Source organism: Billgrantia pellis, assembly GCF_008297955.1.
GTDB classification, from domain to species: Bacteria; Pseudomonadota; Gammaproteobacteria; order Pseudomonadales; family Halomonadaceae; genus Halomonas; species Halomonas pellis.
Genome location: NZ_VTPY01000004.1, coordinates 167904 through 277676 on the forward strand (window position 1 = coordinate 167904; position 109773 = coordinate 277676).

Sequence of the window (109773 nt, forward strand, 5' to 3'; positions counted from 1 at the left end):
AGGTCGACGACAAGTCACGGGTGGGCGTGTGCATTGACACCTGCCACGCCTTCGCCGCGGGCTACGACCTGCGCACGGCCGCGGCGTGCAGGGCCACGCTGGACGAGTTCGGCCGCGTGGTCGGGTTCGAGTACCTGCGCGGCATGCACCTCAACGACGCCAAGAGCCAGCTCGCCAGCCGCGTCGACCGCCACCACAGCCTCGGTCAGGGCAACATCGGGCTCGAGGCGTTCACCACCCTGATGCGCGATCCGCGCATCGACGGTATCCCCATGGTGCTGGAAACCATCGAGCCCGAGATATGGGCCGAGGAGATCGCCTGGCTGCGTGCCCAGGTCACCGACTGATCCGTGCCGTTGGTGACTGGGCACCGTGAGCGCTCAGGCCGAGGCCAGCGGCGGTTCCGCTTCGCGCTTGGCGGCCACGGCACGCTCGAGCACGGCACGCCATTCGCTCGACACCGGCAGGCCGAAGGTGCCGCGCAGCGTCGCTTCCAGCTCGTCCAGCCCGAGACTGCGCTGGGTTTCCTCGCCGTTGGGCAGACGCACCGTCAGTCGGGCGTTTCTCAACGCATAGCGCGCCTCGGGCGTGGTTCTCGCTACGCTCAACTGATGGCGGAAGTGGGACGCGGGGTGCGTTGAGGTGAACCAGTTGGGCAGCTCGTAATCCACTGCCAGCTGCGGCTGCGGCGAGAGCTGATAGAGCGGTGCCCACGCCTGCCCCAGGCGAAGCTGTAGTTGTCGCTCGTCTCCCATCGGGATCAACCGATAGGTGCCGTGTTGCGTCGGTTGAGGGGCATCGATGTCCAACGCCAGCGGTGCCACGGGCACGTTGCCACCGAACCCGACGTCGGCCAGCCAGGGGCGCCCGTCCACCATGACCCGCAGCGCCATATGGGTACGCGGCGGTTGCGCATCGGGCGGGGCCTGCCACTGCACGCGTGCCACCAGTCCCGTCACCTCGAAGCCGATCGCTTCCAGCACCCGATGCAACAAAGCGTTCTGCTCGAAGCAGTAGCCGCCGCGCCGCGCCGCGATCAACTTGGCATCGATGGCCTGAGGTGCGAGATCGATCCTTCTGCCCAGCAGGACATCCACGTTCTCGAAGGGAATGGCGGCCACGTGGAGGACCTGCAGGCGGTGCAGCGTCTCCAGGTTGGGGGCGAGGTCGCCTGCGTAGCCGATCCGCGCACAGTAGGCCTCGAGATCGACCGATACGTTTCGCTCCTGCATGACGGCTCTCCTACTCAATTCAGTGTTACCGCATCGGCATAGTTCCGCACGCCTCGCGCCTCGCGCAGGGCCCGGGCCCACCAGCTTAGGCGCGCGAGCATGGTCACCATGCCACGCTCGAAACGCTGTGCCTGAAGGGGATGACCCTGGCCATCGAACTGCTCCCAGGCGTTGGGAAACATGACGCCGTCGCGGATGCCCACCGCATGCAGCTCGGCGAAGACATGGCGCAGATGCTCGACCGCACGCAACCCGCCCGAGGCCCCGCCATAGGAGACGAAGGCCACCGGCTTGGCCTGCCACTCCGAGTGGTAGCTGTCGATGAGGGCCTTGAGCGCGGCGGGATAGGAGCGGTTGTACTCGGGTGTGACCACGATGAAGGCGTCCGCGGCGGCAAGGCGATCGCCGAAGGCCGAGACAGGTTCGACGGCGGGGTCGACCACGTCCAGCGCGAACGTTTCGCGACGCCTTATGTCATCGACGACCCAGGCGCCCACGGTATCGCAGAAGCGCCCTTCCCTTGTACTGCCGTAGATCACGGCGAGCCGGATGGCATCCTTCATGTCGTGTCCTCCTGCCGGAATGAGTGAGAGACATGACCCTTATACGACCTCAAGCTCTGTTGAGGTCAAACGTGACGATCGCCATGGAGGCGATAGGCTGCGTCTATGGCTGTCCCTTCACAAGCGTCGCAAGGCCGACCATGAGCGCCGTTCACGAGGCTGCGTTCGACGCTTCGAATTCCAGCCCAAACGTCTCGGCCAGCGCCAGGCGTCCCGCCTCGCTGATCTCGATCGCCCGAGAGCGTTTGCATCGGCGAATCCAGTCCAACTCCTGCAAGCGCTGCGTCAGCGCCGCTCCCAGGGCGCCTCCCAAGTGGTCGCATCGCTCGCTCCAATCGAGGCAACAATAGGCGAAGCGACGGCGTCGACGCCGCACCTCGGCGATATCGATGCCGAAGGCAGTGAACCAGCGTTCTCCCTCCGGCGTGAGGGTGACGGCCTCGCCCTCCGGGTAGATCAGCCGATGTCGAAACAGCCATTCGGCGATACCGGTACCCAGGCGTCCCGCCACATGGTCGTAGCAGTATCTCGCCGCCGACATCGCTTCGCTCGGCTGGCGACGCAACGTTCTGGCCGGCAGCGGTCTCGCCACCACCATCAGCGACTCGATGGCATGGGCAACTTCCGGCGTCGCGAGCCGAAAGTACTTGTGGCGCCCCTGGGACGTCGCTTCCACCAGCCCATCCGTCTGCAAGCGCTTGAGATGCTCCGTCGCCGTCGCCGGCTGCACGCCGGCACCATAGGCCAGCTCCTTGGCCGTTAGCGCACGTCCTTCCATCAACAGGGACAGCATGTTCAGACGGGTCGGCTCGCCGAGGGTGCGTGCCAGGCGCGCCAAGTCGGGTTCTGCAATCATCGTTAGGCCACCAACGAAGGGTTTCTGCCTGACAAGCATAGTCCCGAACGGCACACTCGAGCGACGCACGCCTGTCGCTTTTCGCCTCCCCCACGCCAACGAACAAGGAGCCCAACCCATGATCGCCGTCATCTTCGAAGTCGAGCCCAAGCCGGGCCATCGCGAGCACTACCTGGACATCGCCGCCGAACTGCGCCCGCTACTGGACGAAATCGACGGTTTCCTCTCCATCGAGCGCTTCGGGAGCCTGACCCAGCCCGGCAAGATTTTGTCGCTCTCTTTCTGGCGCGACGAACAGGCCATCGCCCAATGGCGCCAGCTCGAACGTCATCGCAGCGCCCAGGCCAAGGGACGAAATATGGTGTTCGCCGACTACCGGCTGCGAGTGGCGAGCGTGATTCGCGACTATGGCATGCGCGAGCGTGAACAGGTCCCGGCCGACAGCCGCGAACGGCACGATGGGTACAAGGCGGCCGTCGTGCGACGATGATGAGCCGTCCTAGGCGACGTGCCGCGGCTCCGTGGCGAGCTTGGCCGCCATGCCGGCCAGCACGCCGCCCATGACATAGCGCTGCACGGCCAGCCAGGTCGGACGCTGCTGGAACCAAGTGGCGATACCCGCCGCCGACAGGGCAATCGCCAGGTTGACCGTGAAGCTCACCCCGATCTGCGTGAAGCCCAGCACCAGGCTCTGGAGGAAGACGGGACCATGCTCGGGCGAGACGAACTGCGGAAAGATCGCCAGGTAGAACACAGCGATCTTGGGGTTGAGCAGGTTGGTCAAAAACCCCATCAGGAACAGCTTGCGAGGCCGATCCGCGGGGAGCGTGCGCGCCTCGAAGGGCGAGCGGGCACCGGGCCGGACCGCCTGCCAGGCCAGGCCAGGAAGAGCAGGTACAAGGCGCCGAGCCACTTGAGTATTTCGTAGGCCAGCGGGATGGCCAGGAACAGCGCGGTCAGGCCGACGGCCGCCGCCAGCATGTGCACCAGGAAGCCGGCCAGCACGCCGAACAGCGAAATCACGCCCGCCGCACGCCCCTGGCAGATCGAGCGCGAGATCAGGTAGATCATGTTCGGCCCCGGGGTCAGTACCACGATCAGGGCGGCCATGGCGAAAAGCAGCAGATCGGTCAGCGGTATCACGGCGTTCTCCTTGTCGGACGGGAGGCGTTCCGCTTCGGCATGCGTCAGACCGGGCGTCTGGCCAGCAGTGCCCATACCCCAGCCACCGAAAGCAACGAGCCGCCCAGCAGGTGAAAGCCGCGCTGGGCACGCGGTGTGGACAGCAGGCGACGGGCGCTAGCGGCGAAGAGCGCGTAGAGGGCGGCATTCAGCGTGGCCAGCGTGACGAAGGTGGCGGCCAGCATCCAAAGCTGCGGCGTCACCGGCAGCTTCGGGTCGAGGAACTGAGGCAGGAAGGCCACGAAGAACACGATACCCTTGGGATTAAGCGCGGTGACCAGGTAGGTATTGCCGAAAAGCCTCCAGCGCGACACGGACTCCGCCGGAGTCAGCACGACGCTCGTACTCGCCCCGGCACGCAGTAGCTTGATACCCAGGTAGATCAGGTAGAGTCCGCCGATCCCTTTGACCACGGTGAACCAGAACGCCGAGGCGGCCAGCAATGCACCGAGGCCCAGCAGCGACATTGCCAGGGCCGTGGAATCGCCCAAGGCGACAGCGGCTACCAGCGGCAAGTTGGCACGCCGCCCAGAGGACAGCGAGTAGCTCATCACGGTGAGGATCGTCGGTCCGGGGATTGCCAGCATCACAGTGGAAGCGGCCATGAAGGCCAGCCAGAGCTCGATATTCATCTGCGTTGTCTCACCAATGGCGGAGCCGGATCGACATCACGCGAACTGTCATGCCGGCACATTTCACAATGTGCCCGATCCTGTCCCGGTCGGCAAGCACAGGCATGCGACCCGGTGCCGCGAAGAAACACTCAGCCCACCGCCATCTCATTGGCAAAGGCCTCCCTCAGCCATGCCGCGACTCGCTCGAGCTCGGCGTGGTCGGACTGCCCACGAGGCATCAGCAGATGGTAGCGAAGCCCCGGTAGGCTCGGACCGAAGGGCACATGCAGCACACCGCGCTCGAGCTCCGCTCGGATCAAGGTCTGGCTCAGCAGGGCCACCCCCTGCCCGGCAATCGTTGCCTGCACCGCATGGCTCTCGTCCGAGAAGCTCAGACTGGGCCCCAGCTCGGCGAGCGAGCAACCGGCGGCCTGGCACCACTGCGGCCAGGTGGGTAGTCCCAGCGAGGGGCAATACCAATCGAAGACGACATGGCGCACCGCCTTGAGATCCTCGACTCGCGCCAGGCCCAGGCGCGGGCTGGCGACCAGGGCGAAGGTGTCCTGCGCCAGCTCGACAGATTCATGATCCGGATAAGGCCCCATGCCGTAGCGAATCGCCAGGCACGCACCACGGGAAAGCGCCAGCGTGGCTTCGCTGGCATGAATGTGCAGATCGATATCGGGATGTGCCGCATGAAAGTCCGCCAACCGGGGCAGCAGCCATTGGCTGGCGAAGGCCGGCGTGCAGGAAAGCGTCACACTGGCCGGACGTGTCCGTTCCCGCAACGTATCGAGCGCTTCGCCAATGGCATCGAAGCCTTGCCGAAGCACGGGATAGAGAACCTCCGCCGCCGCCGTGGGCACGACCTGGCGCGTCCGGCGATCGAACAGTGCCACCCCCAGTAGCTCCTCAAGCTCGCGTACTTGATGGCTGATCGCCGCCGGCGTCACCGCCAGCTCCTCGGCGGCGCGCTTGAAGCTGCGATGCCTGGCGGCCACCTCGAAGGCGCGCAGTTGGGAAAGCGGGAGCAGGCGGCGATTCATGGCGTCTCCATAGATTAGCGCAGCTTGTCTGTCTGACGAGAAATGCTCGTTTGTCAGCTTTCGCTTCAGGCACGATGCTTCGAAGCGTCCCTTCACACTTGAATTTTACTTGAGGATACCGCCATGGCTACCCTGCTGCATATCGACGCCAGTGCCCGTCCCGGTCGCTCCGGCATTGAGCCGCATGGCTCACACACACGACGCCTGAGCGCCCGCTTCGTGGAACGGTGGCGGGCTGCCCGCCCCGCCGACCGCATCGTCTATCGCGACGTCGGTCAGCAACCGCCAAGCCCCGTCACCGGCGAATGGATTCATGCGTCCTTCGCCCAGCCGGCGCAGCGCGAGCCCTGGATGCATGCGGCGCTCGCCGAGAGCGACGCCCTGGTCGACGAGCTGCTGGCAGCGGACGTGATCGTGGCCGGCGTACCGATGTACAACTTCGGCGTCCCGGCCGGCTTCAAGGCGTATATCGACAATATCGTTCGGGTCGGCCGCACCTTCGGCTTCGACCGCTCCCGCGCCAGCCTACCCTACTGGCCCATGCTGACCGACATGCGCAAGCGGTTGGTCATTCTGAGCGCCCGCGGCGATTACGGCTACGAGGCAGACGAACACATGGCCCGCGCCAACCATGTCGAGCCGCATATTCGAACCGTATTCGGCTACCTGGGCATTGACGACGTGCAGAGTATCGCGGTGGAGTACGACGAGTTCGCCGATGAGCGGCTACGAGTCTCGCTGGACCAGGCCGAGCGGCGCATCGAGGCGCTGGTGTCCGAACTGGCGGAAAGCCTCGAGCTGCTCGCTTGCTGAGAGAACGGGAAGCGACGTTGGCCCGCACCGAAAGGCAGCGGGCCAACGCGACTTCGGCCCCGAACAGTATCGGGGCATACGATCTCTCAGATATTGGCGCCGCCATCGATAGTGAACTCGGCGCCGGTCACCGAACGCCCTTCCGGGCCCGCCAGCCAGGTCACCAGGCCGGCCACGTCGTCGGCTTCGTTGTAGCGTGGGATCGCCATCAAGCTGCGCTGGGGATCGGAGAGTTCGCCGTCGGCCGGGTTCATGTCGGTATCGGTGGAGCCTGGATGCACGACATTGACGCTGATCCCGCGCGGACCCAAGTCTCGCGCCAGCCCCTTCGTCAGACCCACCAGGCCCGCCTTACTCATGGCGTACAAGCTGATGCCGGGCCAGGGGACTCGCACGGCCAGGTTGCTGCCGATGGTGATGATTCGCCCTCCCTCCGGCATATGCCTCACCGCTGCCATGGCAGTCACGACGGGGGCACGCAGGTTGATCGCAATGGTGCGGTCCAGTTCTTCCAGCGTCGCCTCTTCGATCGTTCCGCTCGGGAAGATGCCTGCGTTGTTGATCAGGATATCGAGCCCACCCAACTCGGCTACCGTACGTTCGACAGCGGCCTCGAGTGCTGCGGCGTCACGATTGTCGGCACGCATAGCCATAGCTCGCCCACCCACCGACACGATCCCGTCCACCACCGACTGTGCCTGCGCCTCACCGTTGGCATACGTCAGCGCGACGGCTGCCCCCTCCCCTGCCAATCGTCGGGCGTTGGCAGCGCCTATCCCACGGCTGCCACCGGTCACCATCGCCACCTTTCCGCTGAATCGCTGCATGTGTCGCCTCCGTTCACATATTTATGTAGTGATTGACACAAAATAAGGTGGCTAGACATGCATGTTCCTGTCAAGATATTTTGTAGTTATCGATACAAAAAGGAGTGTGACATGCCCCAGCGTGGCAGACCCCGCGGCTTCGATAGGGAAAGCGCCCTGCGTCAAGCCATGGAAGTGTTCTGGGCCAAAGGATTCGATAACGCCTCGTTGACCGACCTGACCCGCGCCATGGGTATCAATTCACCCAGTCTCTATGCGGCGTTCGGCAGCAAGGAAGCGCTGTTCAAGGAGGCGGTGGATCTCTACAGTCGCACGGAAGGCAGCGGTATCTGGGAACAGGTGGAAACGGCGCCGACCGCACGCGACGCCATCGCGCAAGTGCTGCGCACCACGGCCGAGGCCTTCACACGCGGTGACGAACCCAGGGGCTGCTTGATCGTGCTCGCCGCACCGCAGAGGCAGGGCGCCAACCCCGAAGTCTGCGATGCGCTGAAAGTTCGGCGCCAACATAACGTATGCCAGTTGGTGCGACGCTTGCAGCGCGCCGTGGAGGACGGTGAATTGCCCGCCGCCATCGACTGCCGTGCGATCGCCAATTATTACGTCACCCTGCAGCACGGCATGTCGATCCAGGCCCGTGACGGCGCCTCGCGCGAGACGCTGCTGGCCATTGCCGACTGTGCGATGTCTGGCTGGGAAGCTCTCATCGACGTTTCACATGAAGCCCAGCGCCAGGAACGGCGTGGCTAGCCCTTGCCATCATCTGCATGGCGCTCCCAGGGGAGAGCGGGCTCCCATTCTTCGACGAGAAAATCGATGAAGGCGCGTACTCTGGGCGGTACCAGGCGGCGCTGCGGCATGACCGCGTGGATGCCCGTCTCGGGCAGCGCGTGGTCAGGCAAAATCTGCCGCAGTCGGCCAGCCCGCAGGTCGTCGCATACATGCCAAGTGGACTGCTGCACGATACCCAGCCCCGCCACGGCGGCGTCGCGCAGAAACTCACCCTGGCTGCTGCGGATGCGCCCGCTCACCTTGACGCTCACATTTTCGCCGCTGACATCGCGAAGCCGCCAGGTGCCGGACTCCTCTTCGCCGTCGCTCAGCAGCAGGCATTCGTGCCGGGTCAATTCCTCGGGCGCATGCGGGGTGCCATGGCGTTTCAGATAAGCGGGAGAAGCGCACAGCACGCGGCGATTCGCGGCCAGCCGGCGCGCCACCAAGCTGGAGTCGGCAAGCAAACCGATGCGAATGGCCAGGTCGAACCCCGAAGCCACGATGTCCCGCCGCCGGTCGGACAGGTCGAGATCGAGCCGTAGCCGGGGATGCCGGCTCAGAAAATTGGGCAACAACGGCGACACATAGAGGCGGCCAAACGTGGGGGGCAACGTCAGGCGCAGGGTACCCGCCACCTCGCGCGTCGACCGGTGCAGCCCACCCATCAGCGCCTCGAGATCCTCCACCGCCTCCCGCCCCTGTTCGGCCAGGCTACGGCCCTCCGGCGTCGGACGCAGCTGTCGGGTGGTGCGTTGCAGGAGTCGCACGCCGAGCTCCCGCTCGAGTCGCTTCAAGCGCTGGCTGGCGACGGCCGCGGACAGAGCCAGGCTGCGTGCCGCTTCGCAGATCGACCCTAGGTCAAGAATGCGCAGAAATAGTAAAAGATCGTCGCCTCGGCCCAGACCGGCGACTTCGCGCCGCCAGTGGAGGACGAGCGCCTGTACCGGATCGTCGATGTGCTCGACGAGATTGCCGAAGAGACGGGCAAGTCGATTCCCCAGATCGCCCTCAACTGGCTGCTCGGACGCTCCACCGTGTCCAGCGTGTTGATCGGGGCACGCAACGAGGCCCAACTGCGGGACAACCTGGGCGCCGCCGGATGGCAACTCGATGAGGAGCAGACAAGGCGGCTCGACGAAGCCAGTCGCGTGACGCCGCCCTATCCCTACTATCCCTACTGGAACGGTCAATTCGCCGAGCGCAATCCCGTTCCCGTCTGACCGTTGCCGCTCGGCGCTTGGCCGGCAAGGGTCAGGCGGTGGCCGCTACCCGCGCCTGTACGCCCGCCACGATGACCAGCGTGGCCAGGAACAGCATGCCTCCGCTGGCAACGAAGACCCACGTGACACCGCTGACATCGAAAATCAGGCCGCCGACAGCCGCGCCGGTCGCGATGGCCATGTTGATGGCGGCCACCAGCAACCCGCCCGCGCTCTCGGCCTCGTCCGGCACCGTGCGCGAGAGCCAAGTGGACCAGGCCACCGGGATGGCACCGAAGGCCAGTCCCCAGAGGGCGACCAGAGCGCCATCCAGCACGGCCACGCCGCCCTGGCTGGCCAGGCTCAGCCCCAGCGTGCCCATCAGCAGCGGTGCCACGACCAGAGTCAGGCGCAGGCTACGCTCGACCAGCGCGCCGGCCAGGAAGTTGCCCACGAAGTTGGCCACACCGAAACCGAGCAGGATGGCGGCAATGCCGTTCACGCCGACACCGGTCACGCTCTCGAGGAAGGGACGGATATAGGTGAAGAAGGCGAAGTGACCGGTGAAGACCAGCCCCGCCGCCAGCATGCCGAGGCCGACCCGCGGCCGCATCAACACATCGAACAGGGTGCGCAGTCGAGTCACGCCACTTGGCGCCATACGCGGCAGGGTGGCGTACTGCACCACGAAGGCCAGCAGGCCCAGCAGCGACGCCGCCAGGAAGACGTTGCGCCAGCCGATCAGATCGCCGAAGAAGCTGCCCAGCGGCGCTGCGGCGATGGTCGCCACGGAAACACCGCTGAACATGATCGACAGCGCGCGCGGCACCGAATCCTCCGGCACCAGGCGCATGATGGTGGCGATCGACATGGTCCAGAACCCGCCCAGGGCCATGCCGAGCAACACACGCCCGATCAGCAGCACGAGCAGGTTGGGCGCCAGCGCGACGATCAGGTTCGAAGCGATCAAGAGGAGAGAGAAGGCCAGCAGTACGAAGCGTCGGTCGATGCGTCGCGTGGCCGCCGTGATCAGCAGGCTCGTCATCAGAGCGACCGCCGCCGTCGCGGTCACCGCCTGGCCCGCCATGCCTTCCGTAATGCTTAGATCCACCGCCATGGGGGTGAGCAGGCTAGCGGGCAGGAACTCCGCCGTGACCAGCCCGAAGACGCCCAGCGTTACCGAGATTACCGCCGCCCAGGCGGGCTCGGCCCGTTGTGTCAGCTCATTCATCTCCATTTCCTGTATCAGGGGTTGTTGCGATGCAGAATAAAATGGACGCTCCGGACGATCCATGCTAAATACTCTCGAATGATTGATTATTCGTCCGAAACGACACAGGCACCCTCCGCTTCGCTTCCCGGCGACCGGGTCAGCGAATTGCTGATGGGCATGCGGCTGCGTGGCATTCGCTACCGCCGTATCCAGGTGACACCCCCCTTTGGCCTATGCTTCGGTAGCAAGGAGGGGTGGGCCCAGTTCCACTTCATCGCCCAAGGCCCGGTCTTCCTGCGCAGCCCCGGCGGGGCGCTGCACGCCTTGGAGGCAGGCGACGCCCTGCTCCTGCCGCGTGGAGGCCGACACGAGTTGCTCTCGGCACCGGAACAGCCCAGCCGCGACATTGCCGACTACGAGAGTGCCACGCTTTGCGAGGCGGTCAGCGCGGTCGAGGCATGCGCGGCGGCAAGCTGTCCTACGACCCGCGCCGTGTTCTTCAGCGCCTGCCTGGAATTCGACCTCGGCGGCATGCATCCCCTCGTGGCCTTGATGCCCGAAGTGATGCGAGTCGGCACGCTACTCGAGCGACATCCCGAGTTACTGCCTATGCTCGAGGCGATGGATCGCGAAGCGCGCACGGAGCGCGCGGGGTTCGCCGGCATTCTGGCCCGGCTTGCGGACGTGATTTCGGCCTATATCGTACGCGGCTGGGTAGAGTGCGGCTGCGGCAATGCAACCGGTTGGGTCGAGGCATTGCGCGACCCGCGCCTGGGGCGAGTTATCAGCGCCGTGCATCGCGATCCGGGCCGTCATTGGACGGTGGCCGAGCTCGCCGCGGAGATGGGCAGCTCGCGCTCGGTCTTCGCCGAACGCTTCCTGTCGGTCACTGGCATGACACCGCATCGCTACGTGACCGAACTGCGGATGCGGCTGGCGATGCAATGGATAGGGCGCGATCGGATGCCGATCGAGACCGTCGCCCTACGACTGGGCTATGGCTCGCAGGCTGCCTTCAGCCGCGCCTTCAAGCGAATCACCGGACGATCCCCCGGGGCGATACGTGCCGAGACACAACCGGAACGGAGCGGGCCGGTCACGGCCTGACAGGGCTCGATCCCCCAGCAGTGACGTGTCCGGCCAGTGCAGCCTGCCGTCCGTGCAGCCACCCGGCACGTGAGCCATCCGGTACATGAACCGCAAGAGGGACGGGCATGTCAGCGCTATCGATCACTCGCAAGTGGCGTCGCCTGGACGAACCGGGCCTGGAGGTCTTGCATCTCCAACCCGACGACGACGGCATCCTGGCGCTCGCCACCGTCGTACATGTGGGCACCGAGGCATTCGGCCTGTCCTACTTGTGGCAACTCGACCGCGACTGGCGCACCCGCCGCCTGGAGCTACACCTCGCCAGCCCCTCGATAGAAACGCTGCAGATCGAACGCAGCCACAGGGGCTGGCAGGTGAACGGCCGACCACGCCCTGACCTCGCGGCGTGCGACGAGATCGACCTGTCGGCGACGCCGTTCTGCAATACGCTGGCCATGCATCGACTCCAGGGATCGGGCGAGCTCACCACACTCTATGTGGACCTGCCCTCTCTTCAGTTGCTGCCTTCCCGTCAGCGTTACACGACTCTCGGCAAAAACCGCTGGCGCTACACCGACCTGGGTATTGCCAAGGGCTTCGAGGCCGACCTTGAGGTCGACGATGAAAACCTGGTGGTCGTCTACGAGGGTCTGTTCGAGACGCTCCCCTAGGCCGTCGGACAAGAGCTGCGCTCTTCAACGGTTTCGCTGACGGTCTCATCGAGCGCGTGAACGTGCCTGAGGAAGACGGCAGCCACTGCGGCCAGAGCAAGCATACCGATACCGCCTATGACACCGGTGACGTTGAGGCCCGCGGTAAAGGCCCTCTGGGCCTCCAGCACGATTTCCGCCGGCAGGCGATCCATGGCGGAAGTCGTGCCCCAGAGCCCCCCTTCCACGACACCGGCAAGATCGAACGAGAGGTCGTTGGAGACGACATCGCTCATTCGCGCGCGGTATACGAAGGTCGCCAAACTGCCCAATAGCGCCACACCCAACGCAACGCCAAGCTCCTGCACCATCTCCGACATGGCCGAAGCCGAACCCGCTTTATCGGCTGGCGCAGCCCCTACCACCAGATCCGTGCCCAGCGCGGCGATGGTGCCCAGTCCGAGATAGACCAACGAGAACCCGGCTATCGCCATGCCCACCCCGCTGGCGTTCACTTCGACGGTCGCCAGCAGCCAGTAGCCCAGCGACGAGAGCACCAGCGCGGCGCCTACCACATAGCCAGGCCGGATGCGGCGGGCGAGCAGCGGTGCCACGATGCCCGCCAGCACCATCATCAGCGCCGGCGGCCCCATCCACAGCCCCGCCGCCAGAGGTGTGAGCCCCGCCACCAGCTGCAGGTACTGGGTCACCAGCAGCATCACGCCGGAAACGCCGACAAGACCCACCAGCAGTACGACCAGAGCGGCACTGAAGGTGCGGCTGCCGAACAGACGCATGTCGAGTAGCGGGTCGGCCAAACGCTTTTGACGACGCACGAACACGACCGCCAGTAGCGCCCCCAACGCCAGGGCCACCACCGCCACCGGTTCGAGCCCCGCCTTGGCGACTTCCTTCACGCCATAGATGGCCGTGAGCACGGCCGCAAGGGACAACAGCACGCTGGCGAGATCCAACCGGCCGCTGCGAGGCGTACGGTACTCGGGCAGCAATAGCGGAGCCGCAATCAGCAGCACGGCCACCACGGGTACCGCTACCAGAAAGGCCGAGCCCCACCAGAAGCGCTCCAATAACACGCCGCCCACTACCGGCCCCAGCGCCATGCCCAGGGCGAACATGGTCGCCCAGATGCCAATGGCCAGCGCACGCTGGCGTGCGTCGCCGAACATGTTGCTGATCAATGCCAGGGTCGATGGCATCAACGTCGCGCCGGCCACACCAAGCACCGCGCGGGCGGCAATCAGCATGCCCGCACTGGTGGCATAGGCCGCGATCACCGAGGCGATGCCGAAAGCTACGGCACCGATCATCAGCAGCCGGCGGCGACCGATGCGGTCGCCCAAGGTTCCCATGGTGATCAGAAAGCCGGCGATCAGGAAGCCGTAGGCATCCATGATCCACAGCGCCTGGGTGCTGCTCGGCAGCAGATCCGCTGCCAGGGCGGGCAGCGCCAGATAGAGAATGGTGACGTCGAGACCGAGCAGCGCGGTGGGCAGCGCCAGCACGACCAAGCCGGCCCACTCCTTGGAGCTCGCCCGCTGTGGGGCCGAACGTGAACCGGCACCCTGCTCATCGAAGGAAACCATGCCATGCCTCCTGTTCCCCATGGGTTGGCATGGTAGTCTTGGCCCATCCTGATAGGGTTACAATATAGCCAGTTATCCTATTACCAGCAGTACTACCTGGAACAAACCATGGCCGGACGCAGTCTCGACAGAACCCGCAGCGAACTCACCGACTTTCTGGTCCATCATCGCAACAAGCTGACGCCGGCCGACGTCGGCCTGCCCAGCACCGGCCGCCGGCGCACGCCAGGGCTTCGCCGTGAGGAAGTCGCCACCCTCGCCAGCGTGGGGCTGACCTGGTACACCTGGTTCGAGCAGGGGCGCGACATCAACGTCTCGGAGAGCTTCCTGCTAAGGGTCTCCAAGGCCCTCAAGCTCGACGATGCCGAGTGCTGTCACCTGTTCCTACTCGCCCATCGCCGACCGCCGCCGGTGGAAGCCTATCAGTGGCAGGCGATTCCGCCGCGGGTACAAACGCTGATGGACGACATGCCGAGGCCCGCCTACGTGATGAACATGCGCTGGGACGTCATCGCCTGGAACGCCGTGGCCGATACCCTGCTCGGCTTCAGCGACAGGGAGCCCGGCGAGCGCAACATGATGCGCCTGCTGTTCGCCGATCCGGCACTGCGTCGGCGCCTTCCCGACTGGCGACAGGACGCCCCCCGCCTGCTCGCCCAGTTCCGCTGCGACCTGGCGGCCGCCCCCGAGAACCCGGCCATGCAGGCGCTGATCGAAACGCTCGCCAAGCTATCGCCGGATTTTCGCCGCTGGTGGGAGCAGCCCAACCATGAAGCCTACCGCTACGGCATCGGCACTATTCTCGACGCCGACTCGATACCGCGGGAGTACGAACACGCCACGCTGCTGGTGGACGAGCATCGGCATCTCAGGATGGTGGTTTATTTCACTACAGCCTTGGAGACGTAGCCCAACATAGTCGGTTCGCGCTACTCCAATGCAGCCTGTTTCCTGCGCCACTGCCCCAGCGCCCAGCCCAGGGCCGGCAGTACGAGCATTGCCGAGGCCCAGGCGCAGGCGGCAAAGCCGAAGTGCGTGAAGATCGGCCGGTAGAGCAACGCTCCGGCAAAGACGCACAGATAGGTAATGGCACTGTAGAGCCCCATGACGGCACCGCGCTGCATGGGGTCGAGCTCGGCAAGCTGTCGCATGAGCAGGTTCAAGCCCAGGTGGTTGCCCACACCCCAGCCCAGGCAGAGCGTCAGCAATGCCAGCGGAAGCGCTGCAGACACCGCCATTCCCAGATACATGAGCATCAAGCCGGCAAAGGTGACGCAGGCGGCGGCAGTTGCGCCGTACCGGTCGACCAGCCGGCCCAGCGGGGCAGCAACGCCGAAGCCCAGGCCATAAACGGCGATGGCCAGCCCCGCGAAAGTAGCGGGTAACTGCAGGACCTCACCCAGATGTGGGCCAAGGTAAGTATACAAACCATAAAAGGCGGTCATGTAGGCAGCGACGTTCAGCAGCACCGCGTGGATGCCGGGGATACGCAAGGCCTTGAGGCAGGAGCTGGGTTCTTCACCGCCCGCTCTCGTGCCCCAGTCGCGGCAGCGCGATATTCCCAGTGCCAGTCCAGCGGCGGCCAGAGCCAGTACCGAGAAGACCGCGCGCCAGTGCAGCAGGTCGGCCAACAGCGCTGCGAGACCAACCCCGACGACCAGGCTCAACGTCCACCCGACCAGCACGAAGCTCAGGGTTTCGCTCTCGCGCCCCTTGGCCGCCACCTGGGCGGTGAGGGTATAAATCGCCGGCAGCGCCACGCCCGCCGCGAGGCCGGCAAGCGCCTGGGCGGCAATCAACACCCAGAGCGCGGGCGAGAGAGCGGCGAAGCCCAGCGACACGGCCAGCAGCAACAGTGCCCGCCCCAGCGCATGCTCGGCGCCGATACGGTCGGACATCGAAGCCAGCAACAACGCACTGCCTGCCGTGGCCAGGCCATAGAGGGCCGTAGCCGTCATCACATCGGCAGCGCTACGGCCCGGGAATGCCCCTGCCACCGCAGCCGCAATGGGGCTCAGCGCCAGCGAATTGGCACCGATCACGGCAATGGCAGCGGTCAGCAGAAGAAGATGACGAGACATCACGGCTCGCTCCAAATGTAGTTCGATATTATCATTAAAGGAAGGAATGTCATTCGGAGCAATCGCAACAATGCCGAACCCAGAAAAAACAGAAGCCGTTCAGAACAAGCGCCAGGAGGCCCGCCCCTTGGACGCCTTCGACCGAAAAATATTAGGCGAATTGGCCGTGGACGCCGGGCTCAGCTATGCCGAGCTGGGCAATCGCGCCGGGCTCTCGGCGCCGGCCGTTCACGAACGAGTGAAGCGGCTGCGCGCCACGGGCCGCATCCGTGGCACCGTGGCGGTACTGGATGGCCCCGCCACGGGCAAGCCCTTTCTCGCCTTCGTCCATGTCGACTCCACCGGCTGGGGCAAGACCCAGGAACTGCTCGCCCTCTCGGAGCTGCCCGAAGTCGAGGAGGTCCATTCCGTGGCCGGCGACACCTGCATGCTGCTCAAGGTGCGCTGCGCCAGTAGCCGCGCCCTGGAAGGGCTGCTCGCCAGGCTCTATGCCCTGCCGAGCGTCAAGGCCACGCGCAGCTACGTGGTCCTGTCGACCTTTCTCGAGCGTACGCCCCAGGCTGGCATTACCTCGGCGCTGGAGGAGGCTCCGCTGGTGGCTCCGTCGCGGGAGACGCCGGCCTGAAGCGATTCTCGCTCGAGCAAGGCCCGTTTTCGTGCTACGCCCCAGCGATAACCCGAGAGCGCCCCATCGGTGCGCACGACCCGGTGACAGGGAATGGCAAGCGCGATGGGATTGGAGGCACAGGCCCTGGCCACGGCACGCACAGATTTGGGAGAGCCGATTCGCTGCGCCAACTCCGCATAGCTGATCGTGGTGCCCACGGGAATCTCGGTCAGCGCTTGCCAGACTCGCTGCTGAAAGGCGGTACCACGAATGTCCAGCGGCAGCGTCAACCCGACGCCAGGCGCCTCGACGAAGCCCACCACTTTGGCCACCCAGGCATCGAAATCCTTTCCCCCGGGGCTCAGGTTGGCATTGGCGAAACGATCCTGGAACTCCTGCAGCAATTGCTCCGGGTCGCTGCCCAGGGAAATGGCACAAATGCCCTTTTCGCTGGTCGCGACTAGAATGTTGCCCAGCGAACATTCTCCCAGGGCGAAGCGAATCTCCATGCCCTTTCCTCCCGAACGGTAACGCTTCGGCGCCATGCCGAGCATGCGGTCGGAACCGGCATAAAAGCGTCCGCTGGAATTGAAGCCCGCCTCATAGATCGCTTCGGTGACGGTTTCCCGCTGTACCAGCGCCTGGCGTGCACGATCCGCCCGGCAAGCGACCGCATACGCCTTGGGCGTCAGTCCCGTGACCGATTTGAAGACACGATGGAAGTGGAAGCGGCTCAGTTCCGCGGCTTGTGCCAATTCGTCGAGCGAGGGGAGCTCGTCGGCCGTCTCGATGAGACGGCAGGCCCTGGCGACGCTCTGGGCGTGCCGCTGGGCCAATGGTAACTCCTTGGGGCGACAGCGCTGGCACGGCCGGTAGCCGGCCCGTTCGGCTGAAGCTGCATCGGCATGGAATTCGGCATTCTCGCGGCGTGGGCGGCGCGATGCGCAGGTGGGACGGCAATAGACCCCGGTGGTACGCACCGCATAAACGAAAGCGTCGTCCGCCGCAGCGTCGCGGGCCAATACCGCTGCCCATTTCGCCTCATCGGAATCGAAGGTGGTAAACGGATGGTTGAATGTATCGCTCATGGCGGGCCTCCGCTGTGGGTTCGGCGTATTCCGTGAGTTCAGGATGAACTCTGGACCCGCCTGGCACACTCCGTCCCTTGCTCTCAAAGTGAGCCAGCCTCTATCGCTACTTCCGCAGCATAGCATCGCCGAGCCGCCAGTTTTTGACGGCAAGAAGCGGAGTGAGGGCTTACCACGAGACCGGCAAGGTAAGCATGGGATCGCCAATGTTCCCATGCCCACCCAAGGAGAAAAACGCTATGAACCGACTTGCCGGAAAGATCGCCATCGTCACCGGAGCCAGCTCAGGAATCGGTCATGCCACCGCTCGACTGTTCGCCAGCGAGGGCGCCAAGGTGGTCGTGAACGCTCGTCGCCAGAACGAACTCGATGCTCTGGTCGAAGCCATCGCTCGTGACGGCGGCACCGCCGTTGCCATCGCCGGAGACGTATGCGACGAGCACTTGTCGCAACGCCTTGTCGCGACCGCCCTGGAGCGCTTCGGAGGGCTCGATATCGCCTTCAACAATGCCGGTGTCGTCGGGCCGATGGGGCCACTGCAGGACATGGCATCGAGCGATTGGCATACCGTGCTCGACACCAACCTGACCGGCGCCTACCTTGGCGCCAAATACCAAGTCCCAGCGCTGCTCCAGCGGGGCGGCGGTAGTCTGCTGTTCACGTCGAGCTTCGTCGGGCATACCGCCGGCATGCCGGGCATGGCAGCCTATGCCGCCAGCAAGGCAGGTATTCTCGGCCTGGTGAAATGTCTCGCCGTGGAGCTGGGCGCGCATGGCATCCGGGCTAACGCGCTGTTGCCCGGCGGCACCGACACGCCCGCCAGCATCACCAATGCGCCCGATGCCGGGCCGGAAGTGCTGGCCTTCGTCGAAGGTCTGCACGCACTCAAGCGTATGGCCAAGCCGGAGGAGATTGCCCAGGCAGCCCTGTACCTCGCCTCCGACGCAGCGAGCTTCGTCACCGGGGCGGCGATGCCGGTCGACGGTGGCGTCTCGGTCAACCGAACTTGAACGATAGTCATCCCCGATAGGCTAGCGGGCCGGTACTCGAAGCGGAGTCGGCCCGATTTCAACTCGCCTGTCGAAAACGCCTGGCCTCGTCCGATGACGGGATGCAGGACCCGACAACAACACTATCGAGGAGAATCCCCATGCAGCTTTCCACCTACCTGATCTTCAACGACAACTGCCGCGAAGCCTTCGAATTCTATCAGCGCTGCCTTGACGCCAAGCTCGAGGCCATGGCGACCTACGGCGAAATGCCCGCCAGCGAAGGTAGGGAAATTCCTCCGGAAGCCCGCGACCTGATCATGCACGCCCGACTGCGTATCGGTGACCAATGGCTGATGGCGTCGGATAACTCCCCCTGCAGCCCTGCACCCTACGAAGGCATCAAGGGGGCAAGCATCGCGATCGGCGTCGACTCGGTACAGGAAGCCGAAAGGCTCTTCAACGCCCTGGCCGACAACGGCACCGTGCAGATGCCGCTCGAGGAAACCTTCTGGGCGCATCGCTTCGGCATGCTGGTGGATCGCTTCGGCGTGGCCTGGATGATTAACTACGACAAGGAGCAGTAGGCATGCGCTTCATGATACTTGTGAAGGCGACCGCGGAGACCGAAGCCGGCGCCATGCCCGAAGAATCGATGCTCGCCAAGATGACGGACTACCACGAGGCGTTGGCCCAGGCCGGGGTGCTGCTCGACGCCGCGGGCCTGCAACCGAGCGCCAAGGGGTGGCGCATCCGCTACGACGGCGACCCGCGCCTGGTCACCGAGGGTCCCTTCACCGAGACCAAGGAGCTCATCGCCGGCTATACCTTGATCAGGACCGAGACGCGCGAAGAAGCTCTGGAGTGGGCACGGCGCTTTCCCAATCCCGCCGGCGAGAGCCAGCCCGCGGAACTCGAGGTCCGTCAGCTGTTCGAGTTCGAGGATTTCGACAAGGGCGAGGCGATCGAGCGCTTTCGCCGCCTGGGCACACTATAGGAGAAAGGTCATGAAATACATCGACGGTTTCGTGCTGCCGGTTCCCAAGGACAAGCTCGACGAGTACATCGCCATGGCACGGCAGGCGGGCGAGGTCTGGCGCGAGTATGGTGCACTGGAATACATCGAGTGCGTTGCCGACGACGTGCAGTCCGGCCAGGTGACCTCGTTTCCCCAGAGCGTCGACCTAAAGGAGGGCGAGACGGTGGTTTTTTCTTATATCGTCTACGAGTCCCGGGAGCAGCGCGACCAGGTAAACGAAAAGGTGATGCAGGATCCTCGTATCACCTGCCTCGACCCCAAGACCATGCCCTTCGACATGAAGCGCATGTTCTGGGGCGGGTTCAAGACAGTCGTCGAGCTGTAATACCTGCGCAGGATCGACACTCAGAATTCGAGACAGATCTTGCCGAAGTGGCGGCCGGCCTCTTCGTGGCGGAAGGCGTCGGCGATTTCGTCGAGGCTGAAGCTGCGATCGAGGATCGGCCGCATGCCGCTGGCCTCGATGCCGCGAATCATCTCCTGCTGGTGAATGCGACTGCCGACGATCAGCCCCTGCAGGCGCGCCTGCTTGGCCATCAGCTTGGCGGTAGGGACCTCACCGCCGCGACCGGTCAGTACACCGATCAATGCGATGTGGCCGCCGATACGCACCGCCTCGATGGATTGAGGGAGTGTGCCGGGGCCGCCGACCTCAATGACATGATCGACGCCATACCCTTCGGTGAGCGCCTTGACGCGTTTGCCCCACTCGGGCTCGGCCTTGTAGTTGAGCGTATGGTCGGCGCCCAGTTGTTGCAGACGCTCAATCTTTTCGTCCGAAGACGACGTGGCGATCACTCGTGCGCCCATTGCCTTGGCGAACTGTAGCGCGAAGATCGACACGCCTCCGGTACCCAGGGTAAGGACGGTATCGCCCGCCTTGAGACCGGCATCGATCACCAGCGCGCGCCAGGCGGTCAACCCCGCGGTGGTCAGAGTCGCGGCCTCGGCATGGCTATAGCCTTTGGGGGCGTGGGTGAACCAGGTCGCCGGGCGCACCACCTGCTCGCGGGCATAGCCATCGACCCCATCGCCGGGCGTGGTCTTGAAGTCGCCCACCCGTGCCGGACCATCGAGCCAGTAGGGGAAGAAGGTGGAGACTACCGCATCGCCCACCGCGAACTCCTCGACGCCGTCGCCGATCGCCTCGATCACACCGGCCCCATCCGACATCGGAATGCGGCCGTCCTCGGTCGGCATCTTGCCCGAGACGACGCCGTAATCATGAAAATTCAGCGAACTGGCATGGATCCTGACGCGAATCTCGCCGGGCCCCGGCTCACCGGGCTCAGGCTGCTCACCCACCTCGAGACGATCCAGGCCGCCGGGGCGGCGTACGGTAACCCCTTTCATTGCGCTCTCCTCTTTTGGATAAGCCATCGTGCTGCGCTGCCTGACACCATGGCAGTCCCTACTGGTTCAGGCAACCACAGCCGTTTTAGTGAACACAGCGTTAAAACTTAATCGACTCCATTGGGTCAAAGCATTTGTCGGCCAACGAGAAAACTGCCACCCTCAATTCGTAGGCACGCCTCTCGTAGGGACAGTGAGCGTCCCGGGGGTCGCCCCATCCACCCACAGGAGGACATGCGCATGGGAATCATCGAAGCGCTGACCGTGAGCGTGGCCGCAGTGGCGCTGTTGGCTCTGGCCTACGTCATGAGCGAGAAGCAGCGGCGCCCCATCCGCAAGGAAGTGCGTATCGAGGAGCATGAGCGCGAGCCTTACCGGTACCGCATGCGGCGCAAGTAATCCCTTATCGCAGTCGATCGTTCGTCAGCCCCCGGGACCGCAAGGTACCGGGGGCTGCTTTCTGATTCAGCTGGGCGAACGCAGGCGGGGCCCCACCGTACGGTCGAGATCGCTCGGCGCCGGGTCGATGGAGGCAGACGACACCAGGGCGGAAGCACGATATCCCGGGCCGCGGCGCAGCCACTGTTGCGCTTCCCACTTCGCTTCGGTGGACAGCGTCTCGAGAAAGTGCACTTCGCCGTTCTGTAGCACCGCCTGGGGCACGCCATCACGATACAGCAGCCGATTGCCCGAGACGGCCGGCAGCCGCGTGCCGGGCGTGAGAATGCCCATCAGGTTGAGTGGGTCGGCACCGGCCACCACGACTTGCGTCCCATCGGTCTCGCGGCGACGCATGGCCTTGAGTCCTCCCACCGCTTCGGCCAGGGCGAACTGCTCGCCGGCGAATTGCTGCACGAAGCGCCCGCCGCGAATCTCGCCGCGCGCCTCGAGCCGGCGATAGACATACAGCAGCTCGCGCCACGGCGGCAATGCCGGCTCGCGCTCGATCACGCGGCGAAACACCACGCCATAGCGTTCCAGCAACACCCAGGCGATGTGCTCCAGACTCTCCATGTCGGTCGTGATGCGGCGCTTCTCGGCGGACGATTCGCGCTCGGGGGCGGGTAGCCACGACCAGCGCCCGGCGGCGTCCACGCCCGGCGCGTGTCGACGCCGCCTGCGCCCGCTCGCGGCAATCGGCGGGCGCTTGCTGGCCGGGGCGGTCAAAGCGCGCAGGCCGGTGAAGCTGTCCGAGGTCACCAGCCCCCAGGAAGCCAGCTCGCCCAACGCCTCCTCGACCTGGGTACGCAGCATACGCGTGGGGCCGAGCAGGTCGGCGAAAAACATCGCCCCGCCGCCCTGCAACGCCTCGAGTACCCGACGCGCGCCGCCGGAGAGCGACAGTTCGTCGATTTCCGGCGTCGGAACGGCCTGGCGCCAGTCGGCCAGCGCCTGGCGATCGATCAGGGCGATCGGCGTGTTGCGCAGCGGGCCGGGGCGCTGGCGTTCGTCGCCTTCGGCGATTCGAGGTGGTAGCAGGCGCAGCCAGATGAAACGACCGCTGGCCAGCAACTGGTCGAGCATGTGCGGTGAAAAATCGGCCACCCGTGCCGGCAATACGTCGCTCTCCCAGGCACCCGCCGCCACCGGAAAGCCCTCCAGTCGCTCCACCGCTCCGGCTAGCGCCTCGGCCCCCTCCGGCCGCTCGGTGAGGCCGTGCCAGTCGAGCAGAAAGCGCAAGTAGTGCTGAATGCTCACCGGCTCGATCTCGGCGCGGCGACGGTCGATGGCGTAGCGATGCATGCGTGCCAGCAGGCGCCGCTCGCACCAGGCCACCTCGCTGCCACCCAGGAAATTCCCTTGCAGCACGAAGCCCTCGACCTCGAGGCGTGCCAGCGCGGCCATGGTGCGATCCAGCGATACGCCGAGTGGCGCTCCCAGATTTGCCGCCGACACCGGCCCCAGCGTTTCCAGCCGCGAACGCAGCTGCTCGACCAGTGCCTCGTCGGCGCTTTCCGGCGCCTCGCCCACCGCGTCGATCGTCGGTTCGAGTCGCGCCTCGGGATGGATCGCGAGCAGTTCGCCCAGGCGCTCCGCCGCCACCCACAGCGGCTCGCCGCCAAGCGGAATGACCATGGTGGCACGCCGCGATTCGGCGAGCACCTCGAACCAGGGCCGCCAGTCGGCGTCGGTCTCGCGTGCGGCAAGGAAGCCCGTCATCACCAGGGCATCGTGCAGCTCGTCGGTATCGCGCGGTGTCGGCCAGGCCTCCTCGCGCACGCGCGCCACCACCTCGGGGGCGTAGCACGCCGAGGCGGCGGCGTCGGCTACGTCGAGGGCATCGCCGGTGCGCACGCTGAGGGTGCGCCGCTCCTCCTGGGCGCCATCGTCGAGGAAAGCATAGGGCCGCGCGTTGACCACTTCCTCCGACAGCGGCGAAGGCACCGCCAGGTCGCGTCCGCTGACGGCGATCTCGCCGGCCTCCAGGCGTTCCAACAAGCGCTCCAGCGCGTCGATGTCCATGGCGTCGGTCAGGCAGTCGTGCAGGGTCTGGTCGACCAGCGGATGGTCGGGTAACTCGCGCGCGCCGGCCAGGTTCTCGGCACAGGCAAGCTGGTCGGGAAAGACCACCGAGAGCAGATCCTCGGCGTCCTGGCGCTGCAGCTGCGGCGGGCGCCGTCGGCCGTTGCGGGTTCGCGGCACGGCAAGCCCCACCGAGGCGTTCCAGCGCCAGCGCAGGCCGAACATCGGTGCGTCGAGCAGCGCCTGGATCAGCACCTCGCGTACCGTTTTGCTGTTGAGATAGGCCCATACCTCGTCGAGCGGAAAACTATGCGTCGGGCCCAGCGACAGCACGATGGAATCCTCCAGCGCTGCCGCCTGCAGCTCGAAGTTGAACTTGCGGCAGAAGCGCTTGCGCAGTGCCAGGCCCCAGGAGCGGTTGAGCTTGGAGCCGAACGGCGCGTGCAGCACCAGGTGCATGTCGCCGGCCTCGTCGAAGAAGCGCTCCAGCACCAGGTGGCGCTGGGTGGGAATCACGCCCAGCGCCGCCCGCGCCACGGCGAGGTAGCGCACCAGCTGCTCGGCCGCGGCCGGCGTGAGGCCATATGCCGCTTCCAGCCACTGCTGGGCATCGCTCTCGTCGCCCTCGGCCAGTTGCCGGTCGAGGCCTTCGCGCAGCCGCGATACCGCCTCGGAGAGCTCTGCGGTTCGCGCCGGCGCCTCGCCGAACCAGAACGGGATGCTCGGCGGCGCGCCGCGGGCGTCCTCGACATAGAGCTTTCCGGTAGCGAGCTTGAGGATACGGTAGGCCTGGTTGCCGAGCTGGAAGATATCGCCCGGCATGCTCTCGAAGGCGAAGTCCTCGTTGACGGTACCGACGCGAATCTCCTCGGGCTGCAGGATCACGTCGTAGTCGAAGTGGTCGGGAATCGCCCCGCCGTTGGTCAGGGCGACGAGCCGCGCGTTGCGCCGCGGGCGCAGGCGGCCGTTGACCCGGTCGCGATGCAGGTAGGCGCCGCGCCGCCCGCGCCGGGTGGTGTAGCCGTCGGCGAGCATCTGCACCACGGCGTCGAAGCTCTCTTCGCTCAGCGCCCGATAAGGCCAGGCTTCACGGATGCGCTCGAACAGTTCCGCCTCATCGGTCTCCCCCGCCCCGGCGACCTCGGCGACGATCTGCTGGGCCAGCACGTCGAGCGGCCCCTCGGGAATGTGCAGCCGGTCGAGCTCGCCGGCCTGTACCGCCCCCATGAGTGCCGTGCTCTCCACCAGGTCGTCGCGGGTCAGCGGGAACAGCCGCCCCTTGGGCACGCGCCCCACGCCATGGCCGGAGCGCCCCACCCGCTGCAGGAAAGCCGACATCGAGCGCGGCGAGCCGAGCTGGCAGACCAGGTCCACTTCGCCGATGTCGATGCCGAGTTCCAGCGAGGCGGTGGCCACCAGCGCACGCAGCTCGCCCTGCTTGAGGCGCTGCTCGGCGTCCAGGCGGTGCTCGCGAGCCAGGCTGCCGTGATGCGAGGTCACCCACGCCTCACCCAGCCGATCGGCCAGGTGGCGGGCCACCCGCTCGCAGACCCGTCGGGTATTGGCGAAGATCAGCGTGGTGCGGTGCTCCCGAACCAGCGCCGCCAGGCGATCGTAGACCTCCTCCCACACCTCGTTGGCCATGATCGCGGTAAGCGGCGAACCGCTCACTTCGATGGCCAGGTCGCGCTCGCGCACATGGCCGGTATCGATGATGGTGCAGTCGGCGCCCCCGGTGAGGAACGCCGCCACCGCCTCCACCGGCTTCTGGGTGGCCGAGAGCCCGATGCGCTGCGGCGGCTGCGACGTCAGCCCCGCCAGGCGCTCCAGCGACAGCGCCAAGTGGGAGCCACGCTTGGTGCCGGCGACGGCATGGATCTCGTCGACGATCACCGTGCGCACGGTGGACAGCATCCGCCGCCCCGAGTCGGACGTCAGCAGCACGTAGAGCGATTCTGGCGTGGTGACGACGATATGCGGTGGGCGCTTGCGCATTCGCTCGCGCTCCGAGGAGGAAGTATCCCCGGTGCGCACCCAGGCACGGATTTCGGGCACCTGCTGCGCGTCGGCCGTCAGCGCCTCGCCGAGACCGGCGATGGGCAGTTGCAGGTTGCGCTGGATGTCATTGGAGAGCGCGCGCAGCGGCGAAACGTAGAGTACCACGGTCTCGTCGGGCAGCTCGCTCTCGAGCCCGCGGCGCACCAGACTATCGATGGCGGCGAGAAAGGCCGCCAGCGTCTTGCCCGAGCCGGTGGGGGCGGCAATCAGCACGTGGCCGCCCGCGCCAATGGCCGGCCAGGCGCGTGCCTGCACCTCGGTGGGCGCACCGAGATCGCGTTCGAACCACTGGCTGACGGCGGGATGAAAGGCTTCGAGCGGCATGGGCGCTCCGGGATATCGCTTTCCTACAACGTAATCGAGGGACGGGCGAAACGCGATGCCCTTCCCCTGGGAGAGATCAATTATTACGGCAGGAGCATGTCGCCCAGTTCGCGCTTGAGCCACTCGATTAGCCGGCCGCTACGCCGTTGATCGCCACTGGGAGCATGCCACAGACATAGCCGAGCGGGTGTCTCGACGAACCCCCAGGGAGCGATCAGTCGCCCCTGACGCAGCTCATCCTCGACCAGCAGCCGGGGCGCTATCGCTATGCCCAACCCGGCCACCGCCGCCTCTATCAGGTAATAGAGATGATCGAAGCCTTGCCCCTCGGCCAGCGCCCGATCGAGGCGCGCCGGGTCGAGTGCCTGTGCGCCTGCCCACTGCGGCCAGGCCTGCGGCCGCGAGGCGGTATGCAGCAGCTTGGCGTTGAACAGCGTCGCCGGCTGCGCCGGATCGAACCGAGCCGCCAACTGCGGGCTCGCTACCGCACAGATATGCTCTGCGGCAAGCACACACACCTTCACGTCGGCTGGCCACGGCGGTGCGGCAAACGTCAACGTCGCGCTGACCTCGTCCTTACCGGGGGTCGCTTCGCTCTCGCTGGATACGACATGCAGCTTGAGTTCGGGCAGTTCACGATGCAGGCGATCGAGCCGTGGAATGAGCCAGCGCGCCAGGAGACTTCCCGGGCAGGCCAGGAGGAACGGTGCCCCCTCGACGTCACGCTTCAACTGCGCGCAGCTATCGCGCAAGCGGACGAATGCCTCACCAACGCCGCGCTGTAGCCGTTCTCCGTGGCTTGTGAGTTCCAAGCCTCGCCCCGCCTTGGCAAACAGCGCTACACCGAAGTGTTCTTCCAGGCTACGCAGCTGACGACTGACCGCACCGTGAGTCACGCTGAGTTCATGCGCCGCGGCCGTGACGCTACCCAACCGGGCGGTCGCCTCGAAGGCCCGCAAGGCGCTGAGAGAAGGCATGGAGTTAAGCATCGATCTGTGACCCAGACTCACATATAGCGGCCATCTTATCGATTTTTCGCCCCGCCTGCCTGCGCTAGTTTCACCGAACGTTCCATGAACCTTCGAGGCAACCCATGACCGACGACACGATGCAGCCCGATGCCGATGGCTTGTTCGGCCGCTTCGGCGGTCGCTTCGTCCCCGAGACGTTGATGCCGCTGATTACCGATCTTCAGGCCGAATACGATACGGCACGAAAAGACACCGAGTTCCAGCGCCAGCTCGCCTACTTCCAGCGCGACTACGTTGGCCGGCCCAGCCCGCTCTACTATGCCGAGCGTCTTACCGAGCACTTCGGCGGCGCAAAAATCTATCTCAAGCGCGAAGAGCTCAACCATACCGGCGCGCACAAGATCAACAATTGCATCGGCCAGATCCTGCTCGCCAAGCGCATGGGCAAGACACGCATCATTGCCGAAACGGGCGCTGGCATGCACGGCGTCGCCACGGCCACCGTGGCGGCACGTTTCGGCATGCCCTGTGTCGTCTACATGGGATCGGCCGATATCGAACGCCAGCAACCCAACGTGTTCCGCATGAAGCTGCTCGGCGCCGAGGTCATTCCGGTCGCGACGGGTACCGGCACGCTCAAGGACGCCATGAACGAGGCGCTGCGCGACTGGGTCACCCATATCGATGAGACCTTCTACATCATCGGCACCGTGGCCGGGCCGCACCCCTATCCCGCCATGGTGCGCGACTTCCAGGCGGTGATCGGGCGCGAGACCCGTGCGCAGATCCTCGAGAAAGAAGGACGTTTGCCCGATTCCCTCGTCGCTTGCATCGGTGGTGGCTCGAACGCCATGGGATTGTTCCACCCCTTTCTCGCCGACGAAGCGGTCAGGATGGTCGGCGTCGAGGCCGGCGGCAAGGGCCTCGAGACCGGCCTGCACGCGGCGAGCCTCAGCGGCGGCGTGCCCGGCGTACTGCATGGCAACCGCACCTACCTGCTGCAGGACGAGGATGGCCAGATCACCGATGCCCACTCGATATCGGCCGGGCTCGACTATCCCGGCATCGGCCCGGAGCACGCCTGGCTGCATGAACGGGGACGCGTCGAATACGTCTCGATCACCGACGACGAAGCGCTCGAGGCATTCCAGTGCTGTTGCCGTCAGGAGGGGATCATTCCCGCGCTCGAATCGGCCCACGCCCTGGCCGAGGTCGCCAAGCGCGCGCCGACGCTGCCCGGCGATCACCTCATGGTGGTCAACCTGAGCGGACGAGGCGACAAGGACATGATGAGCGTCGCCCAACATCTCGGGGAGAATTTTCAATGAACGCCGCCAAGGAGAGCCCCATGAACGACGCCACTCGCCTCGACGAGCGCTTTACAGCGCTCGAGGCGGAAAAAAGGCCGGCCCTGGTGACCTACGTCACCGCCGGCGATCCCGACTTCGAGACCTCGCTGGAAATCCTCAAGGGGCTGCCGGCGGCTGGCGCCGACGTGATCGAGCTCGGCATGCCATTCAGCGATCCCATGGCCGACGGGCCCACGATCCAGAAGGCAGCGCTACGCGCCCTCAGGGGCGGGCAGAACATGATCCGGACGCTCGAGATGGTGCACGCCTTCCGCCGCCAGGAGTCGCACACGCCGCTGGTGCTGATGGGCTATTACAACCCCATACACCGCTACGGCGTGGCGCGATTCCTGAAGGAGGCTGCCCATGCCGGAGTCGATGGCTTGATCGTGGTCGACCTGCCGCCCGAGCATGACGACGAGTTGTGCCTGCCCGCCAGGGAGCACGGCATTGCCTTTATCCGCCTCGCCACACCGACCACCGACAGCAAGCGGCTTCCCCGGGTTCTGGAGAATGCCTCGGGCTTCCTGTACGGCGTGTCGGTGAACGGCATTACGGGTGGTAGCGCCCCGGCGCTACAAGATGTCGAGCGCATGGTGGGTCAACTGCGCAAGCATAGCCACCTGCCGATTGCGGTCGGTTTCGGCATTCGCACTGCCGCACAGGCGGCAGCAATTGGCCGATTCAGCGATGCCGTGGTGGTCGGCTCGGCGCTGGTGGAGGGCATCGAAAGCGCCGAAACACGGCGCGGCGCCGTCGAGGCGGTGCATGGCCTGGTTCGCGAGCTGGCCGCAGGGGTGGGTCGAGCGGGCAAACCGTAGTGCAGGCCTGACCGAGCAACGAGCCTATGGCCGGTATCGATGGATCGGGCGCCCCAGTAAGCCCTTACTTACCTGAAACGATGCTCACTGCTCATCGGACGGATTCTGTCTGAATCCCAGGCATTTCGGCGCCCTAGACGCTTACGCATGCGCGGTTAGCTCAGCCCGACACGAACGTCTAGCGCTGCACGTGCACGATGGCATCGCCATCGACCAGGTCCCATTCGCCACTGTTGCGATACAGCCGCTTGCCCTGGCGGGGGTAGTCGGTAACGTCCTGCACCAGCCGCTGGCCCATCACCAGGCATACCAGCGGCTCGTCGCCGTCGTTGTACATTTCGTGCGGCACGCCATTGGTTGGACAGCCGATGAAGTCGCCGGGGCCTATCGGCTGCTTCCAGTCGCCCAGGGTGGCTACGCCACACCCTGAAAGCACGTAGATGGCCTCCTCCTCGTAGCGATGGCAGTGGTACTCCGTAGAGAGGTGGCCGGGCGGCACGCTAATCCTATGAACTCCAAGCTGCGTCATGCCCACGGCGTCGCCCAGCGACTTGTTGATGCGGACGGCCTTGGTGTTGAGGAAGTGCACTTTCCTCACGCCTTCAAGGGCTTCGATATCCTGTGCCGATAGGAACATGGCCGCTCTCCTTCATGTGGAGCCGTTGTCGGGTCCTCGACGAGCATCGCACTATCATAAGGGGCAACTCCATCCTCAGCAGGAGGAAGCGATGGATGAGTCTGCCCCTGTCACAAGTCCCGCTCCTGAATCGTCATCGCCATGACAGCCGCTCGGCTCTCATCTCGCCACCTTCACCCAACGATTCAGGAACCACACATGAACCAGAACACGCTTTTCATCAAGCACAAGGCACTGCCTGGCAAACGCGATGAGGTAAGGCGCGCCTGGGAGGACCATCTGGCACCCAGTATCGAGGCGCGCCAGGTCCATGACGCCTATTTCTACTGCTACGACGACAGCGATCCCGATACGATCCGCGTTTTCCAGCGCTACGTCGATGGCGCGGATGCACAGGCCTTCATGCAGGGGCCGGCCTATGACGCCTATATCGCCGCGGTAACGCCCCTGCTGGCTCATCCGCCCGAGATTCATACTGCCACCGTGGCCTGGGCCAAGGACAAGGCGGCTCCGGTTTCCGAGACAGCCTGATGTCTTCAGCCGATTTGCTTCACTTCGAGGAGGCCCGCCCCATGCTGTTGGGGCTGGCCTATCGTATCCTCGGCTCGCGCGCCGACGCCGAGGATGCGGTGCAGGACACCTTTCTCAAGTGGCAGGCAGCGGATCGTGAGGCTATCGGCACGCCCCGCGCCTGGCTGACCACGGCCTGCACGCGGCGCTGCCTCGATCTGCTGGACAACGCCCACCGGGCCCGGGTCGACTATGTCGGCGCCTGGCTGCCCGAGCCCATCCCCACGCCCGCCGTTGCCGCTGCCGAGGATGCCGCCTTGCTCGCCGACTCACTCTCTACCGCCTTCCTGCTGCTGCTGGAGCGGCTGTCGCCCAAAGAGCGAGCGGCCTATCTGCTGCATGAGATTTTCGACACCTCGTATGACGAAATCGCCGCCATGCTCGAACTCAAGGGGCCGGCCTGCCGCAAGCTGGTGTCCCGGGCGCGGAGCAATCTCCAAACCGCCGAGGAACGGCACGCCCCACCGCGAGCACGCCAGCAGGCGCTGATGGAGGCATTCCGGCTCGCCATCACCGAAGGCACCACGGCGCGGCTTGCGAACCTGCTCTCGGCCGAGGTTCGCCTGAGTGCCGACGGCGGCGGCAAGGTGCCCACCCTGCTCGAGCCGCTGCACGGCAAGACGGAGGTGCTTGGCTTCCTGGCCAGCCGGTTGAGTCAATACTGGGCCGACTACCGATGGCATGAAGCCGATATCAACGGGGGCCGCGGCTTCTTGATGCATCGGCAAGGAGTCGTCACAGCCGTGGTGACCTTCGGTTTCGACCCTTCGGGCCAGGCGACGGACATCTTCATCGTGCGCAATCCCGATAAGCTCACCGGGCTGGCGCCATGAAGCTTCAGCCTACTGGGCGTGGCAGACGTTCTCGCGGGTAGGCGCTTCCTTCAACCCCAGAATCCATTCACGCACAGCGGCGATGGCCGGCTCCCCTAGCCTCTCGGGGGGATAGACGAGATGAAACGGCTGCACCGTGATCTCGGGGCCGAACGGCTGAACCAGGCGCCCTTGGCGCAGCTCCTCCGCGATCAGGTGGCGGCTCATCAGAGCCACGCCCTGGCCATCCAGCGCCGCCGTGATGCCGTGGGATTCGTCGGAGAACAGCAGGCCGGCGCTGACATCGAGCCCCGGCACCTGGACCCGACGCTGCCAGGCCGCCCAATCCACCGGAGCGATGACCTTGGGCGAAGAAAAATGCAGCAACGTATGGCGCACCAGTTCGGCGGGTTCACGTAGCTCAAGCGCTGGGCTGCAGGCCGGTATGAAGACATTGTCGAATAGCTTCTCGGCCACCAGGCCGGGCCAGGGGCCCTCACCATAGCGAATCGCCATGTCGGCGACGATGCCGTCCAGGGCAACCCATTCATGAGAGACCTGGATGCTCAAGTCGATATCCGGATGCGCGTCACGCAGCAGGCAGACCCAGGGCAGCAGCCAGCGCGCGGCCACGGCCGGTGTGGTGGACAGCGTTACCGCCTGCCGTGCCGGCGGCTGGCGCAGCTTGGTCACTGTCTCGGCGATGGCATCGAAGGAGTCGCTCAGCACGCGAAGCAGTGTCTGCCCCTGCGCCGTCAGTATCAACTGCCGTGGCCGACGCACGAAAAGGGCTACCCCCAGGCTCTCCTCGAGCTGGCGAATCTGATGACTGATCGCTGTCGGCGTGACCGAAAGTTCCTCGGCTGCCCGCTTGGCACTGCGGTGACGCGCCGCCGCCTCGAAGGCGCGCAGAGCGGAAAGAGAGGGGAGTCGTCGCGGCAACATGAATGAATTTTATTTTCCATTAGAGGAAAAGAATTATCGTTTGTCGCCTTGCAGAGCTTCAGGCTTATATGAAACAAGCCGCCAATCAAGGCTGAAAGCAACTCATCTCGATGATACTACACCCAGCGTAGGAGAAAGCCCATGACGCGCCTACTTCACCTCGATGCCAGCCCGCGCCCCGGCCGCGCCGGTACTCACGATCACGGCTCGCACACCCGCCGGCTGACCCATCACTTCGTTTCCCGCTGGCGGGCCCTGGAGCCGGGCGCCGAAATCGTCTATCGCGATATCGGTATCGAGCCGCCGCAGCTGACCAGCGTCGAATGGATCGAGGCGGCCTTCACGCCCACTGAAAATCGCAGCGAATCCATGCAGGCAGTGCTCGCCGAGAGTGATACGCTGACAAGCGAAGTCGAGCGGGCCGATATCCTGGTGCTCGGCGTACCGATGTACAACTTCGGCCCGCCGGCCGCGTTCAAGGCCTGGATCGACAATGTCATTCGCCTGGGTCGCACCGTCGACTACGACTCGAAATACGGCCATCACCCCCATCTGCCGCTGGAGTATTACCTGCCGATGCTGGTCGACCGCCCGCGTCACGCCGTCCTGCTCTCCTCCCGCGGCGATCACGGCTTCGACCCGGGGGGCCGTTTGGCTGCACTCAACCATATGGAGCCTAGCGCACGCACCGCCCTACAGTTCATCGGCATCGCTGGCTTTCATAGCATTGCCATTGAGCACCAGGAGGAAGGTGGCGAGGCGCTGGCGGCCTCGACTCAAAGCGCCCTGGCGCGCATAGACCGGCTGGTCGAGCACCTGCACAGCGAAATTGCAGCGCAGCAACTGCCGCAGCCGGCGTGATGGCTTTTTGGAAGATGGCGACCACCGGGGTGCATGACGCCCCGGCCTCGTCTCTGTAGCCTCTGTCAGGGCGCGTCATCACATGAACACGGCCGCTACCCGAAACGTCGTAGGAACATCGACATGCTGATCCAATCCGTACCCAGCGCCGAGGCACCTCTCGACCTCCTGCTGGAGGCCGATCCCTCGCTAGACGCCATCAAGCGCTACCTCGAACACTCGATGTGTCAAGTCGCGACCATCGAAGGAAAGACCGTGGGCGCCTATGTCATTCAGTCCATGGGGAATGGCGTTTGTGAGCTGATGAATATCGCTGTCGCCCCGGCGTACCAAGGGAAAGGCATTGGCACGAAGCTGCTGGAGCACGCCGTGCACATGTCCCGCGAGCTGGGTGCACGACGCCTCGAGCTGGGCACCGGCACCTTCGGTTATCAGCTCGCCTTCTACCAACGTGTGGGGTTCCGGGTCGTCGCCGTGGAACGGAACTACTTCCTCACCCACTACGACGAACCGATCTACGAGAACGGCATCCAGCACCAGGACAGGCTGCGGCTAGCCCTCGAGTTTTGACCTATCAGGAAGCCTAGCCCACCGCCGCCTTGTCCGTCACCGGATCCGCCTTGGCGCCGGCAGCCTCACGGCGCTCCGAGTAGCGGTCCACCAATGTTTCGGCGTGGGGCCGCAGCAGCAGGGTAAAGCGCACCAGCTCCTCCATCACGTCGACGATACGGTCGTAGAGCGGCGAGGGCCGCATGCGGCCGGCTTCGTCGAACTCTTGGTAGGCCTTGGGCACGCTGGACTGGTTGGGGATGGTGAACATGCGCATCCAGCGCCCCAGCAGGCGCAGGGTATTCACCGCATTGAACGACTGTGAGCCGCCGCTGACCTGCATTACCGCTAGGGTGCGCCCCTGGGTAGGCCGCACCGCCCCCATGCTCAGCGGCAGATGATCGATCTGGGTCTTCATCACGCCGGTGATCTGGCCGTGGCGCTCGGGGCTGCACCACACTTGCCCCTCCGACCAGATGGCCAGGTCGCGCAGCTCGCGCACGGCCGGGTGATCGTCGCCGGCCACCTGGTCCGGCAGCGGCAGATCGGACGGATCGAAGATCCGCGTCTCAGCGCCGAAATAGCGCAGCAACCGCGCGGCTTCCTCCACCGCCAGGCGCGAATAGGAGCGTTCGCGCAGCGAGCCGTAGAGCAACAATATGCGTGGGGGTTGACCCAGCGGATCGGGCAAGCCCTGGCCGGGCCGCCGGTGAGCGAAGCGCTCGTCGAGGGCCGGAAGATAATCGGGGTCGTTGAGCGTGCGAAGCCTCATGTCGCCTCCTTCATGGCGTGAGTGTGCAGGACGAGCAGCGCCACCAGGGCAGCGAGCCCGAGGGCAGCAGAGAACAGCAGCGCCTGGGTGCCGAAGCGCTCGATCAACAGGGCGAAGACCAGCGGCGCCAGCGCCTGGCCGAAGCGTGCCGGCACCATCAGCACGCCCTGGCGCAGGCCATAGCCATGGGGGCCGAAAATGGCAAGCGGCAGCGTGCCCTTGGCGATGGTGAGAATGCCGTTGCCGGCGCCGTGCAGCAGCACGAACAGCGTGGCCAGCGGTGCCCCAAGCGTCATCACGCCGAGCGCACCAATGGGATGCGCCACCACCGCCAACTTGGACGAGAGCAAGGGATGAAAACGCTGCAGCAGCGAGAACTCGAGCATTCTCGCCGCCACCTGGGCCGGCCCCACCAGCGCCGCGGCCGCAATGGCGGCGGCGGGCGAGAGGCCGGCGATCTGTAGCAGCCACGGCAGGTGCGCCGCCATGGCCGTGCTGACGAACCAGGTCACGGCGAAGACGAAAGCCAGCAGCGCCATGGGCAGCCAAGTCGAATTCGCCTCGGCGACTGCCGTCTCGGCGTGAGGCGCGGGCGACTGGATACCGAAGGGAATCAGCAGGCGGTTGAGCGGCAGCCCCAGCAGCAGGTGCACTGCCGCCCAGGTGAAGCAGGCGTTCTGCCAGCCGAATTCGGCGTTGAGCCAGCCGGTGATCGGCCAGCATACGGTGCTGGCAAAGCCCGCCAGTAGCGTAATACCGGTAATGGGGCCACGCGCTTCTCGGCCATAGAGCCCGGCCAGGGTCGAGAAAGCCGATTCGTACAACCCCATGCCCATGCCAACGCCGATCACCAGCCATCCCGCCCACAGCAGCTTGGCTCCATCCGCCAGGCCCAGCAGCACCAGACCCAGGGCAAACACCAGGCTCGAGGCCGCCAACACGTCGCGTCCGCCAAATCGGTCGATGCGCCGCCCCACCGCCGGCCCCAGCACGGCCGAGACCACCAGCGCCGAGGAGAACGCTGCGAATACCGTACCGGTGGACAGGCCGAGGTCTCGCGTCATGGGCACGGCGAGAATGGCCGGCAAATAATAGGTTGAGCCCCAAGCCAGCGTCTGGGAAACGCCCAGGGCGACGACCACACCGATGCGCGAGCTCATCGCCTACCTCGATCATCGAGGTATCCGAACCTGAAAAAACGCGCCGCGCTCATCCTTCCCACACCTCCCGTTTCACTGCCCCAGCGGCCATGCGACGGCTCTCGACGATGCAGTCCGTGGCCTCCAGCCAGGCGTCCACCGCCACCTGAAAGGCCTCCCGCCCCTTTTCCGTCAGTGCGTAGACCTTGCGCGAGCGCCCCTGCACCACCTCGTTCGTCGAGGAGAGGTAGCCCCCCGCCTCGAACTCGTTGAGCACCGGATAGACCGTGCCCTCCGAAGGGCTGCAGCAGCCGTTGGTGCTCTTCTCCACCGCCTGCACCACCTCGTAGCCGTGCATCGGCTTGCGGTGCAGCACGCTGAGCACGAAGAATTTCGACAGCGACATCTTGATCGTGCCGCGCCAGTAGGAAGGGTCGCTGTAGTCGGGGATCCGGCGGCCGGCGGCCGCTTCGGATTTCGCTTTGGTCATGGGGGAAACCTATACCTCGATGATCGAGGCGTCAAGCGCATCGACAATCACCCTATACTCTCCTCTTGACCCTCACGCGACGTGAGCCTCCAACCTGTATCTTGCCTGGACGAGAGGAGCCCTTCGATGTTGTTGCGGATCGGTGAACTGGCCAAACGCAGCGGGCTGACCGTGAGAACGCTTCACCACTACGACGACATCGGTCTGCTCGTGCCGCCCACGCGCTCCGAAGCCGGCTATCGGCTGTACAGCCGCCAGGACATCGCGCGCCTGCATCGCATACAGGCGCTGCGCTCCCTGGGCATGTCGCTGGCCGCCATCGGAAACCTACTGGATCGGCCGGAACCGCCTCTGGCGGATATCGTCGAGCGACAGATCGGCATGCTGGAAGCCCAGATCGCGCAGCAGATTCGGCTGCGAGACCGTCTCCAGCGGCTGCATCGCCAGTTCGCCGATGCCGAAGAACCGGACCTGGCCGAATGGTTGGATACACTGGAGTTGATGACGATGTACGACCGTTATTTCTCGCGTGACGAACTCGACCGCCTGCCCCTATACCACGCCGACACCGACCGCCAGGCAGAGTGGAACGCCCTGGTACGGGAAGCCGAGACCCTGCTTCAGCGTGGCATCTCCCCTGCCTCCACCGAAGCGCGGGACTTGGCGACGCGCTGGATGGCCAAGCTGGAGCGGGATACCGCTGGCGACCCGTCACTGCTCGACAAGCTGAATGTGATGCACGCCAACGAGCCCGGCGTGCAGGAACAGCTGGGCATCTCATCCCGCGTCTCTGAGTACGTTCTGAAAGCCTTTGCCGAGAGCAAGCTGGTCATCTACCAGCGCTATCTGTCGGACGAGGAGTTCGAGTACATGCGGCAGCGCTACCCGCTGTGCATGAAGGAATGGCCCCCGCTAATGGCCCGCCTGCGAGAGCAGTTGGAGCAGGGCTCGACCCCCGAAGATCCTGCCGTTCAACGACTGGGCGAAGAATGGCTGGCACTGCTGCGCCGCTTTGCCGGCGACGACCCGGCCACCCATCGTAAGATCCGCCAGGCCAACGAGCAGGAATCGGCACTGAAGGACAGCACCTGGATGAACGAGCGCATGAAGGCGTACCTGGAGCAGGCCATTGCCCACCTGACCTCGACCTGAACCACTTCGCGGCCGGCGTCTTCGGCGCTGGCCGCATAGCGTTCTCGTACCTGGCTATAGATCGATATCGCGCCTCCAAACCTGGCCTACCAGGTCCTTGCCGAAACTGTGATGGGGCTTCTCCTCCACCAGTTCGAATCCCGCTCTTTCGTAAAGCCTGCGCGCATCGGTCAGTACGCTGTTGGTCCACAAGACCATCTTGCGGTAGCCGACCTGGCGGGCGAACCTGAGGCACTCCTCCACGAGCCGGCTGCCTACCCCAAGGCCACGGGCGCAGGGATCGACGTAAAGCAGTCGCAGCTTTGCGGTCGTGTCGTCTTCCCGGACGACGAATACCGACCCAACGACGCTGCCATCCTTCTCGACGATCCAGCACCGCTCCCAGCGCGGATCGAAATCGCGCAGGTACTTGGCAACGATCTCCGCGATCAACGCTTCATACTCTGCGTTCCAGCCGTACTCCTGCGCGTAGAGCACCGCCTGCCGATGAACGATCCAGCCCATGTCGCCCGGCTGCGGATCGCGCAATTCGTAGCTTGCGTCCGCTTCGCTGAGCAGGCTCTTGATCTGGTTCATGGCATCGACCAGCGGGTGTTGCTCAGGTTCCGAAAGTCATTTCAACACGGCTACCGTCTTTTTCTGCGATGCCTCGTCCAGCGGCAAGAAAGTCGCTCGGCCCCGGTCCGTCAGTTCCAATTGCTCAGCCCGCCGATCGGAAGGCGAAGGACTTGGTGATCAGCCAGCGGGCTCAGCGTGTTCTACCGCGACGCCAACGGCGATATCTTCCACACCTACTCGACCTAAGGGCGCGGCGACTCACTCGTCGACAGCACCTACATGCTGCTCGCAACCTGATGGACTGGTTGAAACGCCATGACGAGTACGAATCGGCAAGGTAGGCTACGAGCATAACGCCGCCGCACGTGGCTCCAGATTGCCGCATAGCGCCACTAAGCTAGCTGGGGCCTCGCTTCAAAGCTTCGCTTTGGGTTGCCTCAAAACCACCGCAATAAGGGCTAAGGCCAGAATCGATGTAAAAACAAGGTTATAACCGAAAGCAGCTTGGAATCTTTCATTCAGTAGGGTCTCGTCAGTAAACGCTGAGAGAAAGACGATACCTGCTGCCACCGTACCTAGCGCGTATCCTATCTCAAAACTGGTGTTGAGCAGGCCCGAGGCGGACCCCACCTCTTCTTGTGACACTGTGCGCAAGCTCAAATAATTGATGCTTGGCTGAACCAAGCCCATGCCAATACCCGCAAGGAGAGCACCGGGAGACAACCACCACACAATGCTTCCTATTTCGCCCATGTAAACAGCAAGGAATAAGATACAGTACGCTAAAATCAATACGCTATTGCCTCCCAAGACCAGCTTCCCGGCATGTTGTGAGACGAATTTACCAACCCACGCTGCTGTGACCGAAAAAGCCAACGCTAGAGGCATAAATACAAGCCCTGATGCCAAGGGCGAGTGTCCAAATCCGTCTTGTATGACATGAGGAATGGCCAAGAAAAGTGCTGCATTGCTTGCATAGAATGCCAATGCCATAAAGTTGCCGTGAATGAAGCTGACGTTGCGGGTAAGCGAAATTACCACCAGCGGCGTCAGCCCGCGCGCTTCCCTTAGGTGCTGCCAGCGTATGAATGCCCAGAGCATGGCAGGAGACAAGATCAGTCCCAAGGATGCCCACCATGGCCACCCCTGTTCCACACCAAGGGTCAGCGGAGTCATCACCGTAATCAGAGTAAGCGTCAGCAGCACTACACCGACGAGATCAAGTGCGGGCCGCGCTCCTGCAGGAGCCTTACTCTCAGGAACAAAGTGCCGAGCGGCAATCCATGCGATCACGCCAACAGGTACGTTGATAAGAAAGATTGTTCTCCATCCGAGCCCAAACAAGTCCAATGCAAGAAGCACCCCACCGGCCAACTGAGCCCCAGTGGCCGCGACACCTGAAACGAACGCGAAAGCGCCAAAGGCCTTGCCGCGTCCTTTATCGTCGAAGCAGACCTGAATGATCGAGAAGACCTGTGGCATCATCAAACCGGCCGCAAGACCCTGTACAATGCGCATTCCAATAAGCGTTTCGGTATTAGGCGAAAGACTCGCGGCAAGTGAAGACAAGGTGAACAATAAAATTCCCTTCAGAAAAATTCGCCGCCTACCATAGAGATCACCAAGGCGGCCACCGGTGATCAACGTCAAGCCAAATGCGAGATTGTAAGCGGCAAGGATGAGCTGAATATCGGCGGTACTGGCGCCAAGGTCCCCACGTATGGTTGGTGCGGCTACGATGACAATGAAGACATCAAGAATGGCCATGAAGGCAGCGGAAAGGATGACCCAAAGGCCCACCCAGGGATTATGTACCGTTAGCCGACCGGTTACCGTTGCCGTTAGCTTCATATGAAGACTCCCGATTTGCCTGAACTCAAGCCGTAACGTACTCTTTCCGAAATGGGAATTAAGGAACTTTTTATCAGGGAATAAGACCTCCCCCCATGGAGCGAAACTTGAAAACAGACGACTTACACAAACTCGCTCAGTTCCTAAAGGATCGGCGCGCAAAGGTTCGCCCTGAGGACGTAGGGCTTGCCAGGGGGAACCGCAGGCGCACGCCCGGCTTGAGGCGCGAAGAAGTTGCCCAGCTCGCCGACATTTCCGTTGAATGGTACAAGTGGCTTGAGCAGGCCCGAGATGTGAGGGCATCTGCGAAGACCCTGGAGAGAATCGGGAACGCGTTACGCCTCGAACCTATTGAGACACGCTACTTGCTGCGGCTCTCCGGTCATATGACGGACGAAAGTGTCCCACTTGCTGAGAGCGAGGGTGTGAGCAAACGGCTCCAGCGCGTACTGGACGAACTGTCGCCCTGCCCAGCCTATATCCACGGCAGGCGGTGGGATGTGTTAGCGTGGAACGATGCCGCCGAACTGGTCCTCGGCGACCTTCAGGCCCTTAAAGGCATTGAGCGAAACTGTTTACATATGGGGCTGCTGGGGCCTCTAAGAAATAGAATTCCTGACTGGGAGGAACACGCTACAGGGCTTATCGCAGCGTTCCGTGCTAATTATGCACGCTATCGAGGCGAGTCATTGTTCGAAGAACTCATTTTGACCCTTTCGCAACAAAGTACTGAATTCGCGCGCTGGTGGGCTGAGCCTACAGTTCGCGGTTGGCGAGATGGAATCAAGCATTTTCGTCACCCCCACCTTGGGGAGCTCGCTTTCGAGCATTCAGGCTTTGACCTCGCCGACGAGCGGTTGAGCAGCCTGCGCCTAGTCACCATGCTTCCCGCCGAAGGAACCGATACACGTGCAAGACTCATATCGGCCCTCGGTGATTACCAGATTTGACTCCATCCGCTGCTTGCTCAAGGAACCGTTAGCCGAAGCGAGTCTCAAATTGAAGCTCCATACCGCCGCTGCACATGGTCGAGGTAGCTGCCCGGCGTGAAGCCGGTCACAGCTTTGAAATCATGAATGAAATGCGACTGGTCAAAGTAGCCGGCAGCGAAGGCGGTATCGGTCAACGACGTGGCCGCCCCGCTCTGCTTGATCAGCTCGCGGCTGTGGGCCACGCGCAGCAGCCGGGCGTAACGTTTGGGCGAGAGTCCCACGTGGTGCTGGAACAACCGCTCCAGGCGGCGTTGACCGAACGGCATCTCGTCGACCAGCGCGGCGATGCTGCCCTGGCCATGTTGCCGTCGGAGCCAGTCAAGCGATGACACGAGAGATTGTGGCGCCCGTTCCACGTGGCGCAGCCTGGCCAGCAGGTAAGCTTCCAGCAGGGCCAGGCGTCCGGCCAAGTCAGGTGCCTGCCACAGCCGCTCGTGCAGCGCTTCGAGTTTGAGCCGGCGCAGGGCATCGCCTGGCGTCAGTTTTCCACCGGTCAGGGCCGACAGAGCCTCGCCGACGAACCCAAACGCCATACCCGGAAGGAAGCGCACGCCTAACAGATCGAGCGTATCCCCCACTGCCAGCCGCGCCGTGCGCCGCTTGGGGCCGTCGATCCAGCAATCGCCATGTACTCGTTCGCCATTGCGTTCGAGCGCACCGCCGAAGTTGAACAGCAGCCCGGTGGCGCCATCCGGATGCAGCAACTCCATGCCCGCCGGCTCGCCTCCACCCCGCCACCTCGCCTGCCAGTAGCACTGCACGTAGGGACGCAGCGCCGCACCGGGCGCGTAGCGCTCGAGCGTCAGGCCTGTGGTTACCGCCTGCGCAGGCCGGAAATTTCCAATGCCGATATTATCAGTCAGGTCAGGCTGGGAAACTCCACTCATTTTCGAAGCCTCTTCAGCAAAGGGTAGAACCACCCGAGACGGCCATTCACAGCATGCCTGAGCGCGGGTGTAGATAAGTAAAAAGTACAACCATTCCCATCGTCCAGTTGAAGAGTAGGGGGACCATTTCTCAATTGACTAATTTTCATCTAGCGGAGTTATACATGGACAGAAAGCGGATCATGGTCGTCGGCGGCGGTGCCGGCGGGCTGGGGCTGGTTACTCGCCTCGGGCGGCGCTTGGGGCGGCGCGGCAAGGCCGAGATCACCCTGATAGATCGCAATACGACCCACATCTGGAAGCCGCTGCTGCATGAGGTCGCCACCGGAGCGCTCGACTCCAGCATCGACGAGATCTCTTACCAGAGCCATGCCCAGCTCAATGGGTACCGCTTCCAGCGCGGTACGCTCGAGGGCCTCGACCGCGATACCCGTCAGTTGCGCCTGGCGCCGGTGCTCGATGACCACGGCCAGGAAGTGCTACCGGCGCGCACCCTGGATTACGACCTCCTGGTGCTAGCATTGGGCAGCGTGAGCAACGACTTCGGCACGCCCGGCGTCTCCGAGCACTGCCATTTTCTCGACAGCCCGGCCCAGGCGGAAGCGTTCCGCCACGACATGCTCAATACCTTCCTGCGCTACAGCGACCCCGAGCGACGTCAGCACCCTCGGCTCACCGTGGGTATCGTCGGCGCCGGTGCTACCGGCGTGGAGCTTTCAGCGGAACTCTACGATGCCTCGCGCATGCTGCACAGCTACGGCTTCACCGAGATGGACAGCCGCCACTTGGAAGTCCACCTGATAGAAGCGGCACCGGACGTTCTGCCGGCCCTGCCCGAGCGTATTCGCGGCGCCGTGCGTACCGAACTGGAACGCTTGGGCGTGCAAGTACACACCGGCACCCGAGTGGTATGCCTGGAGCAGAATGCCATCGTAACCGCCGACGAAGCACGTATCGAGACGGACCTCAACGTGTGGGCGGCAGGCATCAAGGCGCCCGACATGCTGCGCGAACTGGGGCTGACACTGGAGCGCAACCAGCGCATCAAGGTCGAGCCGACACTACAGAGCGTCGACGACCCTAACATCTTCGTCTTTGGCGACTGTGCCAGTTGCCCGCAGCCGGACGGCTCCGTGGTGCCGCCGCGGGCCCAGGCCGCCCACCAGCAGGCCCAGCGGCTCTACAAGAACCTGTTGGCCCGGCTCGATAACGGCACGCTCAAACCGTTCCGCTACCGCGACCGCGGCTCGCTCATCTCGTTGGCCCACTTCGAGGCGATCGGCAGCCTAATGCGCGGCGCCTCGGCGCGCAGCCTGTTCATCGAGGGCCGGCTGGCCAAGCTCTTCTATGTCTCGCTCTACCGCATGCACCAACGCGCCATCCACGGCACGGCCAAGACGGCGCTCATCCTGTTCTCGGACGGGCTCAACCGCTTCATTCGCCCGCGCATGAAGCTGCACTGAGCCGACGGGTCGAAAATCTACAATTCTGCCCATGATTCATCGGGCTAGGGTGGGGCTTCCATTCACTTACGGAGCCCCACCCATGCGCATGAACTATTACTCCGCCAGCCCCGCCGGCCTCAAGGCCATGCTCGACCTGCAGAATCACGTACACAAGACGGCGCAAGAGGGTGAGCTGAGCGACGGCCTGCTGGGATTGATCTATACCCGCGTCTCGCAGATCAACGGCTGTGCCTACTGCATCGACATGCATACCAAGGACGCACGCAAGGCCGGCGAGACGGAACAGCGACTGTACGCCCTGAGCGCCTGGCGCGAAACGCCCTTCTACACTCCCCGCGAGCGTGCCGCCCTGGCCTGGGCCGAGGCCAACACGCTCCTCGCCGGTAACGGCATCGACGACGCCCTGTTCGAGGCGACCCGCGAGCACTTCTCCGAGAGAGGGCTGACCGACCTCACCCTGGCGATCTGTACCATCAACGCCTGGAACCGTTTGTCGATCAGCTTTGCCGCTGACGCCGGAAGTTACCAACCCGCTTGAGAATAGCGCGCCGTTCGCCTCTGGCGCGAGCGGCGCACCTCGGCGGTTGTCATCCTTTGGCACGCCAAAATGTCGCGCTTTCTATCGGTCAAGCTCCACCGCCTGCCCGGTGACGACGATGCCGCCCGAGAGCGGAATATCCACCTGCAGGCGACTGGGCCGCCCCATCGCCTCGCCCTGCCGAATCGTCAGCCGGGCGGGCGCCTGGAGCAGGCCCGCATCGCGCAGGTAACCGCCCAGGGCCGCGGCCGCCGCGCCGGTGGCCGGGTCCTCCACCACGCCTCCCACCGGAAAGGGATCGCGGGCGTGAAAGTGCGCCTCGCTCTCGCGCCACACCAACTGCAGGGTGGTCAGCCCTTCACGCTGCATCAGCGTCTTGAGCCCCTCGAAGTCGTAGTCGAGCCGGTCGAGCCGCGCCTTCTCCTTGCACGCCAGTACCAGGTGCCATGCCCCGGCATAAGCCCGTGCCGGCGGCAGCGATAGATCGAGCTCGTGGGCCTGCCAGCCGAGCAGCTTGCGGGCCTGTGCCACTAACTCCGGCTCGGCGGGCCGGAACTCGGGCGTCACCGAGACCAGCGAGGCCTGCCATTCCCCTTCTACTTGATTGACCGTGACCATCACCTCGCCCACCGCGGTATCGAGCATGTAGCTGCCGGCCCCGCCCAATTGACCCAATCGCACGCCGCTTGCCACCGTGGCATGGCCGCAGAAGCTCACCTCCGCCTCGGGGCTGTAGTAACGCACCGTGCGCCGTTCACCCTCCCCCGCGATGAAGGCGGTTTCGGAATAACCTACCTCGGCGGCGATGCGCTGCATCTCCGCCGGCTCGGGCAGCGCCTCGCCCAGCCACACTCCGGCGGGGTTGCCGCCGCGCGAGTCGTCGGTGAAGGCAGCAAGGCGATAGAGGGTTCCGCTCATGGAAATCTCCCAAGGTAAGAGGCGATACTTTCATTGTGGGCCGAACCGGGATGAACACAATGGCAGCTACTGGTCGTCACACTCAAGCAGACGTTGGCCATTGCGAAGAGCAGGAGGCCGTTCAAGGGCAACCTTCGGGAGCCGTCCGGCACGCTCTTCGCTCGCCAAGGCGTGTTAATGTTTTCTTGAACGTACCTAACCGGAAACGAACCGGTGTTTTCGGTCCGGTCACTGTCGGCTTCATTATTCTATCGGAGCATGGATCATGACATATCCAATCAACGGCTCTTGCCAATGTGGCGGAGTCACCTACCAACTACTGGAACCTCCCTTGAAGGTATTCGCCTGCCATTGCAAGGAGTGCCAGAAGCTGTCGACGAGCGCCTTCAGCATCACGGCGGTGGTAAATGCCGATGCGGTGAAGTTTCAAGGGGAAATGGCGGATTGGCAAAGGGCGGCGGACAGCGGGAACATCAATGCCGCGAAGTTCTGCCCCACCTGTGGCAACCGGATTTATCATTACAACCCAAGCGATCCAAAGAAGATCAAGCTCAAACCCTCCAACCTGTCGGACACGAGCCTTATCAATCCCACCGCTCATGTCTGGGTAAGCGAAAAGCAGGCTTGGTACACGATTCCCGAGGGCGTCGAGGTATATGCCAAGCAGTCATGAATAGACCGACAGCTAGCCAGGCCATTGCTTAAGGCAACCAGACGTTCTGCCACTTCGCCACGCCATTTTTGGCTGGCGTCAGCCTAAACCGCGCCAGCCCTTTCGCAGCAAAAAAGACACCCTCCCTCCAGTGGGTTGGCCGTCATCATCGCCTCATCCGACCACGCATCGGTGAGTTGGGCACCACGTGCCTCCTCGGTAAAGGCGGAAAGCAACAAAGCATCCGACGCAGAAGTGTCTCCCCGGGTGGATGCGGTCGCTTCCCGCTTGGACCGAACCGAGGCGAATACGATGAGCGCCCCGATGCCTTGACCATGCCGTGTCTCATGCTCTTGGGCTACGCTCCACAAAGGAAGCAGCATTAGCCAACAGGGAGTCTTGATATGGTCGAGCAGCATCGTCCATCCGGTGAGAGTGCGGACCCGACCGGGGGGCAAGGGAAGGAAGGGCGATCCGCCAAGATGACGTGGGGCCTGCGCGCCTTCGGGTTAGGCATGGCGCTGCTGGTCTGGCTCGCCATGGGCCAGGCCGAAGGGTTATCGTCAGACGCGCGCTGGGTTGCAACGATCGCCACCTTGATGGCGGTCTGGTGGATGACCGAGGCGATCCCGCTCTCGGCCACGGCGCTGCTACCGATCGTGCTGATTCCGATGCTGACGGAGCGGACCGTCGGCCAGGCCACGGCGCCCTACGCCAGTCCCATCGTGTTTCTTTTCCTCGGCGGTTTTCTCATCGCCATCGCAATGGAAAAGTGGAACCTCCACCGGCGCATCGCGCTCCTGACGCTTGCTCGTGTGGGGATCGAGCCGAAGCGGATCGTGCTCGGCATGATGCTCGCCACGGGCTTTCTGTCGATGTGGGTTTCCAACACTGCAACGACCCTGATGATGCTACCGATCGGGCTGTCCGTGCTCCGCCTGGTGGCGGAGCGTAGCGGCGAGAGCGCAACAACGGTCGCATCCGGCCACGACCATCACCGGGCAGGGCACGTCGATTTTATCTTCGACGAGAATATCCAGCGCTTTGGCGTCTGCCTGCTTCTCGCTATTGCATGGTCGGCAAGCATGGGCGGTCTCGGCACGTTGCTTGGCAGCCCGCCTAACGCCATCGTCGCCGGCTACGCTGCCGATGAGCTGGGCCGCACCATCGGCTTCCTCGAATGGATGCTGCTTGGCGTGCCATTGGCCTTCACCTTCATCCTGGTGGGCTGGGTACTGATGACCCGTGTACTCTACCGCTTCAATGTCGTGGAGATACCCGGCGGCAAGGAAATGATCGATGGCGAAATCCGCAAGCTCGGTCTGCTCAGCCAGGGTGAGAAAATGGTGATGATCGTCTTCGGCTCGGCAGCGTTCCTGTGGGTCGTGCCCGGTGTCCTCGCCAGTCTCCCGGGGGTGGGCGAGCGGCTGGGGCCGCTCGGTGAGCTCGATGATACCGCCATTGCTATCGCCGCCGGCATTGCACTGTTCATCCTGCCCGCCAGGGGGCGCAGCGAGATGGTGCTGAATTGGCAGGATGCCGAGGACGGACTTCCCTGGGGCGTGCTGCTACTGTTCGGCGGCGGCCTGAGCCTCGCCGGCGCGGTCGCCGGAACTGGCCTGGACAGTTGGTTTGGCGAACAGATTAGCGGTCTGGAAGTGCTCCCGATGCTGCTGTTGGTCGCCGCCGTGGCAACGATCGTACTCTTCCTGACCGAAGTGACCAGCAACACGGCGACGGCCGCGACCTTCATCCCCGTGCTCGGGGGTGTCGCGGTCGGTATCGGCGCCGACGCGATGACGCTGCTCATCCCGGCGGCCTTAGCCGCGACCTGCGCTTTCATGCTACCGGTCGGCACGCCACCTAACGCCATCGTTTTCGGCACCGGCGCGGTTACCATCGCCCAGATGGCGCGCGGCGGGGTCGTTCTTAACCTGATCGGGATCGTGTTGATCACCGCCTTCTGTTACCTGCTCGGCGGCTTCGCGCTTGGGCTAGAATTTTGATTGATGACACGATGAGCAACACGATCTCAAGGTGACGCATGAACGTCAAACGCATCATGGCCAACACGGCGACATCGGATCTCGACGAGGCGGCAGCCTTCTATGGAGGCATCCTGGGTCTCGACCTGCTCATGGATCACGGCTGGTTCCGAACCTACGGCTCGGACGAGAAAATGACGGTTCAGGTGAGCTTCGGCAGCGAAGGCGGCTCGGGTACTCCCGTGCCCGACCTCTCCATCGAGGTCGACGATATCGAAGCGGCGCTGGCCCGCTGCGAGAAGGCGGGCGTGCCCATCGAATACGGCCCTGCCAGCGAGCCCTGGGGCGTGCGGCGATTCTATGTCCGCGACCCGTTCGGCAAGCTCGTCAACATCCTGCAGCATGAGTGAAGGGACGCGCCCTCGGAAATGCACAACGAATCAAGGGAGGCCTTAAGCCTCCCTTCTTCACGAGCGAACCCAAATGCGCTCAATGCGGGCGGTAGTCGAACTCCTGACGGGAGATCATGCCATCGTGGTTGCGATCCATGAACAGGAAGATTTCCGGCAGAGTGCCCGCTTCGGCTTCTTTCCGTGAAATGCGGCCATCGCCGTCCCGATCCAGCTGTTCGAAGCTGTTCTGGCCGGTCACGCTGGAGGTCGCGGCAACGGGCACCAGCTCTTCCGCTCCTCGTTCGGCCACGGCAACTCCTGAAGCGAGGGCAAGAGTCAGGAACAGTGCGGATTTTTGCATTTTCATCGTTTCACTCTCTCAATTCGTTGCGGAATGAGGTCCGGCACACTCCGATGCTGATATCTCTAGCGCCGACCCGATGAGAGGTATTCTATAGGGCACCAATTCGCTGACTAGAGCGTGCATTTCGAACTTTGCGTTTCCCATGGGAAACGATTAAGGTGCGGCGGTTTCCTGCCCGGTAGCGATGCGATGAACGATCTCAACGACCTCTACTACTTCCATGCCGTAGTGACCTATCAGGGCTTCTCGGCGGCCGCGCGCCACATCGGCGTGCCCAAGGGAACGCTCAGCAAGCGCGTCGCGCGGCTGGAGGAGCGGCTCCAGGTTCGCCTGCTGGAGCGCTCGACCCGCAAGATCCGCACCACCGACGTGGGCCAGTCGTTCTACGAGCACTGCCAGACCGTGCTCGCCGGCGCCGAAGCGGCCGAAACGGTGGCGGCGCAGGCCTACGCGGAGCCCAATGGCATCGTACGGCTCAGTTGCCCGCAGGGCCTGATCCAGAACCTCATCGAAGAAGTGCTGCCGGCCTTCATGAAGACCTACCCCAAGGTTCGCGTGCACATGCAGGTCTTCGATCGTCGTGCCGACCTGATCGAGGATCGACTCGACATCGCCATACGCGTTCGCAGCCGGCCGGACATGGCGGATGCCTCGCTGATCATGCGACCGCTCGGGCAGAACCATCTGGTAATGGCGGTAAGCCCGGCCCTGCATGCCGCTTGCAAGCAAGGGCTCACCATCGATGAGCTGGCGGAGGTGCCGACCCTTTCGATGGGGGGAGATACGGATGAGGTTCGCTGGGAACTGACAGGGCCGAACGACGAGACGCGCGTGATCACCCTGCGCCCTCGGTTGATGTGCAGCAATTTCGACATGCTGCTTGCGGCAGCGTGCCAGGGGCTCGGCGTGGCGCTGCTGCCTATTCACATCTGTCGGGTGAGTTTTGCCAAGGGGGAACTGGTCCATGTATTGCCGGACTGGCGCTCACCCTTCGGTACGATCCAGGCGGTCTTCGCCTCTCGCAAGGGGCTCGTTCCCTCCGTGCGAGCGCTAATCGATTTTCTCGCCCAGGCGATACCCTGCAAGCTTTCGGTGGAGGCCGGGTAGCTCTCGATGGAGGCCCGGTCATAGCGCCCGACGTTTCAGCCCTTCTCGGTCAAGCGTGCGAAGAGAGGCATCAGCAGCGCGAAAAGCTCCGCCTGGGAGGAAATATTGCATTTGGCGTAGAGCTGGCGACGAAAGACTTTTACCGTTTGGGCGCTCACGTCCAAGTGCAGTCCGATGGAAAGTGAGGAGTGGCCGCGCAAAATGAACAGGGCCACCTCGGCCTGGCGTGGGCTCAATCGGATGTCATGTTCTCTCTCCAGCGCCTCGCGCAGGCGCTGGCCGAGCGGCGCCGGCGCTGCCTCGGCTTCTCCCTCGGGACGGTAGCCGCGCCAATGCGCCTCCATCAGGGCGCTCAGGGTCAGTTCGTTTTGCCGCAGTGCCTGAATCTCACGCTTGCCGAAGGGCTTGCCGCTGGAGCGGTCCCTGCCGAAGCAGGCCGTTAGCGTAACGTTCTCGGTAATATTGGCGAACACTGCCACCTCATCGAGTAGCGTGGTCTGCTTGTAGTAATTGTTGTAGTAATGCGTGCGCCGGAAGTGGTCCGGCGCTACGTCCATCAGCCGACGTATGCCCCGCACATCGCCCTTGAGGTGCTCGCGATAGAAGGGATCCAACAGATAAGCCCCACCAAGGTACTGGCTGTCCATAGGCAGATAGACCACCGGATCGGTGTATTCGCGGTAGAGCACTGCCGGCCGACGCTCTCCGTGGTAGGCAATGACGATCAGATTGTCGAAGGCCGCCAGGCCTTTCACCAGAGCAGAAAATCGCCGAGGCCATTCGGGCATTCCCAACGCCTTGATGGTATCGGCCAGCGCCTCGTCAAGTTCGCCGTGTTTCACCTATTCCTCTTCGCCAGACCATACCACGCTGGAGTTATGTACGTTCCCGAGACAGGCCAATACCGTGATAAACCGAGCGGTTATCGAAAATCGCAGTCTAGCCGGGCCTCTGGAACTCCGGCAACTGCACGGCCGAACCGTTCGAAAGTGGGGATCAGGCCCCCTCCCCATCGCGTCGTACCGGCTTGGCGACTTCCGGTGTCGGCGTCAACGTGTCCTGGAGACGGATCATGACGGAAAACAATATAAAACTGGAAAGAACCCTATCCCTGAAGGCCGTGGTGCTGTTCGGCCTGGCATACATGACGCCGCTGATCGTGCTAGGCACCTTCGGCGTGATCGCCAGCGCCAGTAACGGCGCCGTGCCAACCGCCTATCTCATCACCACGGTTGCCATGCTGTTCACTGCCTACAGCTACGGCATCATGGCTCGCACCTATCCGGTGTCGGGTTCCGCCTATACCTATGCGCGCAAGGCCATCGACCCTCGAGTCGGCTTCATGGTGGGCTGGAGCGTACTTCTCGATTATTTCTTCCTGCCCATGGTGATCTGGCTGATCGGCGCAGCCTACCTGAATGCGCGCTTCCCGGAAGTTCCGGGCTGGATCTTCCTGCTGGGTTTCATCGGCATCACTACCCTGCTCAACGTTTACGGCCTCAAGCTGGCATCCAAGGTGAACTCGCTGCTGATGACCTTCCAGATTCTGGTCATCGCTTTCTTCGTACTGCTGTCGGTTCGTCACGTGTTCTCTACCGGTGGCACCGAAGCACTGTTCAGCCTGGGGCCATTCGTGGGTGAAGATGCCAGCTTCACTGCCATCGCCGCGGGCGCAGCGGTAGCAGCCTACGCCTTCCTCGGCTTCGATGCCGTCACCACCCTGACGGAAGAGACCATCGAGCCCAAGCGCAACATTCCCCGGGCGATCATGCTCACCGCCCTGATTGGCGGCGGCATCTATGTGCTGGTCGGCTATACCACCCAGTTGGCGCATCCGGGCAGCGACTTCATCAATGCCGATTCTGCCGCCTTCGAGATCGCCAGGATGATCGGCGCGGACCTGTTCGGGGCCATTTTCCTGGCCGGCATGGTGCTGGCGCAGTTCACTTCCGGCTTGGCTGCCCAGGCCAGCGCGTCGCGCCTGTTGTATGCCATGGGCCGCGATGCCGTACTGCCGCGCAAACTGTTCGGCGCCCTGCATTCTCGCTTCCACACCCCCGTGTTCAGTATTGCGCTGACCGGAGCCATCGGCATCGTTGCCCTCTTCCTTGATGTTTTGTCGGCCGCCTCGTTCATCAACTTCGGCGCCTTCATTGCCTTCACCATGGTCAATCTATCGGTGATCTTCCTGGTCACACGGGATGAGGAGGCCAAGCGCCGCTATGGCGTGCTCAGGGGCATAGTGGCGCCGCTGATCGGTGCCTTGGTCAATCTCTGGCTGATGAGCAAACTGGATGTCAATGCGGTGATCCTGGGTCTGGCCTGGCTCTCGATCGGCCTGGCACAGCTGATCTACTTGACGCGTTTCTTCCGTCGCGAACCTCCCGAAGTGGACTTCGACGAATCGGAGCCCGAGCCGGCACCGGCCTCGCTGAAAGCCAATCTGTAACGGAGCCCACATGCCCAGATACCTGCCCCTCCTGGTCGTCCAGGAACCTTCCCAACAGCCCGGCACGGACGCCGAGCTGCGGGGTCTCGAGGCCGAGCTGGCCGTCTATCTCAGCGACTTCGGTGCCGGCTTCGAACAACCGCGGATGGTGGTCTACCCCGAGTTCCACCTGTGTGGCGCCAGCGGGACTCCCGAACAGCGCAGGGCCCAGTTGGAAGCTGCCGCCGAACCCATCGACGGGCCCCGCCACACTCACCTCGCGCGCATCGCGCGCAACCTGGGAATCTGGCTACTGCCAGGCACGGTCTGCGAACGAGGCGAGGATGGCCACCTCTACAACACCGCACCTGTATACTCCCCCGCGGGAGAGCGAGTGGCCGCCTACCGCAAGTGCTTTCCCTGGCGGCCCTATGAGCCCTTCCAGCCGGGAAACCGCTTCGAAGTGTTTGACGTGCCGGGCATCGGCCGAATCGGCTTGGCGATCTGTTACGACATCTGGTTCCCCGAAGTGGCACGCCAACTGGCCTGGCTGGGAGCCGAGGTCATCATCAACCAGGCCGCGACCTCGACCTGCGACCGCGCCCAGGAGCAGGTGCTGGTCAAGGCCAATGCCATCTTCAATCAAGTCTTCATGGTAAGTGCCAACGCAGCCACGCCCACCGGAGAGGGTCAGAGCCTGATAGTCGACCCCGAGGGAAATGTCCGCACGCACATGCCCGGGGCAACCTCCGGCATCCTCACCGACGTGCTGAATGTGGATGAAGTCACGCGCGTTCGCACCTTCGGCACCGCGGGCATGAACCGGATGTGGTCCCAGTCCCGGGATGACGACCCGGTGCTGGAGCTGCCGATGTACGAGGGGCGAATCGACCCGCATCGATGGGGCAGGAGGTAGCAACAGCCCACACCGACAGCAGCGTTGGTTCAACCGACTTGCACTCCGATGCGCTCTGGCAGTCGCTTTTCTCCGCTCAGCGCTCGGTTTGCAGCAGGCCAGCCGCGAGCTGCCGGAACGCCTCCACGGCTTTCGGCAGCACGACGCGAGGTTCGTCGGCCGCGGCAATCCACAGTGCGGCGTTGAGCGCCGCGCCATTGATCAGGCGGGCAGCGGCTTCGGCGTCTACCGGCTTGACCGTACCCTCGTCGATGAGCGCCTGAATGGTCTGGGTCGTGCGCAGCAGGCAGGCATTCTGGTTGGGCCATTGCGATGGGTCGCCGAGCACGGCCGGCCCATCCAGCAGCATGATGCGCTGGACTTCCGGCTCCAGCGCCATTTCGATATAGGTCACGCCCTCCGTCAGCAGCCCCTCCCACGGACTTGGCGCCCGCTCCTGGGCCGCGATGAGCCGTGTCACCATCTCCGCATCGATCTGATCGACCACGGCCTGCAGCAGCCCCTTCTTGCCCCCGAAATTGTGATACAGCGCCCCTCGCGTCAACCCCGCATCGGCGGTGATGTCGTCCATCGACGCTGCCGCATAGCCCTTGGTCGCGAAGGCCTCCCGTGCGGCTCGAATGAGCTTGGCCCGGGTCTCCTCCATCATCTGCGCACGTTTCGTCGCCACACCCTCTCCTGACATCGCTTGCAAAAGTTGTTCACATACGAGCCGTATGCGTATTGACATACGTCGCGTATGTGCCAGCATAATCACATACGGTCCGTATATCAATTTTCCCCACCGGAGCAGCACGATGGCTAAACGCGATGCAGTCTTTCCTGCCGGACGGCAGGCACTCTACGAGATCAACCGCTATTCGGCGGCCATTCGTTCGGGCGACTTCCTGTTCGTCTCGGGCCAGGTCGGCAGCCGTGAGGACGGCTCCCCCGAGCCGGATTTCGAAAACCAGGTGCAGCTTGCCTTCGACAACCTCTCGGCCGTTCTCGAGGCCGCCGGTTGCACCTTCGACGACATCGTCGACGTGACCACCTTCCACACCGATCCCGCCGCCCAGTGGGAAGCGATCGACAGGGTTCGCACGAAGGCGATCGGCGAACCGCCCTACCCCAACTGGACCGCCGTCGGTGTCAACTGGCTGGCGGGCTTCGACTTCGAAATCAAGGTGATCGCACGGATTACCGCGCCGGCGGCGTAACGCCCCTCCTCCCACCTAGAACGCACCGCTGCCGGAACGGCAGCGGTGTGCTGTCATCAATTGCAGGCCTCGGCACGCTAACCAATACTGCAGCGAGCGGCATCACTCACGGCGGGCAGTGCCTGATGGATCAGGGTAACCTCCGCTCCCAAATGGAACTGGGAGCGATCGGAAACCCTATGGAGGTTCCCATGGATGAAGATCTCGAACGGATGACCCGAGAGGAACTGATCGAAGAAGCCAAGCGCCTACGCCAGGGAATTCGCGAACACCGGGACTGCAGCGGGCACGACTTGTGCTGGCACCACCCGGCCCTGTGGGCATTACTGCCCGACAAGACCGACCCGGTCTCCGTGGTACCCAAGTGGCCGGAGTTCATGAAAGGCTGCATCACGTACCGCCAATCGTTGAATGAGCAGTTACCCAACGCACCGCGCTCAGATGGGCCGTTTGAGGAGTGACCTTCGACACATGCTGTGAGCGATTTACCACCGTGCGTAAGCCATCCTCAATTGCGGTCAAGGGTTATTACGTCGTGATGACATGCTCCCCGAAACAATGGACGGTAGAGAACCAAGTGAGCGAAAGAACGCAGGTGAGACACACGCAGGCCGATTCCTAGCGAATCGATGCAGAATGGAATCTAATCCAGTGCCTTCCTCAAGAACTCCAGGAACCGAAAGTCGTTGGCATAGGCGACGTTGATGCGCATGGCGGTGCCGTCGATGCCATCCGGACGCAGCGAAAAGATGGCACCGGGTGCGATGAAGATGCCTTCCTCCGTGGCGCGCTTGGCCAGCGCCAGGGTGTTGATGCCGGTGGGTAGCCTGGCCCATAGATAGTAGCCCCCGCCGGGACCGCTGATGTCGTCGATGCCTACGTCACGCAGGGCCCGTCGGGCGCTGGCCCCGGTCTTGGCGACCCGTTCGCGAAGCTGTACCAAATGGCGACGGTAGCGCCCCTTCACGATCAGCTCATGGATCACCGATTCAATAAAGGTGGAGGAGTTGACCACGGTGAGCATCTTGATGTCGGTGAGTGAGCGAATCAGCGCGCGACTGCCGGCGATATAGCCCGAACGCAGCCCAGTGGAGAGCGTCTTGGAGAAGGTGCCTACGTAGATGACGTTCTCCAGCCCATCGAGCGCGGCCAAGTGCGCGCTCCCCTGCGGCAGCAGGTCGGCGAATACGTCGTCTTCCACCAGCACCACGCCGTACTGCTCGGCGATCTTCAGCAACTGATGCATATTGCTCAGCGACATGCTGGTACCGGTGGGGTTGTGGGCGTTGGGTTGCAGGAAGAACAGCCGCGGCCGGTACTGCCGTACCTTGCGCTCGAACTCTTCGAGGTCCGGCCCTTCCGGCGTGCGCGAGACCCCCACCAGCTTGGCCCGTGCCAGGCGCAGCTTGCCGAACAGCGGATAGTAGCCCGGCGTTTCCACCAGCACGCTGTCGCCGACATCGACGAAGTGCCGGATGATTAAATCAAAGGCATGGTTAGCACCGAAGGTGAGCAGTACCTGCTCCTGGGCGGTATGGATGGAGCGGCCGGCCAACACCCGGACAATGACATCACGCAGCGGCTCGAAGCCCTGCGGCATGCCGTACTCGAAGTGCGCCTCCTCCAGTTGCGGGCCCCGCCTCTTTAGTGCTCGAGTGAGATCGAGTCCGCCCATCCACGATGCCGGGGCACGGCCGTCGCCGGCACGCACCGCAAAGCTACCGACCAATTGCTCGCGCAGCAGCGAGACGCTATCGATGGCCTCGCTCAAGCTCTCCCGCTCCTTCACCGTGGCCTGGGGGCGTGCCTGGGAGACGTAGAAGCCCGAGCCGTGGCGGGCCTGCAGGCGACCAATGGCGACGAGCTGGTCGTAGGCATCGATGATGGTGTTCTTGGCTACGCCGAACTGGCGAGCCGCCTCGCGAATGGAGGCGACCTTGGCCCCCGGTGCCAACCGGCCCTCGTCCATGGCCTTGAGCAAGGCTTCCGCGACCTGGCCGGATTTGGTCATGCCTACCTCGTGCAGCGAACCTGTACCCTTCATTTCGAAGGTACAGTACTTGGAACAATTTCCACAACTGTACCTTATTCTACCCCTTCGTATTGCCGAAGCTGGCACAGCCGGCAACGGCTTATAACACCTATAACGATTGTTCTCTGGAGTTTCGCATGCCAGCCAAAGACAGGGCTTTCCTGAATGTCTGGGACGATACGGTTTCGGGCAGGGACCTGCTCATCTCGCTTGCCATCGCCACGCTGCTGAGCTTGGGTGGCTTCCTGCTCGCACCTTGGCCGGCCCCCGGCCCGCTGGTGCTGGGCATTTCCGGCGCCATTGTCGGCTTCCTCATCAGCGCGCTGCTGTTTCGTCCCAAGCGCCGCCTCGACATCGAAGGGGAGGCGTGAGCATGGACCCGATGATGCTGTTGCAGATGCTGGTTGCCGCGCTCATCGCGGTGGTGGTCTATACCGCCATCGGCGTGGCCCCAGGCACCGATGAAACCGCGGTGCTGGCGCCCGTTACGCTGGCGCTGGTGGTGGCGGGGATTCCCCTACCCGTGGTGTTGTCCTTTTTCATGGCAGCCATCGTGGCCAAGAAGCTGACCGATTCCATTCCGGTGTCGGTGGCGGGCATTCCCGGCGGTGTGATGTCGGCGCCCATGGTGGAGCACGCCTTGACGCTGAAGCGCGAAGGCCAGGCCACCCTGGCGATTCGCAAGATGGCCTCCGGCTCGGTGATCGGCACCCTGGTCGCGGTGCCGATCAGCCTGTTTCTTGCCTTCCTGCTCACTCCGCTGGCGGATGTACTGGGCCAGTATGCCAGCCAGATTTTCTTCCTGGGCGCGGTATTCCTGGCGCTGATGAGCCGCGAGAAGGTCATCAGCCTGGTCAGCATCGTGGTGCTGGCGGCGCTGATTCAAGCCCTGCGCCACTTCTACTGGGGTATGGGCGTGATTCCCGAGGGGCGGGTGGTGTTCATCTCGTTCTTCCTCGGCATCACCATCGGCCCGATGATGTTCAACCTGGCGCAGCTGCTGGTGAACCGCGAGCGTCGGGCCATGACGGTGGCCGAACCCAAAACCATCCAGATCTACAAGACCGAGGACGAGCACAAGCTACCCAATCCCTTCCGCATTCTCACGCGGCAGGAAACGGCCTCGGCCGCCGCCAGTTCGGTGCTGGGCTCGGTCACCTTCTTCATGAGCCCGGTGGGTATTACCATCTTTCTCGGTGAAGTGATGTCGAGCTGGGTGAAGGGCACCGTCGAGAAGGCCAGCCGGGCGCTCTCCTCCATGGATGCCGTAACCAACGCTGCCTATATCGCCGGCATTCTGATTCCCCTGGCGGCACTGGGCATTCCCATGAGCCCCATGGCCATCGGCCCGGGCAACGCCTTCTTCAATGCCCCGCCGGTGCTGACCCTGGAGCAGAACGCGCACCACCTGATGAGCTTCTCCGAAATTGCCATTGCCAGCATCGTCGGCGCCGCCGTTGCGCTGCTGATCACTTACCCCGTTGCAGTGCGCTACGCGCGCCAGATCTGCGTCTTCGTGTTCCGTCACATTCCCCACGAGGCCTTCCTCGCCATGTTCTTCGCCCTGGTGATGCTGCTGGCGTACATGGATGCCGGGGTGATGGGCATTCTCGGCGTGATGGTGCTGGCCCTGGTGGCGGGCCTGCTGAACCGCTGGGGGGTGAACTATGGCGTGCAGTTCATGACGCTCTATGCCGCGCCGTGGCTGATGGGACTGCTGGCCTAAGGCTCAGGCTCGCATTTTCGAATCGTCTTTTTCATCGCTTTTGACAGGTAACGACATGGCTCACAGCACTTCCCGCATCGCCGGCTTCTACCAGCTCTCGCCCCGGGAGCGGCTCGCCAAAGTGGCCGAGATCGCCGGGCTCGACGAGGCGAGCGTGGCGCACTTTACCGATATGGGCAACCTCGCCCCGGAGACCGCCGACTCGATGATCGAGAATGTGATCGGCACGCTGAACATCCCGCTGGGTGTCGCCACCAATCTGATCATCGACGGCGAGGAGCAACTGGTGCCGATGGCCACCGAGGAATCCTCGGTGGTGGCGGCGGTATGCAATGCGGCGCGTCAATGCCGGGAATCCGGTGGCTTTACCACCGATGCCTCCGCCCCGGTGATGATCGCTCAGGTACAGCTCGTCGAGGTGCCCAACCCGGAATTCGCCCGCTTCAAGCTGCTGGAGGCGCGCGAGCGGATCCGCCAGATCTGCGATGCCACCGACCCCGTGCTGCTCAAGCACGGCGGCGGCTTTCGCGATCTCGAAGTACGCGTGCTGGACGACATGCTGATTGTGCATCTGCTAGTGGATGTGCGCGACGCCATGGGCGCCAACGCGGTCAACTCCATGGCCGAAGCGGTGGCACCCTCGCTGGCGGAGTGGAGCGGCGGCAAGAGCCGGCTGCGTATACTTTCCAATCTGGCGGATCGTCGACTGGTACGGGCCCGGGCTACCTGGCGCCTTGACCAGATCGGCGGGAAGGAGGTACGCGACGGCATGCTCTCGGCCTACCGCTTCGCCGATCTCGACCCTTACCGGGCGGCCACGCACAACAAGGGCATCATGAACGGGGTAAGCGCCGTGGTGCTGGCAACGGGCAACGACACCCGGGCCGTAGAGGCCGGCGCCCACGCCTATGCCGCACGCACGGGGCGTTATCGCTCCCTTACCCATTGGGAGGTGGATGGCGAAGGCAACCTCACCGGCACGCTGGAGATGCCGATGCCGGTCGGCCTGATCGGCGGTGCCACCCGAGCTCACCCCACTGCGCGCTACTGCCTGGAGGTGCTCGGCGTGACCCAGGCCGAGCGTCTGGGGCGGATCATCGTGGCGGTGGGTCTGGCACAGAACTTTGCCGCCATGAAAGCGCTGGCCACCACCGGCATTCAGAAGGGCCACATGGCGCTGCACGCGAAGAATATCGCCCTCATGGCGGGAGCTCAGGGCGACGAAGTGGCCGCTATCGCCGATCTGCTGGTACGGAAAGGCACCGTACGGGTCGACATTGCCGAAAGCGAACTGGCCAAGCAGCGTCAGCGCTGAGCCACACGTCAGCGAATCGCCCCCTCTTCCCGAGATGCCTGGCCGAGACCTGCCTCGCCAGGCGTTCTGCCGTGTATAACGAATCCGACTTCATTCGCAAGAAACGGCGTTCTCCACGCCCTGCGCTGCTCTAGGTTGGAGGTTCATTCCAATCCAAGAGCTGTCGATGAATAAGATCCATCAAACCATGGGCCCGGTTGAGTGGCTGCTCCTGGTGACGCTGTCCCTGCTGGGGGCGGCTCCTTCTTCTTCGTGGGAGTGGCTGTCGAGGAGTTGGGACCGCTTACCATCGTGGCGTTGCGCGTGGGGCTGGCGGCGCTGGCGCTGAATGCGCTGATCGTCTTGCTGGGCAAACGCATGCCGCGCGATCCGGTAATGTGGAAAGCCTTCTTCGTCATGGGCCTGCTCAACAACATGATCCCATTCAGCCTTATCGCCTGGGGCCAAGGACATATCACCAGCGGCCTGGCGGCGATCCTCAATGCCAGCACGCCCCTCTTCACCGTCGTCGTGGCGCACTACCTGACTCGCGACGAGCCTCTGACCTCGGGCCGCATCGCCGGCGTCCTGATCGGCTTCGCCGGAGTCGCCTTCATGCTCGGCCCGGATATCCAGGCAGGGACGAGCAACCGCTCATGGGCCCAGGTTGCGGTGCTGGCCGGTGCCCTTTCTTATGCGTTCGCCGGTGTCTTCGGACGTCGCTTCCGCACGCTTGGTTGCCCGCCCATGATCACTGCTTGCGGACAGGTCACGGCATCGGCGACGGTGCTGATTCCCCTGGCGCTGATGATGGAGCGTTTCTGGGGGCCTCCCTGGCCGGGGCTCGAAACCTGGTCGGCGCTGCTCGGCCTGGCTCTGTTGTCCACCATGCTGGCGTATATCGTCTACTTTCGCCTGCTGGCTACAGCAGGGGCTACCAATCTGCTATTGGTGACCTTCTTGATACCGGTGAGCGCCATCCTGCTTGGCACGCTCTTCCTGGGGGAAAGGCTGGCACTTCGACACCTTGCCGGCATGGGGCTGATTGGGGTGGGTCTTGCGGCCATCGATGGGCGGCCACTGGAGAGAATTCGCCGACGAAAGAAAAGGAACGGCACCCTGTAAAGACACCGATCCCGAACAATAAGCGTTTGGCGGAACCGGACTGAAGCAGGATAAGCGATGACACTCTAAGCCAATGACCGGCGCAGCGTACCGAACGTGTGGCGCGTTTTACGATACGCATTGATAAGACTGACGAAACTGGCCTTCTTGTTGAGAGATATCATCTAGACATCGTGCACTCACGTTATATGTTGACGTTACGCAACGCATCAACGAGCAATGAAGTGGAACCCATGATAACGATACGAAAAGGTTCTCTCCATGCGCCATCCAAGGGTAGCTGGCTACCTCCTTTCCGCCCTGCTGATGGCGCCTCTCGCCTTCGCCGAACCGGAAACCGAGGAGGAAATCGTCGTCATCAAGGCCGAGGTCTTAGAGCAAGTCGTCGCCCCCGACAGGGAGGCGAACGGCACGGTCGAAAGAATCACCAGGCAAGAAGCCCAGGCAGTCGATCCCGCGGGCACCAACCCGCTGAACGATCCGCTGACTTGCTTGGCGCGCACTATCTATTGGGAAGCGAAAGGCACGCCCGGCCTCGACATGGAATCGGTGGCCAGCGTCGTCATGAACCGGTTGGCCCATGAGGATTTTCCCAACACCATCTGCGATGTGGTCAAACAGGGCTCCGAACAGAGCCCATGCCAGTTCTCCTGGTGGTGCGACGGTCGCCCCGACGAAGTCGTCGAAAGTAAAGCCTATGAGATCACCAAGGAAGTGGCGCGGCGAGCGCTCAATCGGCAATTGCCCGACAAGACCGATGGCGCGCTCTATTTTCATGACCGCAGCGTAATGCCCGACTGGGCGCATGAGTTTCATCTCACCACGGAAACGGATGCCTTCTTCTTCTACCGCCCCCAGGCCAGCATGAAGCAATAACAAGGATTGAACGTGCTCACCCGGAACTGAGAAAGCCAAGCCTGACGCCTGAAAATAAAGTCATTCGAACGAATGAGAAAGCACAATAATCACAAGAAACAAAAACTCGGGCTAAGTGTAAAATTTGCGCAGCAAATCCGATTGGCGGAAGTTGGATGTGTTCAGGAAAGCGGAAAACGGCACGGTTTCAGCCGATTCGGAGTTGACGCTGCTCAGCCAAGTGACCACGCTAGGAAACACAATAAGCCCAAACGGATCCGGGCATTCCTGTTCTGGCCAATGTCGCCAAGGATCTCACGCAGGAGAACGCGCCATGTTCGTATCATTGCTTCCCCGTACCGTCCCCATCCCCTCCACCCCGCACGAGGCGGACATCGAATCGTTGCTCGACAGCATGATGAGCGACGAGGGACTCACTCGTCAGGAGCAGGATCAGCTACTCGATCTGCTGATACTCGAGCGTGCCGAGATCAAGCGCCAGCTCAATCGCCTGCGCGATGAGCGCAGCTGACACCCGTACCGAGCCGAGCGGGCCGAAAGGTCTGTCGCGGCGCACGGCCAGCCAGTAGGCTCGGATTGCCGTCAGCGCGTGGCAGGTGCGGGGGTAGAGGATACCCCCTGCGCCAACGCTGCGGTGCGCTCCGCCTCGAGGGCACGCCGATACCCGTCGCGCGTCTTCAGACGCTGCCAGTAATCGGCTACCGCCGGTTTGAAGCGCTCGTCCAGCCCGAGATGCTCTGCCAGCAACAGCGCATAACCCACCGAGATATCGGCGGCGGTGAAGCGTCCACATAGATACGTCTGCTGGGTCAATAGCGGTTCGAGCGTGCGCAGCCGCGACAGGAACCAGCGGGTATAATCTTCCACCACCTGCGGCTGGCGCCGTGCCGGCGGTTCGAAGTGGGTGTAGCGCAGCACCAGGGTCTGAGGAAAGGTCAGGGTTGCCTCGCCGAAGTGCAGGAAGTTCAGGTAGGCGGCATAAGCCGGCTCGCCGGGCGCCACGCTTAGGCCCGCGTCGGGGTAACGCCACGCCAGGTACTCGCAGATGGCCGCCGACTCCGTCATGCGCGCCTCACCGTCGCTGAAGGCGGGTACCGTTCCCAGCGGATTGACGTCCAGGAAAGCCTCGTCGTGCACGCGCGGTGGGAAGGGGTGCATCGTCAGTGCGTAGGGAACATCCAGCTCCTCGAGCATCCACAGCGGACGAAAAGAGCGCGCGCCGATGCAGTGGTGCAGTTTCAGCATGCCGTTTCCTTGCGTGATTGTTGCGGTGATAAATCGCGGAACGCGGCCATCACATGGCCCGCCAAGGCCTCGCAGGCCTGGCCCATCCCTCCCCGTTTGACCAGCGCCAACTGGTATTCGCCGAGCGGCGGCAACAGGCTGGGATCGAGGCGCCGCAGAGGCGGGCGAACCAGGCTCACGGGGAACGGTGCGACCGCCAGATCGGCGAGCATGGCGGCCTCCTGGCCGGCGCAGTGTTCGCATGAATAGGCGATACGGTAGCTCACGCCGGCGCGACCCAACGCGTCAAGCGCCATGCCCCGCCAGGCACAGCCCTGATGCGCCAAGGCCACCGGTAATGGAGAGCGCTGGGCGGCGATGCCGCCTTCGCGTCCGACCCATACCAGCGGCTCGCTATGGATAATCTCGCCACGCGGCTCCTGCCCCGGATTGCCGGCCGTGAGCAACACCAGGTCGAGCTCACCGGAATCCAGGCGGCTCAACATCTGCCGGCTGCTGCCCACCACCACGTCGACCTGAACCGCCGGGTGTGAACGCGCGAACTGCGCCAGCACACTCGGCAGGATACGCGTGCCCACGTCGTCGGTCGTGCCGAAGGCGACTCGCCCCTCCAGCTTGGGCGCGAGGAACTGGGTCACCGCTTCCTCGTTGAGCTTGAGCAGTCGCCGCCCATACCCCAGCAGCACCTCGCCTTCCGGCGTCAGCCTCACCTGGCGCGCCTCGCGCACGAAGAGCGGATGGCCGAGGGTCTCCTCCAGCCGCTTGATCTGCATGCTCAGCGCCGACGGAGTGCGAAACACCTGACGTGCGGCGCGGGTAAAACTACCGCACTCGGCAATGGTCACGAAGGTGCGCAGCACGTCGCTGTCGAGCAGCGGCAGAGCGATGGTGTCATTCGGTAGGGGGAGGTGTTGTGTCATGACTTTATCGTTCAGATTTATTTAAAACCCAATGTAGTCCTTTTCGTTGGATTGATCAAAAGACTCGCTCCATTCTCTCCCAGAGACCGAGATCGAAGCTTCATTTCGTGAAGAGCCAAGTCTCGAAAGTCATTCAGACAGAACCATGGCGAAATCGGCGGCTGCGTCCGGCGTGCTTCGCCTCAGGAGGTGCGAGATGAGTCAGTACGAACCGCTGCATCGAGTCGACCCCGTCATGCGACGCGACGCGCGTGAACCCGAGCCCGATTTCTACATGCCGGCCATGCCGCCTTTGGGGCTGATACGCGCTTTCGAGCGCTGGTGGCGGGCCTATCGGCTTCGGCGGCAGTTTCGCCGACGCTACCTGTCACTACTCGCCCATGACGACCATATGCTCGAAGACATGGGCCATCATCGCGAGGATATCCTGTGGGCTTCCAAACTGCCGCTGAAGGTAGATGCCGACCAGACACTGGCGCGCTGTCGCGCGCTGAGAAGGCGGGGCGCGGGCAGCGTTAAATGGAGCTAGAATGGTCGAAGCAGGTGGAACTCAGCCCCTGGTTCGGAGAAGCGCATGGCGCATCACGTCACACCTCACCTGATGTTCGACGGTACCGCCGAGCAGGCCATGCGCTTCTATGTTTCGCTGTTCGACGATGCCGACATCATCCATCTGGAACGTTACGGTCCCGACGAGCCGGGCGCTGAAGGCAGCGTCAAGCTGGCCGAGTTCGCGCTGGCGGGAAGGCGCTACCTGTGCATCGACAGTCCGGTGAAACATGAATTCTCCTTCACCCCTTCGCTGTCGCTCTTCGTCGAATGCGACTCGCGCGACGAGTTCGAAGCGCTGTTCGAGCGGCTGGTCAAAGGGGGCGAAGCACTGATGCCGCCCGACGACTACGGCTTCAGCGAGCGCTTCGCCTGGATCAACGACCGCTTCGGCGTGTCGTGGCAACTCAACCTGGCCTGAGGAATTCCACTGATGTCATCGCCACAGCCCCCCATCGTCTCGCAAGCAGAGTGGCAGGCCGCCCTGGAGCGGCAGATAGCCCGCGAAAAGGCACATACCCGGGAGCGGGACCGCCTCAACGCAGCGCGTCGCCGGTTGCCCATGGTGGAGGTGTGCACGGATTACGTCTTTGAAGGACCCGCAGGGCCGGTCGGCCTGCTCGACCTTTTCGAGGGCCGACAACAGCTGATCATCTACCACTTCATGTTCGGTCCTGACTGGGAAGCGGGTTGCGATGGCTGTTCGTGGGTGGTCGATGCCATGACCCATCCCGCCCACCTGCATGCCCGCGACACGACGCTGGTGCTGGTCTCACGGGCACCGCTGGAGAAGCTGGAACGATATCGGAAGCGCATGGGCTGGCGCTTCCCGCCGTGGTACTCCTCGCTCGGCAGCGACTTCAACCGGGACATGGGCGTGACGACCTGTTGCGACGCCCCCGACGCGGACCGCGGCGAGCGGCATGGTATCAGCGTTTTCCTGCGCGACGGCGAACGGGTCTTTCGTACCTATTGCACCGGCAAGCGCGGTGTGGAGTACCTGGGCAGCCTATGGACCTACCTGGATCTGACGCCCTACGGTCGCCAGGAAACCTGGGAAGACTCGCCGACCGGCTGGCCACAGACGAAACCGTACGTATGGAACCGGCGCCACGACGAATACGAGACATGACGCGCCCACCGGATCGGCAGGACCATCCAGGCAGGCAAGGAGAAGCGCCCCTGTCGGGGCGCGAGAAAGAGGGGTTGAAGACGCGTCAAGCGTAGGTGTTGACCAACGTACCCAGCGAACCATCGCTGGCCAGCTGTGGCTGCAGCGAAGCCGACTCCAACAGGGCGGTTACCTGATCTTTCTGCATGTCCAGGGCCTGCTTGAAGACCTGCATCTGCGCCTGCTGGGCGGTCTGGGCCTGCTGCATGACCAGCGCCTGGCTGACGGCATTGTTGACGGCTGAATCCATGTCCCGCTCCTGTTCTGGGTTCTTCTGTCTCGCCAAGCTATCAGCGAACGACGTCGCTGGCAAAAACGTTGTATCGACGGTGCGAACGCGTTCCTGACCGCCCACTGCAGCGCAATGCCCCAAGGAGCGCCCCCATGACGGAAGCGGAATCCCTGCGCCTCGCCGTGCATGAGCGGATCGAGCTGGTCGATTACGATACCACCTGGCCCATGCACTTCGACATCGAGCGCGAGCGCTTGTACGAGCGCTTCCCCGACAGCCTGATCGACGTGCAACACATCGGCAGCACCGCCGTGCCCGGCATGCCGGCCAAGCCCATCATCGACCTGATGGCCGGCGTCGCGTCCATGGCCGTTGCCGACGCCCTGTTCGACACGCTGCTCGGTTTCGGCTACGTGACCTCGGTCGAGTTCAACGCCAACCTGACCGACAGGCGCTGGTTCATGCGCCATGCCCATGGACGCCGCACCCATCATCTGCATGTCGTCGTCCATTCAGGTGCAGTCTGGCATCAGCGACTGGCGTTTCGCGATGCGCTGCGCACCGTGCCGGCACTGGCCGAACGCTACGCAGCCCTCAAGCGCGAGCTGGCTTCCTGTCACAGAGAGGACAGGGAAGCCTACACCCAGGCCAAGGGGACTTTCGTGCGCTCGGTCATCGAACCGGGGTGACATCACGACCGAGCTGTTCGCGAGCTCTTTCCGGATCGAAGCCAATTCGCAACAGGGCCAGATGCGATCAGTAGAGGTGCACCGCCTCGAAGTGCGCAACGGCGATACCGGCCTCGTCCTTGAGGGTCAGCGCCACGCCTTCGACCTGCCAGCTCGCTGCCACCTCGAGCGCTTCAAGGAGGGCCTGCTCGGTCTCGCCTCCCTGCAGGCAGGCCATGCGCGTGGTGATCAAGGGGCCAAAGCGCAGGGAGTCGTTCTCCAATCGGTAGCTACCCGTCAGGCGGTTGCATCCGGTGGAGCCCGCCACGCGCCTCTCCTCGGCATGCAGCACGACATGTGCCTCGCGCCGGTTGTCCAACGCCTCGGCCATGACATCGCCGGCTCGGATCAGCTTCCAGTAGGTGTTCTCCAGGGATTCGTCATGTGACGTCGGCCCCTCCAAACCGGTACAACCCATCAGGGCGATGGCAAGTGCCCCCAACAACGTGGCAAAACGCCTTTCCATTTCTCATTTCCTCGACAAGCGATGTTCACTCCCGCCTCTGGCGCAGCGGGCTCCATGCGTTGTTACTGTCAGGGAGCGCACAGCGAATGGCCAGTCAAGACGGCGCGGATGGCGGCCGGCCCTCCCTGGCGGAACGCCTCCTCAGCCAAGAATGTCGACGCCGCGGTGCCCTTCCTCTACCCCTTCCACCAGGATGACGTCGCCCACGGCATTGGCGGTACGCAACGGCAGGATGCGCCGATAGGCCTCGGAGCAATACCAGGACTGGGCCTGATCCAGGCTGGGGAAGCCGAGCATGATCGTATCGCCCTGCCAGCTCCCTTCCAGCACCTGGGTAGTGCCGCCGTGGATCAGGTAGCGGCCGCCGTAGGGCGCGAGGGTGGCATCGATCTTCTTCAGATATTCGATAATTTCCGGACCCATGGTGACGTCCTGCAGGCGGGCGATGGCGTAAGCGGTCATGGCAATGCTCCTGTGGTGGGTTTCGCCACAAGCTTCACCCACCGTGTGCCGCCTGGCGATTACCTGCCAGGTAATAGTCAGGCATATCGCTTGGCGCTAATCTGAGCCCATGACCACGATCTTCCACACGCCCGGGCAGCTGTTGAAGCTGTGGCGCCAGCGGCGGCGTCTGAGCCAGCTCGCACTCGCCACCGAAGCCGACATCTCCCAGCGCCACCTGAGCTTCGTCGAATCCGGACGCGCCGTGCCGAGCCGGGACATGCTGCTGCGCCTGGCGGAACAATTGGACGTTCCCCTGCGCGAGCGCAACCGGCTGCTGCTGGCCGCCGGCTTCGCCCCGGCATACGGCGAACGTCCTATCGATGCGCCCGAATTCGAGACGATCCGCGGCGTGATCGAGCGGCTGCTCGCGAGCCACGCCCCCTACCCGGCGCTGGCCGTCGATCGCCATTGGTACCTGCTGATGGGCAACCGTCCGCTCGAGCGGCTGCTCGGCGGCATCGAGCCCGCACTGCTGGAGCCGCCGATCAACGTGCTGCGGCTCACTCTGCACCCCCAAGGGCTTGCATCGCGCATTCTCAATTTCCGAGAGTGGCGCGCGCATATTCTCGAACGCTTGGCCCGCCAGGCCGATACGACGGCCGACCCTGCGCTTGCCTCGCTCAGCGAGGAACTGAAAGACTATCCGGTGCCGGCCGGGGCTCGTCCTCATCGGGCTTCGAGATCGAGCCATGCCGGCATCGTCGTGCCGCTGGAGCTGGCCATGCCGGATGGCCGCGTGCTGTCGCTGTTGAGCACCACTACGGTATTCGGCACGCCGCTCGATATCACGCTCGAAGAACTCGCCATCGAGTCGTTCTTCCCGACGGACGCGGCCACTCAGGAAGCATTGCAGCGGCTGGACGATACCTAGCCGCATGACCGGTCGGCGGCGTCCCCGCAATGCTCAATGGCGCGCTGCAGGAAACGTGACAGCCCCTCCACCTGTGGCTTGCGCTGCGTCCACCCCTCGCCGCCCCCTTCGAGATAGCCCCGCCGTACCAGCGCCATCGTGCCCTGGTGCTCCAGCGGCAGGCGCTCAAGCGCCCAGGCGGCGGCAACGTCCTTGGGCGCGATCTCTCCCGTCTCGAGAGTCATCCACATTCGCCCCAGGGTCAGCAACACATTGCGTTCATCGCCCGGCAATCCCTCGATCAGGCCAGGCAGCGAGTCGATTATCGCCCGTCGCAGGTCCGCCTCGGGAATTGGCGCAACCAGCTCCGCCAATTCGGGCCCATGCAGGGCCAGGCTAGCCTGCCGGGCGGAGGTCAGCACGATGGCCAGGTCGGGGTCGGCTGTTGCCGGCGGTATCCGGCCCTGCTCGAACGCGTCCCGCAGCCACTCACCATAGACCAGCTCGCTCCTCGGCGGGTATTGCCACGGTACCAGCGCCTCCCGGCACAGCAGCGTCACCTCCAGCGGCCGGGGCGAGCCGTCGTCTGCGCTACCGGAGACCCGCATCAGCGACCTGACCAAGCGTCGACGCACCGGCTCCTCAGGCGGCTGATTGATGACCGCCAGCATGTCCACGTCGCTATTGGGACGCAGGCCGCCAGTGAGCGCCGAGCCGAACAGATAGACGCCGACCACGGTCTCGCCCAACTCGCAAGCGAGGATGCCGAATGCGTCCTTGGCTTCCTTGGGTAGCGGCTGTTCGGCCGCTCGGGCAGAGCGCCTCATCGATATCTCCATTACGTCTTGCCATGTTGCGAACCACGGCCAGGGCAGGCGCTTGCGGTCGACGTTACGCCTTGTCGCCGAGAACCGCCTGCCGGTAGCGCCGGGCCGGCAACAGCAGTGCGGCCATCGCCACGCCAATGGCACAGGCGGCCAACAGCAGGTAGAGCCGGACGAACCCGCTGGCCGGATCGTAACCCCAGGCCACGATCGGCACGGCCAAGGAACCGACTCCCAGCGACAGCACGTACTTTACGGCATAGACCCGCGCCCGCCAGCCGCTTGCGGTATGACGCGCCACGATGGCGTCCTGCACCGGAATCACACCGAACACCGTTATCATCAATCCCAGCGCCAGGACAACGATTCGCCATTGCCCTCCCTGGGCCATCAGCAGCAACAGAGGGACCTGCAACAGCGCCAGCAGCAGCATCAACCGCCGCGGCGGGACCCTGTCCACGGCCCTGCCGGTGACGAGTTGCGCCATGGAGGCGCAGGCAAAGACCATCGATGCCAGGCCGGCGGCGCTGACCAGGCCACTCCCGCTGCCCCCGAAGGCGTCCTCCATGATCTTGGGCAGCACGACGGTGGTGGCCGCGAACACGAGCCCACCCATCAATGCCGTGACGACCAGGTAAGCGAGGATTCGCCCGGGCAGCGCCGCCGGGGCCTGCACCGCTGTCGGGGATTCGACGGCAGCCGAGGACGCCCCACGCTTACCGCGCTCGGGCGGTACCAGCGCCAGGTAGGCGATGCCGCTCGCCAGACACAACGCACCGGGAATCAGGAAGGCCGCCTGCCAGCCGAGCATGCCCGCGAGCGCACCGGTCACCAGCGGCGCCGCCGCGACGCCCATGTTGCCCCACACGCCGTTCACGCCCAGCGCCTGGCCAACCCCTTCGCCGCTCTCCGCGACCAGGGCGATGCCGACGGGGTGATAGATCGCCGCGAAGCTGCCCATGAGAAACAGGCCGGCGGCCATCTGGTAGGGGCCGCTGGCGAAGCCGGTGAGCAGGGAAGCCACACCGAGCCCCAGGAACATCACGGCCATCATGCCTTGGCGACTCCAGCGGTCGCCCAGCCAGCCCGCCGGCAGGGTGAAGGCGGCAAAGGCGACGAAGCCCGCCGTGGCCGGCAGCAGCAGCGCGCCATAATCGCCCTGGCCACGACTCTCGAGCGCCACCGCCACCGTAGGGTGTATCAGCATGAAATAGTGGGCATAGGCATGCCCCACGTTGAGAAACAGTAACCGAACGCGATTGCCGCTCATGGGTTGGCTCCAGGGTTGCCGGTCTTTCAGGCTAAACTGGAGTCGAGGCGACTTCTCTCGCCATTCCGACAAGATATAGCGCGCAACGGACAACATGCCCCACGCCACTCCCCTGCCACGCGAAGTCCTGCAACGGCGCATCGAGAGCGCCCCGGGCCCCGTGCAACCCTATGCCTGCGACTATCCCGCCGGCTGGGATACCGGGCCACATCATCACGTGCGCACTCAGCTCGTCTTCGCCACCCAGGGCGTGATGACGGTATCGACCCCGGCAGGACGATGGGTGGTGCCGCCCCAGCTCGCGGTATGGATACCGGCTCGCCTGGAACATGCCCTGCTGATGCACCGGTCCGTGAAGCTGCGCACGCTCTACCTCGACGAGCGACTGCCGGGGCTACCGGCCCAGCCGCGCGTGGTGAACGTCTCGCCGCTGCTGCGCGAGTTGATATTGCGCTTGATGGCGCTGCCGGCCGAGACGACCGCCCGCGGTGCCGGCGCGCGGCTGGTCGCGGTGCTGCTGGACGAACTACACGAAGGGCCCACGCTGCCGCTGCACCTCCCCGAGCCCCACGACCCCGCGCTGCGACGGATCTGCACCGCCCTGCGTAACGACCCGGCAAACCGGGACGACCTGGCCATCTGGGGCCGCACGGTCGGCGCCTCGCCACGCACCCTGGCGCGACGCTTCCAGGCGCAGACAGGCATGGGGTTCGCCGCCTGGCGCCAGCAGGCCCGCCTGCTTGCCGCGCTGCCCCTGCTGGCGGAAGGGCACTCGGTCACGGCCGTGGCCCAGGAGGTCGGCTACGAATCGCCGAGCGCCTTCATCGCCGCCTTCCGACGCCGCCTGGGGACCAGCCCCGGACGCTACTTCTCCCGCCCGCCCGAGGGCGCTTGAGGCCGGACGATCAGTCATCGTCCGGCACCAGCACCAGGGAGCCATCGGGCAGGCGGTAGGTGGTGCCGGCGCGCACGCCCTGGCCCTCGCCGAGGGTGCCGCTGGATACGAAACGCTCCAGCGCCTCGCTACGCTCGCTGACCACGCCGCCCTCGCTGGCGGCGTGATACGCCGCCTCGCGCTGGGCGACGACGATCAGCAGCAGCACGATCATCACCAGGAAGACGTCGATGACGTTGACCACCGAGAGCAGCGGATCGTCGTCCTCCATATCCAGGAAGCGCCTCATGCCGTTCCTCCCTCGACCCGCGTCCCGGTCACGGCGCGCTCACGCTCGATGCGGTGCAGCGAAGCGAGCAGCCAGCGCCGCCGCACGGTGACGATCCAGTAGGTGATGGAAGCGGTGATCAGCGCCAGGATCACCGCCGCGAAGGCCACCACCAGCTGCTCGCCGACGCTGGCGAGATCGCCATCGCCCAGCGCCAGCAGCGCCGGACCCAGCGGGATCATGGTGGCCACCAGGCCCAGCATGGGCGCGATGCGCGAGACGATGCGCAGCGGCTCCAGGCGGCGCAGAATGAGCAGTTCCAGCCCGTCGCTGTCGTCGCTGCCGTGTTCGCGGCACCAGCGCGCCAGCGGACAGGCGTGGTCGCCCCGGCGGCGCTGCCAGGTTTCCATCAGGAAGCTGCCCAGCGCGTAGAAGGAATAGGCGAAAAGCAGCAGGATCAGCGCCAGCACCGGCAGCAGAAACAGCCGCCCCAGTTCGTACATCCAGAGTTCGAGGGTGGTCATATCAGGATTTCATGGTCAAAGTTGCATGGATTGATGGATGGAGGGGGAGTGCGCGTGGGCGCGCCGCCACTGGTGCGCCATGCCCGCCGCGACCAGCAGCGCCAGCGCGATGAGATAGGCCAGCTCCCGCCACAGGGGGCTTGCGCCGGCCTGGCCGGGCTCGGGAGGCGCTTCCGGTAACGGCTGGATGAGTTCGCCCACCACCGGCACCGCTTGCGGCGCCTGGCCTTCCCGCCCGAAGCCGGTTGCCGCTTCGTTGTTCTCTCTCTCGCTATCGAAGTCCGTCGCCAGATCGGCGATAAAGGCTTCCCGCGCGGCGCTGGTGGGCACGTGCTCGGCGAGCTGGCGCCACTCCCGGTGCAGTTCGGCCAGGGAGCGCCGGGTGGCGTCGTCCGCGTCCCAATGACCGGTGCGCACCGCGTCCAGCATCCGCTCGGTCATGTTGAGGAAGGCTTCCGGGTTGTGCTCGCGAAACCACGCCTCCAGCCCCAGTTCATAGGCGTCGCGCAGATAGATGTCGTGGAAGCGCTGCCACTGGTCGTCGCGCACCATCTCCGGCGCGGTGGCCTGCCAGCCCCAGAGGTTGTCCACGGTGGCCTGCAGTTGGGTGGTGCCGGCGTAGCCCTCTTCCATCATGCTGGTCAGCCAGCGCGGGTGGTGATATCGGGTGCGCAGCTCGCGGGAGAGGAAGTGGCTGGCCGTTTCGATGCGCCCGGCGCCGGGGTCGCGCAGGTTGCTGATCATCAGCGCCGGCCGCTCGCCGCCCGCGGCGTGCACGGCGGCGGAGAGCCCGCCCAGGTAGGAGAAGGGGTCGTCGGTGCTGAGCAGGCCGAAGAGGTTGGAGCTGCGCGCCAGCACGGCGCTCTCCACCCCGGCGAGTTGCGTGGCGAAGAGGTCGAGCTGGGGCACCCGCTCGCCCCAGTGGGCCGGGTCGGGGCCGTAGACGTGATCGAAGCGCTCCAGGAAGACCCGCCCCAGCGCCGCTTCGTCGTTGCCCTCGGCGCCGGACCAGGCATCCACGTCGGCGGCGACATCCGCCATGCCGCTGCCGTATTCGCCGCTGGCGGAGGAGAACAGCCGCGCCCGGGAGAGCCGCCGGGCGTCCTCGGCGTCGAGCCCCGCCGCCCGCAGCCGGTTCTCCAGCACCCGGCTGGCGTGGCGCACCGGGTTGTCCGGTTCGTCCAGCGCCGCCACCTCCGCCACGGCCTCGGCCAGCAGCGCCATGGCGTCGGCGAAGGAGTCACGATAGAGGCCGGTGGCTTGCAGCACCACGTCCACCCGCGGGCGCCCCAGCTCCTCCTGGGGAATCACGCGCACCCCGGCCAGGCGCCCGCGTTCGTCCCAGCGCGGCTCGACGCCCAGCGCCGCCAGCGCCTGCCCTTCGATCACGCCGTGGTGACGCATCGCCTCCATGGCCCATAGCGAGAAGGCGATGCGCCGGGGCGGCCGGCCATGGGCCTCGATATGCCCGGCGAGCAGTTCCTCGAACAGCTCGGCGCCGGTCTGGTAGGCGGCGCGGGTGGGCACCCGCGAGGGGTCGAAGCCGTAGAGGTTGCGCCCGGTGGGCAGCGAGTCCGGGTTGCGCAGCGGGTCGCCCCCGACCGAGGGCTCGATGAAGCGCCCTTCCAGCGCCGCCAGCAGGGCGGGCAGTTCGTTCTGTTGGCGCAGGTCGGCGAGATACGCAGTACCGCCCTCGATCCAGGGTTGCAGCGCCGGGTCGTCGCTGGGCGCCCCTTCGATCAGCGCCCGGTGGAGCACCTGGTAGGGCAGGGAATCTTGCACCGCGTTTTCGGCGTCGCCGCTGAACAGCTCCTCGCGCGCGTGGGCGTCCGCCTCCAGCACGCTGTAATAGGGCTCGCCGAGCATCTGCATCACGGTGGAGATCAGGTGCTCGTCCCGCGCCGGCCGGCCGAAGGTGTGCAGCCCCAGCGGCTCGCTCTGCACGGCGAGCTCGTGGATATAGTCGTGCAGCCGCTCCAGATAGGCGGGAAATGCCGCCTCGCCGACACTGCCGCCGTGGCCCAGGTCGTCGTTCACGCCCAGCTCCTCGCCCAGTTCGAGGATACGCTCGCCGACCCGCCGCCGCGCCGGGCCGTCGTCCATCTGCTCCCAGTCGTGGACCAGGTCGTGCAGGTCCACCAGTTCGAAGTAGAGCGCCGCGGGAGCGAAGGGCGGCGTCTGGTGGGAGACGATGGTGGCCCGGGCGCGGCGCCGGGCCAGGGTCGCCTCGGCGAGGTTGTCGACGATGTAGGGATAGACGTGCGGCAGCTCGCCAATCACCGTGTGGGACGCATCGCCACGGGCCAGGCCGCGCGCCTTGCCGGGGCCGTACTCCGCCGTGCCGTGGGTGCCGAAGTGGATCAGCGCGTGGGCGCCGAAGCGTGCCTGCAGCCAGGCGTAGCCGGCCAGGTAGTCGTGGCTGAAGGGCAGGTCAGTGTCGTGATAGCCGTGGGCGTGCTCCGCCCCTTCGCCGTGCACATGGCGCGGCGGCTGGGGCAGCACCACGGCGTTGCCGAGGCTCAGGCGCGGGATGACGAAATACGCCTCGCCGTCGTCCTCCACCCAGGTGCGGGCCCGCTCGACGCCGCCCCACTGCGCTTCCACCGCGTCGCGCAGCGCCGGGTCCTGGCGCTCCAGCCAGGCCAGGTACTCCGCCATCGGAAAGCGCTCGGCCAGCCCGGCTTGCTCCAGGGCCTCCAGGGCCGCCCGCGCCTCGTCACGTTCTGGACCGCTCCGGGGTTCTGGCCCGGCCTGACGTTCTGGCCCATCCGGGGGTACGGGATAGAAGATATTGACCAGTTGCCGCCCCGCCTCCACGAGTCGCTGCGCTTCCACGGCGCGTACCGCGTAACCGGCCTCTTCCAGCGCGGCGGAGAAGGCCGCCAGGCTCTCCGGCACGTTGAGGTGGGAGGCGGAGAAGTTGCCGCGCCCCGGCGGGTAGTTGTAGAGGTAGATGCCGAGCCGCTTGTCGGCGTTGTCCAGACGCGCCAGGGCGGCGTGGTTGAGCGCCCGGCGCACCAGACTGCCCAGTTCCGGCTCGATGGGTACCAGTTGCCGGTCACTGGCGCGCTCGGCGGCGACCACCGTGGGGTCGGTGATGCCCGCCATCTCGGCGGTGGCGAAGTAGACCGGCGTGCGGGTGCGCGGATAGCCCTCGGGGTCGGCGCGCCACTCGGCTTCGTCGCCGGGCGTATAGAGCCCCTGCAGTACCGGCACACCCAAGCGTTCGAGGTCGTCGCGGCGCCCTTCGGGATTGAGGGTGATGCGGTAGTTGAGCAGGGCGTCGACGACGGTTTCTCCGTTCTCGCGCAGCAGCGCCGCCATGCCGTGTTCCGGCGGGGCCATCTCAGGAAAGTAGAACACCAGCGGCACCGCGCCGGCCGCCTCGACATGGGCGACGGTGGCGTCGATCCAGTCGGTGAGGCCGTAGCGCACGTGGCTGTCGTGCACCGCTACGCCGATCACCGGGGCCCGGAGCGGCCAGTCATGTCCCGATGCTTGCGCATACCACTGCCGGTAGGCGCCCAGGTCGTCGAAGATAAGGCCATCGTAGCGGGGGTGGTAGATGCCGAGGTCGGGAAAGCGCCGCGGCTCGGGCACCGCCTCGTCATGCCGCCCCAGCAGCGGGCCGGTGAGGTAGGCGAAGAAGGCCCGCAGGTTGCCGGGGCCGCCCTCGCTCAGGTAGTCGGCGAGCCGCTCCGCCCGTTCCGGCGCCACGCCCACGGCGCTCACCTCGTCGCGTTGGACGAAGACCGCCTTCGCGCCCAACTCGGCGGCGCGGGCGCGCAGTGCCTCCACCAGCGCCTGGTCGTCGCGCTCGTGGGCCGGGGCGAAGAACAGCGTCAGGTCGGCCCCGACCTCCAGCCGCTCGGCGCTGCCGCCCAGCTCATGGGCGTGGTGCGCCTCCACCCTCACCCCCGCCTCCCGCCCCAGCGCCTCCATCTGGCTCAGCAGGCCGGGGCGCACCGGATTGTTGGCGATCAGCGACAGGCGGGGCTCGGCAGCGCTCGCCGCCGCGCTGAAGAGCAGGCACGCCACCAACGCCAATACCCCTATCAACACCCTGGGAAAAATGCCCCACATGCCACGTATAGCCATCAAAACTCCCAATTCACTGAAGCGTGATAGAAGCGCCCGCGGATCTCATGGCCGTAGGCGTCGTCCACCTCGTACAGTTGCCGGTCGGTGAGGTTCTCGACGCCGGCGCGCAGGCTAAGCTGCGGCGTCAGTTCCTGGCGGACCCCGGCATGCCACAGGGTGTAGCCGGAGGCGTTCTCGTCATGGATGCGCTGGTCGCCGATGTATTCGCCGCGCAGGTTGAGCCGGCCGCCCGGCCACAGTTCCGCCTCGGCCAGCAGGTTGAACCGCTGGCGGGGGCGGCGCACCAGGCGCTGGTCGGTCTGACGGTCGCGGGCCTCCAGGTAGGTGTAGTTGCCGCGCAGCCGCCAGGTCTCGCCGGGCCGCCAGCCCGCCTCCAGCTCCACCCCCTGGGTGCGCGCCCGCTCGACGTTGCTGTACTCGCGGATCTCCGGCGCCATGGGGCTGCGGCTGCCGCAGTTGGCGATGCAGGCGGCGTCGATCAGGTCCTTGACGTCGTTGCGGAACAGCGTCGCCGAGGCGTGCCAGGGTCCGGCGTCGTGCTCGATGCCGAGGGCGTAGCTGTCGGTGCGTTCAGGTTCGAGGTCGGGATTGCCGACGAACTCCAGCCACGGCATGGGCGGGCCGCCGATGAAGTCCGGCGAGGAGCGGCGCAGGTCCGGAGCGGCGTAGCCCCGGGCATAGTCCGCCTTCAGCCGGGTATGGTCGGTAAGGGCGTAGACGCCGCCCACGCGCGGGCTCAATTGGCTGTCGTAGCGGCTATGGTCGTCGAGCCGCGTGCCCAGGGTGAGGATCAGGCGGTCGTCCAGCAGGTAGCTGCGGTTCTGCACCAGGGCGCCACGGTGGCGCACGCTCTCGTCCAGCTCCTGGGCTCCCGCGCGCTCGCGCTGGAAGCTCTCGAAGCGTACGTCGCCGGCCAGGGTGAGGGTGTGGTGCCCGCCCCAGTCGCGGCTGGCGCTGATATCCAGCACGTCGTCGGTGTGCACTTCCTCGCGGGAGAGCTGGACCTCCTCGGAGTCGCTGCGCGAGCGGTAGAGATCGACCCGCGAGCTCCAGGTATCGCCCTGGTAGTCGTGGCGAATGCCGACGCTGTAGCGTTGCAGGTCCAGTTCGCGCCAGTCGTCGGGGCCCGGCCCGGTGGTGGTGTCGCGCTCGTCGTCGCTGACGTTGAGGAACAGCTCCCAGCGACTCGCCTCGTTGGGGCGGAAGTCGAGGCTGCCGTAGCCGGTGAAGGCGTCGCGCCCCTCGCGGTGATCCATCTCCGGGTCCTGGCGGTCGCGGGCCGGACTGCGGTCGTACACGTCCAGGCCGAAGGTGGCCCCCACCCGCTCGCCGATCGGCCCACCGGTGAACAGGCTGGCGACACGCTCGCTGCCGCCGCTCTGGCGGTCCACCCAGCCGTAGCGCGTGCCCAGGGTGGTGGTCCATTCCTCCGGCGTGCGGGTGATGACGTTGATCACGCCGCCCAGGGCGTCGGCCCCGTAGAGCGACGAGGTGGGCCCGCGCACCACCTCGATGCGCTCGATGGCGGCCACGGGAATCTGCGCCATGCGGAAGTCGCTGTGGCCGATCAGCTCGTCGGTAACGTTGAGCCGGCGGCCATTGAGCAGGATCAGGGTGTGCTCGGGATTGAGGCCGCGCACGCTGATCAGGCTGCGACCATCGCGCTCTTCTTCCAGCGAGATACCCGGCACATCGCGCAGCATGTCGGCCAGCGTCGCCGCCGGCGTGCGCTGAAGATCCTCGCGGCCGATCTCGGAGTAACCGGTGGGCGCCTCCTCGCGGCGGATCCCGGTGCGGGTGGCGGTCACCACCAGGGGCTCCAGCGCAGGCTGTGTCTGTGATTGCGCCGCGGCAACGTCGAACATGGCCGGGGCCGCGAGCAGGCCCAGCCAGGCGTAGGCAGTAGATTTCTTCATCAGGGTTCCCTTGAGAGGGCGCCTACGAACGACTGCGTTCGCAGCGCTCACAAGCGTTCTCCACATCCTCTTTAGTGATGTTATATCGTAATTTTTTTGAGTGACATCAAGGCCATTCGGGAAAGGGATCGGGCAGCTTGGCCCAGGCTTCCAGGCCGGCGGCCATCTCCTCGTCGCCGAGCAGGCAGGCGTCCAAGGCGCGGACGATGCCTTCGCGATCCAGGTTCTGGCCGATGAAGACCAGCTCCTGGCGCTTGTCGCCGAAGGGCTCCTCCCAGTGCGCCATGATCGCGGCGCGGTACTCCGGGTCCTGGGGCCAGCGTGCCTCCGGTACCGCCTTCCAGAACGTGCCGACGAAGCCGTAGTGCGCCACGCCGCCGGCCTGGCTCCACTGGCCGACCAGTTGCGGTCGCGAGGCGAGCCAGAAGAAGCCCTTGGAGCGCAGCAAGTTGCCGCCCAGCCAGTCGCCGTGGAGCAGGTCGAAGAATTTCTGTGGGTGGAAGGGCCGCCGGGCGCGATAGGCGAAGCTGGCGATGCCGTACTCCTCGGTCTCCGGGGTGTGGTCGCCGCGCAGCGCCTTGAGCCAGCCCGGCGCGCGCTGGGCGCGCTCGAAGCTGAAACGCCCGGTGTCGAGCACCTTGTCCAGCGGTACCTGGCCGTGGCGCATGGAGATGATCTCGGCCTCGGGGTTGAGGGAGTGCAGCACCGCCTTGAGTTCGTCCAGGCGCTGCTCATCGATCAGGTCGCTCTTGCTGATCAGCAGCACGTCGCAGAACTCGATCTGGTCCACCAACAGGTCGGCAACGTTGCGCTCGTCCTCCTCGCCGAGGCTCTCCCCCGCCTCGGCCAGCGACTGCGCCTGGTGGTACTGGTCGAGGAAGTTGGCGCCATCCACCACGGTGACCATGGTGTCGAGGCGGGCGATCTCGTTGAGGCTGCGGCCCTGTTCATCCTCGAAGGTGAAGGTCTCGGCCACCGGCAGCGGCTCGGAGATGCCGGTGGACTCGATCACCAACTGGTCGAAGCGCCCCTCGCGGGCCAGCCGCTCGACCTCGATCAGCAGGTCCTCGCGCAGGGTGCAGCAGATGCAGCCGTTGCTCATCTCCACCAGCATCTCCTCGGCTCGGTTGAGGGCGACCTCCCCTTCCTCCCCCGAGCCGGGCGTACCGCGCACCAGGTCGGCGTCGATGTTGATCTCGCTCATGCCGTTGACGATCACCGCGATGCGCCGACCCTCGCGGTTGGCAAGCAGGTGGTTGAGCAGCGTGGTCTTGCCGGCGCCGAGAAAGCCGGAGAGCACGGTGACGGGGAGTCGGGTGGCCAGAGCCATGGGCGGGGATCTCCTCGCTGATTGGAAAATGCGACAAATAACGTTATAACATAACAAATGCCATGACAAGTAAGCGCCAGAGACGCCATGCCTTCAAGCCAGCCTGGCGTCCTGCTTCAGGACGTCGGCGACGAACCCCATGAAGGCTCGAATACGTGCCACTCGACGTAGGTCCGGATGGGTCAGCAGCCATAGCTCGGTGGCCAGCTCGGGGATGGGCTCGCCGATGCGCATCAGAACCGGGTCAGCATCAGCCAAATAGCAAGGCAGCACCGCCCAGCCCAGGCCGTCACGGGCGGCAGCCAGCATGCCGAGCAGGGTATCGACACGATAACGACACCGCCCCTTCGCCCCGCGCCCCTTCATCCACCGCTCCAACGCTGGATACCCTAAATGGCGATCCGGACCAACCCAGTTCTCTGTTTCGGCCTCGGCGCGAGCATAGACAGCTTGAGCAATGCTTCCGACCCTCCGCCCCACCAAGTGTTCGGGCGGTGCGGCTGTGGGGCGTATCGCCACATCGGCATCGCGTTGGGAGAGATTGAACAATTGGTTGGAGACGACGATTTCCAACTCGATCTGCGGATGCTCGTTCTGGAACCGGGCAAAAAGAGGCGACAGCAAGCCTATCAGCAGAGTGTCCGTGGTAGTCACGCGAATGGTGCCGGAGAGCCTCAGGTCTCGCCCTACCAGGCGCCGCTCGGCGCTCATTATCTCGGTTTCGACACGGGCTGCCGTGGTGGCCAGCTCCTCGCCCGCCGGCGTGGGCGCATAGCCCGTGCGCGAGCGCTCGAACAGCGCCACGCCCAAGCGTGCCTCGATGGCATTGAGTCGCCGAAACAGAGTGGCGTGACTGAGCCCCAGGCGCCGCCCCGCGCCCGATAGGGTTCCCGTCTCGGCAATGGCCAGCACTGTGCGCAGGTCGTCCCACTGCAGCGACTGCTCGGTCACGATTTGCCCCCACCGACCGTCAGCATGGCTCGGCTCCGGTCACTGTTCAGAATTCGGTGACCACGGTCACGCCGACGCCTTGGAACTCGTCCATGCTCGTCAGCGCCTCGATCGACTGTTCCAGGCTGATCCTCTGGCCGACCAGCTTCTCGGGCGAAAGCTTGTCGGTCTGGATCATGTCGAGCATGGCGCCGTAGCGATAGGCCTGCATGCCGTGGCTGCCCAGAATCTCGAGCTCGTTGGCGATCACCTTGCTCATCGGAATGGCCGGCGTGCTGTGATCGGCCAGCATGAGCCCGACCTGAACGTGCTTGCCGCGCTTGCGCAAATTGCTGATCGAATTGAAACAGGTGGTGGGGTGTCCCAGCGCATCCAGCGACACGTGGGCACCGCCCCGCGTCACCTCGATGACCGCCTCGGCGACGTCTGCCACATCGGTTGCGTTCACGGTGGCCACCGCGCCCAATTCATGGGCCAACTGGAGTTTCTCGGCCGAGATGTCGACGGCCACCACGTTGGCGCCCACGGCGTTGGCGATCATGATCGCGGAGAGGCCGACACCGCCGCAGCCGTGCACCGCCACCCACTGCCCGGCAGATGCCTTACCCTGGTCGACCACGGCGCGAAACGAGGTCACGAAGCGGCAGCCCAGGCTAGCCGCCGTGGCGAAGTCCAGCGTCTCCGGCAAGGCCACCAGGTTGATGTCGGCATGATGGATACCGACATACTGGGCGAAGGAGCCCCAGTGGGTGAAGCCAGGCTGGAACTGACTATCGCAGACCTGGTGATTCCCCGAGTAGCACTCGGGGCAGCTGCCGCAGCCGCCAACGAACGGCACCGTGACGCGATCCCCCACGCGCCATTGCTTCACGTCCTTGCCCACCGCCTCGACGATGCCCGCCAGTTCGTGTCCCGGCACGTGGGGAAGCCGAATGTCGGGATCGTGCCCCATCCAGCCGTGCCAGTCGCTGCGGCACACGCCCGTCGCCATTACCCTGACCACGACGCCATGCGCCTCCGGCGTCGGGTCGGGCAGTTGCCGGATTTGCGGCGGGGCGGAAAAGGCCTCGTAGACCACGGCTTTCATGGAAGTCCTCACTTGCGGTTTGTTCATGTATGCAAGCCTCTCTTCCTTTCCTGAGGAATGCCTGATCGCAAGCGTACAACATAGTCAGAAGGCAATCATGTAGGCCAGCACACCGCCTGAGATGCAATCAACTATCCAACCCTCCCATGCAGATGTACTTCACCTCCAGATAATCCTCGAGCCCATACTTCGAGCCTTCACGGCCGAGCCCCGATTCCTTGATGCCACCAAAGGGAATGACCTCGCTGGAGATGCCCACTTCGTTGACGCCGACCATACCGTATTCGATTCCTTCGGAGACGCGCCAAACGCGGCCGACATCGCGGGTATAGAGATAGGAGGCGAGACCCACCTCGGTGTCATTGGCCATGGCAATGGCTTCGGCCTCGTCCTTGAAGCGAAAGATTGGCGCGACCGGCCCGAAGATCTCTTCGCGAAACACTCGCATGTCGCGGTTGACGTCGGTCAGCACGGTGGGTTGATAGAAGCAGGCGCCCCGGCTGTCGGGCGAGCCACCTGTCGTCGCCCTGGCGCCCTGGGCCAAGGCATCTTCGACCAGCCCATGCACCTCTCTTACCGCCCGCTCGCTCACCAGCGGCCCCATGGTCACGCCCTCGTCCAGGCCGTTGCCGACCTTGAGCGCGTTCACTGCTGTAGTGAACTTCTCGACGAAGGCGTCGTATACACCATCCTGCACCAGGATGCGGTTGGCACAGATACAGGTCTGGCCCGCATTGCGGTACTTGGAGGCCACCGCTCCGGCGACGGCCTGGTCCAGGTCCGCATCGTCGAACACGATGACCGGGGCATTGCCGCCCAACTCCATGGACACCTTCTTCACACTCTCGGCGCACTGCTTGAGCAGCAGCTTGCCCACCGGAGTCGAGCCGGTGAAGGTCACCTTGCGCACCAGGGGGCTGCCAGTCAGCTCGTTACCGATCACGCTGGCACTGTCCCCCATCACCAGGTTCAGCACGCCAGCCGGAATCCCGGCACGCTCGGCGAGCTCGACCATGGCCAAAGCAGACAGCGGGGTTTCCTTGGCCGGCTTCATGACGAAGGTGCAGCCCACCGCCAACGCAGGCGCCGCCTTGCGGGCCAGCATGGCATTGGGGAAATTCCAGGGCGTGATGGCTGCCACCACCCCCACCGGCTGCTTGATGGTGACCAGGCGGCGATCATTGGCGAAGGTCGGAATCACATCGCCATAGACGCGCTTCGCCTCCTCGGCGAACCATTCGATGAATGACGCCCCGTAGGCCACCTCGCCCCTGGCCTCGGTGAGAGGTTTGCCCTGCTCGCTGGTCATGATCAGCGCCAGGTCGTCCTGGTGCGCCAGCATCAGGTCATGCCAGCGACGCAGGATCGCACTACGCTCCTTGGCGGTCTTCGCCTGCCAGGCCGGCAAGGCGCGGTGCGCCGCCTCGATGGCGAGCCGGGTCTCCGCCGCACCAACGCTCGCCATCCTGGCGATGACGTCTCCGGTAGCGGGATTGGTCACCTCGAAGCTGTCACCGACGGAGCCGTCCATCCACTGGCCATCGATATAAGCCTGGGTCTTCAGCAGTCCCGGATCTTTCAGTTGCAATGTCATTATCGACTCCAGGTGCACGTTGCGTCTGGGCAGTTGGCTTTCACCCATGATCAACGAAAGTGCGGCATGACCTCATTGATGAACAGCTCGAGTGAGCGCTTCTTCTCTTCGAAGGGCAACGTATTGTCGGTCCAGAAGCTGTACTCAGTGATGCCCAACCGCTCATAGCCCTTGAGCCGATCGACCAGTTCACTCGGCGTGCCGATCATCATGTTGCGACGCAGGCTTCCCAACGCGAACTCAGGATTATCAGCCACGGCTTCCTCGGGAACGGGCTCGAAGAAGCCGTCGACCGCCTGCTGGTCGTTTTTGAACCAGGCCATGAAGTAGCGATAGAAGAGATTGAGAGCCTTGGCGCCTTTCCTCCAGCCTTCCGGGTCGCTCTCCTCATGCACGTAGGTGTGACGCAACAGCATCAGGTCGGGGCGCGACACATCGGGATGGTTGGCACAGGCGGTGTCAAACTTTCTCGCCAGGTCGGCCACTTCCTCATCGCCTTTCATCAAGGCCGTTACCATGACATTGCAGCCGTTCTTGACGGCAAAGTCGTGGGAGTTAGGGTCGCGAGCGGCGATCCATATCGGAGGCAGCGAGGACTGAACCGGCTTGGGAACGCTGGTGGTAACGGGGAAGCGATAGACGTCGCCCTGATGCGCATAGTCGCCCTGCCAAAGCCCGCGGATCGCCGGCACCATCTCGCGCAGCGCCTGGCCGCCATCCGCCGCCGACATGCCATCGGCAAGACGGTCGAACTCGAACTGGTAGGCGCCACGGGCGATGCCGAACTCGAGCCGGCCATCGCTTATCACATCGAGCATGGCGGCTTCACCCGCCAGGCGGATCGGGTCCCAGAACGGCGCCACGAAAGTACCCGCCCCCAGGCGGATACGTTCGGTCTTGGCGGCCAGATATGCTAGTTGAGCGGTTGGGCTCGGCGACGAAGTGTATTGCATGCCATGGTGCTCGCCGATCCAGGCGGTACGGAAACCTCCCGCCTCGGCGATCTTCACCAACTCGCAGAGCTCCTCGAACAGCTGCCGGTGACTCTCATGCTCTTGGTAGCGTTCCATGTGCAGAAAGAGGGAAAACTGCATCTCGATTCTCCTGACAAATATCGTTAGGACGCTTCGGTCCGTCTTCTTGTGGCCAGTTCGGCTTCACGCCCCTCTTCGCTCAGCGCCTTGATCATGCAGTACGCCATGATCAGCAAGGCCAGCGAGAAGGGAAACGCCGCTGCGATGGCAGCCGTTTGCAGTGCCTCCAGACCTCCGGCCAGCAGCAGTACGGCGGAGGTGGCGCCGAGGCCCAGGCCCCAGATCACCCGATAAAGCTGCGGGGGATGTGGGTTACCCTTGGCCAGGATGGTGCAGATGACCAGCGTGCCCGAATCGGCGGACGTCACGAACCAGGTAACGATCATCACCGTCGCCATGCCAATCATGAAGGTGGTGGCCCACGGCACGTCCAAGGCGGCAATGGTCTGGAACAACACCTTGGTCACGTCCGTATTGGCTACTGCGGCAAGATCAACGCCGCCGAACAGCTGCAGATGCAGCGCCGTACCTCCGAAGATGACGATCCAAGTCATCGCGCCCAGCGTGGCGGCCAGCATGCCCCCAAGCAGTACTTCACGAAGGGTGCGTCCACGCGATATACGAGCGATGAAAATACCCACATAAGGGCCCCAGGCGAGCCACCATCCCCAGTAGAAAAGGGTCCACCAACCCTGCCACTGGCTCTCGGGATCGGAATTGGTCCAGAACCCCATGGAGACGACGTTGGATAGATAATCGCCCAGGCTGTTGGTGAAGGTGGCCAGCAGGAAGATGGTCGGCCCGGCCAGGACGAAGAAGGCGAACAGGATCATGCTGAGATAGATGTTCCATTCGCTCAGTAGCCGAATGCCTTTCTTCAGCCCGGAGACGGCCGAGAGGGTCGCCATCACGGTGACGCCCAGTACTAGCAGAACCTGATTGGTACTGCTGATTTCCATACCGAACAGGCTATTCAGCCCGGCATTCATCTGCGAGACCCCGAGCCCCAGGGTCGTGGCGGTACCGAACAGCGTGGCGAAGATGGCCAGCAGGTCGATGGCATGGCCGATCGGCCCGTGAATGCGCTCGCCAAGCAGTGGGTAGAACGCCGAGCGGATGGTCAATGGCAGACCTTTGCGATAGGCGAAATAGGCCAGGATGGCTCCGACCAGAATATAGATCGCCCAGCCGTGCAGCCCCCAGTGGAAGATAGTGATGCTAAGGGCCGTCTGAGCCGCTTCCATCGAGTAGGGCTCGACGCCGTTCATGGCAATGAACGGGTTGCCCTGCAGGTGGCTCAGGGGCTCGGCGATGCTCCAGAACAGCAGCCCTGTCCCTACCGCCGCGCTGAACAACATGGCGAACCAGGTGAAGTTGGAGAACTCGGGACGCTCATCGTCGTTTCCAAGGCGTAACTTGCCATAGGGGCTGAAAATGATCCCGATGGTGACGATCAGCACCACATTCACCGTCAGGATGTAATACCAGCCGAGCTCCTGTTCGATGAACTGCTTCACGGCCTGGTAAATGCTGTTGGCCAGCGCTGGCTGCAGCACGGTGAAGAGGACGAAGGCGACCACCATCGCTGTCGAAGCGATCGCCATGGTCCTGTCCACGCCGGCAAACACACCGCGCCTTGGGGTGGCCTGTCGAGAGTCTGGCATGGGGAGTCTCTCCCTGTAGGTTGTCTTGTCGTTATGGCTATTCAGTTGTGGCTATGCCTGGAAGGCATGCGAGCCTGGCGATACATCGAGCCTTACCGGCAGCGATGATTCGACAGCATTCTGGTATGCCATAATACAATACGCAAGCACTTATTCCTTTTCGTCCCTATTCGCCTCTTTTTTTCTAAAATTATTTATATTTAAATCAATATGTTAATCAAGTAATGCTCTCAGGTAATCTCTCCCGAATGCAGCTGATCGCCGAGCAAGAGTTGTCGGATTCTTTTTTTGGTATTATGGTATGCCAAGATTCAAGAAACAGTGGCCGCCACAGAACAGGGCAGACCGAGGGAGACGACGATGGGCTTTGAAATTCGCAAGATTGCGACCTACCGCGAGACGACCTACATCGAGGGAGGCAAGCGAGGAGAGCGCCCCGTAACCATGCTTGGCGTGGCAGCGGTGATCGCCAACCCCTGGCACGGCCGAGGCTTCGTCGAAGACCTGGCGCCCGAGATCCGCCATGGCTGCTCTGCGCTCGGCCAGCAGCTCGTCCAGCTGGTACTGAAGGAGATCGATGGCGATGCCATCGAGGCGTATGGCAAGGCGGCGGTAATCGGCGCCGATGGTGAGATCGAACACGCCTCGGCGATCATTCACACCCTGCGTTTCGGCAACCATTATCGCGATGCCGTGGGTGCGAAGAGCTATCTGAGCTTCACCAACAAGCGTGGCGGGCCGGGCAGCTCAATCCAGATCCCGATGATGCACAAGCACGACGAGGGCTTCCGCTCGCATTATGTCACCCTGGAAATGCGCATCGAAGACGCTCCACGTCATGACGAGATCGTCGTCGCTCTGGGCGCCGCCGATGGCGGTCGTCTGCACCCGCGTATCGGCAACCGCTATCAGGATCTGCAAGAACTTGCCGCCGAGGCCGAGCAGGCCGGCAGCAACGACTGAGCATCGAGGAGGCAGCATGGAGCTCACCAAGGCGTGCAAGACTCCCGATGGCACCCGTTTCTGGCGCCAGGGCCAGGGCTCATCAGTCGTCCTCATCCATGGCGTGGGCCTCGATGCCACCATGTGGCGGTCGCAAGTCGAGGCATTGGCACAACGCCATGACGTCATCGTCTACGACATGCTCGGTCATGGTGACAGCGCCCTGCCGCGGGAAGATGCCGAGTTGGATGACTACGCGGACCAGTTGGCATCACTGCTCGACCACCTGGGACTCGAGCGGGTTGCCGTGGTGGGCTTCTCGATGGGCGGGCTGGTGGCGCGCGCTTTTGCCCTGCGCCACCCGCAGCGCCTGACTGCGATGGTGGTCCTTTCCAGCGTCTTCGATCGTGACGCGAATGAACGCTCAGGGGTCCGTCAACGCCTGGCCCAGGCCCGGGAACGGGGCCCCGCGGCCAATGTCGGCGCAGCATTGAAACGCTGGTTCAGCCCAGCCTTCCATCGGGCCTACCCCGAACGGATCACCGAGATCCATGAGATCGTCAGCAGCAACCATCCTCAAGGGTATTACCGCAGCTATGCCCTGTTCGGGACCGAGGACCGCTTCGGTACCGAGCGCCTGCAGACGATCCGTGTGCCGGTCCTGGTCGCCACCGGCGAGTTGGATCCAGGATCCACGCCTCGCATGGCGCATGCCCTGGCAGGCCACCTCCCCAATGCCGAGGTGCATATTTTCCCCGGCCAACGGCATATGGTGCCCATGGAGGACCATGAAGCCGTCAACGCCGTGCTGCTGCGCTTTCTTGCCAAGGCATTGGCCAACGCCCCATCCAAGGAGGTATTCCAATGAGTCTTGATACGCTATCCATGTACATCGATGGAGAATGGGTCGCTGCTCGCTCCGGCACTACCTTCGACAGTTACGATCCCGCGACCGGCAAGGCGTGGTGCCGAGTACCGGACGCCGGCATCGATGACGTCGATGACGCCATACGCGCCGCTCAGCAAGCCTTCGAGGCCCCCGCCTGGGCCGGCCTGACCGCCACGGCGCGCGGCAAGCTGCTGTACCGACTCGGCCAGTTGATCGCCGAGCACGGCGAGGAACTCGCTCAGTTGGAGAGCCGCGACAACGGCAAGTTGATTCGCGAAACGCGCGGTCAGGTCGGCTACCTTCCTGAGTTCTTTTTTTACAACGCCGGTCTGGCTGACAAGGTCGTCGGCGAAACCCTGCCACTGGACAAAACGGACTTGTTCGGTGCCACCGTGCGGGTTCCGCTGGGCGTGGTGGCGGCCATCGTGCCATGGAACAGTCCCCTGTACCTCACCGCCATCAAGCTCGCGCCGGCGCTGGCGGCCGGTAACACAGTGGTCATCAAGCCCTCGGAGCATGCCTCGGCGAGCCTGATCAAGCTGATGCGTCTGGTCGAACAGGCCGGCTTTCCCCCTGGTGTGGTCAATCTGGTCACCGGCTTCGGACCAACCTCGGGGGCGGCGCTCACCAGCCACCCACTGGTGCGCAAGATCGCCTTTACCGGCGGTGCCAATGCAGCCCGCCACATCGTTCGCAGCAGCGCCGAAAACTTCGCCAAGCTGTCGCTGGAGCTGGGTGGCAAGTCGCCCAATATCCTGTTCGAAGATGCCGACCTGGACAGTGCCATCAATGGCGTGGTGGCCGGGGTATTTGCCGCCTCCGGGCAGAGCTGCGTGGCGGGATCGCGCCTGCTGGTTCAGCGCAGCATCTATGACGAGGTCATCGAGCGCCTTCGCGAGCGGGCACAAACCATCCGCATCGGCGCCCCCTCGGACCCCGAGACCGAAATGGGACCCATGGCGACCCAGGCCCAACTGGAGACCGTCGAGCGCATGGTTGCCCAGGCCCAAGCCGATGGCGCGCAACTGATCTACGGCGGCAGGCGCCCCGACATTGCGGAAGGTTGGTATTACACCCCAACGATCCTGGCCTGCACGACGCACGACATGCCCATCATGCAGGAAGAAGTGTTCGGTCCAGTGGTGGCGGCCATTCCCTTCGATGACGAGGCCGAAGCGCTGAGATTGGCCAATGACAGCCAGTTCGGCTTGGCCGCCGGTATCTGGACCCAGGATGTCGGGCGCGCTCATCGCCTGAGCCGCGACATTCGCGCCGGCATCCTGTGGGTCAACACCTATCGCGCCGTCTCGGCCATGGCACCGATCGGCGGCTTCGGTGCCAGCGGCTACGGTCGCGAAGGCGGTATCAACGCCGTACACGATTACACCGAACTCAAGACCCTGTGGATCAACTTGTCCACCCAGCCCATGCCTGATCCCTTCATCATGCGTTGAGTACGGAGCGAACCATGATCGATACCCAACATTACAAGCAAGTTCTCGGCGCCTTCCCGACAGGCGTAACCGTCGTTACGGCCCTCAACGAAGATGGCAGCTTGGTAGGGTTCACCGCCAGCGCTTTCTCGGCGGTTTCCATGGCCCCTCCCTTGATCCTGATATGTCCTAGCCTGGGATCGGACTCCTATCCCGTCATCAAGCGAACCGGCCGTTTTGCCGTGCACATTCTCGGCCATGACCAGCAGGCCGTCGCCTACCGTTTCGCCGTTAAGGGGCGCGACAAGGTCGAGGGAGTCGCCTGGCATCGCTCAGAGCATGGCAACGCCATTCTTGACGGCGCCACGGCCTACCTGGAATGTCGGCTGTGGGAAGATTACCCGGGTGGCGATCACGCCATCGTCGTGGGAGAGGTACAGACGTTATGGCTCGGTGACGACAGACTGGACCCGCTTTTGTACTGTCGAGGCAAAATGGACAAGCTACCCGATACCTTCCGCCTGTCGCCCGCGACAGCCTGACAACACGCAGCGAGGTATTACAGATGTCGCAAGAATGCTTCGAAAAAGGCCTGGAAAAACGCCGCCACGTACTCGGCGCCGAGTACGTCGACCAGTCGATCCACAATGCAGACGATTTCACTCGGCCACTCCAGCAACTGGTAACCGAATACTGCTGGGGTGAAGTGTGGCAGCGCCCAGGCCTCAGTGACCGCGATCGTAGCGTGATAAACTTGGCCATGATTACCGCCCTGAACCGCCCTCACGAACTGCGCCTGCACGTCCGCGGAGCGATCAACAACGGTCTCAGCGTCGAGGAGATCCGTGAGATTCTGCTGCAAACGGCGGTCTACTGCGGGGTGCCGGCGGCCATCGATGCCTTCCGTACCGCCCGTGAGGTATTGAGCGAAATGGGTGAGCTATAGCCTGGGAGTCCGGCAATGGCGCGACTCTCTGGATCAGGAGATGTAACGATGCGAAGAGCGCTACGGGATGACAGCCTTAGGGTCACGCGAAATCAGCCTACCCTCCGCGAGATCGTGGTCGACAAGCTTCGTCAGGCCATCATGACCTTCCAGTTGCTGCCTGGCGACCGTCTAGTGGAGCGCGATCTATGCGAGCGACTGGGAGTCAGTCGCACCTCGGTGCGCGAAGCCTTGCGCCAGCTCGAGGCCGAGGGTCTGGTGGAGCATTCCGGCACCCGAGGGCCGCGCGTCGCCGTGATCACGCTCGAGGACGCTCGCGATATCTACGAACTGCGTTGCATGCTGGAAAGCACGGTGGTTCAGCTGTTTACCCAGAAGGCCACTCGGCGCCAGATGGCGGAACTGGAGCATGCCTGGGAGATCCTCAAGGAAACGCTCCGCGAAGGCGATACCAACGAGATCGTCGAGGCCGTCAGCGACTTCTATGGAATGCTCTACGAAGGGGCGGGCAACCGTATCGCCGGCCAGATCCTCAGCCAACTGCAGGCACGCGTCAACTACCTGCGGGCGACATCGGTATCCCAGAAGGAGCGTTCCCTCGATAGCTTCCGTGAAATGATGCGCATTATGGAAGCGATCAAGGCCCGAGATCCAGTCGCCGCTCATGAAGCATGCGTAGCGCATATCCAGGCGGCCGCCAAGGTCGCCCTGGCAGTTCTGGCGGCCAAGAGTGGCGAGTCAGCGGAACCGATCACACCGCCTCTGCGCGTAGCTCCTCATTTGTAGCGAGGCACCATGCACCTCTATTGCTGCCGTTGCGGCCACCATCCTCTTGCCCGCGGTATCCCCAAAGACGATACCCATGAACGTCTTTACTGCGGTGCCTGTGGCTTTGTCTATTATGACAATCCCAAGGTGATTGCCGGCGCCATCATCGAACGGGAAGGACGCCTGTTGCTATGTCAGCGAGGCATCCCACCACGCGTGGGTACCTGGACCCTGCCGGCAGGCTTCATGGAGCGAGGGGAAAGTGTCGAGGAAGCCGCGCAACGCGAAGTGATGGAGGAAACCGGGATCCAGACCGAGATACTGACCCCCTACTCGATCTTCAGCGTTCCGCCAACCAACGAACTTTACATCATCTATCGTGCACGTCTGCAGGAATGGAGCGCCTCTCCAGGCCACGAGACACTGGACGTGAAGTGGTTCCACCCGGAAGAGATTCCCTGGGAAGAGATCTTCTACCCTGCCATTCGCCAGATCCTGGAGCGCTATATCGACGAGCACGCCGGGGGCATCTACGGCATCTATAGCGGCAGTATGGAAAGCGGCGCCATCCACTTCATGCGTTAGCGCCGCCCGGCTCTTCATGCGTCATGTGCCAATGCTCTTCTATTAGGGCGGCGAGACAATTTCCACCACCTCCAGCTCGAAGCCCGCCAGGCCCTTGTAGTTCAAGGGAGCCCCCATGAGCCGCAGCTTGCCGACACCGAGATCGGCGAGGATCTGCGAGCCGGTCCCCGTGGAGGAATAGTGCCGGGGAGAAGAGCTGTCGTTGCGCGGCTTGTTGAGCCGAGTGGCCCGCGTTAGCAGGCTCTGCGACGACTCATGGCTGGCGAGTATGACGACGACACCGTGGTGCTCTGCCGCCACTGCCTCCAATGAGGACCATAACGACCACGCCCGGGGGCCTTGATACTCGGCCCCCACCAGGTCGCGTAGCGGATCCATCACATGTACTCGCACCAACGTCGGCATGCCGGCCTCCATCTCCCCCATGGTTAGTGCCAGATGCGCCTCACCGCTGATGGTGTCTTCGTAGGTATGCAGGGTGAACTCACCATGCACGGTCTGCAGGGGTTCCTGCCCCGTTGGTAGCACCGTCTTTTCAGTAGCCAGGCGATACTGGATCAGGTCGGCAATAGTACCGATGCGCAATTCGTGTCGACGCGCGAAGGACTCCAGTTCGGGACGCCGCGCCATGCTGCCGTCATCGTTCATGATCTCTACGATCACTGCAGCTGGTTCCAGCCCGGCCAGGCGCGCCAGGTCGCATCCGGCCTCGGTGTGGCCTGCACGGCTCAGCACGCCACCGTCGTGGGCGCGCAACGGAAAGACATGGCCGGGCTGGACCAGATCCCTGGGCTGGGCGTTCGGTGCCACTGCTGCCTTCACCGTGGCCGCCCGATCCGCCGCGGAGATGCCGGTGGTCACACCCTCGCGGGCCTCGATGGAAACCGTGAAGGCGGTGGCAAAACCGGAACCGTTGTTCTCGACCATCGGCCATAGCCCCAACTGGTCGCAGCGCGCGCCACTCAGCGTCAGGCAGATCAGACCGCGAGCATGTGTCGCCATGAAATTGATGGCGTCAGGGGTGACGTGGCCCGCGGCCATGACGAGGTCCCCCTCGTTCTCACGATCCTCATCGTCGAGCAGGATCACCATGCGCCCCTGACGGATGTCCTCGACGATGTCTTCGACTCGATCGAATGCCATAACGGTTCCGGTCCACTTAGTACGTATTGATTGGTATGAGCATAGGACTCGCCAGCATTTTGGCATACCATAATACAAACAGTCACTACCCACCGGAGGACCTCATGCCCAAAGGCTACTGGATTGCCAATGTCACCATAACTGACCCGCAGGCCTATGCTGCCTATCAGGCTTTGGCCCCGGAGGCCTTCGCTCGCTTCGGTGCCAGTTTTCTTGCTCGAGGGGGCCAATGTACCGCCATGGAGGGACGCGACACCCCTCAGCGGAGCGTCATTATCGAGTTTCCCAGTTACCAGCAGGCGCTCGATTGCTATCACTCCGAGGAATACCAGAAGGCCAGATCTGCGCGGGAAGGTGCTGCTAAAGTCGAGATTACCATTGTGACAGGCGTATGAACCTGAGTACGCACTCAGACGCTCTCTCAGTCACTGATCAGTGGCGTTCAGATATGCAAAGTTGGTTGTCATACTTTGGGAATATCGGTTTTTCAGGGTACAGCATAGCCTGGAGGCAATGCACATGTCGCCAACCGGAGTCCTGAGATGCATGCCCTGATCGTGTTTTGCCACCCCGAGCCGCGTTCCTTCAACGGCGCGCTTAAGGATGTCGCCGTCGACTCCCTGCAGCAGCAAGGCTACAGCGTCGAGGTCTCAGATCTCTACGCAGAAGGTTTCGATCCGGTGGAAGGCGCGGCGCATTACCCCGAGCGCGCCGAGCCCGACACCTTCTTTCCGCTCACCGAGCAGCGCAACGCCTTCGAGAGTGGCGCCCTACCCGCTGACGTGCGGCGCGAGATCGAGCGGTTGGAGCGCGCCGATTTGGTGATTCTGCAGTTTCCGCTGTGGTGGCACGCCCAACCGGCCATGCTCAAGGGCTGGTTCGATCGGGTGTTCGTCTACGGCGGGCTCTATTCCGGCAGGATGCGTTACGACCGCGGCCGCTTCCCCGAGAAGAGCGTGATGCTCTCGGTGACCACCGGCGCCCCGGCGCCGACCTTCTCTCGCCACGGCCGAAGCGGCCATATCGTGACGCTGCTGTGGCCGATCCACTACTCGCTTTACTACCTCGGGGTGCGGGTACTGCCGCCCCAGGTCACCTACGGGGTGCAGGGCGGCGGGCTCAGCTACCAGAACGCGGCGGCATTCCGTGAGCGCCTGGAAGCGGAGAAGGCGGCCTGGGGGCAGCGGCTGGAGGGGCTCAACGACGAGGCGCCGATTCCCTTCGCCGGCTGGGATGATTGGGACGAGCAGGGCGTACTCAAGGCGGGACATCCCGCTGCCTGGACGCTCTAGCCCCTCTTCCCGCCTCTAGGGTGTGAGGCGCTCCACCAATGGCTGGATGGAGACGTCGCGCGGCTCGCCGTCGAAGTCGTCCCGAATCAGCTCCGCCGCGCGTCGCTCGAGGTAGCGGCCCGTCCCCTCGACCTCCGCGACACGCTCGATGTCGGCCAGCGCCTCGATCAGCTGCGGGGTCAGCCGGTCGAGCACCGGACGCACGTCCTCGGCGAGGTCGGGCGGATCGGCGAAGGGCGAGCGACCTTCCTGCAGCCACTGGTGGTGCAGGCGGCGTTGAACCTGCTTGCTGGCCTCGAACTGCTTCTCGAAGAAGCGTCGGGCAAAGTCCTCCTCGACGCCGGCCTCACCGGCTTGCGCCGTCACCTGGTCGAGAATTCGCGCCTCGCGTTCGGGGGCTTCGATGGACGCGCCGGAGTTCCACTTCGCTTGCGCCACGACCGGGGCCACGTCCAGGCGTTCTTCGATCAGAACCAGCATGCGGTCGATCACCGCTTTGTCCTCGTCGGGCGGCTCCGGTGGCTGAAGCTGGCAACCCGCCAGCCACATCAGGACCAGAGCAGTGACGAAGAAGCGGACAGGATGAATGAGGGGCGCCTTACGCAACGTCATGATGATACTCACTGAATTATTGAGATAGTTGTGGGAGATAGTTGTCGGAGACCCTTATCGGGAATCCGAGCTAGAGTGTGGCAGGAAAAACGACACTCTTCCCTCCTGGTGACGGCGTAGCCTTCGGGCTCAACGCTCCCGCTGGGATGCCTGCCACTCCTCGGCGGCCTCTTCCACGCCGGGTTCATCGCCGCGGTGACGGGCCCCCTGACGGTAGGCTTCTTCCTCGCGTACGTCTTCGATCACGGTCATCAGCTCGTTCACATCCACGGTGCTGGTGTCATGCTCGAAGCAACCCGTCAACTGGCTCTCGGGATGCAGTTCGCCGGACTCATAAAGCGCCCAGATCTCCTTGCCGTAGTCGGTGGTCAACAGCTCGGGGGCGAAGCGACCGAAGTAGCGGCGCATGTTGTCCACGTCGCGCTCGAACATCATCTCGGCGCTGTTGTTGCCGGCAGCGTCCACCGCCTGAGGCAGGTCAATGATCACCGGGCCGTCGGCGGCCAGCAGTACGTTGAACTCGGAAAGATCGCCGTGAATCAGGCCCGCACACAGCATCTTGACCACGTCGCGAACGATCTTGTCGTAATACTCGCGGGCCTGCTCGGGGCTCAGGGTCACGTCGTCCAGGCGCGGGGCCGTCAGGCCATCGGCATCGCTGATCATTTCCATCAGCAGCACACCGTCGATGAACCCGTAGGGCTGCGGCACCCGCACCTCCGCGGCAGCCAGCCGGTAGAGGGCATCAACCTCGGCGTTGAGCCAGGCCTGTTCCTGCTCCTTCTGACCATAACGGGTCTTCTTGGCCATGGCTCGCGAGCGGCGGCTGTTGCGTTCGCGGCGCCCCTCCTGGTACTGCACCGCCTGCTTGAAACTGCGCTGCTTCGCCTCCTTGAAAACCTTGGCGCAGCGACGCTCCCCGTGGGAACGCACCACATAGACCTGCGCCTCCTTGCCGCTCATCAGCTGACTCTCGACCGCCTCGATCAGACCGTCATCGACCAGCGGCTGCAATCGCTTGGGTATCTTCACCGTCTCCCTCTTCTGTCTCAACGACTCATCAGCGGCTAATGCGCCGGGCGCGAAACGAGCGCCCCTTGAGCTTCCCCGTGCCGAGCTGGGCGAGCGCCGCCTTGGCGACCTCGCGCTGCACGGCCACGTAGGCGCTGCGCTCCAGTACCTTGATCTTGCCGACCTGATCGCCGGCGATGCCGCCATCGCCGGTCAGGGCGCCAAGGATATCGCCGGGGCGCACCTTCTGCTTCTTACCACCGTCGAGCTGCAGCGTGGCCATGTCCGGCTTGAAGGGCACTTGTGCCAGCACGTCGCGCGGCGGCAGCGGCGCCTCCTCGAGCGGCTCGCCCAGGAACTCGACCAACCGCTCCAGCCGATAGGATTCGCGCTCGGTGACCAGCGTGCATGCCATCCCGGAGCTTCCGGCACGGCCGGTACGCCCGATGCGGTGTATATGCACCTCGAGGTCACGGGCAATCTGATAATTGAACACCGCATCCAGCGCTTCGATATCCAAACCGCGAGCCGCCACGTCAGTCGCCACCAGGATGGAAACGCTGTGGTTGGCGAACAGGACCAGGATGCGGTCGCGGTCGCGCTGTTCCAGGTCGCCATGCAGTGCCAGGGCGCTGAAGCCAACCTCGCAAAGGGCATCGGCGACCTCCTGAGTTTCGCGCCGAGTGTTGCAGAACACCACGCTGGAACGCGGCTGGTACTGCAAAAGCAACCGACACAGCACAGAGAAGCGCTCCGACTCGTCCGCCACCCGGTAGAGACGTTGGCGGATGGTGGTCTCGTCATGGGCCTCGACCACCGCCACTTCGGCAGGGTCACGCATCAATCCCCCGGCAATGCGCCGGATCTCGTCGCTGAAGGTGGCGCTGAACAGCAGGGTCTGACGGTCGACCGGCGTCTCGGCGACGATCGCCTCCATGGCGGCCTGGAAGCCCATGCCGAGCATGCGGTCGGCTTCGTCCAGCACCAGGGTCTCGAGAGAACTGAGATCGAGCGTCCCCTTACGCAGGTGTTCCTCCACTCGGCCCGGGGTGCCCACGACGATATGCGCGCCATGCGCCAGCGAGGCGAGCTGCGGACCCAACGGGGCCCCGCCGCACAGGGTCAGGACCTTGACGTTGGCCAGGGTGCGCGCCAGCCGCCGAATCTCCCCCGCCACTTGGTCAGCCAATTCGCGGGTCGGGCAGAGCACCAACGTCTGTACGCGAAAATGCGTCACGACGAGGCGCGACAGCAGCCCCAGGCCGAACGCCGCGGTTTTGCCCGAGCCGGTCTTTGCCTGGGCGATCACGTCACGGCCCGCCAGTATCAGAGGCAGGCTCCTCGCCTGGACGGGGGTCATGGCGCGATAACCGAGCGAATCGAGATTGGCCAGCAACTCTGGCGTCAGCGGCAGTGAGGCAAAGGCCCCGTCGTTGGGAAATTCGGACACTATCAAAGAGGACCTGCAGCGGATTGTGCGGTTGCCGAGGCGGCAAGCATACGAGGGTAGGTACCGAGAGGCACGAGCCGAGGATATCAGGCAGGCAGAATAGCAGAAAGCGACGGGGGATGGGGGATGGGGGAACGACGGTTCCCGATCCCGCTGAGGGAGGAAAGGGCAGGGTGCCGTATCCACCGGCCCCCTGCCCGTCGGTCACTCTCGCGTTGCTCGAGCGTTGCCCTGGGCGGTTACGTGGTTTCGACCTGCCCCGGGCCGCTTCCGCTCACGCTTTCCCCGATGCGCGCCTCCCAGCCGCCGGCCAGCGCCCGGTAGAGCCCCACCAGCGCGGTGGCGGCGCGAACGTTACCGCGCGCCAGGCTGTCCTCGGCTTCCAGCAGTGAACGCTCGGCGTCGATCACCGCGAGGAAGTCGACCACCCCCACCTCGAAACGCACCCGTGCCTGACGGGCCGCCTCGGCACTGGCCTCGGCGGCCGCTTCCAGGTGCTCGCGCTCGCGCCGCGCCTGGGCATAACGGGCGAGCGCCGTCTCGGTCTCCTCCAAGGCCAGCAGGATCGCCTGCTCATAGCGGGCCAGATTGGCCTCGGCATCGGCGTCGGCCGCCGCCATGCGCGCCCTCACCCGGCCGCTGTCGAGGAACGACCAGTCGACGCCCAATGCGATCAGCCGCGTTTCGCTGTCCCGGCCGAACAGATCACCGGTGCTGGCGGCCTGAGTCCCCAGCAGGCCGTTCAGGGTGAATCGCGGGTAGAGGTCGGCGGTGGCCACACCGATGCGCGCGGTGGCGGCATGCAGGCGCCGTTCCGCCGCGGCGATATCGGGGCGGCGACGCAGCAGCTCGCCGGGAAGCCCGACGGCTACCTGGTCGTGCAGCGCGGGGAGTTGCGCAGGCGTCTCCAGCCGAGCGATCAAGGCGGCGGGTTCACGCCCCGTCAATACGGCGAGCCGGTGAATGATCGCGGCGATCTCCCCCTCCAGCGAGGGAATACGCGACAGGGTACTCTCGAGCTGTGCCCGGGCGCGCACGCTGTCGAATTCGGTGCCACGCCCCGCCTCGAGCCGGGCGTCGACCAGCGCCAGCGACTCGCGCTGGTTATCGGCGTTGGCCCGTGCCACGCGCCGCTGTTCCTGCAAGCCGCGCAGACGCACGTACTGATCGACCAACTCGCCGACCACCACCACCTGCATGGCGCGCAGGTCGGCGGCCGAGGCTTCCACCTCCGCCCGCTGGGCCTCCACGTTGCGCCGCACGCGACCGAAGAAGTCGAGTTCCCATAGCGCCGACACGCCGGCATCGAAGCTCTCGACGTCGCGCTGGGCGCGTGTCACCTCCGGCATCTGGTCGGCGCTGGCACGCTGGTGGGCGGCGCCGGCCTGGGCGGTGACACTGGGTGCCAAGTCGCGGCGCGCCTGGCGCAGCAGCGCCAGGTTGCGGTCATGACTGGCCAGGGCGATGCGCAGATCGTGATTGGCATCGAACGCCGCGTCGACCAGTTCGTTCAGCATCGGGTCATCGAAGCGGCGCCAGAAGTCGCGCTCGGCCGCCTCGGTCGTGACCAGCCCCGCTTCGGCACGTGCCAGGCTGTCGGGCGCCGTCGGCTCCGGTGTCCGGTAGTCGGGCCCCACGGCGCAGGCGGCCAGCGACAGCGTCAACGGCAGGACCAGCAGATAACGCATGATCGGGTTAAACACGGTATTGTCCCTCCAGCGGCATCTCCCTGCGGGGCTCCTCTCCGCCTCGCGTGACCAGCTTGCGTAAGGCGACATAGAACACCGGGGTCAGAAACAGGCCGAACAGCGTCACGCCGAGCATACCGGCGAATACCGCCGTGCCTAGCGCCTGGCGCACCTCGGCACCGGCGCCTCCGGCCAGCATCAGCGGCACTACCGCGGCGGTGAAGGTGATCGAGGTCATGATGATCGGCCGCAGGCGCAGGCGGCAAGCTTCCAGCGCGGCCTCGACGATGCCGCGTCCCTGCATTTCCAGCTCGCGGGCGAACTCGACGATCAGGATGGCGTTCTTGCACGCCAGGCCGATCAACACCACCAGGCCCACCTGGACGAAGATGTTGTTGTCTCCGCCGGTGAGCTTCACGCCGATCAACGCCGAGAGCATACACATCGGCACGATCAGGATCACCGCCAGCGGCAGCGTCCAGCTCTCGTAGAGCGCGGCCAGGGCCAGGAACACCAGCAGGATCGCCAGCGGGAACACCACCAGCGCTGCGCCGCCCTGGTTGACTTGCTGGAAGCTCAGGTCGGTCCATTCGAAGGTCATGCCCGCCGGCAACACTGCCGGGGCGAGGTGCTCGACCACTTCGATCGCCTGGCTCGACGACAGCACTCGCGGGTCCGCCTCGCCCATTACGTCGGCGGCCGGATAGCCGTTGTAGCGAATCACCGGATCGGGCCCGAAGGTCCGCTCGACTTGGATCATGCTGCCGATCGGCACCATCTCACCGTAGGCATTGCGAGTCCGCAGGCGATCGATGTTCTCCACGTCCATGCGGTAATCGCCGTCGGCCTGGGCCATCACTTGCCAGGTGCGGCCGAAACGGTTGAAGTCATTGACGTAGACCGAGCCCAGATAGACTTGCAGCGTCTCGAACAGGTCGGTCAGCGCCACTCCCTGGGTCTTGGCCTTGACCCGATCGACATGCAGATCGAGCTGCGGCACGTTGGACTGGTACGACGTGATCGGGTACCCCATGCCGGGTGTCTGCATCAGCGCGCCGTTGAAGCCATCGACGGCCTGCTGCAATTCGCCATAGCCCAGTCCGGCGCGGTCCTGGATGAACAGCGAGAAGCCCGAGCCCGACCCGATGCCGAGAATCGCCGGTGGGGTGAAGGCAAAGCTGAACGCCTCCTGCAGGCCGCCGAACTTGCCGTTGAGCTCGGCAACTATCTCGTCGGCACTGCGCGAGCGCTCCTCGAACGGGTCGAGGCCGAAGAACACCGTGCCGGTATTGGGCGTATTGGTGAACTGCAGAGGATTGAGCCCGGGAAAGGCCACCGCCGAACTCACGCCGTCGGTTTCCAGCGCCAGGTCGGTCATGTGCCGAATCACCGCTTCGGTGCGATCGAGCGAGGCGCCCTCGGGCAGCTTGGCGCCGCCGATCAGATACATTTTGTCTTGAGTAGGAATGAAGCCGCCCGGCACCAGCTGGAACATCATCCCGGTGCCCGCCAGCAGCAACGCGTAGACGGCGAACACCACGCCGCGTCGACGCAGGCTGCGCGTCACGCCGCGCTGGTAGCGCTCGGAACTGGCGCCGAAAAAGCGGTTGAAGGGCCGGAACAGCCAACCGAAGAGGAAGTCGATCAGGCGTGACAGGCGATCCTTCGGCGCATCGTGGGGCTTGAGCAGCAATGCCGCCAGCGCCGGCGAGAGCGACAGCGAGTTGATCGCCGAGATCACCGTGGAGATGGCGATGGTCACCGCGAACTGGCGATAGAACTGCCCGGTGACGCCTTCGAGGAAGGCCATCGGTACGAACACCGCGCACAGCACTACCGAAATGGCGATGATCGGTCCGCTCACCTCGCGCATGGCCTGGTGAGCCGCCGCCAGCGGGGCGAGCCCCTCCTCGATGTTGCGCTCGACGTTCTCCACCACCACGATGGCATCGTCGACCACGATACCGATCGCCAGCACCAGCCCAAACAGGGTCAGGGTATTTATCGAGAACCCCAGCAAGTAGAGCACGGCGAAGGTGCCGACGATCGATACCGGCACCGCCAGCAGCGGGATCACCGAGGCGCGCCAGGTCTGCAGGAACAGCGTGACCACCAGCACCACCAGCAGCACCGCTTCGAGCAAGGTCTTGATCACCGACTTGATCGAGTCGCGCACGAATACGGTGGGGTCATAGACGATTTCGTACTCCACCCCGTCGGGGAAACGCTCGGCCAGCTCGTCCATCGTATCGCGCACCGCATCCGACAGCGCGATGGCGTTGGAGCCCGGCGCCTGAAAGATACCGATGGCCACCGCCTGCTGGTTGTCGAGCAGCGAGCGCAGCGAGTATTCGGCGGCACCGAGTTCAATGCGCGCCACGTCGGAGAGATAGGTCACCTGGCCATCGGTGCCGGTTTTGACCACGATGTCACCAAACTCCTCCTCGGTGGTCAGCCGTCCCTGGGCGTTAATCGAGATCAGGAAGTCGGAGGTCGTGGGCGTTGGCGGCGCGCCGAGCTGTCCCGCCGAAACCTGCACGTTCTGCTCGCGGATCGCAGCGATGATGTCGCCCGCAGTAAGTCCAAGGGCAGCGGCACGATCGGGATCGATCCAGACGCGCATGGCGTAGTCGCCGGCGCCGAACAACATTGCCTGCCCCACCCCGGGCAGGCGCGCCAGTTCGTCGCGCACGTGCAACGCCGCGTAGTTGCGCAGATAGGTACTGTCATATCGCCCATCGGGCGAGATCAGCTGCGGCACCATGGTCAGGTCGGGGGATTGCTTGTCGGTGGTCACACCCTGGCGGCGTACCGCCTCGGGCAGCCGGGCCAGCGCCTGGCTGACCCGGTTCTGCACCTGGACCTGGGCCTCGTCCGGGTCGGCACCCGGGCGGAAGGTCAGCGTCATCGCCAGCACGCCATCGGAGCCGGCCACCGACTTCATGTACATCAGATTCTCGACCCCGGTGATCGCTTCCTCCAGTGGCGTGGCCACCGTCTCGGCGATTTCCTTGGGGTTGGCGCCGGGGTAGACCGCACGCACCTGCACGGTGGGCGGCACCACATCGGGGTATTCACTGACCGGGAGCAACGGGATGGTGATCGCCCCGGCGATAAAAATCAGAATCGACAGCACCGCGGCGAAGATCGGCCGGTCGACGAAGAACTTGGCGAAATCCATGACAAGACTCCCTCCCGGCGCGGACGGTTACGTCCGCGCCGAAGATGTCGTTCAGGGGTTTATGACGTTTGTTATGTCACACCGGGCAGAGGCGCAGGGCGCGGTCAGCGCCTGGCGGCCAGCGCGTTGCCTCCCCCGGCCTGGCCACGCATGTCGACGCTTTCCGCCACCACCGGCATGCCGGGAAAAAAGATCCGCTGGGCGCCATTCACGACCACCTGATCGCCAGGTTCGAGGCCGTCGGCAACGACACGCAGCCCTCCGGCCATGCGCCCCAGCTGCACGTCGCGACGCATGGCGCGCCCCTCCTCGTCGATCACGTAGACATACTTACGGTCCTGGTCGGTGAGCACCGCCTTGTCGTCGATCAGCAGGGAGCCCTCGGCTTGCCCCGCAAGTAGCTGCACGCGGGCGTACATGCCAGGAGCGAAGCGTCCTTCGCTGTTGTCGAGCACGGCGCGGGTCAGGATGGTGCCGGCTTCGGCATCCAGCCGGTTGTCGACGAAGTCGACTTCGCCGCGGTAGGGAAAGCCATCGTCGGTCGCCAGCCCCACGCGCACCGGGATACCCCCCTGACGGAAGCTGGAACGCTCACCGCTACGGGCCATGGCGTCGTAGTGCAGGTAGGCCTGTTCGTCGCTGTGGAAATGCACATGGACCTGATCCAGGGCAACGATTCGGGTCAGCGGGGTAGCTTCAGACACCAAATTGCCCGGCGTGACCAGCGCTCGGCCGGTGCGACCGGCAATCGGTGCCCGCACCTCGGTAAATTCCATGTTGAGCCGGGCCGTCTCGGCACTGGCGCGAGCGGCGAGGATGTCGGCCTCGGCCGTGGCCGCCGCTGCCCGTCGCTGATCCAGCTCCTCGCGGGAGATGGAGCGGCTCTGGGCCAACGCCTCGGCCCTGGCGGCTTCGCTGCGGGCCAGCTCGGCTCGGGCCTGGGCCCGCTGAAGCTCGGCTTCGGCGCGCTCCAGCTCGGCGCGATAAGGGCGCGGATCGATGGTGAATAGTACGTCGCCTTTCTCCACCTCCTGGCCTTCGATGTAGTGAATGCTATCGATGTAGCCCGACACGCGAGGACGCAGATCCACCGTCTCCACCGCCTCGATGCGACCGGTAAACGCATCCCACAGCTCGACGTCCTCGACCAGTACCTGAGCGACGCTGACCTGGGGCGGAGGCGGGCCCTGCTGAGCCCCTTCCTCCTGACTCCCATCCGCCAGACTGTCGCAACCCGTCAGAACGATGAGCCCGGCGACCATGGCGGTGACCATGAGGATTCGCCGACTCCCTTGATTCACGAACATCTTGTGGACGTTCATTGTTTCCTTCTCCCAGTACCAAGTAGCAGTTTGCAGTGTCGGTTGCATCCGGCAGGCAAATTCTTTAATTGACTTAGTCCTAGATGGACTTAGTTCTTGCTCGACTTTGTTTATGTCGTTTATTGGCGTTGTGATTCGACATCAGCAAACTTTGCCGTATGCCACTTTATTACCTTGTCGAACACTTGATTAGTCAGGCCGACAGGGAAATACTGTCCCGTTGGCGGGACAGTCACCGTGCAGCCTGCTCGTCTTCATCTCGCAATATTTCCCTTGGCGCAGTGTTTCCCCTGACATTGCATGCACGGCCACAGGACAAATAACCATGCTGCAGGATCTCAACGACGCCCTGATCTTCGCCAAGGTCGTGGAACAAGGCAGCTTCAGCGCCGCCGCCAAGCAACTTCGTCTCGGCAAGACGACGGTCAGCCGCAAGGTGCAGGATCTGGAGCGGCGCCTGGGTGCCCGGTTGCTCCACCGCACCACTCGCAACCTGAGCCTGACCGAGGCCGGCGCCATCTACTTCGACTACTGCAACCGCATCTCCCGCGACCTGAGCGAGGCGGAAAAGGCCGTACACCACCTCGAGGAGAGCCCGCGTGGCTGGCTCAGGGTCACAGCTCCCTTCACCCTGTGCACCGAATTCACCTCGGTACTGATACGGGATTTTCGCCAGCTGCACCCCCAGGTGCGCATCGAACTGGTGCTCTCCAACGAGCGCCTCGACCTGGTGGCCAACCAGATCGACGTGGCACTGCGGGTCGGCCCGCTGCCGGACTCCAGCCTGGTGGCACGCCCCCTGGCCCGCTTCCGCTCGTTCGTCTATGCCAGCGAGACCTACCTCGCCCGACACGGCGTACCTCGAACGCCATCGGACCTGGCCTCACACCCGGTGCTGGCCAAGGCCATGGATCAACGTGGCCAACGCTACGTCTGGCAGTTGAGCCATAGCGCGAGCCAGGAAACCGTCGAGGTGGAAGTCGATCCGGTAGCCATTGCCAACGATCCCTTCGCCCTGCGCGGCATGCTCGAAGACGGGCAAGGCATCATGCTCGCCAACGAGTTCGTCGTCTGTCTCGGTGCGGAAGCCACGCGGCCACGGCGTATCCTGGAAGGCTGGGAAGGCCCCGTGGTCGAAATGAATGCCGTCTTTCCCGGCGGCAGCCTGGTCTCGCCCAAGGTGCGCACCTTCGTCGATTTCGTCGTCGAGAGCATGCGGATCGAGAGCCTGTCGGCGCCCGAGCCTTGGCAGCCCCCGACTTATACCGGCACCCCGGCCGAGGCCGTCGACGAGACGGCTTGAGCCGGGTGAATCATGGCTCACGACTCCACGCCCAGAATCCTGTCGCTGCGCTCGGCATCCTCGTCGAGATCCAGCCCCAGGAAGCCACCGGACTGCCGACGCCACAGCGAGGCATACAGCCCATCCTGGGCGAGCAGCTCACGGTGGGTGCCGCTCTCGACGATGCGTCCCTCGTCGATCACCACCAGGCGATCGAGCATGGCGATGGTCGACAGACGATGGGCAATGGCGATGACCGTCTTGCCCTCCATCAGGGTGTAGAGCTGCTCCTGGATCGCCGCCTCGACCTCGGAGTCGAGCGCCGAGGTGGCCTCGTCGAGCACCAGGATCGGCGCGTTCTTGAGCAGCACCCGAGCGATGGCGATACGCTGGCGCTGGCCGCCGGAGAGCTTGACGCCGCGCTCGCCGACGTGGGCATCCAGCCCTCGGCGACCTTCGAGATCCACCAATTCGTCGATGAAGGTGTCGGCATGGGCGCGGCGTACCGCCTTCCCTATCTCCTCTTCGCTGGCCTCGGGGCTACCGTAGCGGATATTGTCACGCACCGAGCGATGCAACAGCGAGGTGTCCTGGGTGACCATGCCGATCTTCTGTCGCAGCGACTCCTGGGTGACCCGGGAGATGTCCTGGCCATCGATCAGGATGCGTCCGCCTTCGAGGTCGTAAAAGCGCAGCAGCAGGTTGGCCAGGGTCGACTTGCCGGCTCCCGAACGGCCGATCAGCCCGACCTTCTCTCCCGGAGCGATGCTCAGCGTAAGCCCATCGAACACCCGGTTCATCTCACCGTCCGGACGGGCGTAGCCGAAGCGCAGTGCTTCGAAGCGAATCTCGCCGCGGGGAACCGTGAGTTCGGTGGCGCCAGGCGCGTCCTTGACCTCCGGCTCGCGAGCGATGGTATTGATCCCGTCCTGCACCGTGCCGATGTTCTCGAACAAGGCGGCCACTTCCCACAGGATCCAGTTGGACATGAAACGAATGCGCATCACCAAGGCAATGGCGACGGCAATGATGCCGAGCGACACGGCCTCCAGGTACCAGGCGCCGATAGCCACCGCTGCCACGCCCGCCAGCAGTAATGAATTGAGCAGGGTCAGACTTACGGTGAGCCCGGTAGCCAGGCGCATCTGGCGGTGCACGGTGACCATGAACTGTTCCATGGCCTCGCGGGCATAGGCCTGTTCACGCCGGGTATCGGCAAACAGCTTGATGGTCTGGATGTTGCTGTAGCTGTCGACGATGCGCCCGGTCATGACCGCACGAGCATCGGCCTGCTCCATGGAGACCCGCCGCAACCGCGGCACGAAATACCACAGTATGGCCACGTAGCCGGCCAGCCATATCACCAGCGGCAGCATCAGCCAGGGCTCGGCCTGGCCCATCAACAGCATGGCGCCGGCGAAATAGACCAGCACGTAAACCATCAGGTCCAGCAGCTTGGTGACCGTCTCGCGAATCGCCAGGGCGGTCTGCATCACTTTCTGCGAGACGCGCCCGGCGAACTCGTCCTGGTAGAAGGCCAGGCTCTGGCTGAGCATGTGGCGATGCGCCAGCCATCGGCCTAGCATGGGATAGTTGCCGAAGATGCCCTGGTGCATGACCAGTGACTGCAGCAGGGTCAGCAACGGCAGGCCGATCGCCACCAACGCCGCCATGCCGACCAAGCGCCAGCCGTACTCGGCGAAAAATCCCTCGCGCTCGGCATCCGAGAGCCAATCCACTAGATCGCCCATGTAGCTGAAGAACGCCACTTCGGCGGCCGAGACCAGCGCCGTCAGCAATGCCAGTAACGCCAGCAGCGGCAACAACGGTCGCGAGAAATGCAGAACGAAAGCGGCGAGCCCTCGCGGCGGTGTCCCGGTCAGCCCCGAAGGGTAGGGATTCACCAACGTTTCGAAATAGCGGAACATGACAACTCCATCGATAAAACATCGGAAAAAACCACTCTTGGCGTTTGGCGAACTTGCCATGGCCGATGCCGTTACCCAGCCTCGTCGGTTACCATCGTCATGGCGATAACTTTCGAGCAGTTACCATCCTTCGAGCGGTCGATGAGGGAAGGCTAAGACCTCAAGTTAAGTCGAGGTCAAGCGCGTTATCTATGAATTATGCGTGACAAAGTTCACCTTGGAGATCTCCCTGATGGCTTGTCAGACAACCGACGATACGTTAGTCACCTCCTCTTCCCAGTCTTCAGGGAGGCGCAAGATGTCGGCCCCTCTCCAGCGCGAACTCAGTGTCGGCGAGGTCGCCAGTCGCAGTGGCCTGGCAGTATCGGCCATTCACTTCTACGAGGCCAAGGGACTGATCAAGAGTCGCCGCAATGCCGGCAATCAACGCCGCTTTTCCCGGGACGTGCTGCGCCGGGTGGCGATTATCAAGGTCGCCCAGCGCACCGGTATCCGTCTGGCCGAGATACGCCGTGCCTTCGAAACCCTGCCCGACTCCCACGCGCCGACGGCCGCCGACTGGCGGCGCCTCTCGGCCAGCTGGCGACATGCACTGAATGAGCGTATCGACCGTCTCACGCAGTTGCGCGACCAACTCGACCATTGCATCGGTTGCGGCTGCCTGTCGATGGAGGAGTGCCCGCTGCGCAACCCGGCGGACGAGCTGGCCGAAGAGGGCAGCGGTCCTCGGCTGCTGGATCCCGATTGATGCGCTGTCTTCTCCTATCGTTTCGGGGAAGGGGTGTTCGACAGACGCGAACGAGCGCGGGCGCAACGTTTAAGCGGCTCGGGGGGAGAGAAGACCACGAACTGCTATCTTGAGATGAGTCCTGGAGAACCGCAATGAATGATCCGCTCGTGCTCTATACCCACCCCATGTCCCGCGGGCGCGTTGCCCGTTGGATGCTGGAGGAGGTGGGCGCTCCTTATCGTGCCGAACGCGTCGCCTTCGGTTCGGAGATGAAATCACTGCCGTTTCTGGCACTCAATCCCATGGGCAAGGTGCCGGTCCTCTGCCATGGCGGCACGGTGGTGACCGAGTGCGCCGCGATCTGCGCCTACCTGGCCGATGCTTTCCCCGACGCCGGCCTTGCCCCACCACTGGCCGAACGCGGCACTTACTATCGCTGGCTATTCTTCGCCGCCGGCCCGCTCGAGGCCGCCGTGACAGACCGGGACCTCGGCATGGAACCCAATATCGAACAGCAGGGTCGGGTCGGCTACGGCACCATCGAGGCGGTGCTGGAAACGTTGGAACAGGCAGTGAGCGAGCATGAGTACATTGCCGGCCCCCATTTCACGGCGGCCGACGTCTACCTGGGCTCGCATATCGGCTGGGGATTGCAATACGGTAGCCTGGAACCCTGCCCCGCCTTCACCGATTACTGGGCCCGGGTCAGCGATCGCGAGGCCCACCGGCGCGCCAAGGCGCTGGACGACCAGGCCATGCGCTAGGCTTCGTTCGAACCGCTCTTTCGGCTCTATTCGGACATCGCCGAGACCCGGCATGGCGTCAGCGCCCGGCATGCGGCCTCTCGGGTCATTGCGTCTCGTAGGGGCGGGCCCACAGGTCGTCGGGCTGGTGGCGGCTCAGGATCTTTTCCGCTTCGGGCTTCGAATCATCCGACACGATCACCTTGATCTGGTTGGCCTCCTTATCGAAGTGGAGCTTCTCGCGCGGATAGCCCTTGGAGATCAGCTCGTCGTAGGCATTGGTCGCCTTCATGAGGTCGTGGTACGTCGCCGTTACGGTCTGAGTCATGACACCCTCCTTCCATTGAATGGCCGTTAGCGATACGACAATCATCCCGACCGTGCGGGATATCCCTATGGCTTCTTCAGTATAGTGATTGCCGTCCAGCTGGCTCAGGGCGCATGGCATTGGCGAAGCTGCCAGTCGTTTTCGGTCAACGCCTCGCCGCCGCCTGGCGTGACCCGTACGGTATCACTCAAGCCGACCCCCCACTGCCCCGGAAGGCGCAGGCATAGCGGCAGATGAAACACCATATCGGTTTCGAACTCACGCGGCTGCCCGCGGGCGATATAGCCGCTGCCTTCGACCCAGCTCGGCGGGAACTGCGCCCCCACGGCATAACCAAATACGCCGGAGAAGAACACCCGCCCGGCCTCGGGCGCCAGCGCGTTCTCGGCGGCACGGGCGGCATCGTCGAAGCTGCGACCGGGGCGCATGGCGTCGATCAAGGCGTCGTAGACGTTTCGGCAAACGTCACGAAGCGCCTGCATCTCGGCGCTGGCCCACCCCGCCACCGCGGTACGCATCATCGGCGCGGTGTAGCGGCGATAGGCAGCGCCGAATTCCAGGAAGACCGGCTCGTCCGGGCCGATCCGGTGACGCTGGTGATTCATGTGGATCACGCTGCTACGTCGCCCGGCGGTGACAATGGGCTGCATGCTCATGAACTCGCTGCCGTTCGCCAGCATGGCGCGGGCTCCCTCCGCCGCCACGTCGCCATCGGTCATGCCCGCGGCCAGGACGCGAATGGCCGCATCGAGCCCCAGCGAGGTGATCCTGGCACTCTCGCGCAGGCAGGCCAGCTCCGCCTGACTCTTGACGATACGGATGCGATCGACGAGGTCACCGCCATCGTCGCGAAAGCGCTCTGCGCCCAGACGCGCCTGCAGCTCGCGCAGCACGCCATGACGCAGCCCTGCGCCGTACAGATCGAGGCCGATGGCGCGAAAAGGCGCGAGCGTCTCGACCAGCGGCTCGATCACCTCACCGATGCCCTCCCAGCGATAGCCCAGCGTTTCATCCACCCGGGCGGTCACCACCGCCGGCCCGGTCTCGATGGAGGGGACCTGTAGCACTAGCCGCTCGTTCGAGCATACCAGGCAGATGTGTACCGATACCTCGAAGGTGTTGTAGCCGGTTAGATAGTAGATATCGGCGGGGTCGGTCAGCAGCAGGGCATCCAGGCCGGCCTCGCGCATGGCATGGCGCACTTGGCTCAGGCGGGTATCGAATTCGCTGGCGGGAAAGGCCAGCTCGGCGGACTCGAGCTGCTCGGCGAGAAGGTGGCGATAGCGATGATGATCCATCGAGAGGTCTCCGGGGGTGGCGGTTGTCTCCTGGCAGTGTAGCCATGACTTTCGTCATGCCATCGTTGCGGAGACGAAATAAGGCTGTTCCGAGCCATGCCGGTTTCGTAGAATCCGGCCTCGTATCCGCTGCAACAGGACAACGATATGGGCAGGGCCTTTCAAAACCGCAAGGAATCCATGGCCAAGACGGCCGCCGCCAAGACCAAGGTGTACAGCAAGTACGGTCGCGAGATCTATGTCTGCGCCAAGCAAGGCGGCACCGACCCCAATGGCAACCTGGCGCTGCGCGGGCTGATGGAGCGTGCGAAGAAGGACCAGGTGCCCAGCCACGTGATCGAAAAGGCGCTGGACAAGGCCAGCGGGGTGGGCGGCGAAGACTACTCGCCAGCTCGCTACGAGGGCTTCGGCCCCGGCAACTGCCTGGTTATCGTCGATTGCCTGACCGACAATCCAAACCGCACCTTCGGCGACGTGCGCGCCTGTTTCAACAAGGCCAAGAGCAAGCTCGGCACGCCGGGTAGCGTCAGCCACATGTTCGACCACTGCGCCATTCTCGCCTTCGTCGGCAGCGACGAGGAGGCCACGCTCGAAGCGCTGATGGAGGCCGATGTCGACGTGACCGACATCGAGAACGAAGAGGGCCGCATCACCGTCTTCGCCCCGCATACCGAGTACGCCAAGACCAAGCAGGCGTTGATTGACGCCTTCGGCGAGATCGAGTTCGAGGTCGACGAGATCCAGTTCGTGCCGCAGACCACCACCCCGATCGAAGGCGACGACATCGCCATGTTCGAGAAGCTGCTCGATGCCCTCAACGACCTGGACGACGTGCAAAACGTCTACCATAACGCCGAAGTCGCGGCCTGACGCAGCGCGCCGCACCGGCCTTCAGGCACGGTGCGGCGCGGTCATGCCTATCCGCTATCCGCTACGCCTCTCACGTCCTGCGGGGCGGTGTGGAGCCGCTGCCGCCGGGCTTCGAACCCGTGGTACCCGGCGCCCCGGATCCCGGGGTCGTGGAGCCAGAAGTACTGGAACCCGAGGTACTGGAACCCGAGGTACTGGAACCCGAGGTGCTGGAACCAAGAGTGCTGGAACCTGGACCACTGGAGCCTGGTCCGCTGGAGCCTGGTCCGCTGGAGCCGGGGGTACCGCTGGCGCCGGTCCCGCCTTTTTTCGCCGCCGACTCGCGGCCGGTACCCGCATGAGTTCCTGAGGCGGTCGAGCCGGCCTTGGCATAGCGCTCTTCGCTAGAGGGGTTCTCCACATAGCGAGATGCGTTGGAGGAGTGGCTCGTCCTCTCCGAGGCGCCTTGCGACTGGCCAGAGGCTTGGGAACCGTATTCCCGGATATCCTCTCTCACCCGGTCCACGGTTTCATGCAGCTTTTCCTGCGCCCTTTCGGCCTGCTCGTGGCCGGCTTCTTCGGCGCGCTCCATGGCTCGGTCGCGTATCTCGCCCAGATACCGGTTCTCGGTACGAGTCGGAGAGAACAGGCTGCCGAGCACGGCCCCCATCGCGACCCCCAGGGCACCGGCCACGAGCGGATGGTCCTGTACGAAGTGACTGGCCTGCGAGCCTGCATCGCGCGCGCGATGGGTCATGGATTGCCCACCTTGATGGGAGCGCATCCGGTCACCCATGTGCTGAGCGCGCTCGCGCATCTGGTCGCTCATATGCTGAGCACGGTCTCGCACTTGGCTGCCCATGTGCTGGGCGCGCTCCTTCACGCTGCCGGCCATCTGCTGCGCTTTCTGCGTCATGCCGCCATGGCCGTGTTCATCCGAGCCATGCTGCGGCGTAGCCCCCAGCGAAGCAGGATCGTGCCCCATGGTGGTGGTCCCGGCACCGCTAACCGTGCTGCCCGGCAAATCGCCGCCGTCGGGCATGCGTGTGGCCGGCATCGTGGAGCCGGGATAGCCGCCCGCGTAGCGGTCATGATCCTCAGGTGAATGGTGCGATCGACGCTGAGCCAGCAGCAGCCAGCCCAGACCGATCCCGGTCACCATGACGGGTAGCGGGTTCTCTCGAATCGTCCG

General features: G+C 64.2%; 114 protein-coding genes (2 of these 114 running past the window's edge). 57 read left to right on the forward strand and 57 right to left on the reverse strand.

The window, feature by feature from the left end:
• Positions 1 to 347: the 3' end of a deoxyribonuclease IV gene (gene nfo / locus F0A17_RS10990; protein WP_149328389.1), read on the forward strand. 499 nt of this gene lie to the left of the window's left edge; the window shows 347 of its 846 coding nt (coding positions 500-846); its start codon lies off the left edge, out of view; the stop codon is at positions 345 to 347.
• A gap of 33 nt (positions 348 to 380) precedes the next feature.
• Here nfo and F0A17_RS10995 read toward each other — a convergent pair whose 3' ends face one another.
• The 3 genes from F0A17_RS10995 to F0A17_RS11005 form a co-directional block, all read right to left on the reverse strand.
• Complete coding sequence (locus tag F0A17_RS10995) at positions 381 to 1232, reverse strand: arylamine N-acetyltransferase family protein (RefSeq protein WP_149328390.1); 852 nt, start codon at positions 1230 to 1232, stop codon at positions 381 to 383.
• Between the two features lie 14 nt (positions 1233 to 1246).
• A complete protein-coding gene (locus F0A17_RS11000) occupies positions 1247 to 1795 on the reverse strand; it encodes an NADPH-dependent FMN reductase (protein ID WP_149328391.1) in 549 nt (182 codons plus the stop codon).
• Positions 1796 to 1946: 151 nt separating this feature from the next.
• Positions 1947 to 2651 carry an ArsR/SmtB family transcription factor gene (locus F0A17_RS11005; RefSeq protein WP_149328392.1) on the reverse strand — a complete coding sequence of 235 codons (705 nt, stop codon included), beginning with the start codon at positions 2649 to 2651 and terminating at the stop codon, positions 1947 to 1949.
• 118 nt (positions 2652 to 2769) lie between these two features.
• Between F0A17_RS11005 and F0A17_RS11010 the strand changes: the two genes are divergently transcribed.
• The gene (locus tag F0A17_RS11010) at positions 2770 to 3141 is read left to right on the forward strand and encodes an antibiotic biosynthesis monooxygenase family protein (RefSeq protein ID WP_149328393.1); all 372 of its coding nucleotides are present in this window, start codon (positions 2770 to 2772) and stop codon (positions 3139 to 3141) included.
• A 9-nt stretch (positions 3142 to 3150) separates the two neighbouring features.
• On the opposite strand, the gene F0A17_RS20905 is transcribed toward F0A17_RS11010, so the two are convergent.
• From F0A17_RS20905 to F0A17_RS11025, 4 genes are all read right to left on the reverse strand, one after another.
• On the reverse strand, positions 3151 to 3531 hold the full coding sequence (locus F0A17_RS20905) for a LysE family translocator (RefSeq protein ID WP_267285439.1): 381 nt from the start codon (positions 3529 to 3531) through the stop codon (positions 3151 to 3153).
• Positions 3444 to 3794: a LysE family translocator gene (locus F0A17_RS20910; protein ID WP_267285436.1), complete on the reverse strand. Its 351-nt coding sequence runs from the start codon at positions 3792 to 3794 to the stop codon at positions 3444 to 3446. The genes F0A17_RS20905 and F0A17_RS20910 overlap by 88 nt, the downstream gene beginning before the upstream one ends.
• Positions 3795 to 3838: 44 nt before the next feature.
• Positions 3839 to 4465 (reverse strand): LysE family translocator, encoded by a 627-nt coding sequence (locus F0A17_RS11020; RefSeq protein WP_149328394.1) that lies wholly within the window; start codon positions 4463 to 4465, stop codon positions 3839 to 3841.
• A gap of 131 nt (positions 4466 to 4596) precedes the next feature.
• Entirely contained in the window at positions 4597 to 5493 is an 897-nt protein-coding gene (locus F0A17_RS11025) for a LysR substrate-binding domain-containing protein (RefSeq protein WP_149328395.1), read from the reverse strand.
• A 123-nt stretch (positions 5494 to 5616) separates the two neighbouring features.
• Here F0A17_RS11025 and F0A17_RS11030 point away from each other — a divergent pair, with 123 nt between their 5' ends.
• Entirely contained in the window at positions 5617 to 6306 is a 690-nt protein-coding gene (locus F0A17_RS11030; RefSeq protein ID WP_149328396.1) for an FMN-dependent NADH-azoreductase, read from the forward strand.
• Between the two features lie 86 nt (positions 6307 to 6392).
• Here the strand turns inward: F0A17_RS11030 and F0A17_RS11035 are convergent, their stop codons facing one another.
• Positions 6393 to 7133 carry an SDR family NAD(P)-dependent oxidoreductase gene (locus F0A17_RS11035; RefSeq protein WP_149328397.1) on the reverse strand — a complete coding sequence of 247 codons (741 nt, stop codon included), beginning with the start codon at positions 7131 to 7133 and terminating at the stop codon, positions 6393 to 6395.
• Positions 7134 to 7244: 111 nt separating this feature from the next.
• Here F0A17_RS11035 and F0A17_RS11040 point away from each other — a divergent pair, with 111 nt between their 5' ends.
• Positions 7245 to 7883: a TetR/AcrR family transcriptional regulator gene (locus F0A17_RS11040; protein ID WP_149328398.1), complete on the forward strand. Its 639-nt coding sequence runs from the start codon at positions 7245 to 7247 to the stop codon at positions 7881 to 7883.
• Here F0A17_RS11040 and F0A17_RS11045 read toward each other — a convergent pair.
• On the reverse strand, positions 7880 to 8863 hold the full coding sequence (locus F0A17_RS11045; protein WP_323849415.1) for a LysR family transcriptional regulator: 984 nt from the start codon (positions 8861 to 8863) through the stop codon (positions 7880 to 7882). The two genes, F0A17_RS11040 and F0A17_RS11045, sit on opposite strands and share 4 nt — an antisense overlap.
• On the opposite strand from F0A17_RS11045, the gene F0A17_RS11050 reads away from it, so the two are divergent.
• On the forward strand, positions 8831 to 9127 hold the full coding sequence (locus F0A17_RS11050) for an aldo/keto reductase (protein WP_228716884.1): 297 nt from the start codon (positions 8831 to 8833) through the stop codon (positions 9125 to 9127). The two genes, F0A17_RS11045 and F0A17_RS11050, sit on opposite strands and share 33 nt — an antisense overlap.
• Before the next feature lie 31 nt (positions 9128 to 9158).
• Here the strand turns inward: F0A17_RS11050 and F0A17_RS11055 are convergent, their stop codons facing one another.
• Positions 9159 to 10337 carry an MFS transporter gene (locus F0A17_RS11055; protein WP_149328400.1) on the reverse strand — a complete coding sequence of 393 codons (1179 nt, stop codon included), beginning with the start codon at positions 10335 to 10337 and terminating at the stop codon, positions 9159 to 9161.
• A gap of 78 nt (positions 10338 to 10415) precedes the next feature.
• Here F0A17_RS11055 and F0A17_RS11060 point away from each other — a divergent pair, with 78 nt between their 5' ends.
• Positions 10416 to 11426, forward strand: coding sequence for an AraC family transcriptional regulator (locus tag F0A17_RS11060; RefSeq protein ID WP_149328401.1), 1011 nt, complete (start codon positions 10416 to 10418; stop codon positions 11424 to 11426).
• Positions 11427 to 11533: 107 nt separating this feature from the next.
• On the forward strand, positions 11534 to 12079 hold the full coding sequence (locus tag F0A17_RS11065; RefSeq protein WP_149328402.1) for a putative glycolipid-binding domain-containing protein: 546 nt from the start codon (positions 11534 to 11536) through the stop codon (positions 12077 to 12079).
• Here the strand turns inward: F0A17_RS11065 and F0A17_RS11070 are convergent.
• Positions 12076 to 13662, reverse strand: a complete 1587-nt coding sequence (locus F0A17_RS11070) for an MFS transporter (protein WP_149328403.1) — start codon at positions 13660 to 13662, stop codon at positions 12076 to 12078. The two genes, F0A17_RS11065 and F0A17_RS11070, sit on opposite strands and share 4 nt — an antisense overlap.
• A gap of 108 nt (positions 13663 to 13770) precedes the next feature.
• On the opposite strand from F0A17_RS11070, the gene F0A17_RS11075 reads away from it, so the two are divergent.
• Positions 13771 to 14571, forward strand: a complete 801-nt coding sequence (locus tag F0A17_RS11075; protein WP_149328404.1) for a helix-turn-helix transcriptional regulator — start codon at positions 13771 to 13773, stop codon at positions 14569 to 14571.
• Positions 14572 to 14591: 20 nt separating this feature from the next.
• On the opposite strand, the gene F0A17_RS11080 is transcribed toward F0A17_RS11075, so the two are convergent.
• On the reverse strand, positions 14592 to 15743 hold the full coding sequence (locus F0A17_RS11080; protein WP_228716885.1) for an MFS transporter: 1152 nt from the start codon (positions 15741 to 15743) through the stop codon (positions 14592 to 14594).
• A gap of 127 nt (positions 15744 to 15870) precedes the next feature.
• Between F0A17_RS11080 and F0A17_RS11085 the strand changes: the two genes are divergently transcribed.
• Positions 15871 to 16368, forward strand: a complete 498-nt coding sequence (locus F0A17_RS11085; RefSeq protein ID WP_228716886.1) for an Lrp/AsnC family transcriptional regulator — start codon at positions 15871 to 15873, stop codon at positions 16366 to 16368.
• Here the strand turns inward: F0A17_RS11085 and ada are convergent.
• Positions 16263 to 17438, reverse strand: coding sequence for a bifunctional DNA-binding transcriptional regulator/O6-methylguanine-DNA methyltransferase Ada (ada, locus tag F0A17_RS11090; RefSeq protein ID WP_149328407.1), 1176 nt, complete (start codon positions 17436 to 17438; stop codon positions 16263 to 16265). The two genes, F0A17_RS11085 and ada, sit on opposite strands and share 106 nt — an antisense overlap.
• 239 nt (positions 17439 to 17677) lie before the next feature.
• On the opposite strand from ada, the gene F0A17_RS11095 reads away from it, so the two are divergent.
• From F0A17_RS11095 to F0A17_RS11110, 4 genes are all read left to right on the forward strand, one after another.
• A complete protein-coding gene (locus tag F0A17_RS11095) occupies positions 17678 to 18448 on the forward strand; it encodes an SDR family oxidoreductase (protein WP_149328408.1) in 771 nt (256 codons plus the stop codon).
• A 140-nt stretch (positions 18449 to 18588) separates the two neighbouring features.
• A complete protein-coding gene (locus tag F0A17_RS11100; protein WP_149328409.1) occupies positions 18589 to 19014 on the forward strand; it encodes a VOC family protein in 426 nt (141 codons plus the stop codon).
• Between the two features lie 2 nt (positions 19015 to 19016).
• On the forward strand, positions 19017 to 19424 hold the full coding sequence (locus F0A17_RS11105) for a YciI family protein (protein WP_149328410.1): 408 nt from the start codon (positions 19017 to 19019) through the stop codon (positions 19422 to 19424).
• A gap of 10 nt (positions 19425 to 19434) precedes the next feature.
• Positions 19435 to 19791, forward strand: coding sequence for a DUF1428 domain-containing protein (locus F0A17_RS11110; protein WP_149328411.1), 357 nt, complete (start codon positions 19435 to 19437; stop codon positions 19789 to 19791).
• 20 nt (positions 19792 to 19811) lie between these two features.
• On the opposite strand, the gene F0A17_RS11115 is transcribed toward F0A17_RS11110, so the two are convergent.
• On the reverse strand, positions 19812 to 20819 hold the full coding sequence (locus F0A17_RS11115; protein ID WP_149328412.1) for a zinc-dependent alcohol dehydrogenase family protein: 1008 nt from the start codon (positions 20817 to 20819) through the stop codon (positions 19812 to 19814).
• Between the two features lie 240 nt (positions 20820 to 21059).
• On the opposite strand from F0A17_RS11115, the gene F0A17_RS20585 reads away from it, so the two are divergent.
• Positions 21060 to 21218 (forward strand): hypothetical protein, encoded by a 159-nt coding sequence (locus F0A17_RS20585; protein ID WP_187774682.1) that lies wholly within the window; start codon positions 21060 to 21062, stop codon positions 21216 to 21218.
• A gap of 66 nt (positions 21219 to 21284) precedes the next feature.
• On the opposite strand, the gene F0A17_RS11120 is transcribed toward F0A17_RS20585, so the two are convergent.
• Both F0A17_RS11120 and F0A17_RS11125 read right to left on the reverse strand, forming a co-directional pair.
• Positions 21285 to 25664, reverse strand: a complete 4380-nt coding sequence (locus tag F0A17_RS11120) for a DEAD/DEAH box helicase (protein ID WP_149328413.1) — start codon at positions 25662 to 25664, stop codon at positions 21285 to 21287.
• Positions 25665 to 25747: 83 nt separating this feature from the next.
• On the reverse strand, positions 25748 to 26653 hold the full coding sequence (locus tag F0A17_RS11125; RefSeq protein WP_149328414.1) for a LysR family transcriptional regulator: 906 nt from the start codon (positions 26651 to 26653) through the stop codon (positions 25748 to 25750).
• A 104-nt stretch (positions 26654 to 26757) separates the two neighbouring features.
• Between F0A17_RS11125 and trpB the strand changes: the two genes are divergently transcribed.
• Both trpB and trpA read left to right on the forward strand, forming a co-directional pair.
• Complete coding sequence (gene trpB / locus F0A17_RS11130) at positions 26758 to 27963, forward strand: tryptophan synthase subunit beta (RefSeq protein WP_149328415.1); 1206 nt, start codon at positions 26758 to 26760, stop codon at positions 27961 to 27963.
• Between the two features lie 20 nt (positions 27964 to 27983).
• A complete protein-coding gene (trpA, locus tag F0A17_RS11135; RefSeq protein ID WP_149328416.1) occupies positions 27984 to 28805 on the forward strand; it encodes a tryptophan synthase subunit alpha in 822 nt (273 codons plus the stop codon).
• Between the two features lie 178 nt (positions 28806 to 28983).
• On the opposite strand, the gene F0A17_RS11140 is transcribed toward trpA, so the two are convergent.
• Positions 28984 to 29442, reverse strand: coding sequence for a cupin domain-containing protein (locus F0A17_RS11140; RefSeq protein ID WP_149328417.1), 459 nt, complete (start codon positions 29440 to 29442; stop codon positions 28984 to 28986).
• 198 nt (positions 29443 to 29640) lie between these two features.
• Here F0A17_RS11140 and F0A17_RS11145 point away from each other — a divergent pair, with 198 nt between their 5' ends.
• On the forward strand, positions 29641 to 29973 hold the full coding sequence (locus tag F0A17_RS11145) for a putative quinol monooxygenase (RefSeq protein WP_149328418.1): 333 nt from the start codon (positions 29641 to 29643) through the stop codon (positions 29971 to 29973).
• Complete coding sequence (sigJ, locus tag F0A17_RS11150) at positions 29973 to 30845, forward strand: RNA polymerase sigma factor SigJ (protein WP_149328419.1); 873 nt, start codon at positions 29973 to 29975, stop codon at positions 30843 to 30845. The genes F0A17_RS11145 and sigJ overlap by 1 nt, the downstream gene beginning before the upstream one ends.
• A gap of 9 nt (positions 30846 to 30854) precedes the next feature.
• On the opposite strand, the gene gcvA is transcribed toward sigJ, so the two are convergent.
• Entirely contained in the window at positions 30855 to 31769 is a 915-nt protein-coding gene (gene gcvA, locus F0A17_RS11155) for a transcriptional regulator GcvA (protein WP_149328420.1), read from the reverse strand.
• A gap of 141 nt (positions 31770 to 31910) precedes the next feature.
• On the opposite strand from gcvA, the gene F0A17_RS11160 reads away from it, so the two are divergent.
• A complete protein-coding gene (locus F0A17_RS11160) occupies positions 31911 to 32630 on the forward strand; it encodes an FMN-dependent NADH-azoreductase (protein ID WP_149328421.1) in 720 nt (239 codons plus the stop codon).
• A gap of 123 nt (positions 32631 to 32753) precedes the next feature.
• Positions 32754 to 33200 (forward strand): GNAT family N-acetyltransferase, encoded by a 447-nt coding sequence (locus F0A17_RS11165; protein ID WP_149328422.1) that lies wholly within the window; start codon positions 32754 to 32756, stop codon positions 33198 to 33200.
• A 13-nt stretch (positions 33201 to 33213) separates the two neighbouring features.
• Here the strand turns inward: F0A17_RS11165 and arsH are convergent, their stop codons facing one another.
• Genes arsH through F0A17_RS11180 form a run of 3 tightly spaced genes read right to left on the reverse strand, consistent with a single transcriptional unit; the run spans position 33214 to position 35580 of the window.
• Complete coding sequence (gene arsH / locus F0A17_RS11170; RefSeq protein WP_149328423.1) at positions 33214 to 33951, reverse strand: arsenical resistance protein ArsH; 738 nt, start codon at positions 33949 to 33951, stop codon at positions 33214 to 33216.
• Complete coding sequence (locus F0A17_RS11175; protein ID WP_149328424.1) at positions 33948 to 35111, reverse strand: MFS transporter; 1164 nt, start codon at positions 35109 to 35111, stop codon at positions 33948 to 33950. Before F0A17_RS11175 ends, arsH begins: the two co-directional genes overlap by 4 nt.
• A 49-nt stretch (positions 35112 to 35160) precedes the next feature.
• The gene (locus tag F0A17_RS11180; RefSeq protein WP_149328425.1) at positions 35161 to 35580 is read right to left on the reverse strand and encodes a PadR family transcriptional regulator; all 420 of its coding nucleotides are present in this window, start codon (positions 35578 to 35580) and stop codon (positions 35161 to 35163) included.
• A 126-nt stretch (positions 35581 to 35706) separates the two neighbouring features.
• On the opposite strand from F0A17_RS11180, the gene F0A17_RS11185 reads away from it, so the two are divergent.
• Positions 35707 to 36732: a MerR family transcriptional regulator gene (locus F0A17_RS11185; RefSeq protein ID WP_149328426.1), complete on the forward strand. Its 1026-nt coding sequence runs from the start codon at positions 35707 to 35709 to the stop codon at positions 36730 to 36732.
• A 54-nt stretch (positions 36733 to 36786) separates the two neighbouring features.
• On the opposite strand, the gene F0A17_RS11190 is transcribed toward F0A17_RS11185, so the two are convergent.
• Together F0A17_RS11190 and F0A17_RS11200 are read right to left on the reverse strand one after the other, a co-directional pair.
• Complete coding sequence (locus F0A17_RS11190) at positions 36787 to 37308, reverse strand: GNAT family N-acetyltransferase (RefSeq protein WP_228716887.1); 522 nt, start codon at positions 37306 to 37308, stop codon at positions 36787 to 36789.
• A 396-nt stretch (positions 37309 to 37704) separates the two neighbouring features.
• Positions 37705 to 39141 carry an MFS transporter gene (locus F0A17_RS11200; RefSeq protein WP_149328427.1) on the reverse strand — a complete coding sequence of 479 codons (1437 nt, stop codon included), beginning with the start codon at positions 39139 to 39141 and terminating at the stop codon, positions 37705 to 37707.
• Positions 39142 to 39248: 107 nt separating this feature from the next.
• On the opposite strand from F0A17_RS11200, the gene F0A17_RS11205 reads away from it, so the two are divergent.
• Positions 39249 to 40091, forward strand: a complete 843-nt coding sequence (locus F0A17_RS11205; RefSeq protein WP_187774683.1) for a helix-turn-helix transcriptional regulator — start codon at positions 39249 to 39251, stop codon at positions 40089 to 40091.
• Between the two features lie 44 nt (positions 40092 to 40135).
• Here the strand turns inward: F0A17_RS11205 and F0A17_RS11210 are convergent, their stop codons facing one another.
• A complete protein-coding gene (locus F0A17_RS11210) occupies positions 40136 to 41020 on the reverse strand; it encodes a helix-turn-helix transcriptional regulator (protein WP_149328429.1) in 885 nt (294 codons plus the stop codon).
• Positions 41021 to 41184: 164 nt separating this feature from the next.
• Here F0A17_RS11210 and F0A17_RS11215 point away from each other — a divergent pair, with 164 nt between their 5' ends.
• Both F0A17_RS11215 and F0A17_RS11220 read left to right on the forward strand, forming a co-directional pair.
• Positions 41185 to 42483, forward strand: coding sequence for an NAD(P)/FAD-dependent oxidoreductase (locus tag F0A17_RS11215; protein ID WP_149328430.1), 1299 nt, complete (start codon positions 41185 to 41187; stop codon positions 42481 to 42483).
• A gap of 82 nt (positions 42484 to 42565) precedes the next feature.
• A complete protein-coding gene (locus F0A17_RS11220) occupies positions 42566 to 43024 on the forward strand; it encodes a carboxymuconolactone decarboxylase family protein (RefSeq protein ID WP_149328431.1) in 459 nt (152 codons plus the stop codon).
• Between the two features lie 81 nt (positions 43025 to 43105).
• Here F0A17_RS11220 and F0A17_RS11225 read toward each other — a convergent pair whose 3' ends face one another.
• Positions 43106 to 43942 (reverse strand): PhzF family phenazine biosynthesis protein, encoded by an 837-nt coding sequence (locus tag F0A17_RS11225; protein WP_149328432.1) that lies wholly within the window; start codon positions 43940 to 43942, stop codon positions 43106 to 43108.
• Between the two features lie 265 nt (positions 43943 to 44207).
• Between F0A17_RS11225 and F0A17_RS11230 the strand changes: the two genes are divergently transcribed.
• The 3 genes from F0A17_RS11230 to F0A17_RS11240 all read left to right on the forward strand — a co-directional run bounded on the left by F0A17_RS11230 (position 44208) and on the right by F0A17_RS11240 (position 46989).
• Positions 44208 to 44615 carry a GFA family protein gene (locus tag F0A17_RS11230; protein WP_149328433.1) on the forward strand — a complete coding sequence of 136 codons (408 nt, stop codon included), beginning with the start codon at positions 44208 to 44210 and terminating at the stop codon, positions 44613 to 44615.
• Between the two features lie 383 nt (positions 44616 to 44998).
• The gene (locus tag F0A17_RS11235) at positions 44999 to 46600 is read left to right on the forward strand and encodes an SLC13 family permease (RefSeq protein ID WP_228716888.1); all 1602 of its coding nucleotides are present in this window, start codon (positions 44999 to 45001) and stop codon (positions 46598 to 46600) included.
• A 38-nt stretch (positions 46601 to 46638) separates the two neighbouring features.
• Complete coding sequence (locus tag F0A17_RS11240) at positions 46639 to 46989, forward strand: VOC family protein (protein ID WP_149328434.1); 351 nt, start codon at positions 46639 to 46641, stop codon at positions 46987 to 46989.
• Positions 46990 to 47068: 79 nt separating this feature from the next.
• Here the strand turns inward: F0A17_RS11240 and F0A17_RS11245 are convergent, their stop codons facing one another.
• Positions 47069 to 47281, reverse strand: coding sequence for an EF-hand domain-containing protein (locus F0A17_RS11245; RefSeq protein ID WP_187774684.1), 213 nt, complete (start codon positions 47279 to 47281; stop codon positions 47069 to 47071).
• A gap of 243 nt (positions 47282 to 47524) precedes the next feature.
• Here F0A17_RS11245 and F0A17_RS11250 point away from each other — a divergent pair, with 243 nt between their 5' ends.
• On the forward strand, positions 47525 to 48442 hold the full coding sequence (locus F0A17_RS11250) for a LysR family transcriptional regulator (RefSeq protein WP_149328435.1): 918 nt from the start codon (positions 47525 to 47527) through the stop codon (positions 48440 to 48442).
• 35 nt (positions 48443 to 48477) lie between these two features.
• On the opposite strand, the gene F0A17_RS11255 is transcribed toward F0A17_RS11250, so the two are convergent.
• Positions 48478 to 49284 carry a helix-turn-helix transcriptional regulator gene (locus tag F0A17_RS11255; protein ID WP_228716889.1) on the reverse strand — a complete coding sequence of 269 codons (807 nt, stop codon included), beginning with the start codon at positions 49282 to 49284 and terminating at the stop codon, positions 48478 to 48480.
• Between the two features lie 230 nt (positions 49285 to 49514).
• Between F0A17_RS11255 and F0A17_RS11260 the strand changes: the two genes are divergently transcribed.
• Both F0A17_RS11260 and F0A17_RS11265 read left to right on the forward strand, forming a co-directional pair.
• The gene (locus tag F0A17_RS11260; RefSeq protein WP_149328436.1) at positions 49515 to 50891 is read left to right on the forward strand and encodes an APC family permease; all 1377 of its coding nucleotides are present in this window, start codon (positions 49515 to 49517) and stop codon (positions 50889 to 50891) included.
• A 10-nt stretch (positions 50892 to 50901) separates the two neighbouring features.
• A complete protein-coding gene (locus F0A17_RS11265; RefSeq protein ID WP_149328437.1) occupies positions 50902 to 51786 on the forward strand; it encodes a carbon-nitrogen hydrolase family protein in 885 nt (294 codons plus the stop codon).
• 76 nt (positions 51787 to 51862) lie between these two features.
• Here F0A17_RS11265 and F0A17_RS11270 read toward each other — a convergent pair whose 3' ends face one another.
• Positions 51863 to 52456 (reverse strand): TetR/AcrR family transcriptional regulator, encoded by a 594-nt coding sequence (locus F0A17_RS11270; RefSeq protein WP_228716890.1) that lies wholly within the window; start codon positions 52454 to 52456, stop codon positions 51863 to 51865.
• Between the two features lie 127 nt (positions 52457 to 52583).
• Here F0A17_RS11270 and F0A17_RS11275 point away from each other — a divergent pair, with 127 nt between their 5' ends.
• Together F0A17_RS11275 and F0A17_RS11280 are read left to right on the forward strand one after the other, a co-directional pair.
• Positions 52584 to 52985 (forward strand): RidA family protein, encoded by a 402-nt coding sequence (locus F0A17_RS11275; RefSeq protein ID WP_149328438.1) that lies wholly within the window; start codon positions 52584 to 52586, stop codon positions 52983 to 52985.
• Positions 52986 to 53176: 191 nt separating this feature from the next.
• The gene (locus F0A17_RS11280; RefSeq protein ID WP_149328439.1) at positions 53177 to 53446 is read left to right on the forward strand and encodes a hypothetical protein; all 270 of its coding nucleotides are present in this window, start codon (positions 53177 to 53179) and stop codon (positions 53444 to 53446) included.
• Positions 53447 to 53628: 182 nt separating this feature from the next.
• On the opposite strand, the gene F0A17_RS11285 is transcribed toward F0A17_RS11280, so the two are convergent.
• Positions 53629 to 54996, reverse strand: a complete 1368-nt coding sequence (locus F0A17_RS11285) for an aminotransferase-like domain-containing protein (RefSeq protein WP_149328440.1) — start codon at positions 54994 to 54996, stop codon at positions 53629 to 53631.
• A 158-nt stretch (positions 54997 to 55154) separates the two neighbouring features.
• On the opposite strand from F0A17_RS11285, the gene F0A17_RS11290 reads away from it, so the two are divergent.
• From F0A17_RS11290 to F0A17_RS11315, 6 genes are all read left to right on the forward strand, one after another.
• Positions 55155 to 55388 (forward strand): hypothetical protein, encoded by a 234-nt coding sequence (locus tag F0A17_RS11290; protein WP_149328441.1) that lies wholly within the window; start codon positions 55155 to 55157, stop codon positions 55386 to 55388.
• A 2-nt stretch (positions 55389 to 55390) separates the two neighbouring features.
• Positions 55391 to 56743 (forward strand): tripartite tricarboxylate transporter permease, encoded by a 1353-nt coding sequence (locus F0A17_RS11295; protein ID WP_149328442.1) that lies wholly within the window; start codon positions 55391 to 55393, stop codon positions 56741 to 56743.
• Between the two features lie 55 nt (positions 56744 to 56798).
• Positions 56799 to 58058, forward strand: a complete 1260-nt coding sequence (locus F0A17_RS11300; protein ID WP_149328443.1) for a hydroxymethylglutaryl-CoA reductase, degradative — start codon at positions 56799 to 56801, stop codon at positions 58056 to 58058.
• Between the two features lie 201 nt (positions 58059 to 58259).
• The gene (locus F0A17_RS11305) at positions 58260 to 59162 is read left to right on the forward strand and encodes a DMT family transporter (protein ID WP_223111531.1); all 903 of its coding nucleotides are present in this window, start codon (positions 58260 to 58262) and stop codon (positions 59160 to 59162) included.
• A 261-nt stretch (positions 59163 to 59423) separates the two neighbouring features.
• On the forward strand, positions 59424 to 60038 hold the full coding sequence (locus F0A17_RS11310) for a cell wall hydrolase (RefSeq protein WP_149328444.1): 615 nt from the start codon (positions 59424 to 59426) through the stop codon (positions 60036 to 60038).
• A 313-nt stretch (positions 60039 to 60351) separates the two neighbouring features.
• The gene (locus F0A17_RS11315) at positions 60352 to 60549 is read left to right on the forward strand and encodes a hypothetical protein (protein WP_149328445.1); all 198 of its coding nucleotides are present in this window, start codon (positions 60352 to 60354) and stop codon (positions 60547 to 60549) included.
• Positions 60550 to 60620: 71 nt separating this feature from the next.
• Here the strand turns inward: F0A17_RS11315 and F0A17_RS11320 are convergent, their stop codons facing one another.
• Both F0A17_RS11320 and F0A17_RS11325 read right to left on the reverse strand, forming a co-directional pair.
• Entirely contained in the window at positions 60621 to 61283 is a 663-nt protein-coding gene (locus F0A17_RS11320) for a glutathione S-transferase family protein (protein ID WP_149328446.1), read from the reverse strand.
• Positions 61277 to 62203: a LysR family transcriptional regulator gene (locus tag F0A17_RS11325; RefSeq protein WP_149328447.1), complete on the reverse strand. Its 927-nt coding sequence runs from the start codon at positions 62201 to 62203 to the stop codon at positions 61277 to 61279. The genes F0A17_RS11320 and F0A17_RS11325 overlap by 7 nt, the downstream gene beginning before the upstream one ends.
• Positions 62204 to 62399: 196 nt before the next feature.
• On the opposite strand from F0A17_RS11325, the gene F0A17_RS11330 reads away from it, so the two are divergent.
• Genes F0A17_RS11330 through F0A17_RS11340 form a run of 3 tightly spaced genes read left to right on the forward strand, consistent with a single transcriptional unit; the run spans position 62400 to position 63884 of the window.
• Positions 62400 to 62732, forward strand: coding sequence for a hypothetical protein (locus F0A17_RS11330; protein ID WP_149328448.1), 333 nt, complete (start codon positions 62400 to 62402; stop codon positions 62730 to 62732).
• A gap of 45 nt (positions 62733 to 62777) precedes the next feature.
• Positions 62778 to 63173 carry a VOC family protein gene (locus tag F0A17_RS11335; protein WP_149328449.1) on the forward strand — a complete coding sequence of 132 codons (396 nt, stop codon included), beginning with the start codon at positions 62778 to 62780 and terminating at the stop codon, positions 63171 to 63173.
• Positions 63174 to 63185: 12 nt separating this feature from the next.
• Complete coding sequence (locus tag F0A17_RS11340; protein WP_149328450.1) at positions 63186 to 63884, forward strand: DUF899 domain-containing protein; 699 nt, start codon at positions 63186 to 63188, stop codon at positions 63882 to 63884.
• An 85-nt stretch (positions 63885 to 63969) separates the two neighbouring features.
• On the opposite strand, the gene F0A17_RS11345 is transcribed toward F0A17_RS11340, so the two are convergent.
• Positions 63970 to 64173, reverse strand: coding sequence for a putative motility protein (locus F0A17_RS11345; RefSeq protein WP_149328451.1), 204 nt, complete (start codon positions 64171 to 64173; stop codon positions 63970 to 63972).
• Positions 64174 to 64307: 134 nt separating this feature from the next.
• On the opposite strand from F0A17_RS11345, the gene F0A17_RS11350 reads away from it, so the two are divergent.
• Positions 64308 to 64844 (forward strand): GrpB family protein, encoded by a 537-nt coding sequence (locus F0A17_RS11350; protein ID WP_149328452.1) that lies wholly within the window; start codon positions 64308 to 64310, stop codon positions 64842 to 64844.
• Between the two features lie 67 nt (positions 64845 to 64911).
• On the opposite strand, the gene F0A17_RS11355 is transcribed toward F0A17_RS11350, so the two are convergent.
• Both F0A17_RS11355 and F0A17_RS11360 read right to left on the reverse strand, forming a co-directional pair.
• Positions 64912 to 65349, reverse strand: a complete 438-nt coding sequence (locus F0A17_RS11355) for an META domain-containing protein (protein WP_149328453.1) — start codon at positions 65347 to 65349, stop codon at positions 64912 to 64914.
• 141 nt (positions 65350 to 65490) lie between these two features.
• On the reverse strand, positions 65491 to 65811 hold the full coding sequence (locus tag F0A17_RS11360; protein WP_149328454.1) for a DUF1330 domain-containing protein: 321 nt from the start codon (positions 65809 to 65811) through the stop codon (positions 65491 to 65493).
• A 109-nt stretch (positions 65812 to 65920) separates the two neighbouring features.
• Between F0A17_RS11360 and F0A17_RS11365 the strand changes: the two genes are divergently transcribed.
• Positions 65921 to 66724 (forward strand): helix-turn-helix domain-containing protein, encoded by an 804-nt coding sequence (locus F0A17_RS11365; RefSeq protein WP_149328455.1) that lies wholly within the window; start codon positions 65921 to 65923, stop codon positions 66722 to 66724.
• Here F0A17_RS11365 and F0A17_RS11370 read toward each other — a convergent pair.
• Positions 66721 to 67530, reverse strand: coding sequence for an aminoglycoside adenylyltransferase family protein (locus F0A17_RS11370; RefSeq protein WP_149328456.1), 810 nt, complete (start codon positions 67528 to 67530; stop codon positions 66721 to 66723). The two genes, F0A17_RS11365 and F0A17_RS11370, sit on opposite strands and share 4 nt — an antisense overlap.
• Before the next feature lie 64 nt (positions 67531 to 67594).
• Positions 67595 to 68797, reverse strand: coding sequence for an MFS transporter (locus F0A17_RS11375; RefSeq protein ID WP_187774685.1), 1203 nt, complete (start codon positions 68795 to 68797; stop codon positions 67595 to 67597).
• Between the two features lie 94 nt (positions 68798 to 68891).
• Between F0A17_RS11375 and F0A17_RS11380 the strand changes: the two genes are divergently transcribed.
• Entirely contained in the window at positions 68892 to 69692 is an 801-nt protein-coding gene (locus F0A17_RS11380; protein ID WP_149328458.1) for an AraC family transcriptional regulator, read from the forward strand.
• Between the two features lie 10 nt (positions 69693 to 69702).
• Here the strand turns inward: F0A17_RS11380 and F0A17_RS11385 are convergent, their stop codons facing one another.
• The 10 genes from F0A17_RS11385 to F0A17_RS11430 all read right to left on the reverse strand — a co-directional run bounded on the left by F0A17_RS11385 (position 69703) and on the right by F0A17_RS11430 (position 84161).
• Positions 69703 to 69981, reverse strand: coding sequence for a DUF2149 domain-containing protein (locus F0A17_RS11385; protein ID WP_149328459.1), 279 nt, complete (start codon positions 69979 to 69981; stop codon positions 69703 to 69705).
• Complete coding sequence (locus F0A17_RS11390) at positions 69978 to 70484, reverse strand: MotA/TolQ/ExbB proton channel family protein (RefSeq protein WP_149328460.1); 507 nt, start codon at positions 70482 to 70484, stop codon at positions 69978 to 69980. Before F0A17_RS11390 ends, F0A17_RS11385 begins: the two co-directional genes overlap by 4 nt.
• 15 nt (positions 70485 to 70499) lie before the next feature.
• Entirely contained in the window at positions 70500 to 74582 is a 4083-nt protein-coding gene (gene cobN, locus F0A17_RS11395; protein WP_228716891.1) for a cobaltochelatase subunit CobN, read from the reverse strand.
• Positions 74582 to 76501, reverse strand: coding sequence for a TonB-dependent receptor plug domain-containing protein (locus F0A17_RS11400; protein WP_149328461.1), 1920 nt, complete (start codon positions 76499 to 76501; stop codon positions 74582 to 74584). The genes cobN and F0A17_RS11400 overlap by 1 nt, the downstream gene beginning before the upstream one ends.
• A 106-nt stretch (positions 76502 to 76607) precedes the next feature.
• Positions 76608 to 77831: a zinc metallochaperone GTPase ZigA gene (zigA, locus tag F0A17_RS11405; RefSeq protein WP_149328462.1), complete on the reverse strand. Its 1224-nt coding sequence runs from the start codon at positions 77829 to 77831 to the stop codon at positions 76608 to 76610.
• Positions 77832 to 77924: 93 nt separating this feature from the next.
• On the reverse strand, positions 77925 to 78782 hold the full coding sequence (locus F0A17_RS11410; protein WP_149328463.1) for a LysR family transcriptional regulator: 858 nt from the start codon (positions 78780 to 78782) through the stop codon (positions 77925 to 77927).
• A 46-nt stretch (positions 78783 to 78828) separates the two neighbouring features.
• On the reverse strand, positions 78829 to 79869 hold the full coding sequence (locus tag F0A17_RS11415) for a zinc-dependent alcohol dehydrogenase family protein (protein ID WP_149328801.1): 1041 nt from the start codon (positions 79867 to 79869) through the stop codon (positions 78829 to 78831).
• 127 nt (positions 79870 to 79996) lie between these two features.
• Positions 79997 to 81463, reverse strand: coding sequence for an NAD-dependent succinate-semialdehyde dehydrogenase (locus tag F0A17_RS11420; RefSeq protein WP_149328464.1), 1467 nt, complete (start codon positions 81461 to 81463; stop codon positions 79997 to 79999).
• Between the two features lie 50 nt (positions 81464 to 81513).
• On the reverse strand, positions 81514 to 82557 hold the full coding sequence (locus tag F0A17_RS11425) for an LLM class flavin-dependent oxidoreductase (protein WP_149328465.1): 1044 nt from the start codon (positions 82555 to 82557) through the stop codon (positions 81514 to 81516).
• Positions 82558 to 82580: 23 nt separating this feature from the next.
• A complete protein-coding gene (locus F0A17_RS11430) occupies positions 82581 to 84161 on the reverse strand; it encodes a BCCT family transporter (RefSeq protein WP_149328466.1) in 1581 nt (526 codons plus the stop codon).
• Between the two features lie 360 nt (positions 84162 to 84521).
• Here F0A17_RS11430 and F0A17_RS11435 point away from each other — a divergent pair, with 360 nt between their 5' ends.
• Genes F0A17_RS11435 through F0A17_RS11465 form a run of 7 tightly spaced genes read left to right on the forward strand, consistent with a single transcriptional unit; the run spans position 84522 to position 89724 of the window.
• Positions 84522 to 85124, forward strand: coding sequence for an amino acid synthesis family protein (locus F0A17_RS11435; RefSeq protein WP_149328467.1), 603 nt, complete (start codon positions 84522 to 84524; stop codon positions 85122 to 85124).
• A gap of 16 nt (positions 85125 to 85140) precedes the next feature.
• The gene (locus F0A17_RS11440) at positions 85141 to 85971 is read left to right on the forward strand and encodes an alpha/beta fold hydrolase (RefSeq protein ID WP_149328468.1); all 831 of its coding nucleotides are present in this window, start codon (positions 85141 to 85143) and stop codon (positions 85969 to 85971) included.
• Complete coding sequence (locus F0A17_RS11445) at positions 85968 to 87446, forward strand: aldehyde dehydrogenase (RefSeq protein ID WP_149328469.1); 1479 nt, start codon at positions 85968 to 85970, stop codon at positions 87444 to 87446. The genes F0A17_RS11440 and F0A17_RS11445 overlap by 4 nt, the downstream gene beginning before the upstream one ends.
• 14 nt (positions 87447 to 87460) lie before the next feature.
• A complete protein-coding gene (locus tag F0A17_RS11450; protein WP_149328470.1) occupies positions 87461 to 87967 on the forward strand; it encodes a flavin reductase family protein in 507 nt (168 codons plus the stop codon).
• A 23-nt stretch (positions 87968 to 87990) separates the two neighbouring features.
• Positions 87991 to 88371 (forward strand): carboxymuconolactone decarboxylase family protein, encoded by a 381-nt coding sequence (locus tag F0A17_RS11455; protein WP_149328471.1) that lies wholly within the window; start codon positions 87991 to 87993, stop codon positions 88369 to 88371.
• Between the two features lie 48 nt (positions 88372 to 88419).
• Complete coding sequence (locus F0A17_RS11460; RefSeq protein WP_149328472.1) at positions 88420 to 89157, forward strand: GntR family transcriptional regulator; 738 nt, start codon at positions 88420 to 88422, stop codon at positions 89155 to 89157.
• A gap of 9 nt (positions 89158 to 89166) precedes the next feature.
• Positions 89167 to 89724, forward strand: coding sequence for an NUDIX hydrolase (locus tag F0A17_RS11465; RefSeq protein ID WP_149328473.1), 558 nt, complete (start codon positions 89167 to 89169; stop codon positions 89722 to 89724).
• A 42-nt stretch (positions 89725 to 89766) separates the two neighbouring features.
• Here the strand turns inward: F0A17_RS11465 and ribBA are convergent, their stop codons facing one another.
• The gene (ribBA, locus tag F0A17_RS11470) at positions 89767 to 90867 is read right to left on the reverse strand and encodes a bifunctional 3,4-dihydroxy-2-butanone-4-phosphate synthase/GTP cyclohydrolase II (RefSeq protein WP_149328474.1); all 1101 of its coding nucleotides are present in this window, start codon (positions 90865 to 90867) and stop codon (positions 89767 to 89769) included.
• 104 nt (positions 90868 to 90971) lie between these two features.
• On the opposite strand from ribBA, the gene F0A17_RS11475 reads away from it, so the two are divergent.
• Together F0A17_RS11475 and F0A17_RS11480 are read left to right on the forward strand one after the other, a co-directional pair.
• Entirely contained in the window at positions 90972 to 91262 is a 291-nt protein-coding gene (locus tag F0A17_RS11475) for a DUF1330 domain-containing protein (RefSeq protein WP_149328475.1), read from the forward strand.
• Between the two features lie 147 nt (positions 91263 to 91409).
• Positions 91410 to 92159, forward strand: coding sequence for an NAD(P)H-dependent oxidoreductase (locus tag F0A17_RS11480; protein ID WP_149328476.1), 750 nt, complete (start codon positions 91410 to 91412; stop codon positions 92157 to 92159).
• Positions 92160 to 92174: 15 nt separating this feature from the next.
• Here the strand turns inward: F0A17_RS11480 and aroQ are convergent, their stop codons facing one another.
• From aroQ to F0A17_RS11510, 6 genes are all read right to left on the reverse strand, one after another.
• Positions 92175 to 92771: a gamma subclass chorismate mutase AroQ gene (gene aroQ / locus F0A17_RS11485; protein WP_149328477.1), complete on the reverse strand. Its 597-nt coding sequence runs from the start codon at positions 92769 to 92771 to the stop codon at positions 92175 to 92177.
• 129 nt (positions 92772 to 92900) lie between these two features.
• On the reverse strand, positions 92901 to 93803 hold the full coding sequence (locus tag F0A17_RS11490) for a PA4780 family RIO1-like protein kinase (RefSeq protein ID WP_149328478.1): 903 nt from the start codon (positions 93801 to 93803) through the stop codon (positions 92901 to 92903).
• A 28-nt stretch (positions 93804 to 93831) separates the two neighbouring features.
• Positions 93832 to 95232, reverse strand: a complete 1401-nt coding sequence (dbpA, locus tag F0A17_RS11495; protein ID WP_149328479.1) for an ATP-dependent RNA helicase DbpA — start codon at positions 95230 to 95232, stop codon at positions 93832 to 93834.
• Positions 95233 to 95471: 239 nt separating this feature from the next.
• Positions 95472 to 96935 (reverse strand): efflux transporter outer membrane subunit, encoded by a 1464-nt coding sequence (locus tag F0A17_RS11500; protein WP_228716892.1) that lies wholly within the window; start codon positions 96933 to 96935, stop codon positions 95472 to 95474.
• Positions 96928 to 100101 carry an efflux RND transporter permease subunit gene (locus F0A17_RS11505; protein WP_149328480.1) on the reverse strand — a complete coding sequence of 1058 codons (3174 nt, stop codon included), beginning with the start codon at positions 100099 to 100101 and terminating at the stop codon, positions 96928 to 96930. The genes F0A17_RS11500 and F0A17_RS11505 overlap by 8 nt, the downstream gene beginning before the upstream one ends.
• 104 nt (positions 100102 to 100205) lie before the next feature.
• Positions 100206 to 101375: an efflux RND transporter periplasmic adaptor subunit gene (locus tag F0A17_RS11510; protein WP_422670881.1), complete on the reverse strand. Its 1170-nt coding sequence runs from the start codon at positions 101373 to 101375 to the stop codon at positions 100206 to 100208.
• Between the two features lie 373 nt (positions 101376 to 101748).
• Between F0A17_RS11510 and F0A17_RS11515 the strand changes: the two genes are divergently transcribed.
• Entirely contained in the window at positions 101749 to 102726 is a 978-nt protein-coding gene (locus F0A17_RS11515; protein WP_149328482.1) for a LysR family transcriptional regulator, read from the forward strand.
• 17 nt (positions 102727 to 102743) lie between these two features.
• Here the strand turns inward: F0A17_RS11515 and F0A17_RS11520 are convergent, their stop codons facing one another.
• The gene (locus F0A17_RS11520; protein ID WP_149328483.1) at positions 102744 to 104633 is read right to left on the reverse strand and encodes an ABC transporter ATP-binding protein; all 1890 of its coding nucleotides are present in this window, start codon (positions 104631 to 104633) and stop codon (positions 102744 to 102746) included.
• 298 nt (positions 104634 to 104931) lie between these two features.
• Here F0A17_RS11520 and soxR point away from each other — a divergent pair, with 298 nt between their 5' ends.
• The gene (gene soxR / locus F0A17_RS11525; RefSeq protein ID WP_149328484.1) at positions 104932 to 105381 is read left to right on the forward strand and encodes a redox-sensitive transcriptional activator SoxR; all 450 of its coding nucleotides are present in this window, start codon (positions 104932 to 104934) and stop codon (positions 105379 to 105381) included.
• 134 nt (positions 105382 to 105515) lie between these two features.
• Positions 105516 to 106127, forward strand: coding sequence for a glutathione S-transferase family protein (locus F0A17_RS11530; RefSeq protein WP_149328485.1), 612 nt, complete (start codon positions 105516 to 105518; stop codon positions 106125 to 106127).
• 85 nt (positions 106128 to 106212) lie between these two features.
• On the opposite strand, the gene F0A17_RS11535 is transcribed toward F0A17_RS11530, so the two are convergent.
• Together F0A17_RS11535 and F0A17_RS11540 are read right to left on the reverse strand one after the other, a co-directional pair.
• A complete protein-coding gene (locus tag F0A17_RS11535; protein WP_149328486.1) occupies positions 106213 to 106434 on the reverse strand; it encodes a hypothetical protein in 222 nt (73 codons plus the stop codon).
• Positions 106435 to 106538: 104 nt separating this feature from the next.
• Positions 106539 to 107732, reverse strand: a complete 1194-nt coding sequence (locus F0A17_RS11540) for a M24 family metallopeptidase (protein WP_149328487.1) — start codon at positions 107730 to 107732, stop codon at positions 106539 to 106541.
• A 147-nt stretch (positions 107733 to 107879) separates the two neighbouring features.
• Here F0A17_RS11540 and F0A17_RS11545 point away from each other — a divergent pair, with 147 nt between their 5' ends.
• Positions 107880 to 108602, forward strand: a complete 723-nt coding sequence (locus F0A17_RS11545) for a YebC/PmpR family DNA-binding transcriptional regulator (RefSeq protein ID WP_149328488.1) — start codon at positions 107880 to 107882, stop codon at positions 108600 to 108602.
• A 70-nt stretch (positions 108603 to 108672) separates the two neighbouring features.
• Here the strand turns inward: F0A17_RS11545 and F0A17_RS11550 are convergent, their stop codons facing one another.
• A protein-coding gene (locus F0A17_RS11550) for a DUF3618 domain-containing protein (protein WP_149328489.1) crosses the window boundary here: on the reverse strand, positions 108673 to 109773 show its 3' portion. Its footprint extends 183 nt past the window's final position; only the last 1101 of its 1284 coding nucleotides appear in the window; its start codon lies off the right edge, out of view — the gene reads right to left on this strand; its stop codon occupies positions 108673 to 108675.

Excerpts from the sequence above, each read along its gene's own strand:
- F0A17_RS10995 (WP_149328390.1), bottom strand. The coding sequence starts at position 1,232 with ATGCAGGAGCGAAACGTATCGGTCGATCTCGAGGCCTACTGTGCGCGG.
- F0A17_RS11000 (WP_149328391.1), bottom strand. The coding sequence starts at position 1,795 with ATGAAGGATGCCATCCGGCTCGCCGTGATCTACGGCAGTACAAGGGAA.
- F0A17_RS11005 (WP_149328392.1), bottom strand. The coding sequence starts at position 2,651 with ATGATTGCAGAACCCGACTTGGCGCGCCTGGCACGCACCCTCGGCGAG.
- F0A17_RS11010 (WP_149328393.1), top strand. The coding sequence starts at position 2,770 with ATGATCGCCGTCATCTTCGAAGTCGAGCCCAAGCCGGGCCATCGCGAG.
- F0A17_RS11020 (WP_149328394.1), bottom strand. The coding sequence starts at position 4,465 with ATGAATATCGAGCTCTGGCTGGCCTTCATGGCCGCTTCCACTGTGATG.
- F0A17_RS11025 (WP_149328395.1), bottom strand. The coding sequence starts at position 5,493 with ATGAATCGCCGCCTGCTCCCGCTTTCCCAACTGCGCGCCTTCGAGGTG.
- F0A17_RS11030 (WP_149328396.1), top strand. The coding sequence starts at position 5,617 with ATGGCTACCCTGCTGCATATCGACGCCAGTGCCCGTCCCGGTCGCTCC.
- F0A17_RS11035 (WP_149328397.1), bottom strand. The coding sequence starts at position 7,133 with ATGCAGCGATTCAGCGGAAAGGTGGCGATGGTGACCGGTGGCAGCCGT.
- F0A17_RS11040 (WP_149328398.1), top strand. The coding sequence starts at position 7,245 with ATGCCCCAGCGTGGCAGACCCCGCGGCTTCGATAGGGAAAGCGCCCTG.
- F0A17_RS11055 (WP_149328400.1), bottom strand. The coding sequence starts at position 10,337 with ATGAATGAGCTGACACAACGGGCCGAGCCCGCCTGGGCGGCGGTAATC.
- F0A17_RS11060 (WP_149328401.1), top strand. The coding sequence starts at position 10,416 with ATGATTGATTATTCGTCCGAAACGACACAGGCACCCTCCGCTTCGCTT.
- F0A17_RS11065 (WP_149328402.1), top strand. The coding sequence starts at position 11,534 with ATGTCAGCGCTATCGATCACTCGCAAGTGGCGTCGCCTGGACGAACCG.
- F0A17_RS11070 (WP_149328403.1), bottom strand. The coding sequence starts at position 13,662 with ATGGTTTCCTTCGATGAGCAGGGTGCCGGTTCACGTTCGGCCCCACAG.
- F0A17_RS11075 (WP_149328404.1), top strand. The coding sequence starts at position 13,771 with ATGGCCGGACGCAGTCTCGACAGAACCCGCAGCGAACTCACCGACTTT.
- F0A17_RS11080 (WP_228716885.1), bottom strand. The coding sequence starts at position 15,743 with ATGTCTCGTCATCTTCTTCTGCTGACCGCTGCCATTGCCGTGATCGGT.
- ada (WP_149328407.1), bottom strand. The coding sequence starts at position 17,438 with ATGAGCGATACATTCAACCATCCGTTTACCACCTTCGATTCCGATGAG.
- F0A17_RS11095 (WP_149328408.1), top strand. The coding sequence starts at position 17,678 with ATGAACCGACTTGCCGGAAAGATCGCCATCGTCACCGGAGCCAGCTCA.
- F0A17_RS11100 (WP_149328409.1), top strand. The coding sequence starts at position 18,589 with ATGCAGCTTTCCACCTACCTGATCTTCAACGACAACTGCCGCGAAGCC.
- F0A17_RS11105 (WP_149328410.1), top strand. The coding sequence starts at position 19,017 with ATGCGCTTCATGATACTTGTGAAGGCGACCGCGGAGACCGAAGCCGGC.
- F0A17_RS11110 (WP_149328411.1), top strand. The coding sequence starts at position 19,435 with ATGAAATACATCGACGGTTTCGTGCTGCCGGTTCCCAAGGACAAGCTC.
- F0A17_RS11115 (WP_149328412.1), bottom strand. The coding sequence starts at position 20,819 with ATGAAAGGGGTTACCGTACGCCGCCCCGGCGGCCTGGATCGTCTCGAG.
- F0A17_RS20585 (WP_187774682.1), top strand. The coding sequence starts at position 21,060 with ATGGGAATCATCGAAGCGCTGACCGTGAGCGTGGCCGCAGTGGCGCTG.
- F0A17_RS11120 (WP_149328413.1), bottom strand. The coding sequence starts at position 25,664 with ATGCCGCTCGAAGCCTTTCATCCCGCCGTCAGCCAGTGGTTCGAACGC.
- F0A17_RS11125 (WP_149328414.1), bottom strand. The coding sequence starts at position 26,653 with ATGCTTAACTCCATGCCTTCTCTCAGCGCCTTGCGGGCCTTCGAGGCG.
- trpB (WP_149328415.1), top strand. The coding sequence starts at position 26,758 with ATGACCGACGACACGATGCAGCCCGATGCCGATGGCTTGTTCGGCCGC.
- trpA (WP_149328416.1), top strand. The coding sequence starts at position 27,984 with ATGAACGACGCCACTCGCCTCGACGAGCGCTTTACAGCGCTCGAGGCG.
- F0A17_RS11140 (WP_149328417.1), bottom strand. The coding sequence starts at position 29,442 with ATGTTCCTATCGGCACAGGATATCGAAGCCCTTGAAGGCGTGAGGAAA.
- F0A17_RS11145 (WP_149328418.1), top strand. The coding sequence starts at position 29,641 with ATGAACCAGAACACGCTTTTCATCAAGCACAAGGCACTGCCTGGCAAA.
- sigJ (WP_149328419.1), top strand. The coding sequence starts at position 29,973 with ATGTCTTCAGCCGATTTGCTTCACTTCGAGGAGGCCCGCCCCATGCTG.
- gcvA (WP_149328420.1), bottom strand. The coding sequence starts at position 31,769 with ATGTTGCCGCGACGACTCCCCTCTCTTTCCGCTCTGCGCGCCTTCGAG.
- F0A17_RS11160 (WP_149328421.1), top strand. The coding sequence starts at position 31,911 with ATGACGCGCCTACTTCACCTCGATGCCAGCCCGCGCCCCGGCCGCGCC.
- F0A17_RS11165 (WP_149328422.1), top strand. The coding sequence starts at position 32,754 with ATGCTGATCCAATCCGTACCCAGCGCCGAGGCACCTCTCGACCTCCTG.
- arsH (WP_149328423.1), bottom strand. The coding sequence starts at position 33,951 with ATGAGGCTTCGCACGCTCAACGACCCCGATTATCTTCCGGCCCTCGAC.
- F0A17_RS11175 (WP_149328424.1), bottom strand. The coding sequence starts at position 35,111 with ATGAGCTCGCGCATCGGTGTGGTCGTCGCCCTGGGCGTTTCCCAGACG.
- F0A17_RS11180 (WP_149328425.1), bottom strand. The coding sequence starts at position 35,580 with ATGACCAAAGCGAAATCCGAAGCGGCCGCCGGCCGCCGGATCCCCGAC.
- F0A17_RS11185 (WP_149328426.1), top strand. The coding sequence starts at position 35,707 with ATGTTGTTGCGGATCGGTGAACTGGCCAAACGCAGCGGGCTGACCGTG.
- F0A17_RS11190 (WP_228716887.1), bottom strand. The coding sequence starts at position 37,308 with ATGAACCAGATCAAGAGCCTGCTCAGCGAAGCGGACGCAAGCTACGAA.
- F0A17_RS11200 (WP_149328427.1), bottom strand. The coding sequence starts at position 39,141 with ATGAAGCTAACGGCAACGGTAACCGGTCGGCTAACGGTACATAATCCC.
- F0A17_RS11210 (WP_149328429.1), bottom strand. The coding sequence starts at position 41,020 with ATGAGTGGAGTTTCCCAGCCTGACCTGACTGATAATATCGGCATTGGA.
- F0A17_RS11215 (WP_149328430.1), top strand. The coding sequence starts at position 41,185 with ATGGACAGAAAGCGGATCATGGTCGTCGGCGGCGGTGCCGGCGGGCTG.
- F0A17_RS11220 (WP_149328431.1), top strand. The coding sequence starts at position 42,566 with ATGCGCATGAACTATTACTCCGCCAGCCCCGCCGGCCTCAAGGCCATG.
- F0A17_RS11225 (WP_149328432.1), bottom strand. The coding sequence starts at position 43,942 with ATGAGCGGAACCCTCTATCGCCTTGCTGCCTTCACCGACGACTCGCGC.
- F0A17_RS11230 (WP_149328433.1), top strand. The coding sequence starts at position 44,208 with ATGACATATCCAATCAACGGCTCTTGCCAATGTGGCGGAGTCACCTAC.
- F0A17_RS11235 (WP_228716888.1), top strand. The coding sequence starts at position 44,999 with ATGGTCGAGCAGCATCGTCCATCCGGTGAGAGTGCGGACCCGACCGGG.
- F0A17_RS11240 (WP_149328434.1), top strand. The coding sequence starts at position 46,639 with ATGAACGTCAAACGCATCATGGCCAACACGGCGACATCGGATCTCGAC.
- F0A17_RS11250 (WP_149328435.1), top strand. The coding sequence starts at position 47,525 with ATGAACGATCTCAACGACCTCTACTACTTCCATGCCGTAGTGACCTAT.
- F0A17_RS11260 (WP_149328436.1), top strand. The coding sequence starts at position 49,515 with ATGACGGAAAACAATATAAAACTGGAAAGAACCCTATCCCTGAAGGCC.
- F0A17_RS11265 (WP_149328437.1), top strand. The coding sequence starts at position 50,902 with ATGCCCAGATACCTGCCCCTCCTGGTCGTCCAGGAACCTTCCCAACAG.
- F0A17_RS11275 (WP_149328438.1), top strand. The coding sequence starts at position 52,584 with ATGGCTAAACGCGATGCAGTCTTTCCTGCCGGACGGCAGGCACTCTAC.
- F0A17_RS11280 (WP_149328439.1), top strand. The coding sequence starts at position 53,177 with ATGGATGAAGATCTCGAACGGATGACCCGAGAGGAACTGATCGAAGAA.
- F0A17_RS11285 (WP_149328440.1), bottom strand. The coding sequence starts at position 54,996 with ATGACCAAATCCGGCCAGGTCGCGGAAGCCTTGCTCAAGGCCATGGAC.
- F0A17_RS11290 (WP_149328441.1), top strand. The coding sequence starts at position 55,155 with ATGCCAGCCAAAGACAGGGCTTTCCTGAATGTCTGGGACGATACGGTT.
- F0A17_RS11295 (WP_149328442.1), top strand. The coding sequence starts at position 55,391 with ATGGACCCGATGATGCTGTTGCAGATGCTGGTTGCCGCGCTCATCGCG.
- F0A17_RS11300 (WP_149328443.1), top strand. The coding sequence starts at position 56,799 with ATGGCTCACAGCACTTCCCGCATCGCCGGCTTCTACCAGCTCTCGCCC.
- F0A17_RS11310 (WP_149328444.1), top strand. The coding sequence starts at position 59,424 with ATGCGCCATCCAAGGGTAGCTGGCTACCTCCTTTCCGCCCTGCTGATG.
- F0A17_RS11315 (WP_149328445.1), top strand. The coding sequence starts at position 60,352 with ATGTTCGTATCATTGCTTCCCCGTACCGTCCCCATCCCCTCCACCCCG.
- F0A17_RS11320 (WP_149328446.1), bottom strand. The coding sequence starts at position 61,283 with ATGCTGAAACTGCACCACTGCATCGGCGCGCGCTCTTTTCGTCCGCTG.
- F0A17_RS11325 (WP_149328447.1), bottom strand. The coding sequence starts at position 62,203 with ATGACACAACACCTCCCCCTACCGAATGACACCATCGCTCTGCCGCTG.
- F0A17_RS11330 (WP_149328448.1), top strand. The coding sequence starts at position 62,400 with ATGAGTCAGTACGAACCGCTGCATCGAGTCGACCCCGTCATGCGACGC.
- F0A17_RS11335 (WP_149328449.1), top strand. The coding sequence starts at position 62,778 with ATGGCGCATCACGTCACACCTCACCTGATGTTCGACGGTACCGCCGAG.
- F0A17_RS11340 (WP_149328450.1), top strand. The coding sequence starts at position 63,186 with ATGTCATCGCCACAGCCCCCCATCGTCTCGCAAGCAGAGTGGCAGGCC.
- F0A17_RS11345 (WP_149328451.1), bottom strand. The coding sequence starts at position 64,173 with ATGGATTCAGCCGTCAACAATGCCGTCAGCCAGGCGCTGGTCATGCAG.
- F0A17_RS11350 (WP_149328452.1), top strand. The coding sequence starts at position 64,308 with ATGACGGAAGCGGAATCCCTGCGCCTCGCCGTGCATGAGCGGATCGAG.
- F0A17_RS11355 (WP_149328453.1), bottom strand. The coding sequence starts at position 65,349 with ATGGAAAGGCGTTTTGCCACGTTGTTGGGGGCACTTGCCATCGCCCTG.
- F0A17_RS11360 (WP_149328454.1), bottom strand. The coding sequence starts at position 65,811 with ATGACCGCTTACGCCATCGCCCGCCTGCAGGACGTCACCATGGGTCCG.
- F0A17_RS11365 (WP_149328455.1), top strand. The coding sequence starts at position 65,921 with ATGACCACGATCTTCCACACGCCCGGGCAGCTGTTGAAGCTGTGGCGC.
- F0A17_RS11370 (WP_149328456.1), bottom strand. The coding sequence starts at position 67,530 with ATGAGGCGCTCTGCCCGAGCGGCCGAACAGCCGCTACCCAAGGAAGCC.
- F0A17_RS11375 (WP_187774685.1), bottom strand. The coding sequence starts at position 68,797 with ATGAGCGGCAATCGCGTTCGGTTACTGTTTCTCAACGTGGGGCATGCC.
- F0A17_RS11380 (WP_149328458.1), top strand. The coding sequence starts at position 68,892 with ATGCCCCACGCCACTCCCCTGCCACGCGAAGTCCTGCAACGGCGCATC.
- F0A17_RS11385 (WP_149328459.1), bottom strand. The coding sequence starts at position 69,981 with ATGAGGCGCTTCCTGGATATGGAGGACGACGATCCGCTGCTCTCGGTG.
- F0A17_RS11390 (WP_149328460.1), bottom strand. The coding sequence starts at position 70,484 with ATGACCACCCTCGAACTCTGGATGTACGAACTGGGGCGGCTGTTTCTG.
- cobN (WP_228716891.1), bottom strand. The coding sequence starts at position 74,582 with ATGGCTATACGTGGCATGTGGGGCATTTTTCCCAGGGTGTTGATAGGG.
- F0A17_RS11400 (WP_149328461.1), bottom strand. The coding sequence starts at position 76,501 with ATGAAGAAATCTACTGCCTACGCCTGGCTGGGCCTGCTCGCGGCCCCG.
- zigA (WP_149328462.1), bottom strand. The coding sequence starts at position 77,831 with ATGGCTCTGGCCACCCGACTCCCCGTCACCGTGCTCTCCGGCTTTCTC.
- F0A17_RS11415 (WP_149328801.1), bottom strand. The coding sequence starts at position 79,869 with ATGAAAGCCGTGGTCTACGAGGCCTTTTCCGCCCCGCCGCAAATCCGG.
- F0A17_RS11420 (WP_149328464.1), bottom strand. The coding sequence starts at position 81,463 with ATGACATTGCAACTGAAAGATCCGGGACTGCTGAAGACCCAGGCTTAT.
- F0A17_RS11425 (WP_149328465.1), bottom strand. The coding sequence starts at position 82,557 with ATGCAGTTTTCCCTCTTTCTGCACATGGAACGCTACCAAGAGCATGAG.
- F0A17_RS11430 (WP_149328466.1), bottom strand. The coding sequence starts at position 84,161 with ATGCCAGACTCTCGACAGGCCACCCCAAGGCGCGGTGTGTTTGCCGGC.
- F0A17_RS11435 (WP_149328467.1), top strand. The coding sequence starts at position 84,522 with ATGGGCTTTGAAATTCGCAAGATTGCGACCTACCGCGAGACGACCTAC.
- F0A17_RS11440 (WP_149328468.1), top strand. The coding sequence starts at position 85,141 with ATGGAGCTCACCAAGGCGTGCAAGACTCCCGATGGCACCCGTTTCTGG.
- F0A17_RS11445 (WP_149328469.1), top strand. The coding sequence starts at position 85,968 with ATGAGTCTTGATACGCTATCCATGTACATCGATGGAGAATGGGTCGCT.
- F0A17_RS11450 (WP_149328470.1), top strand. The coding sequence starts at position 87,461 with ATGATCGATACCCAACATTACAAGCAAGTTCTCGGCGCCTTCCCGACA.
- F0A17_RS11455 (WP_149328471.1), top strand. The coding sequence starts at position 87,991 with ATGTCGCAAGAATGCTTCGAAAAAGGCCTGGAAAAACGCCGCCACGTA.
- F0A17_RS11460 (WP_149328472.1), top strand. The coding sequence starts at position 88,420 with ATGCGAAGAGCGCTACGGGATGACAGCCTTAGGGTCACGCGAAATCAG.
- F0A17_RS11465 (WP_149328473.1), top strand. The coding sequence starts at position 89,167 with ATGCACCTCTATTGCTGCCGTTGCGGCCACCATCCTCTTGCCCGCGGT.
- ribBA (WP_149328474.1), bottom strand. The coding sequence starts at position 90,867 with ATGGCATTCGATCGAGTCGAAGACATCGTCGAGGACATCCGTCAGGGG.
- F0A17_RS11475 (WP_149328475.1), top strand. The coding sequence starts at position 90,972 with ATGCCCAAAGGCTACTGGATTGCCAATGTCACCATAACTGACCCGCAG.
- F0A17_RS11480 (WP_149328476.1), top strand. The coding sequence starts at position 91,410 with ATGCATGCCCTGATCGTGTTTTGCCACCCCGAGCCGCGTTCCTTCAAC.
- aroQ (WP_149328477.1), bottom strand. The coding sequence starts at position 92,771 with ATGACGTTGCGTAAGGCGCCCCTCATTCATCCTGTCCGCTTCTTCGTC.
- F0A17_RS11505 (WP_149328480.1), bottom strand. The coding sequence starts at position 100,101 with ATGGATTTCGCCAAGTTCTTCGTCGACCGGCCGATCTTCGCCGCGGTG.
- F0A17_RS11510 (WP_422670881.1), bottom strand. The coding sequence starts at position 101,375 with ATGGTCACCGCCATGGTCGCCGGGCTCATCGTTCTGACGGGTTGCGAC.
- F0A17_RS11515 (WP_149328482.1), top strand. The coding sequence starts at position 101,749 with ATGCTGCAGGATCTCAACGACGCCCTGATCTTCGCCAAGGTCGTGGAA.
- F0A17_RS11520 (WP_149328483.1), bottom strand. The coding sequence starts at position 104,633 with ATGTTCCGCTATTTCGAAACGTTGGTGAATCCCTACCCTTCGGGGCTG.
- soxR (WP_149328484.1), top strand. The coding sequence starts at position 104,932 with ATGTCGGCCCCTCTCCAGCGCGAACTCAGTGTCGGCGAGGTCGCCAGT.
- F0A17_RS11530 (WP_149328485.1), top strand. The coding sequence starts at position 105,516 with ATGAATGATCCGCTCGTGCTCTATACCCACCCCATGTCCCGCGGGCGC.
- F0A17_RS11535 (WP_149328486.1), bottom strand. The coding sequence starts at position 106,434 with ATGACTCAGACCGTAACGGCGACGTACCACGACCTCATGAAGGCGACC.
- F0A17_RS11540 (WP_149328487.1), bottom strand. The coding sequence starts at position 107,732 with ATGGATCATCATCGCTATCGCCACCTTCTCGCCGAGCAGCTCGAGTCC.
- F0A17_RS11545 (WP_149328488.1), top strand. The coding sequence starts at position 107,880 with ATGGGCAGGGCCTTTCAAAACCGCAAGGAATCCATGGCCAAGACGGCC.